Here is a 112,547-nt window from a genome sequence, read left to right on the forward strand (position 1 = left end):
CACACTCCGGCCCGGCGAGTCCCACGTTCACGCCGACGAGTCCCACAGTCACCACCAGCCGACCACACCCGCTGACCTCAAGAACCTCACCAGCCACACCGACACCACTGAGGCGTCGCGGACCCACCCCAACCGGCCTTCAGAATCCCTTCCCCACGCCACCCGCCCCGCGTCCCTGCCGCGGTAAAACGGAGCCAGTCCACATCACCCAGCACCTACTGAGGCGTCGCGGACCCACACATACGACACAAGAGCCACAAAAGTGCCCTGCTTGAGACTTCAACGAGGGCACAAAAGTGCAAAAGTGCCTAGTCGCCGCGGACGGTGCGTTCGAGGAGGGGGCGAACGCGGGGCGGGATCGGGGTGGACAGGGCGATCGACGTCGACGTGCGCTGGATGTCCGACACCCCGACAACGCTGTCGATCACGCGCTGGAGGTCGTCGTTGTCCCGCGCGACCATGCGCACGAACAGGTCACCCTGGCCGGTGGTCGCGTGGACCTCGCAGACCTCATCGATGGCTTCGAGCGCCGCGGTGACCTCGGCTCGCCGCCCCTGCGCGATCTCGAGCACGGCGAACGCGGTCAGCCCATAGCCCATTGCGGCAATGTCCAGTTCCGGCGGGAAGCCGCCTAGGACGCCCCGCTCAGCGAGCCTGTCCAGCCTGGCCTGCACAGTGCCGCGGGCGACGCCGAGCCTGCGCGCGCACTCGAGCACGCCGAGACGCGGTGAGTCGGTCAGCAGCAGGAGCAACCGCGCGTCGAGCGCGTCCAAGCTCTCCCCTGGCATTGGCGGACCTCCTGCCCAGACCTAAACACATTGTCCAGCCTGACCGACTGAATCCCTACTCCGCTGAACATACTGCCCAGCGTTTTCGACGACTGTTGCTCATCCTGCCCGGCACCCGCATCCTACGGTTATGACGAACACACTGGACTCCGAAACCACCCCTGGTGTTCTCGACGACGTCAGCTACGACCAGCTGCGCCAGCTCGTCGGCCTGGTCGACCACGACGCCTCGACGGACCCGTTCCCGGTCAAGTCGATGGACGCGGTGGTCTTCATCGCGGGCAACGCCACCCAGACCGCCTGGTTCTACCAGGTCGCGTTCGGCATGCGGCTCGTCGCGTACTCCGGTCCGGAGACCGGCGACTTCGAGCGGAAGTCGTTCGTCCTGAAGTCCGGCTCGGCGCGGTTCGTGATCACCGGTGGCGTTCGTCCCGACTCCGAACTGCTCGACCACCACCGCCGGCACGGCGACGGCGTCATCGACCTGGCACTCGAAGTACCCGACGTCGATAAGTGCGTCGCGCACGCGCGGTCCGAGGGCGCGACCATCCTCGAAGAGCCGCACGACATCTCCGACGAGCACGGCACCGTGCGCCGGGCCGCGATCGCGACCTACGGCGAAACCCGCCACTCGCTGATCGACCGGTCGCGCTACACCGGCCCGTACCTCCCCGGCTTCGAAGCCCGCGAGAGCACCATCCAGCGCCCGGAAGGCGCGCCGAAGCGGCTGTTCCAGGCCGTCGACCACTGCGTCGGCAACGTCGAGCTCGGCAAGATGGACTACTGGGTCGACTGGTACCACCGCGTCATGGGCTTCGTGAACATGGCGGAGTTCATCGGCGACGACATCGCGACCGACTATTCGGCGCTGATGAGCAAGGTCGTGTCGAACGGCAACCACCGGGTGAAGTTCCCGCTGAACGAGCCGGCGATCGCGAAGAAGAAGTCGCAGATCGACGAGTACCTCGAGTTCTACGGCGGCGCGGGCTGCCAGCACATCGCGCTGGCCACCAACGACATCATCGGCACTGTCACGGCCATGCGCGCGGCCGGCGTCGAGTTCCTCGACACCCCGGACTCGTACTACGAGGACCCGGAGCTCCGCGCCCGGATCGGCGAAGTCCGCGTGCCGATCGAGACACTGAAGAAGCACAGCATCCTCGTCGACCGCGACGAGGACGGCTACCTGCTGCAGATCTTCACCAAGCCGATCGGCGACCGGCCGACGGTCTTCTACGAGCTCATCGAGCGCCACGGCTCACTCGGCTTCGGCAAGGGCAACTTCAAGGCCCTGTTCCAGGCCATCGAGCGCGAACAGGAGCGCCGCGGCAACCTCTGACGTCCGGGTGTCCAGTGGTTGGTCGGTTGAGGTGGTGGGTTCGGCTTTACTGCAGCAAGGACCGGGGCGAGTGTGACCTGACGTGAAGGCCACCTTCACGGCGTAAAGCGCACTCAACTAGGCCTTCACGAGCCCCAACACGACGTGACCGGCCCTCGACCCCGCTACCAGCACCTGCCCCGGTCCTTGCTGCTCTGCGCAGAACCGAACCACCCTTAAGTCGTGGCCTTGAGAGAACGCCGCAACGTCGCCCCAACGATGTCGGTCAGCTGTCGGGAACGGGCTCTGCGAAGTAACTCCGGAGGTAAGACGAGTAGGGTGATGGTGGCCAGGCCCGCACAAAGCGGTCCGGTGATCGGGGAGAAACCATGGTTTTGGCACACAGTTCGGGTATCGCGCGGCGTATTCGCGCCACTCGGTCCGCCGGTGTGCTTCCCCTGGTCGCCGGGATCGCCTCGGCCGTGGCGCTGACCGGAGCGGCGTTCTACACCGTCGACCAGGCCGGTTGCGGCGACCCCGCCCAGTACATCCGCCATGACAACCACGTTGAGCTCGTCGGCGGTTGTGTGAGCGGCAGTGAACTGCCCGGCACCACCCCCGGGAACACTGCCCAGGTTCAGGTGCCGGGCGACATCCAGCACAGCAACTACCGCCCCTGAGCGGGCTTAGCCGAGCGCGTTCCGCAGGTCGGCGACCAGATCGCGGCCATCCTCGATACCGACCGACAGGCGCAGCAGGTCCGCGGGCACCTGCAGGGTCGAGCCCGCGGTGCTGGCGTGGGTCATCCGCCCGGGGTGCTCGATCAGGGACTCGATCCCGCCCAACGACTCGGCCAGGATGAACAGCTTGGTGCGCGCGGCGACGTCCAGTGCGGCCTGCTCGCCGTCGACGTGACTGAACGAGATCATCCCGCCGAACCGCCGCATCTGCTTCGCCGCGACCTCGTGACCCGGGTGGGTGGACAGGCCCGGGTAGTAGACCTTCGACACCTTGGGGTGCGAGAGCAGGCTCTGGACGACGAGCTCGGCGTTGTCGCTGTGCCGTTCCATCCGCAGCGCGAGCGTCTTGATGCCGCGCAGGGTGAGCCAGGCGTCGAACGGCCCCGGCACCGCGCCGGCGGCGTTGCGGATGTAGAACAGCTCGTCGCGAAGCTCGTCCTCATTGGTCACCACGGCACCGCCGACGACGTCGGAATGCCCGCCGAGGTACTTGGTGGTCGAGTGCAGGACGACGTCCGCGCCCAGGCTCAGCGGGTTCTGCAGGTACGGCGTGGCGAATGTGTTGTCCACGACAAGCCGGGCGCCGACGTCGTGCGCGACTCCCGCCAGCGCGGCGATGTCGGCGATGCCGAGCAGCGGGTTGGTCGGCGACTCGCACCAGATGAGCTTGGTCTCCGGTCGGATCGCCGCCCTGACATCGTCCACTTTGGACAGATCGGCGACGGTGTGCTCGACGCCCCAGAGGCTCATCACCTTGTCGATCAGGCGAAACGTGCCGCCATAGGCGTCGTTTCCGAGGACGAGGTGGTCACCGGGGCGCAGTACCGTCCGCAGCAGCGCGTCGCTCGCGGCCATGCCCGAGGCGAACGCCAGCGTGTGCCGGGCGCCTTCGAGGGACGCGAGCGCGGTCTCCAGAGCTGTCCGGGTGGGGTTGGCGGTGCGGGAGTACTCGTAGTCACCCTCGCGAGTGCCGCCGACACCGTCCTGCGCATACGTCGAGGTCTGGTAAATCGGCACGATGACCGCGCCGGTCCTCGGGTCGGGCGCCTGCCCGGCGTGAATCGCGCGGGTCTCGAAACCAAGCTCGGAGTGATCGTCAACCATATGTACCAGGGTACGACCTGGCGCCCGACTTCCCGACAGGTGGGATCGATCCGGCTCAGCAGGGTGGGGGCAGCGGAGGCGGTGGGGGCGGGTACGCGCCGGGCTGCTGAGGCGGGTATCCCGGAGTCTGGCCCGGCTGCGGGTACCCCTGCCGGGGATAGCCCTGCTGCGGCGTCTGCATCGGGTACGGCTGCTGCATACCCGGCATCGGGATCAGGCCCTTTTTGAGGTCCCGCTTGAATTTCATGTACCACGCCGTCACCGGCAGGACACCAAGCACAATCACCGGAATCGCCATCATGGCGGCGACAGCCACGCCGGTCTCGTTCTTGCTGCTATCGAAGGTGACCTTGAAATAGAGGCCGAACGGAACACCTGTGATCAGCGGGGTGAGCAGTACCGTCAGGATCCACAACGCACCGGAGCCTGCCGTTGACCAATCGTCACCGGGGAAAAGCCCGCGGACGGCCATACGTCTCGGCGGCCGGAGCGCGGTGCCGGAGATATCTGAAGGTCCCCGGGAGAACTGCCAGCACGAACACCAGCAGGGCGCCGCAAAGACCGACAGCCCGGGCAGTCCCCGGCAGGTCGCGGAAGGAGGTGAGGTAGTCGAAGAACGCGCGGTAGCCGTCCGAGTAGCCGAGCACGGGTTCTGCCACGACCGCGGCCACCGCCAGCGCCGAACCGACGATCAGCAGCACGGCTCCCGCCACCCCACGGAAGAGCGTGACGAGCCCACCGACCAACATCACTAACCCGGAACCGGAGTAGAGCCCGAGTTCCGCGAGTACGCCGATCGGCAGCAGGCCGACGCTGAAGCCCGACGGAATGGCGATGAACTGCTCGCTGGGCACGTAAACCAGCGGGAACGTGAGCAGCAGGCCGAGCACGGCGGCCGTGAGCGCGGTGACCCCGTTGGGGCCCCGCGGTCTCGGCGGCTCGTCTCCGGACTGTTCTGCCATCGCTCCCCCATCGACCGGGGCGGAATTCTCCGGGTCACCCTAGCGGGGGATAACCGACTTCGGGAGGGATCGACAGAAGTGGAGAAAAGTAAAGCCCCGGCCCAAAAAAGGCCGGGGCTTTACTGGATCAGACCGTCACCACTGCTGTTGCTGTGGCGGCTGCTCGAAACCGCCACTCGGCGGCCCTTGCTGGCCGAAACCCTGCTGCGGCGGCTGACCGTAGCCACCCTGCTGCTGGCCGGGCTGCGGGAAACCACCGCTGCCCGGGTACTGGCCGCCGGGCTGGCCGTACTGACCGGGCTGCGGCTGGCCGAAGCCCTGCTGCGGCGGCTGGCCGTACTGGCCCGGCTGCGGCGGCTGACCGAAACCTTGCTGCGGCGGCTGGCCGTACTGCTGCGGCTGACCGAAACCACCCGGTTGCTGTCCCGGAGGCGGGAAGCCACCACCGGGCGGAGGACCATAACCGCCGGGCGCCGCGGGCGTAGAGCCCCCGCCGAGACCGACGAACTGCTTGGTCCCGCCCAGCAGCCCGAGCACGCCGACCGCCAGTACGAAGACGCCGGCGATGAGGTAGAAGATCTTCCCGCTGCTGAAGCCGGTGAACGTGGTTCCGTCCGGCAGCGCCGACTTCGACAGACTGTCCGACAGGAGAAGACCGACACCACTCACGAGCAGAAGCACGCCGGCGCTCGCACCGAGCACCGCGGCCAACTTGTTCTTGAGGAAGGTGAAGACAGCCGCCGCGATCGCACCGAGGCCACCGACGAGGGCGACCCAGTAGAACGTCTTGAGCAACCCCGGCGAAATGTACTGACCCGCATCCTTCGCCTGCTGGATCGCGCTGTCGGGCACCGTGGCGATGGCCTGGGAGTAAGTACTGAACTTGCTGTCCGAGATGTCGACGATGAAGAAGACGACGGCGAGGATGCCGAACACCGCGAGCACACCCGCGGCGATCAAGCCGAACAGCTGGTTGTTGGAGCTCGCGGGCGCCGCGGCACCGTAACCGGGCGGCCCGCCGAAGCCGGGCTGCTGGCCGAACGCGCCGGGGTACTGGCCCGGGGCTGGCTGACCGAAGCCCTGCTGCGGCTGGCCGAACGCGCCCTGCTGGCTCTGCGGGTCGAACCCGCCGGGCTGGCCGAAGCCCTGCTGCGGCGGCTGGCCGTACTGACCCGGCTGCCCGAACGCGGCACCCGGGTTGTCCGCCGCACTGGGCGGCGGGGAGTACTGAATGGCTGGCGGCGGCTGCATACCCGGGGGAACCAGCTGCGTGGATTCGGGCCCGGCGGCCTGTGGGCCGCCGACCGGATTCACCAACTGGGTCGCGTTGGGATCACCCGGTGCCGGAGCGTCGCCCGGACGTTGCGGCATGACGACCTGCGTCGGTTCCGCTTCGCCGAATTGGCCGCCCTGGGGGCTGCCGTAGGGCGGTGGCGGCTGCTGACCGGGCTGCACGACCTGGGTCGGTTCCGGCGCGCCGAACGGGTTGTCGTCCTGCGGTTGGGGACCACCCGGGGGGCCCTGCGGTGGCTGCCCGCCACCCCATGGCTGGTTCGGTGGCTGCGGAGCACTCATTTGGGTCTTGAACCCCCTTGACGAAGACATGAAAGGTCTACTCGCGGGACACGCTATCCGATACCGGGCCGAGGCGCTCGTAACGCCCCGGCCCGGTCACACGATGGAATCCGCTATCACGCGGGCATGCGGTCCACTACGGGTCCAAGAAGACGTCAGCGGCCGGCGAGGAAGCCGAGGACGTCGTGCCGGGTGACCACGCCCGCGGGCTTGCCGTCGACGAGCACCAGCGCGCCGTCTGCCTCGGACAACGCCTTCATCGCCGAACTCACCGGCTCCCCGGCGCCGATGGTCGGGAACGGCAGGGACATGTGGTCCTCGAGCCGGTCGGCCAACCCGGCCTTGCCGGTGAACAGCGCGTCCAGCAGGTCCCGCTCGTTGACCGCGCCGACGACCTCGGCCGCCATCACCGGCGGTTCGGCGATGACCACGGGCATCTGGCTGACCCCGAAGTCGCTGAAGATCGCGACCGCGTCGGCCACCGTCTCGCTGGGGTGCGTGTGCACGAGGTCCGGCAGCGAGCCCTTGTTCTTGAGCTTGAGGACATCGCCGACGGTCGCGCCGCTGGAATCCGGCGGAAGGAAGCCGTAGGACGACATCCACGCGTCGTTGAACACCTTGGTGAGGTACCCGCGGCCGCCGTCGGGCAGCAGCACGACGATGACGTCTTCGGGACCGCACCGCTCGGCGAGTTTCAGCGCGGCGGCCACCGCCATCCCGCAGGAGCCACCGACGAGCAGGCCCTCTTCGAGCGCCAGGCGGCGGGTGATGTCGAACGACAGCGCGTCGGAGATCGGGATGATCTCGTCGGCGAGGTCGCGGTCGTAGGTCTCCGGCCAGAAGTCCTCACCGACGCCCTCGACCAGGTACGGCCGCCCGCTGCCGCCGGAGTAGACCGAGCCCTCGGGGTCGGCGCCGACGACCTTGACCCGTCCGTCGCTGACCTCCTTGAGGTAGCGGCCGGTGCCGGAGATCGTGCCGCCGGTGCCGACGCCCGCGACGAAGTGCGTGATCTTGCCGTCGGTCTGCTTCCACAGCTCGGGCCCGGTGCCGCGGTAGTGGCTCTCGGGGTTCTCCGGGTTGGCGTACTGGTTGGGCTTCCACGCGCCGTCGATCTCGCGGACCAGCCGGTCGGACACGTTGTAGTAGGAGTCGGGGTGCTCCGGTGCGACCGCCGTCGGGCAGACGACGACCCGGGCGCCGTAGGCCTTGAGCACGTTCCGCTTGTCCTCGCTGACCTTGTCCGGGCAGACGAACACGCACTTGTACCCCTTGCGCTGGGCGACCATCGCCAGCCCGACCCCGGTGTTGCCCGAGGTCGGCTCCACGATCGTGCCCCCCGGCCGCAGCTCGCCCGACTTCTCGGCGGCTTCGATCATCCGGAGCGCGATGCGGTCCTTGACGCTGCCGCCGGGGTTGAAGTACTCGACCTTGGCCAGGATCAGCGGCCGCAGGCCTTCGTTCACTGAGTTCAGCTTGACCAACGGGGTGTTGCCCACGAGGTCCGCGATGTGCTCGACATAGTCCACACCGACACCTTAACTTGTGTCCACTCGCAGGTCAGGGCTCGTGCGTGTCGCAGCCTGTTCTAACCGGACGCAACACTCACGAGTCCTGGAGAGTGGCCCAGGTCGCGTTCGGGTTTGCGGCGGGCCCGCGGGCGGGCAAGATGGTAAGCAATCGCTTAGCCGACCGGCGCCGACGCCAGATCAGCGAAGATACAAAGGAGTGTCCTTCCATGCCCGAAGCCGTCATCGTCTCCACCGCCCGCTCCCCGATCGGCCGTGCCGGCAAGGGGTCGCTGGTGAGCCTCCGCCCCGACGACCTGGCCGTGCAGATGGTGCGCGCGGCCCTCGACAAGGTCCCCGAACTCGACCCGACGCAGATCGAAGACCTGATGCTGGGCTGCGGTCTGCCCGGCGGCGAATCCGGCTTCAACATGGCCCGCGCGGTCGCCATCGAGCTCGGTTACGACCACCTCCCCGGCTGCACGATCACCCGCTACTGCTCGTCGAGCCTGCAGACCACGAGGATGGCGCTGCACGCGATCAAGGCGGGCGAGGGCGACGTCTTCATCTCCGCCGGCGTCGAGACCGTGTCGCGGTTCGCCAAGGGCAGCTCGGACTCGTGGCCCGACACGCACAACCCGATGTTCGCCGACGCGGAAGCCCGCACCGCCGCGACGGCCGCGTCCGGCGCCGACGGCTGGACGGATCCGCGCGAGAACGGCGACCTGCCGGACGTCTACATCGCGATGGGCCAGACCGCCGAGAACCTCGCGCGGATCAAGAACGTCTCGCGCGAAGAGATGGACGAGTTCGGCGTCCGCTCGCAGAACCTCGCCGAGAAGGCGATCGCGGACGGCTTCTGGGCACAGGACATCACCCCGGTCACGCTGCCGGACGGCACCGTGGTGTCGAAGGACGACGGCCCCCGCGCCGGCGTCACCCTCGAGGGCGTTTCCGGGCTGAAGCCGGTGTTCCGCCCCGACGGCCGGATTACCGCCGGCAACTGCTGCGCGCTCAACGACGGCGCCGCCGCGGTGGTCATCATGTCCGACACCAAGGCCAAGGAGCTCGGCCTCACCCCGCTCGCGCGCGTGGTGTCGACCGGCGTGACCGGCCTTTCGCCGGAGATCATGGGCTACGGCCCGGTCGAAGCGTCACGTCAGGCGCTGAAGCGCGCCGGGCTGTCGATCGGCGACATCGACCTCGTCGAGATCAACGAGGCGTTCGCCGCCCAGGTCATCCCGTCGTACAAAGACCTCGGGATCGACCTCGACAAGCTGAACGTCAACGGCGGCGCGATCGCCGTCGGCCACCCGTTCGGCATGACCGGCGCCCGCATCACCTCGACGCTGATCAACTCGCTGCGCCACCACGACAAGCAGTTCGGCCTCGAGACCATGTGCGTCGGCGGCGGCCAGGGCATGGCGATGGTGTTGGAACGCCTGTCCTGATCCTTGGGACACGCGGTTCACGGACCCCTCGGGGCCACCCTTGTGGCTTTGAACGCCAACGCGGCGGCCGCCATCAGGATGGCCCCGAGGGGTCTTTGGACGTGACGCCCGTTAGTGGATCAGCGTGACCGGGCGCGCGGCCTCGTCGTCGCCGGCGACTTCCGCCGCCGGTTTGCGCCGGGGCAGGAACGCGGCCGGGATGATGCACAACACGAGCAGGACAAGCGCCCAGACGAACGTCGTGCTGAACGAGTCCGCGGCCAGCCCCGCGGCGGCATGCTGGGTGGCGGGGTTCTTGATCGCCAAGGTGGCCGCCACCTGACCCTGGTTGGTGGGGACGCCGAACTTGCCGGCCAGCAGGGCCGCGAGCACGGTCGACAGCACGGCCGAGCCGATGGCGCCGGCGGTCTGCTGGATGATGTTCGTCGCCGTCGACGCCTTGGCCATGTCCTTCACCTGCAGCGCCTGGAGCGCCGCCGAGGTGATCGGCATCATCGTGGCGCCCATGCCGAGCCCCATCACGAACAGCGCGATCAGCAGCTGCCAATACGGGGTGGTGGCGGTGACCTGGGTGAACTCCACGATCCCGACGACGATCGCGACCATGCCGGGCAGCACGATCGCGCGTGCCCCGCTCTTGTCCGCGAACTTGCCCGCCATCGGCATGGTCAGCATCGCGCCGACGCCCTGCGGGACCATCAGCAGCCCGGCGTGCAACGCCGTTTCGCCGCGCACCAGCAGGAAGTACGTCGGCAGCAGCAGCATCGCGCCGAAGAACGCCACGCAGAACAGCGACATCGTCACCATCGCGACGGAGAACGTCCGGTTGCGGAACAACGTCAGGTCGATCAGCGGGTTGTCGACCTTCGACGCCCGGACCAGGAAGCCGATCAGCAGCACGATCCCGGCGAGCGCGGGCACGAGCACGTGAGCGTCGCCGACACCGCCGGCGGACGGGATGTCGGATACGCCGTAGATCAGGGCCGCGAGCCCCGGCGACACCATCAGCATGCCCAGGAAGTCGAACCGCTTGGCGGGTTCGGGCGAGTCCTTCGGCAGCAGCCGCCACGCCAGCGCCATCGTGACGAGCCCGATCGGGACGTTGATGTAGAAGATCCAGCGCCAGCTCACCGCGTCGACGAGCCACCCGCCGAGGATCGGGCCGCAGATGGGACCCAGCAGCATCGGCACGCCGAGCACGGCCATCACCCGGCCGACCCGCTGCGGGCCCGCGGTCCTGGTCAGGATCGTCATCCCGGCCGGCATCAGCATGCCGCCGCCGAAGCCCTGTATCACCCGGAAGATGATCAGGGTTTCGACGTTCCAGGCGAGCCCGGCGAGCATCGAACCGACCAGGAACAGCGCGATCGCGACCATGTAGAGCCGCTTCGTGCCGAACCGGTCCGCCGCCCAGCCCGTGATCGGGATAACCGTGGCCAGTGCCAGCAGATACGCGGTCGCGACCCACTGGATGGTGTCGAACGAGGTCTTGAACTGGATGGTCAACGTCTGCAGCGCGACGTTGACCACCGTCGCGTCGAGGATGGCCATGATCGCGCCGAGCACGACCACGGCAGCCACCTTGTAGACGCCGCTGTCGAGCTTGTCGCTCTCCATCGGCGCCACGGATTCTGTTTGAGCCATACGGATATCACCCCAGCTGCGGACGCGGCGACCCGCACCACGCTTGCGAAAAGTACCGACCCCTCAGTTTTCTATTCAGACAATACCGACGACGAAGTTCCGGTGCCAGCGATTTCGCCGACACCGGAACACTCACGAGCCCTGACCCGGCGGACGCGCCGACACGTTGGTGCTCAGCAAATCCCGTCGGACGGCTTCGGGTTGGCGAGGCCGAAGACCGGCCGCAGCTTGATCCCGACCCAGGTGCCGCCCAGTGCGAAAACGCCCCAGAGCCAGCCGCTGACGTTTCCGGTGGAGATCCCGCCGAGGTAGGCGCCGATATTGCAGCCGTTGGCCAGCCGCGCGCCGATACCCATCATGATCCCGCCGAGTACGGCGGCCAGCGCGGTGCGCCACGGGATGGAGCTGTGGATCTTCCACGCGCCCGCCGCCGCGGCCGCCACCGCCGCACCGATCATGATGCCGATGTCGGTCAGGCTGTTCTTGTCCTTCCAAATGCTGCTGTGCAACGAACTCGCGTTCGCCTTCTGCTGCCAGAACTGCCAGCTTTCCGGGTGCAGACCGAACAGCTGGAGGATCTTCGCGCCCCACAGGCTGAACGCGCTGGTGACTCCCCAGATCCCGCCGGACACCAGGAAGACCGCGCCGGCGAGCGCCCCGATGACCAGCGAACCGACCAGCACCGGCCACGAGCCGCGCACGATGCGGGCGAGCCCGCGCGCGGTCGGGACGGCGTCGACCGGCGGCGGCACCCGACGCTTCTGGACGACCCGCGTCACCGCCACGATCGCGAGCAGCACGACGATGGTGATGGCCCACGAACCGAGCCAGCCGACGTGGTCGGCGAGCAGGATGCCGTTGAACTGCGGCCAGTTGTTCAGCAGCGGGAACGCCCAGGTATAGACCACCGAGCCGACGATGAACCCGCCGAGTGTCAGCACGATCGTCGACTGGCCGGACCCCACCGCGAACAGCGTCCCCGACGCGCACGCGCCGCCGAGCTGCATGCCGATCGCGAACAGCGTGGCGCCGACCAGCAGGGCGAGCCCCAGCGGGTTGGCCACCGGCGCGGGGGTGCTGCCGAACAGCCCGGCGCCGGTGCCGCAGATCAGCGCGATGAGCGTTGCGGCGGTGCCCAGCAGCAGCGTGTGGGCACGGAGCCCCTGCCCGTTCCCGACGGCGATGAGCTGGCGCCACGCCGAGGTGAACCCGAAACGGGAGTGGAACAGCGCGAGCCCGAGCAGTAGCCCCAGGATGAGCAGGACACCGAGCTTGGCGCCGTACGTCGCCCAAACGAACCAGCTCAGCCCCACCGCGAGCACGCTCGCGACAGCCAGGGGCACCACCTTGACCGGGTCCTCCGGTTGCGGTCGCGGCGCCTCGCACGAGGTGGGGAAGGTCAGGAAATTGTTGTCACCGGTACGGGAATCGGTCGACGCGGTCACGGGGGCACTCCAAGGCGTGATCAAGTGGAGCAGGACGCCTCAAATTAGGTCCCGTGACCGGTTCGCCGCGATTCGTCCCACAGAGTGCGACGATCCGATCACTCAGGATGTCTTCGGCGACACCCCGAGCCCTTCCGGCAAGGCGGTCACTTCGGCACCGGCGCGAAGCAGAACGTGGTGGCCGGCTCCGGGTACGCGATCGCGCTTTCCGGGATATCGCAGAGTTTCGCGTCGGCACGACCGGCGACGACCTTGCCGACCGTCACGGTCGCCTTCGGATCGGTGCACGGCACCTTGCTGTAGTTCTTCTGATCCGGGATCGAGAGGCAGTCGCCCTGCTTCGCGTTCAGCATCAGGCAGAACCTGGTCGACGGCGTTTGCAAGGTGAACTCGTCGTAGATCTGATCGCCGGGGCACGGCGCCGAACCGTCGAGCTTCAGCGCGATCTTGACGTTCGCCGCCGGGTCGCCGCAGTCGGCCTTGGCCGGGAACGTCTCCGAGGTGAGCTGCGCGGAGAAGTCCTTGACCTGCAGGCAGTCGCCGACCCCGGAACTCAGCGCCGTGGATTTGTACCCGAAGTACACCAGCGATCCGACGCCAACCAGAAGGACGATCAGGATCGGCAGCCCGATCTTCAGCCACAGCCGCCGCTTCTTCCTCGGCAGTGGCATGGGCGGCGGGCCGTAGCCGATCGGCGCCTGGCCGTACGGCCCCGGCTGCCCGTATTGACCGGGTTGTGCCGGCGGCTCGCCATACGGATTCGGCTGACCGGGCTGCGGGCCATAACCCGGCTGCATCTGTGGTGCGTAGGGATCCGGTTGTCCCTCGGGTCCGGAAGAAGGGGGGACGGTCATGTCTGGCCTCACAAGATTTCAGGAGAGCGGGGCAACCAGCAGGTCAATGACCAGTGGCCGTGAAGCACATCGTCGCGGGCGGCTGCGAGTAGACCACCGGAAGACCGGTGTCCGATCCGCACGCCGACTTGTCCGCGGTTCCTTGGACAACCTTCGTCAGCTTTGCCTGCGCGGTCGGATCAGCGCACGGGACCTTCTCGTAGCCCTTTGACTGACCTGCGTCCGCGGCCAGGTCAGCCAGGCAGTCGCCTTCCTTGGCATTGATGGTCAGGCAGAGCTTGTAGTCGGTACTGCCGCTCACCGAGTACTCGTCGTAGTCGCCGGTCGGGCAGCTCGCGCCGGCGGAATCGAGCCGCACACCGATCTTGACGTTGGCATTCGGCGCGTCGCAGGCGGCCTTGTCCGGCTCCACGCCCTTCTTGAACTCCGGAATCGCGAGGCAGTCGCCCGCCGCGGAACTGTCCGGCGAGGTCTGGTTGTGGATGATCGCGAAAGTCGCGGCGACAGCAGCAATGACCAGGAAGATGCCCAGGCGGATGTAGAGCGCCTTGCTCCTCTTCGGCTTGTACGGCTGCCCCGGAGCGGGAACGTAGTTGCCGGGTTGCCCCGGCGCCTGCCCGTAAACGGGCGGCTGGCCGTACTGGCCCGGCTGTTGGCCGACGAACTGGCCCGGCGCCTGGCCGTAACCCGGCGGCGTCACGGGCGGCGGCCCGTAGGGATCGGGCTGACCCACCGGCGGCAGGCCCCCAGGGACCGGCGGAGGGGGAACGCTCACTGTTTACCTCGCAGAAGTGAAATGGATGTGCTGAGCCCACATCAAACACACCCGGTGACAACCGCGAGGTATTACCCGTCAGAAAGGTGAAAAGAGTTAAGAAAAACAGCGGAGGACGCTCGTATGGTTACCGAGCGTCCTCCGTGACCGCATGTGAAGAAAGACGGAAAGAAACGAACTAACTAGCTTCGCTGCAAGTAAGAGAGCAGCCGCAGGATTTCGAGGTACAGCCAGACGAGCGTGGTCATCAGACCGAACGCCGCGTACCAGGCCCACTTCGCCGGCATGCCCTGCCGGATCATCTTGTCGGCCATGTCGAAGTCGAGCAGGAAGTTGAACGCCGCGATACCGATCACCAGCAGGCTGAACAGGATCGCGATCGTACCGCCGCTGCGGATCCCCATGTCGACGCCGAACATGCTCAGCAGCAGGTTGGCGACCATCAGGATGACGGCACCGGCGGTGGCGCCGATGATCCATTTGGTCAGCTTGGGGGTGACCTTGACCGCGCCGGTCTTGTAGACCACCAGCATCGCGACAAACACGCCCGCGGTGCCGATCAACGCCTGCAGCGCGATCCCGCTGCCGAACGCGACCTGGAACACCCCGGTGATCGCCCCGAGGAAGACACCCTCGACCGCGGAGTACGCCAGCGTGAGCGGGCCGCTCGGGAGCTGCTTGAAGATGATGACGAGCGAGATCACCAGGCCGACCAGCATGCTGCCGATCAGGACGCCGTACAGCGGCCCCGCGGAACCGCCGCCGGTGATCTGCACCCGGGCCCAGATCGCGGTCAGCACGCCGGTGAGGAGCGCGACCCCGATGCTCAGCCCGGTCTTGACCACGACGTCGTCGACCGTCATCGGCCGATCGGCGGTGGGCGTCCGCTGGTCGTAACCCGGCTGCCCGTAGCCGGACTGGTTGAAACCTACGTTCTGGCCGTATGCCGCATTGCCACGTGGCAAGTTGCGGAACGCCGGATTACTTGTGGAACGCACCTGATCCTCCTGGATCTACTGGCACCTGCATCGGGTCCAACGACCGTGACCGCCGGTCGGTTCCCGTCGGGTAAAGGAAACTTTACCTAATCCGCCGCCCAGCCATGGGACGGCGGCCCTCCGGCCCCACCGTATGCCCTCGCCCACCCGGCAGTGTGAGGACTGCCACGACCGTTCGTCGATCAGGCACGGACGCCCTCTTGCCAACCAAGCCGCTGACCAGGCACGCTCACGAGGCGTGATCAGAGGGTCACCGGAAGGCGTGTCGGGGAGCCAATCGTTCGTGTGAGAAACCTCCATAACTGCGGGCGGCAGCTCACGCGACCCAAGGAGTCAGCACACCATGAGGTGGACTAATGAAATCCGTTCGTGCGGTAGCCGGGGCGCTCGCCGTCGTGCTGGTCGGCACCTTCTCGCTGATCGCCGCCCAGCCCGCGAGCGCGGCCTCTCAACAGGGCATCGGGCGATCGGTGAGCCCTGGCCAGCCGTACAGCGGCAGGGCGAGGTCGGGCGACTGGCTCGGTTCGTACGTCGTCGGCGGCCAGCAGGTCTTCTGCGTGAGCTTTGAGCTCAAGGCGCCGGACACGGACCAGAAGTACCACGTCGGCGAAGTGTTGCTGACCAAGTGGGGAGACGCGCTGCCGTCGGACATCGCGGCGAACATCTCCTACCTTCTCCTGCGCTACGGCGGCACCACCGACCCGGACGAAGCAGCCGCCCTCGCGCACCTGCTGCACTCCTGGACGGCCGCACCGCGCGACGGCCACGACGACCTCAACCCGAGCAAGAACTCGTCCGAGATCGGCTACGACGCGCCGACCCACCTCAGCGAGCTGCCCGCCGCGGCCCGGCAGGACGTCGACAAACTGACGAAGGACGCCGAGGCCAACCGCGGCCCCTGGACCACGTCGATCACCCCGCCGACCGCTGACCAGACGATCGGCACGACGTCGGAGTGGAAGATCAGCGTCAAGAACGCCAACGGCAAGGGCATGTCCGGCATCCCCGTGACGCTCAAAGCCACCGAAGCGACGCTCGACGGCAGCAAGAACACCGTCACGACCGGCGCCGACGGCACGGCCACCGCCATGCTGACCCCGACCGACGCGAAGCCGGCGCTCGGCAGCACGGTGTCGGCCCCGGCGGACAAGCCGTACGTCCGGATTCCGGACGTCGCCGCCGACAACACCCAGCACGTCGTGTCGACCGGCGGCGAGAAGCAGCTGACCGCGCAGGGCACCGCCAAGGCGTCGACCAAACCGGGCAAGGTCTCGGTCACCAAGACCGATGCGAAGACCGGCAAGGGCATCTCCGGGGTCGCCCTGCGGATCACCGGCAAGGACAAGGCCGCCGCGGCCGCGGGCCAGGACGGCAAGCCGCTGGTCGGCGCCGACGGAAAGCCTGCGGTAGTCACCACTGCCGGTGACAGCGGCACAGTCACCGTGGACAACCTGCGGACCCCGCAGGACATCTGCGTGGTCGAGGTCAGCCCCGCCCCCGGCTACGGCAACGCGTTCGATCCAGGGAACCCGCCGTCCGCGTGCGGCACGATCAAGCCGGGTGAAACGCTCGCGCTGGAACTCAAGAACGCGCCCAACAGCGTGCCCCACGCCATCGCCGCGGGCGGACCCCCGGTTATCCAGGCCCGCGGTGACGTCGTGTCGAACCCGTCGGCAGGCGGCCTCGCCGGGCTCGCCGCGCTCGCGCTGCTCGGGTCCGGGCTGGTCGGACTGGTGGCCCGGGTGCGGTTCGGGAAGCGATAGGGACGAGCAGGGATGACTTCGCAAGCCCGCCGCGGGCGCCACCTCTTCCTGGGCGCTTTTTTCCTGGGCGTGGCCAGCCTGCTGGTCGTCGAACTGGTGGCCGTCGGCGTGTCCCGGTGGTCGCCGTCCACGACCGTGGCCGGCGTCGCGCATCCCGTGTCCGCGGCGGCGGCGGCGGTGGCCGAACCGGCCCGCGCCCCAGCGCCTGCGGCCGTACCGACCCCGACGTCAACGCGCTCGCCACCACCAGCGGCGGCCGTCATTCCGGCCCCGCCACCGGGCCCGCAACCGCGTGGCTCGATCCGGCTGCCGGACGGCGGAACGGCCACCCTGGTGCGGAAGGAACTCGGCCCGGACGGCGCGCTGCCGGTGCCGGACGACCTCGGCCAAGCCGCCGAATGGGGCGCGGTCCTCGGCGCGGCCAACGGCGCCAGCGTGTTCGCCGGGCACGTGAACTGGGGCGGCGCGACCGGCCCGTTCGCCGAGCTTTGGAGCGCGCGGATCGACGCGCCGGTCACCATCGTCGACGCCGGCGGCAAGACCTGGACCTACCACGTCACGCAGCTGTTCACCGTGCGCAAGGACGACCTGCCCCGCCGCGCCGACGAGCTGTTCGGCCAGCAGGGCGCGCACCGGGTCGTGCTGGTGACCTGCGGCGGCGAGTGGATCGGCGGTGTCACCGGTTACGACGAGAACCGGGTCGTCATAGCCGAACAAGTTCCCTGAGAACCCACGGGTAATAACGCACACGCACTGTGGTCAGGGCAGCTGCCATGCAGCAGAATGCCCATGACGCATGCCGCAACGAAGGGCGAAACCATGGCCACCTTTTTCGTGACCGGGGCGACCGGATTGATCGGTCGCCAATTCACCCAGCTGTTGCTCACCAAGGACGACACCGAACACGTCTCGCTGCTCGTCCGCGACTCGTCGACGGCGAAGCTGGCGGCGCTCGTCAACTCCTGGCCGCACCCGGAACGCGTGCGGCTCGTCGTCGGCGACCTGTCGGCCGACGGGCTCGGCGTGGCCGAGGACGTCCGGTCCGAACTGCGAGGGAACGTCGACCACGTCGTCCACCTCGCCGCGCTCTACGACCTGACCGCCGACGACGAGACCAGCATCAAGGCCAACGTCGAGGGCACGCAGCACGTCGTCGAACTGGCCGCGGACCTGCGCGCGGGCTGCCTGCACCACATCTCCTCCGTCGTCGTCTCCGGTGACCACGAGGGCATGTTCACCGAGGACATGTTCGATGTCGGCCAGCGGCTGGTCACGCCGTACCACCGCACCAAGTTCGAGGCCGAGAAGCTGGTCCGCGAGCAGAGTGACGTCCCGTGGCGGATCTACCGCCCGGCTGTCGTCGTCGGGAACTCCGAGACCGGCGAGATGGACAAGATCGACGGCCCGTACTACCTGTTCCCGGCGATCAGCAGGCTGGGCTCGGTCCCGAACGTGCCGATCGTCGGCCCCGACCTCGGCGACACGAACATCGTCCCGGTGGACTACGTCGCGAAGTCACTGCTCGCGCTGGTCACCGCCCCTGGCCTCGACGGGCGCGCGTTCCACCTGGTCAGCCCGGAGCCGCAGTCGGTCACCTCGGTGTACAACGCCTTCGCGAAAGCCGCCGGCGCGCCGACGATCACCGCCGAGCTGAACGAGGGCGTGTCCAAGGGCATCGTGTCGCTGGTCAAGCTCAGCGAGCACATCCCCGGATTCACCATCGCGCGCGACGCGGTGATGGAACGCCTCGGGATTCCACCCGTCCTGCTCGAAACCATGTCGTTCGAGTCGGTCTACTCGTCGGCGTCGACGCGCAAGGCGCTGGCCGGTTCCGGGATCGAGGTCCCCCGGCTGGAGGACTACGCGGCCACGCTGTGGCGCTACTGGCGCGAGCACCTCGACCCGTTCCGCGCCCGTAAGCACGGCCCGCGCGGCAACCTCGACGGGCGCCGCGTGATCATCACCGGCGCGTCCTCGGGCATCGGGCGCGCGACGGCGTTGAAGGTCGCCGCCGAGGGCGGGATCCCGCTGCTCGTGGCCCGGCGTCAGCACGAGCTCGAAGAGGTCCGCGACGAGATCATCGCCGCCGGCGGGACGGCGTCGGTGTACCCGGCCGACCTGACCGACGAGGAGTCGGTGCACAAGGCCGTCGACGCGATGCTCGCCGAGCACGGCCGGATCGACATGCTGGTCAACAACGCCGGCCGCTCGATCCGCCGGTCGATCAGGCTGTCGTATGACCGCTTCCACGACTACGAGCGCGCGATGGCGATCAACTACTTCGGCGCGGTCCGGCTGATCCTCGCGGTGCTGCCGCATATGTCCGAGCGCAAGTTCGGGCACATCGTGAACGTGTCGTCGATCGGCGTGCAGGGCATCGCGCCGCGCTTCTCGGCCTACGCGGCCTCGAAAGCGGCGCTGGACTACTTCTCGCGCATCGCCGCCACTGAGACCCACGGCGACGGGATCACCTTCACCACGATCCACATGCCGCTGGTGCGCACGCCGATGATCCGGCCGACCAAGATCTACGACGCGTTCCCGACGAAGTCGCCGGACCAGGCCGCCGACATGGTGATGAAGGCGTTGAAGGAACGCCCGAAGCACATCGGCACGCCGGCCGGCCAGGCGATCGGGCTCGCGTACACGCTGCTGCCGGGCGTGACGGATGCCATCGCATACCAGGGTTTCCGGGTTTTCCCGGATTCCGCGGCGGCCGGGGGCAGCGGCGGCCTGAAGATCGGCAAGGGCGAGCAGCACCTCTCGCGCGCGGCCACCACACTGGCCAAGCTGAGCCGCGGGTTCCACTGGTAGGCCAGTAACGCTCCGCGATCATCGCGCACCCACTGGGCGGAGAAACGCCCAGTGGGTGAAAACACGGCGGTAATTAACCAAGCCTGACACTGACGACACGGTGTGCGCAGGTACCGTCGGCCCCATGGTTCCCGAGCGAGACAACGGCCTGCTGCCCCTGCGCCGCGAGTACGCCCAGGTATGGCATGGATTCGACCGCAACGAGGTGCGCCAGTACCTCGATCACCTCGAAGCGCACGTGCGGCGGGTCATGACCGATCGCGACGCCGCCATGGCGCAGGCGAGCGCGCTGGCGCGGGAACTGGAAGCCGAGCGGCGTGAAGTCGTGAAGATGCATGCGCGCGTCGAGGAGCTGAAGAAGCCGCCAGAACGGCTCGAGGATCTCGACGAGCGGATGCAGCGGACGGCCACGCTCGCGAACGCGCGCGCCGAGGAGATCACCTCCCGCGCGCAGGTCGCCGCCGAGAAGCACTGGAGCGAGTCGACGGAGGTGTCGACCAAGCTGCGCGAGCGGTACCAGAAGCTGATCGACGACCTGGACGTCCAGGCCGAGGCGCTGCACGCCGAGCACGAGAACGCGCTGACGTCCACGCGCGCCGAGGTCAGCAAGCTGACCGTCGAGGCGGCCACCCGGCGCGAGCAGATGGACGCCGAAGCCGAGCGCAAGCGGCGGAACATCGAGCGCGAGTTCGAGTCGTCGATGGCGGCTCAGCGCGCGTCACTGGAGAAGCACATCGCCGACCAGAGCACGGCCAGCAAGAACCAGGCCGAGCGGCGGATCGCCGAGGCGACCGCGGAGGCGAAGCGGCGCTTGGACGAGGCCACCGCGGAAGCCAAGCGCCGGCTCGACGAGGCCACCACCACCGCTGCCCAGCGGACCACCGCCGCGCAGCGGAAGGTCGAGCGGCTCGACGAGATCCGTGAGCAGGCGCGGGCGAGCCTGCGCGCCGCGGACGAGGTGCTCAAGCGCAGCGAAGCCGCGATGGTGCAGCTGAAGGACGAGGCCGTGATCCCAGCCGCCTCGAAGCTCGTCGGTGATGCCCCCGCGGCGTCCCCCACGCCTTCGCCCGCTCCGGCTCCCGCTGCCACGAACGGCCACAAGCCGTCTCCGGCCCCCGCCACTTCGTAACCCGCGCCGCTTCGTAACCCGCTCCGCAGGCTCCGCGGCGTTCCCTCGGGGCCATTCTGATGGCGGCGGCCGCCGCGTTGGTGTTGAACGCCGATGCCTGGAGCTTAAGGGGGGTTGGGGTAGTCGGTTCTGTCCAAAGCAGCAAGGACCGAAGGCACCCTCGGCAGGGCAGAGACGTCGTCAAGGTCTAGTTGAGTACGCCTTACGCCGTGAAGGTGGCCTTCACGTCACGTCACAACACCGTCCGGGGCCAGGGGTTGGCGCGCTCGAGTTGGGCGGCGACGGCGAGGAGGCGGGCTTCGCCGCCCGGCGCGGCGATCAGCTGGACGCTCGTCGGCAGGCCGGACGCCGTCCGCCCGACCGGCACCGACATCGCGGGGTACCCGGCCAGGTTCCACAACCCGGTGAACCCGGCGACGCGCCCCGAGGGCACGGCGTTGGCCAGCCAGCGGCGCTCGTGCCAGCGTTTGGCCTTGGGCGGCAACGTTGCGAGCGTCGGCGTGACCAGCACGTCGTGCTCGGCGAAAAACGCTTCCGCACGCCGGATCCAGTTCTGCTTGGTACGTTCCCGGACCAGCCCGAGCCGCCGGACCAGCTTTCCGACGCGTACATGCGCTTTCGTGCGCGGTTGCAGGAGCGCGAAGTCGAAGTCCTCAGCCTGCTCGGCGGGTCCGGCGAACCAGCGCGCCACGATGCCGCCGACAGCCGCGACACCGTAGTTCGGAGTGGCTTCTTCGACGTCGTGACCGGCGACGACGAGCAACTCCGCGACGAGATCGACCGCGGCCGTGAGCTCCTTCGGGACGGGCGCCTTGGTCGGCAACACGGTGGAAAACGCGACGCGCAGGTTGCCCGGGTCGACGATGTCCGCGAGGTCCGGCCGTTCCGCGAGGACGGCCAGCAACAGCGCCGCGTCCGCCACGGTCGTCGCGAGCGAGCCGTGGGTCGACATCCCGAACCAGCCCTCGGCGCCGGGTTCCTTGACCACGCCGGCGCCGGGTTTGATGCCGACGAGACCGCACATCGCGGCCGGCAGCCGGACCGAGCCGAGGCCGTCCGTGCCGTGGGCCACCGGGACCAGCGCGGCGGCGACGGCGGCCGCGCTGCCACCCGACGACCCGCCGGCGACGTACGTGGGCTCCCAGGGGTTGCGGGCGATGCCCTCAGGCGTGTCGCTCATCGGCCAGACGCACAGCTCCGGCACGCGGGTGAGCCCGACGATCACCGCGCCCGCGGCACGCAGGCGTCGGGCGATCTCGCCGTCTTCCGCCGCGTTCGAGCGCGATCCGGCATGAGAACCCCATTCGGCGAACTCGCCGGCGATGTCGGTGACATCCTTGACGGCGACGGGCACACCGGCCAACGGCAACTCGGCGAGATCAGGCCGTTCGGCGACCTGGTGCGCCTCAGCCAGCGCCTCGGCTTCGCGAACGCGCCGGAACGCGCCGACCACCCCGTCCGCGGCCGCTATTCGGGCGAGCGCGTCCTTGGTCACCTGGACCGGGTCCAGCTCCCCCGCGCGCACCGCTTTCGCCAGTTCCACCGCCGTCAGCACCATGGTCGAACTCTAGTGTCCCGCGTGGGAAATGCGCTTAGTGTCGGGGCTGAGGCGGTCCGCCGAAGCGGCTCTGCAGTGAGCTCATGATCGAGGCGGCGATCGACGACTCGATCGCGGACGTGTCGTTTCCCGGGCCGTTGCCGCCGGTGGCGATGGGCGCACTGGGCTTGGCAGGCGGCTTCGGGGTCGTCGTGACGACGTCGCTGCTGGAGGCTTGCGCCCGGACGTCCGCGGAAGCGGGCGGCGCGGAGGCGGAGGCGCTGCTAGGGGTGGTCGACGTCGGGGAATCCGGCGGCAGCACGGCGCCCGGCTGGCCGGGGAGTCCGGCCGGATCGGCCGTTCCGGTGCCTTCGACCTGGTGGTTCGCGCCGTAGACGACGGCGCCCGCGAGCGCCAGAGCGACGACCGCAACGGCGACGGGGAACAGCGCGGCGATCCGGCGTCTGCCCGGCGACTCCGGCGGGCTCACCTCGGGCGCGCTCGCCCCGTCTTCGGGACGTCGATGCTTGCCGCCGTCGTCGTCGGGGTTGTCTGAAGTGACCCTGGCCAGCGGCATAGTGTCGCTCGGGGAAGGTTCACGGTTCATCGTCTACCTCCGTCGCCACCAAGGTCGGCGGCCGGGAAATCGTAGGGGAACCCCGCCCGCACCGGTGCACCCGGGTACCGTCGGCGAGCATGCCGGTACGCAGTGAACGCAAGGGCGCGGTCACCACCGTGGTGCTCTCACGACCCGAGGTGCGCAACGCGGTCGACGGGCCGACAGCGCAGGAGCTCTCGGACGCCTTTCGCGCCTTCGACGCCGACCCGGACGCTTCGGTCGCGGTCTTGTGGGGCGAAGGCGGGACGTTCTGCGCGGGCGCGGACCTCAAGGCGCTCGGCACCGAGCGGAGCAACCAGGTGACCGAGGACGTCGAAAACACCGACGGTCCGATGGGTCCGACCCGGCTGCGGCTCGGCAAACCGGTGATCGCCGCGATCGCCGGACACGCGGTGGCCGGCGGGCTCGAACTGGCCCTATGGTGCGATTTGCGGGTCGCCGAGGAGGACGCGGTGCTCGGCGTGTTCTGCCGGCGCTGGGGCGTGCCGCTCATCGACGGCGGCACCGTGCGGCTTCCCCGCCTGATCGGCACCAGCCGCGCGTTGGATCTCGTGCTCACCGGCCGCCCGGTCGACGCCGCCGAAGCTCACGCGATCGGGCTGGTCAACCGGGTCGTGGCGCCGGGCAGGGCCCGCGAGGCCGCCGAGGAACTCGCTGCCGAGATCGCCGCGTTCCCCCAGGTCTGCATGCGCAACGACAGGCTGTCATTGCTGGAGTCCGAAGGGCTCACCGAATCGGCCGCGATGGCGAACGAACTCTTGCACGGCAAGGAATCCGTCACCGCGGAAGCGCTCACGGGTGCCGCTCGGTTCGCCGCCGGCGCCGGTCGTCACGGCACCTTCGATTCCTAGGCGAACGTCGAACTCGCGTGGTCAGTGCGGGGCGGATCTGGGGAGGGGGACGGCGTCGCTGTCGATGTGGAGCACGCGCAGTTCGCTGAGCAGGCGGACGTACCGGCTGCCGCGGCTGTCACGCGGGAGGACGAGCGTCGGCCGCCGCAGGACGACGTCGTTGTACCGCGTCGCGACCAGCGCGGCGCACGCGCCGAACTCGACGTCGACCTCGCCCCACGACAGCGTCACCTGGTAGCCGTCCTGACCGAAGGCGAGGACGACCAGGTTGAGGTGGTCCATCTTGCGGTCCTCGCGCAGCAGCAGGCCGACGTCGGAAAGCAGGTCGTGCAGCGGGATGCCGCGCACCTCGTCCATCCGGTCACACGCCCGGGTGACGTAGTGGACGCGCCTCGGGCCCTGCGCGCGCTTGTCCAGCTCGGCCGTGGTCACCACCGTGCCCGGCGCCCGGACCGCGCCGGTCACCAGGAACTGCCCGTCCGTAGCGGTCACGAGCCCGGTCATAACGGAGTGCTGCATCGGCAGCCGCCGCCGAGGTGGCTGATCCGGCCCTCGGCCTCGGGCTGGCGCTGGTAGAAGCTGCCGTCGTCGAAGCGGACATCGATGGTGTCGAGCGGGTCGACCGCGGTGACCCGCCCGCGGCGCACTTGGCAGGCGCCGGTTTCCGGGTCCTGCTCGCCGAACACGACGACCTCGTCGCCGGCCCGGAAGTGGTTCCACTGCCAGCCGTTGAAGTCGAACCAGGTTCCGGTGAGCGCCCGCGACACCGCGGCCAGCGGGGCGCCGGTCGCGGCGGCGATCCGGCTCATCGTCTCGACCGGCACCAGTTCGGGCGGACGAGGTTCGACAGCCTCGTCCAGCCACGCGCAGAGGCTGGATTCCGGCAGGCCGGCGGAGGCTTCGATCGACCGGATCGAGCGCTCCGGCTGATGCCGCCGAAGGAGTACCGCAAACCGAGTCCCGCTCATCCGCACCTCCTCAGCTGAGGGTAGATGATCCGCAGGTGCGGGGCAAAAAGATCTTTCGTGCCGCTTACGCGGTGAAAAGGGTCCAGGGCTCGTGAGTGTTCCGGCCGGTTAGAAGCGGCCGGAACACTCACGAGTCCTACAAGGCGCGGGTCAGCTGAGCCGCGAGCAGCCGCGTAAAGCGGGACGGATCACTCAGCTCGCCGCCTTCGGAAAGCAGCGCCATGCCGTAGAGGAGCTCGGCGGTTTCGGCCAACGTCTCGTCGTCCGCGCGCTTGCTGTGGGCGTCACGCAGCCCGACGACCAGCGGGTGCGTCGGGTTGAGCTCGAGGATGCGCTTGAGCTGGGGCATGTTCTCGCCCATCGCCCGGTACATCTTCTCCAGCGTCGGCGACATGTCGTTGCTGTCCCCGACGATGCAGGTCGGCGACGTCGTCAGCCGCGACGACAGCCGCACCTCCTTGACACTCTCGCCCAGGGTCGTCGTCATCCACGAAAGCAGCTCGGCGAAGTCCTTCGTCTGCTGCTCGCGCTCGGCCTCGGCGGTCTTCTTCTCCTCGTCGCTGTCGAGGTCGACCTGGCCCTTCGCGATGGACTGGAACTGCTTGCCTTCGTACTCCCCGACCGCGTCGACCCACATCTCGTCGATCGGGTCGGTCAGCACCAGCACCTCGAAACCCTTGGCCTGGAAAGCTTCCATATGCGGCGAGTTTTCGATGATCGACCGCGACTCGCCGGTCATGTAGTAGACGTCCTGCTGGCCGTCCTTCATCCGCTCGATGTACTCCCGCAGCGTGGTGGGCGCTTCGGCATCGTTGGTCGAGGAGAACGACGAGATGTCGAGGATCGCGACGCGGTTCTCGACATCGTCGAGCAGGCCTTCCTTGACCGCGCGGCCGAACTCCTTCCAGAACGTCGCGTACTTGTCCGGGTGCTCGGTCATCAGGGTCTTGACCGTCGACAGCACCCGCTTCACCAGTCGGCGGCGCATCAGCTGGATCTGGCGGTCCTGCTGGAGGATCTCGCGCGACACGTTGAGCGACAGGTCCTGCGCGTCGACGACGCCCTTGATGAACCGGAGGTACTCCGGCATCAGCTCTTCGCAGTCGTCCATGATGAACACGCGCTTGACGTAGAGCTGCACGCCGCGCTTGCGCTCGCGCATGAACAGGTCCATCGGCGCGTGCGACGGGATGAACAGCAGCGCCTGGTACTCGAACGTGCCCTCCGCCTGCATGCGGACGATCTCGAGCGGGTCCTGCCAGTCGTGGCTGACGTGCTTGTAGAACTCGTTGTACTCGTCGTCGGTGACGTCGTCCTTCGAGCGCGCCCACAGCGCCTTCATCGAGTTGACGGTCTCGAGTTCGTGCGTGACTTCGCCGTCCTCGGCCGTCTTCTCTGCTGCCATCTTGATGGGCCACACGATGAAGTCGGAGTACTTCTTGACGATCTCGCGGAGCTTCCAGGCCGACGTGTAGTCGAAGAGCTGGTCGTCGGCGTCTTCCGGCTTCAGGTGCAGCGTGACCGCTGTCCCCTGGGGCGCGTCGTCCAGCTCCTCGATCGTGTAGGTGCCCTCGCCACCGGACTCCCAGCGCGTGCCCACGGTCTCGCCCGCGCGCCGCGTCGTCAGGGTGACCTTGTCCGCCACCATGAAACTGGAGTAGAAGCCGACGCCGAACTGCCCGATGAGGTCCTGCGAGACCGCGGAGTCCTGCGACTCCTTCAGCTTCTTCAGGAACTCCGCCGTGCCGGACTTCGCGATGGTGCCGATGAGACCGATGACGTCCTCGCGGGACATGCCGATGCCGTTGTCGCGGATCGTCAGCGTGCGCGCGTCCTTGTCAACCTCGAGCTCGATGTGCAGATCGCTGGTGTCGGCCTCCAGGTCCTTGTCCTGGAACGCTTCCAGCCGGAGCTTGTCCAAAGCGTCCGAGGCGTTGGAGACGAGCTCCCGGAGGAAGGTCTCTTTGTTCGAGTAGATCGAGTGGATCATCAGCTGCAGCAGCTGACGCGCCTCGGCCTGGAACTCGAGCGTGTCGACCTTGGTGTTCACAGTGCCCCCTTCATACGGTAAGTCGCCGCCGAATCGTACCGGGCGGCGGCCGTTATGTTTTCGTTACCAACTCTTGCGAAGCCGTCTGTCGATCCTGCCGGAAACAGTTCGTGTAAATCGTGAAAACCAGCCGACGCCGGAGGAAGACATGGGCAAGATCAGCGTGGTCGACAACCTGACACTCGACGGCGTGATGCAGGCACCGGGACGTCCTGACGAGGATCCGCGCGGCGGGTTCTCCCACGGCGGCTGGGCACTGCCGTACACCGACGAAGTGATGAGCCGCGCGATGGCCGAGGGCATGGCGGGCAACCGGGGAGCCTTCCTGTTCGGCAGGCGGACGTACGAGGACTTCTACGGATTCTGGCCCGACCAGACTGACAACCCGTTCACCGATGTACTCACCGAGGGGCACAAATACGTCGCGTCGAGGACGCTGGAGGCGCCGCTTCCGTGGAGCAACTCCACACTCCTCGAAGGTGACGCTGCCGACGCCGTGGCGGGAATCGAGGAGGATCTCCTGGTATTCGGCAGTGGGGACCTGCTCCAGTCGCTCATGCGGCGCGACCTCGTCGACACCTACCTGCTGCTGATCCACCCGCTGCTGCTCGGGACGGGGAACAAACTGTTCAACAACGCGGCCGGCCCGCTTCGGCTCATCAATTCGGTGACGACGACCACGGGCGTCATCATGGCGACCTACGAACCCGCGCGGTGAAGGGAACGAGCCGATGAAGCAGTACCTGCTCAGCATCTACCAGCCCGACGGACCGACGCCGCCGCCCGAAGTCCTCGGCCCGATCATGGCCGAGCTCGAAAAGCTGAACGACGAGATGAAGGCCGCCGGCGCGTGGGTGTTCGCGGCCGGGCTGCACGCGCCGAGCACGGCCACCGTGCTGAGGGTGTCCGGCGACGACGTGCTCACCATCGACGGCCCGTTCGCCGAGGGCAAGGAGCACCTTGGCGGGTTCACCGTCATCAAGGCGCCGGACCTCGACGCCGCGCTGGGGTGGGGACGCCGGTTGGCCGCGGTGCTCGGCACGCTGTCGATCGAGGTCAGGCCGTTCCAGGGCGAAGTCGACGGCTGATGCCCGATCTGCCGCCCGCCGCGATCGGACGCGTTTTCGTCGCGGAGTACGGCCGCGCGGTCGCTGTCCTGGTCCGCGTCTTCGGTGACATCGACATCGCCGAAGAGGCGGTCCAGGACGCGTTCACGCAGGCACTGCGGCGGTGGCCGTCCGACGGCCTGCCGCCGAGCCCGGCCGGCTGGATCATCACCACCGCCCGCAACCGCGCGATCGACCGCCTGCGCCGCGAGTCGTCCCGCGAAGACCGCCACGCGCAGGCGGCCCTCCTGCACGCCACTGCCGACGTCGACAACGCCGATGAGCCGACCGAGGAGGGACCCGTGCGGGACGACCGGCTGCGCCTGATCTTCACCTGCTGCCACCCGGCGCTCGGCATGGGCGCCCGGGTCGCGCTGACACTGCGGCTGCTCGGCGGGCTCACCACCACGGAGATCGCGCGGGCGTTCCTGGTGCCCGAACCGACGATGGCCCAGCGGCTCGTCCGGGCGAAAGGCAAGATCCGGGACGCGGGAATCCCTTACCGGGTACCGAATGACGTCGATCTCCCGGACCGGCTGCGCGGGGTGCTGGCCGTGGTGTACCTCATTTTCAACGAGGGCTACACGGCGAGTTCGGGCGACCGGCTCATCCGCGACGACCTCTGCGCGGAGGCAATCCGACTGGGACGTCTTCTCGCCGACCTCATGCCCGACGAGCCGGAAGCGTTGGGGTTACTCGCTTTGATGCTGCTGACCGACTCCCGGCGAGCCGCCCGCACGACCGCTGACGGCGGCCTCGTCCTGCTGGCAGAACAGGATCGCGGCAGCTGGGACCCGGAACTCGTCGCCGAAGGGCAGGCCATCGTGCGGGCCTGCCTGCGGCGCAACCAGCCGGGTCCGTACCAGATCCAGGCGGCGATCAACGCCGTCCACAGCGACGCCCCGGCCGCGGCCGACACGGACTGGCGGCAGATCGTCGCGCTGTACGACCAACTCCTCGCCTTCACGCCGAGCCCCATCGTCGCGCTGCATCGCGCGGTCGCCGTGGCCGAAGTCGACGGCCCGGACGTCGCGCTCACCCTCGTCGACGCACTGGACCTCGACCGCTACCACCTGTTCCACGCCGTCCGCGCCGACCTGCTGCGCCGCCTCGGCCGCACCGCGGAAGCCTCGCAGGCCTACGAACGCGCGATCGTACGCACCGACAACGCCGCCGAACGCGACTTCCTCCTCGGCCGCCGCCGAACACTGGAATCTTGACCTTCGCAACTCGCCGTCGAGTTGCGATCGTTGATGTCCGCAACTACCGCAACTCGCCGTCGAGTTGCTGAGGGATCAGTCGCCGAGGTTGATCGTCCGGTCGGCGTAGTCCCGGCTTTCGGGGTCGTGGCTGGCAATCAGCACCGCGGCACCGCGATCCGCGGCTTGACGCAGGTTCGCCAGAACCATCGCCGCGCGCCGCCGGTCCTGATGCGAGGTCGGTTCGTCGGCCAGGACGAGCGTGGGATCCGCGACCAGTGCGCGTCCCACAGCCGTGCGCTGCTGCTCGCCGCGAGAGACTTCTCCCGGGGTCCGGTCGGCGAACTTGGTGAGGTCAAAGGCTTCCAGCAGACTCCCGAGATCCTCCGCGCGACGCGGGCGGCGGGCGAAGGCGAGGTTGTCGGTGATGGTGAGTTCGTCGAGCAAGCTGATGGACTGCGGGACGAACCCGACGTCCCGCCACGACATCGCGGACATCGGCAGGCTCGGCAACGGCGGATGCGGGACGACTTCGCCGCCGCTATCCGGAGTTTCCCAGCCGCCGGCGATCATCAGCAGCGTGCTCTTCCCCGAACCGGACGGCCCGGTGAGGACGACCAACTCGCCCGGAACCAGCGTCAGGCTGACCGCGCGCAACGCCCGCACGTCGCCGTAGGTCTTGGCGACGTCGACCAGCGTGAGCACCGGACTGTTCACTGTGGACACTCCACTCGGCCGTCGACCAGCTCGACTACCCGCTCGGCCACACCGCTGACATCGGGGTCATGGGTGGCGACCAGGACCGTGTGACCGTGGTCGGCCAGCCGCCGGAGCGCGCCGACGACCAGGCGCGCCGACCCGCGATCCAACTGCGCCGTCGGCTCATCCGTGACCAGCAACGTCGGCTCACCCACGGCCGCAAAAGCCAGCGCCACCCGCTGCTGCTCACCGCCGGACAGCTGACGCGGATAGTGCCCGATCCGGTCGTCCATCCCGAGCACGCCCAACAGCTTGCGACCGTCGTCGTCGCTCCCGCGCAGGCGCGCACCGAGCGTCAAATGCTCGGCGACAGTGAGGTAGTCCAGCAGGTTGTCGGCCGGATCCTGGTACACGTAACCGATATGGGCCCGGCGCAGCGTTCGGCGCTGCCGGGCGGACAGGACCGTCGTCTCGATTCCGGCGATCTCGACCGTGCCCGCCTGCGGGCGGGCCTGGCACGCCAGGATGCGCAGCAGCGTCGACTTGCCTGAGCCGGACGGACCGACGAGCGCGGTGACCTGACCGCGTTCGACCGACACGGCGACGTCGGTCAGCGCGTGCACCGATTGCCCGCTGACGTGGTACTCGTGGGTGATTCCCTGGCAGCGCAAAGCAACGCTGTCATCATCACTACTGTCAGCGCGTGTCACGAAGCACCTCCGCGGGTCGAGCTCGGGACACCGTACGTTGCGCCACCACGGTCGCCAGCACCGTGGCAACCACCGCGGCGGCGGCGAGTTCACCGATTAGCGGCCACGGCCAGGTGACGAGCGTGCCCGGCGCCGTCGTCGGGTTCACGTCGTAACCGGGATAGGTCAACGCCACCACGACCCCGGCCAGCGCCAGCCCCGCGGCGAACCCCGCCAACAGCAGCCCACCCACCTCGACGAGCAGTGCACGCCAGTGCGCTGTGGCACCGATTCCCATGCGGCGCAACAGAACGTACGCACTGCGGCGGGCACGAGCGCGGGCGCTGAGGTACAGCAGCAGGCCGACCATGACGATCGCACCGGCCAGCAGTGACACCGCCGCTAGGAACGTGAACGTGTAGCTGATCGGGCTGTAGACGCCGGCGGCCGTTACTTGCTGAGCTTCGCTCACGGTGCTCACCTGCAGCCCGGCCCGGCTGATCGCGGGAACAGTGACTGCCGGATCGCCGCGCACCCAGAGCAGGTGCCGCGCAAAGGGGTTGATGCTGTCCAGAACGTCAAGGCGGACCAGCAGTAGCGGATACCCGGACGTCTTGCCCGGCAGCTGCGCGGTGTCCGTGATCGCGAGTTGCTTGGTCAGGCCGTTGAGTTCCAGCGTCGCGTTACCCGAGACCGGAAGCCCAGCGAGAATCCCGACCGGGGTGCCGGGGGCGGCGAGACTCGACATCATTTCCTGTATCGACGGCCCGGGCAGCCCAGGATCCCAGAACGCGGCGCGGGCGAACGTCGCCGGATCCACCCCGAGGACGTTGACCGTCGTGCCGCCGATGTTCGCGGCGTCGAACCGCTCGACCACGCTCGCCTGCCCGTCGAGTTCGGGTGGGATCGCCGTGCCGCCGGTCAGCCCGACAACGACATCTGTCCCGATGACCAGCTGAGCCTCCGCGTGCAGCGTGCGGTCGACCGAGCCGGTGACCGTGGTGGCATACACCGACAACGCCACCGGTACCGCGGTTGCGCCGATCAGGACCGCTGCTGCGGCGGGGACCGCGAGCAGCCGGCGCCAAGCGAGGAAGAGCACCGGGCGTCGCATCGACGTCGAGTGCGCACGCGCGAGCACCCATCGGACGAACCGGCCCACGAGCATCGCGAGTCCGACGATGAGCAGGACCGGGACCACGATCAACCGCGGCGGAATCCGGGCCACGCTACCGACCACGCCCGCGCCCACATCGACGTCGTTCCCGAGGAGCAACCACGTCAATCCCGCTGCTACCAGCGGTAACAGCTCCCACGGCCAACGCCTGACACGCTTCGGATGGGCGTCGAACAGCTTCGCCGCACGACGTCCGCTCGTCACCGCGATCCCGGCCGACGTCACGAGGAACGCGGCGGCGGCACCGAGGATAGAGATGCCGACCGCACCAGGCGTGACCAGTGGACTCGGCCCGACCGCGCCGACGAGGTACCGCGCCCCCACCCAGCCGGCGGCCGAGCCGACCAGGACGACGCCGAAGGTCTCCAGCAGTGCCTTGCCGGTCAGCGCCAGCGGCCCGACACCCCGAGCGGACAGCAGCACCAGCTCAGTCCGGCGTCGGTCCACCCAGAACGACCCCGCGGCCGCCGCGATCACCAGCCCGGCCAGCGCCCCCGCGGCCGCCAGCGGCACAACCGTGCCGATCAACGCCGAACCGACCAGGTTCGAGCGGTCGAGCATTCCGCGCAGCGACGACGTGGAACTGCCGCTGAAGTTGTGGTCGAACATGGCGCCGGCGAGTGCGCCCGGCCCGGCAGTGGTCGTGCTCATGCGATTCACACCGGCCACCACCGGAACCGCGCCGGAGGTGGTGAGCCCCGAGGTGTCCACCGACATCTCGACCCAGTTCCCGACCGCGGTGCCCGCCTGCTGCGCCAACGCCACGAAGTCCCCGCGCGAAAGCAGCGCCATCGGGAACACGGGACTCTCGCTGAGGGGTTTGCCCCGGTAGAGGTCCCGCAAGCTGCACCAGAACGGCTGGTCGGGCACGGATCGCAGATCCCGGTAGACCGCGGCCACCGGCAGTGTCACGGGTTTCGCCTCCATCACGACCGTCACCCGATCACCGACCCGAAGGCCCTGCTCCGCCACGAATCCGTCGGGAAACCAGATACCCGGCCCGGTCCCGCCGGAAAGCAAGTCGACATGCCCGGCGAACCCGTCGCGAGCCACCAACGTCATCGCCGACTGGTCAGGTCGCGTCTGAGGGCCCACGACCGCGACGCCGCTGGCCATCGTCACCACCGGCGCCGACAACCGCGGCACGCCCGTCGCGGCGGCATTCGCTGCCTTGACCCGCGCGTCGAGCAGCGCGCCGCCGACCGGCCCCGGCGGCGAGTCCGGCTCCGACGCGAACGGCAGACTGCCCTGCCACTGCGCCCCCGTCTCCCACTCGCACGACGACGCCATCTGCTGCTGCAAGGTCGCCGTGGCCGACGCCGACAAGAACAGCGACGCGGCCGCCGCCGGCAGCGCCACCAAGAACGCCGCCACCCCCAACGCCAGCGCGACCGCCGGCTGCCGCCGCAACATCCACACCGCACGCGACCACGGCGTCGGCATCCCCCATCGACTCACCCTCGCGATTCTGGCACTGCCGGGTCAAGCGCGTGGGAGAACAGCCTTCTCCACTGTCGGTCTGGCGGTTCGCACGTGGAGAACGACCAGGTTGGCGAAACGCGGGTTGCGATTCACCACCACGTCAGTCGCGAAGCAGGCAGAAGCCAGCAAACGGCTTTGCTCGCGTATCCGATCGACGCCGAGTCCCGCCGGGCAGGACAGCAGCACCTTGACTTCGTCGCCGCGCGAGCTCGTCCAGAGAATGGCCGGCCGCCGACCGTTCAATGTGCACACGCGGGCGTGGGCGAACGCCGTACGCAGCCGGTGTTGCACGATCACCACGCGCAGCCGAGCCCGGACGAATCGCCGGGTCACCGGCCAGTAGAGCGCCTCGTAGACCACGCAAGCCACCATCGTCAGCGCCCAGATCGGCCCTACCGCACCGATCAGATCGACGAGGGCGAGCGAGGTGACCGCCAAGGCCGCAAGCTCGTAACGCCACTGGTACAGAGCGAGTAGCGGGTTGGCTCGGTTGACGTGAGTGAGTTCGCGCGCGAGGCCGGCGAGCTGGTCATTCGATTGGCTGCGGTTCATGACCGACCCCCTGCCCAGTGCCCCGGTGCCGTGGTCTCCATCGCCGTAGGCGGTTCCATCCGAACTACGCCGGAGCCCCCGCAAGTCAGGCAGCCGGCCATCCCGAGACCGGCGCAGAATTCACATCGGCTCACCGAGTCCCATCGGGGGTCCCGGTAAGTGCGACCGCGGCCGTTCGACCGGCGGCCGACCTGCCAGCCGCGTGCGTGTGCTCTCTCGTCCTCAGCCGTGAACAGCCAGCTGTCCATCCGTTCGAGGAGCCTTTTGACCAGAGTGGATCGTCCTGATTCGTCCCGAATGTCGTGGTTCATGGGGTGTAGCCCCCAATACTGAAGAGCGCGGATTGAGCTCTGGGCGCCCGCTACTCCGGTGATGACACCGGCGCCTGGCCACTGGGCGGCGTGGACCGCCGAAGCCGGGCTGCCGAAGGTGCCGCGAGGTCGCGCTGCCGCCCGGTAGTGCAGCGCGTCCCCATGTCCCGGCCAAGGGTCTGACCAGCCGGGTCGAACGTCGGCGGGTCTCGGCCGGGTCTGCGCGGAACCCGGCGAGGTCTGCTGTAATGTCCGCGTGGTGTACCCATCTACACACCGCCCTACATTTGCCTACATAAGGTAGGTAAGCCCAGTGTCGAGTGCCTACATACAGCCTACATCCGTTGGGAAGCCAGCGGAAGCTACTGATGCGCAAACTGTTAGCGCCAAGGACGTCGGCCTCGAGGTGAAACGCCTGCGCCGGGCGGCCGCGGAGACCCAGGCACAGAGCGCGGCGGCGATCGGTGTGACCAGGGCCAACCTCACTCAGTGGGAGACCGGCAAATATCTGCCCTCGGCGGAGAATGCCCAACAGCTTGACGACCACTTCCGGGCATCGAACGCATTGGTTACGCTGGTTGAGGCAGCTCGATCCCCCCAAGAGCACGCGACACCGGCCACTGCGGGCGCCATCGTCGTCGAGACGTCCGGATCGTTGGCGGAGATCTTTCACCGGGTCGGCCTCGGCCTGGTCGAACACCTGATCCGCGACGGGCACGGCAAGGCGCTCGGCTGGCGGCACAACCTGCAGACGGACGGCCATCCGACCGCGCTAAGCACCGCGTTCGGGATGAATGCGCTGATGGTGGTGGGCGAGCCGTACGTCGACCAGCACGCGCTCGTCGACAGCTTGTTGACCATGCGCTCACCGCAGGTCAATTGGCTGGGCCGAGCCGGGACAAGCCGTCCGGAGATCACCGCCGCCGTGGTCGACGTCCTGTTCCGCATCGGTACGGCGATCTCGGTGGACGAAGGCTTGAACCTGGTTGAAGACTCGCTCGACGAATTCAGCCGAACGCGGCCGTACCTGTTGGCCGTCGCCTTGCAGACCGCTGTCCGGCTTCGCCCGGACGCACCCCTGACCACCAGGCTCATCGAAGACCTGCTGTCGACCCGCCTCGACTTCTCCGGATCACTGCTTTGGCCGGAGAAGAACGAGGCAGGCCTGGTGGCACCAGAGCCTTCCGTCGTGCACACCGCACGAGCGGTAGTCGCTCTCCGAGCCTCGCTGCGCAGCCGAAACGACGGCGGCGAAGTGCTGGAAGCTGTCGAAGAAGCCACACAATGGCTGATCGACCGGACTCACCCGGATGATGGCGTCTTCGAAGAGCTGATCAGGCCGAAGCCTGATGGTGACGGGACGACCAGGATCATGATCCGGCATTTCACCCCAGCGTGGGTTGTCCAAGCCTTGGCCGCGGCACCACAACTGCCGCTGGCCCGGCTCAACAGAGCGCTCCGAACCCTGTGGAGCCGATACGACCACGAGCGTGGACTTTGGTCCTGGGGCAATGGCGATCTCCCGATCTGGATGACCCTCGACGCGGTCACCGCACTGCGGGCCGCCACGTTGGCCGTCGCCGCCCCTCCGCTCAGTCCCCCCGGAGACTTGACCGGAGAATAATGTCGAACGATCCAAGCTCGGCAGTCGCCGTCGCGTCACGCGGCGGTCGATTTTCCCACGACATCGGGGAAATGCTGAGCGATACCCACCTCATCGACCTCACCCGGCTTCGCGCTGCAGCGCAAGCAGTGGTGACCTGCTCCGACGTCTTCCTGTCCTGGTTGGACGAACTGTGCCATGACGATTCATTGGTGGCAGCGGCGGCGGCGCGCTCGTACTGGCATCCGAACGGGTTCGCCAAACTGGTACTGCACACGTCAACGGATCCGGAGTTCCGTCTCCGGCTGCACGTCTGGCCGGCATCGGACCAGCCCCACCAGGGCGAATCGAACCCGCACAGTCATCGCTGGGAGTTCGCCTCGACAGTAGTAGCCGGCGCTGGCCTGCACATGGTGGAGTACAAGGAAAACGCGCACCGTGGAAAGCTCCACGCCCGCTACCGTTACGGCTGCGACCCCACCGATCCGGCGGCTTTGCGGCCCGATGGCGAAGTCCGGCTGTTGCGGACGAACGCACCGCATGTCCGCCCCGGCCAGGTCTATTCCTGTGATACCGAGGTCGTGCACACCGTCGTGCCGATTGCGGCAGGTCTGACAGCGACTCTGGTGATCCAGGGACCTCGTCGCAGCCAATCCACAGTGGTCTACTGCGAACCAGGCCAAAGCGAAGACCAACCCAACGGCGAACTGTCCGAATCGGACTTCCGCCGGCTGGTGCGGTCAGTACTGGCGGAGGCGTAGTCATTCGATGTTTTCCCTTATGACGCAACAAAACCGGCCGCAGAGGCGTAGGTTCGGAACCCGGCGGGACAGCCGGAGGGGCGTGCTCAACGATCACGAGATCAGGCGTGCGCACAAAGCGGGCGAGTTGCACGTCGATCCGTTCGATCCCGGACTTGTGCGGCCCGCGGCACTCAGCCTGAGGCTGGGCAACGAGGCATTCAGCTTGGCAACCGATGGCCCGGTCGATATCGCCGACCGCTCCACCTATCCCGAGCTGCGTCCGAAAGCGCTGGACGAACAAGGAAGACTGCGAGTCGAACCCGGCGAAGTGGTACTGGCACCGACCCTCGAACGAATCGGCCTGTCAGCACGGCTGGCCGGCTTGGTCGACGGCACCAGCGACTACGCGCGGCTGGGGATCAGCGTCGTGCTCTGCGGGCAGGTCAGTCCCGGTTTCGGCAAGGAGAACGGGGCGGTCCTCACTCTGGAGATCGTCTCCCACCTACGGCACGCCGTACTGCTGCATCCCGGCGCGCGCATCTGCAACCTGATGTTGTTCTCCTCCAGCGGCAGCGAGCGGCCGTACGGTGAAATGCCGCACAACTACTCGAGCGATCACCGGGTCGCTCCTTCTCGATTGGCAGACCATGTCGGGCGACGCTGAATTCCCACTCACCCTCGAAGACCTGGGTGAACGCGAAATCCTGACTCAGGTGCTGCGCCCCCGTTATCGGGACACCGTCGGCTTCGGGGACGACTGCGCCGTACTGAGCCAACCGCCGGGTGACGAGCTCGGCGGCGAACTGGTCGCGACCACGGACAGCTGCCCGACCCCGCTGGTGACCATCCTGGGCGAGCGGGACCTGTTTTACACGGGGTGGCTGCTGGCCGCGATCAACCTTTCCGACCTGGCCGCGGCGGGCGCGCTACCCTTGGGTCTTGTCGTCAATTACACGCTGCCGAAACAGACGACGGTGGACGACTTCCGTCGGCTTCTCGACGGCGTCGACGCGTGCGCCGCAGCACATGGAACCCAGGTCGTCGGCGGTGACCTCCGGGACGGCCAGACCATGCAGCTCTCGGCAACCGCCGTCGGCCGCTGCGTGCCCGGCCGCAGGCTGGGACGAACCGGGGCAACGTTGGGCGATCGGCTACTCCTGGTCGGCTCACCGGGCTACCTCTGGGCATCCGCGTTGCTATCGGGCGGAAAAGCGAAACTGTCCGAACAGGACACCCAGAAGATCTGGTCGCGTGCCCGACAGCCGATGGCCCAGGTGGCGGCTGGCCGCGTGCTGGCCGAGAGCGGGCTCGCGCGGGCCGCGATGGATGTATCCGACGGCCTCTACGCCACTGTCCGCACGCTGTGTGAAGCCAACGGGCTCGGGGCGCGGATGAACACGGACATCCATCTCGACTCCGCGATCGCCGAGGTTTGCGCACAGTCCGGTCTGAGCCAGTTCGAACTCGCCGAAACCTGGGGCGACTGGAGCCTGGTGGTCGTGGTCCGAGCGGAAGACGTCGAAGCGGCAACGACGCGACTGTCAGCCGAGGCGATTCCAGCGCGGGAGATCGGCACGCTCGCCGACGCCGGTGAAGGCCTCAGCCTCACCGTCGGAGGCACGTCCATCCCCTGGCGAGGTATCGCGCAAGAGCGATTCTCCACCAGCTCCTGGCACGGCGGGGAGCTGTCGCAGCTGATGGCCGACGTGCTGAGAGTGCCCGCCGGCTGACGAGCACGGGACTAACGCAGCTCTTGTGTCGTGTCCGTGACCGCAACTCGACGGCGAGTTGCGGTAGTTGAGCCCTCAAGGTGGGCACTTTTCTACAACAGTGCGCTCGTTGCACACGCGTGTAACCCGCGTGCGCAAGCATCGCAACTCGACGGCGAGTTGCGATTGTCGACGCGCTGCCGGGCCGTGCCCGCTTAAGGCAGGCGGGCTCGGGTTAGTTCGTCTTGTAGGGCGGTTTTGGGTTTGTGCTCGAGGCGCAGCGCGGCCATGTACGACTTGAACTCGGCGAGCCGGTCGGTGTGCTCGTACAGCTTTTGCGCCTCGAGCAGCAGCTTCGCCGCTGCTCGGTACGAATCGCGCTTCTTCCACAGGATTTCGGCGTCGGCGGCTTCCAGAAAGATCGGGATGGCGTCGGCGGGGTGGGTGTGAGCATGCCGTTCGGCGAGGCGGAGCCAGGTTTTGTCGCGGCAGCCGCCGAGTTTCGCGGCCCGCCAGGCCGCGTCGATGTCGCCTTCGGACAGCAGGGCGTCGACCAACGTCGTGTGCCCGGGAGCGTAGTCCGGAGTCGCCGAAAAGCGGTTCGCGCGGCGCGGTTGTTTGCGCAGAAAAGCATGGGCTTTCTTCCGCCAGGCCGGGAAAAGTTCGTCCGCGGCATCGGCCAGCACCCGGTAGGCGTCTGTTCTCGGCTCCGCGGTGAAGTTGTCCCACAGCAGTTTCGCGGCTTCCTTACGTCGGCCGGCCACGAGGTGGCACTGGGCGGCCAGGGACCGAAGCCCGGAGGTGGGCGGGAAGTCGATGAGGCCGCGTTCCGCCCACTTCAGTGCCTCCTCGTCGCGACCCTTGATCCGAAGGGCTTGCACGATCCGCACGATGTCGGACTCATCGGTGATGTCTCTCGCCAGCACCTCGACCGCGGCGTCAGTCCCGCCCTGGACCTGCGCGACGTGCTCCAACAGCGACGTAACGTTGAACCGGTGGCCGTCGTGCTTGCCAGACTCCCTGGGCGGCAAGGCCCGGAAGGCTTCCTCGATGCGCTCCCGATACCGGGCCGTGCCCGCTCGACCCAGCACGCCGGCGTAGTTGGATATCGCCCCGCGAAAAACGCCGTATCCGCTGCTCAACGCGCGATCGACCAAGTAGTCGGCGAGTTCGAGGGGATCCTCCGGCGGAACCGCCATGCACGCCTCGAAATGGGCGCTCTCCACTTGCTCCAACGCTTCCAGGCCGCCGCCATCGGAGTCGTCCACCTGCTGGATCGCCTCCTCGACCAGGTCCAACGCGTACTCGGCCAGAACGCGTGCGCCCACACCGCCATTTCTGGCGTACTCAGTGAGGTCCTCAAGGGCCTCGTCCACGCCCCGGAAGTAAGCGCGTGCCCCCTTGTAGTCGACGAAGTCGAGGATCTCGATCGCGTCACTCAGTTTTAGGCGCAGATCGTCACCGTAGGGACGGACTCCGGCGGCGACTTCGAGCCGGGCATGCAGCTGCGGGTCGGCCGCCGCGGCCTGCAACAGCTCCGCGACCAGCCACGATGACTTCTGGGAGAGCAGGAAGTCCTCGAGCGATCGTTGCGGCGCGGGTTCCTTTGCTGGCTCGTCCTTGAGTGCCGGCTTGGCCTTGAGCCAGGCCAACGCCACGGCGACACAGTGTTTGCAGAAGAAACCCTCGGCGCCATACGGGCACTCGCACTCACCGTCAAGCCCGACATCGTCGACCGTGAGCAGGACCCGGTAGAGCTCACTGCCCTCAACGGTGGCTTTGGCCGTGTTCCCGCTGACGACGAGCTTCTGCACCCGCTCGTCGTCGAAGTAGGCCCGTCCCCGCTCGTACGAGCCGGAATCGGCCAACATGCGAAGAGATCGCTCGCTGAACAGCACGGTCACCATCCTGTCAGCGTGCCCGGCCGAACTGCCACTTGGCACCAAGTTGGCTGGTCAGAGCCCCTTTTCCGGCCCCAGCGAACTCATGCTGGCCCTGCTGCTTCCCGCGACGTACGATTCTGTATACCGTATGCAGTAGATCGTCGTCAGACGAACGGTGGAGGTAACGCATGCCAGCCAGCCAGGGCGAGACGTCGATCGCCGACCGGGTCAGAGCCGTGATCGACGCTCATCGCGGGGATCGAGGGGCGCTGCTGCCGATCCTGCACGGGCTCCAGGCCGAGTTCGGGTTCGTCAGCCAGGAGATGGTGCCGACGCTGGCGACCGAGCTGAACCTGTCCCGCGCGGACGTGCACGGGGTGATCACCTTCTATACCGACTTCCGCAGCGAGCCGGCCGGTCGCACGGTCGTGAAACTATGCCGCGCGGAAGCGTGTCAGTCCGTAGGTGCGGAGGCACTTGTCGAGCGGGCTCAGCAGATCCTCGGCACCAAGCTCGGCCAGAGCACCCCGGACGGTTCGGTGACGCTGGAACAGGTTTTCTGCCTCGGGAACTGCGCGCTCGGCCCCGCCGCGCAGATCAACGGCAGGCTGCATGGACGCCTTGACGAAAACCGGCTGGTCAACCTCATTGTCAGCGCGGAAACGGGAAAAGCATGACCACCACGATCTACGTCCCGCGGGATTCGGCGGCCTGTTCAGTCGGTGCTGACGACGTCGCCACAGCCATCGAAGCGCTCACCGCCGGACTGGACATTCGCCTGGTGCGCAACGGTTCCCGCGGGATGTTGTGGCTCGAACCGCTCATCGAAGTCGAGACTCCCGAAGGCCGCGTCGGTTATGGACCAGTCTCGCCCGACGCCGTCGGGGACCTCCTCGCGTCCGATCTACTCGGCGGCGGCGAGCACGAGTTACGCGTTGGGCTGATAGACGAACTGCCGTGGATGCGCGACCAGCAAAGACTGTGTTTCGCGCGCGTCGGCGTCACCGACCCACTGTCCGCCGACGACTACCTCGCGCACGGCGGCATGGCCGGATTGCGGCGGGCACTGGAACTCCAGCGATCCGACGTCGTCGCCGAGGTCACCGACTCGGGGCTGCGAGGCCGCGGCGGCGCGGGCTTCCCGGCCGGGATCAAGTGGAAAACCGTGTCCGAACTGACGGCCGACCAGAAGTTCGTCTGCTGCAACGCCGACGAAGGTGACAGCGGCACCTTCGCCGACCGGATGCTGATCGAGGGCGACCCGTTCTGCCTCATCGAGGGCATGACGATCGCGGCCTACGCGGCCGGCGCCACCGAGGGTTACGTCTATCTCCGCTCGGAATACCCGGACGCGGTCCGCACCTTGCGCCAGGCGATCGAGATCGGCTACGCCCACGGCTGGCTCGGCGAGAACATCCTCGGCTCCGGGCTGCGTTTCGACCTGTTCGTGCGCGTCGGTGCCGGCGCGTACATCTGCGGCGAAGAAACGTCGATGCTGGAAAGCCTTGAAGGCAAACGCGGAATGGTCCGCGCGAAACCACCGATCCCGGCGATCACCGGGTTGTTCGGAAAACCGACCGTGGTGAACAACGTGCTCACCCTCGCCTCCGTTCCAGCCGTACTCGCCGGTGGCTCCGCGGCGTACGCGGCGTTGGGGATGGAACGTTCGCGCGGCACCCAGGTTTTCCAGCTGGCCGGCAACATCGCGCGCGGCGGCGTCTTCGAAACCGCGTTCGGAATGTCGCTCGGTAAACTGGTCAACGAATACGGCGGCGGCACGCTGTCCGGCCGCCCGCTGCGCGCTGTCCAGGTCGGCGGCCCGCTCGGCGCGTACCTGCCTGCCGAAAAAATGGACCTGCCACTGGATTACGAGGCTTTCGCCGCGCAGAAGGCCATGCTCGGACACGGCGGGATCGTGGTCTTCGACGACACCGTCGACATGGCCGCGATGGCCCGGTTCGCGATGGAGTTCTGCGCCGAAGAATCGTGCGGAAAATGCACGCCCTGCCGGGTCGGCTCGATCCGCGGAGTCGAGACCATCGACAAGATCGTGGCCGGTCAGGACTCCGACGAGAACCTGGCGCTGCTGGGCGACCTCTGCGAGTTGATGACCGACGGCTCGCTGTGCGCGATGGGCGGGTTGACGCCCAATCCCGTGCTCAGCGCCTTGCAGCACTTTTCTGAGGATTTCACCGCTCGCCACCAGGAGACGAAGTCATGACCCTGTTCAAGGAACCTGATCTCGGCACCCCCGCCCGCCCCGGCGCGGCGACCGTTTCGGTGGAAGTGGACGGGCTGCCGGTCATGGTCCCGGAAGGCACGTCCGTCCTGCGCGCGGCCGCGTTGTCCGGTATCGAAATTCCGAAGCTGTGCGCCACCGACAGCCTGGAAGCCTTCGGTTCCTGCCGCCTTTGCCTCGTCGAAATCGATGGCCGCCGCGGCACACCGGCGTCCTGCACCACGCCCGTCGCCGAGGGCATGAAAGTCCGCACGCAGACGCCGAAACTGGAGAAACTGCGTCAAGGCGTGATGGAGCTGTACATTTCCGACCACCCGCTCGACTGCCTCACCTGCGCGGCCAACGGCGACTGCGAATTGCAGGACATGTCCGGTGCGGTCGGCCTGCGGCAGGTCCGGTACGGGTACGAGGGCGAGAACCACCTCGAGCTGGAAACCGACCACAGCAACCCCTATTTCGACTTCGACGCTTCGAAGTGCATCTCCTGCTCCCGTTGTGTCCGCGCCTGCGGTGAGGTCCAAGGCACGTTCGCGCTGACGATCGAGGGCCGCGGGTTCGAGTCGAAAGTGTCCGCCGGTGCCGGCGAGCAGTTCATGGACTCCGAGTGTGTGTCGTGCGGGGCGTGTGTCCAGGCCTGCCCGACGGCCACGCTGCAGGAGAAGTCCGTGGTGCAGCTGGGTATGCCGAGCCGCAGCGTGATCACGACGTGTGCGTACTGCGGGGTCGGCTGCTCGTTCAAGGCCGAGCTGCGCGGTGACGAACTGGTGCGGATGGTGCCGTACAAGGACGGCGGCGCGAACGAGGGTCACTCGTGTGTCAAAGGCAGGTTCGCGTTCGGCTACGCGAGTCACCCTGATCGGCAGATGAACCCGATGATCCGCGAGAGCATCACCGACGAGTGGCAGGTGGTCGACTGGGACACCGCCATCACCCGGGTGGCGGATCGTATGCGCGAGGTGCAAGCGCGCTACGGCGTCGGCGCGATCGGGGGAATCACGTCGTCGCGCTGCACGAACGAAGAGGTGTACGCGGTCCAGAAGATGGTGCGCGCGGCGTTCGGCAACAACAACGTCGACACCTGCGCCCGCGTCTGCCACTCGCCGACGGGGTACGGGCTGAACCAGACATTCGGCACTTCGGCGGGCACGCAGGACTTCAAGTCGGTGGCCAAGGCGGACGTCATCGTCGTCATCGGCGCGAACCCGACCGACGGGCACCCCGTATTCGCCTCCCGGATGAAACGCCGGTTGCGTGAAGGCGCGAAGCTCGTCGTCATCGACCCTCGCCGGATCGATCTCGTGCGCTCGCCGCACATCGAGGCCGCGCACCATCTCCAGCTCGCCCCCGGCAGCAACGTCGCCGTGGTCAACGCGATGGCACACGTGGTCGTCACCGAGGGGCTCGTCGACGAGTCGTTCGTAGCTGCGCGCTGTGAGGACTTCGAAGGCTGGGCGGAGTTCATCGCGCGGCCCGAGAACAGCCCGGAGGCCACCGAGCCGATCACCGGCGTGCCCGCGGCGGACCTGCGCGCCGCCGCGAGGCTCTACGCGGAAGCCGGCAATGCGGCCATCTACTACGGGCTCGGCGTCACCGAGCACAGCCAGGGTTCGACCATGGTGATGGGGATGGCGAACCTGGCCATGGCCACCGGCAACATCGGCCGCGAGGGCGTCGGCATCAACCCGCTGCGCGGCCAGAACAACGTCCAGGGTTCCTGCGACATGGGCTCGTTCCCGCACGAGCTTCCCGGCTACCGGCACGTGTCCGACGACGCCGTGCGCGAGGTGTTCGAGAACCTCTGGGGCCGCTCGATCATGGCCGAACCCGGGCTGCGGATCCCGAACATGTTCGACGCCGCCATCGACGGCACGTTCCGCGCGCTGTTCGTGCACGGCGAGGACATCGCGCAGTCCGACCCGAACCTCAAACACGTCACCTCGGCACTCGCCGCGATGGACCTCGTCGTCGTGCAGGACCTGTTCTTGAACGAAACGGCCAAGTTCGCGCACGTCTTCCTGCCCGGGACGTCGTTCCTCGAGAAGGACGGCACCTTCACCAACGCCGAACGGCGGATCAACCGCGTACGCCCGGTAATGGCGCCGAAGACCGGCAAACACGAATGGCAGATCGTCAGCGAGATCGCGCAGGCCATGGGTTACCCGATGTCCTATGACCACCCGCGCGAGATCATGGACGAAATCGCGTCCGTCACGCCGACGTTCGCCGGGGTGTCGTTCGAGACGCTCGACAAGCTCGGCAGCGTCCAGTGGCCGTGCAACGCGGCCGCCCCGGAAGGCACGCCGACCATGCACGTCGACAGCTTCGCGCGCGGCAAGGGCAGGTTCGTGCCGACGACGTTCGTGCCGACCGAAGAGCGCAGCACCCGCAAGTACCCGCTGATCCTGACCACGGGACGCATCCTGAGCCAGTACAACGTCGGCGCGCAGACCCGGCGCACCGCCAACGTCGCCTGGCACCCGGAGGACCTCCTCGAGATCCACCCGCACGACGCCGAGGTGCGCGGCATCAACGACGGCGACGACGTCACGCTGTCCAGCCGGGTCGGCGCTACGACGCTGCACGCGGTGATCTCCGACCGGATGCCCGTCGGGGTCGTCTACACGACCTTCCACCACCCCGTCACCGGCGCGAACGTGGTGACGACGGAGAACTCCGACTGGGCGACCAACTGCCCGGAGTACAAGGTGACCGCGGTCCAGGTCGGCCTCACCGTGTCTACGCCGGCGTCGATCCCGGCGTCGGCGCAGGTTCCGGTGTCCGCGCTGGCGGAGCCGTGACGCATCCGGGGTCGCCTCAGGTCAGGCTGGTCAACGAGATCGCGCTGCAGTTCGCGCACCAGCCCCCGGACACCGCGGCCGAGGCGATCGCCGGGCATCTCCGCAAGTTCTGGGATCCGCGGATGCGCGCGGACCTGATGCACCGCGCGGAGGTGGAAGCCGAGGAGTTGGCCCCGCTCGCGCTGGCCGCCGTCCGGCTGCTGCGCTGAGCATGTCCGCCGGTTCCGGCGGCCGTGGGCAGACCCCCAGTTCGCTGCCCACGGCCGCCGTGTAGCTCGCACTCGGCCGGTTTCCGCGGCGCTTGCGGCTTCAGCCGGTCTTGCGAAGGAGTCTCGCCCACTGCGCTCCTCCGGCGAAACATCGCGTCGGTACCGAGCGAAGAATTCCAAGGTCAGGCCGCTAGAGTAGGTTTCCGGTCCGGATCCGGACCGGATCGTGACTTCCGGGGAGGGCGTCGGCTAGTGGTCGATCGGGAAGTCGGGCTTCCTCGCGCGGTGTTCGCGGAGCGGTTCGCGACCCTGTACACCGAGGCAGGCACCCCCTCGTTGAACCGGGTTTCCGAATCGGTCGTCCGAGCGCGGCGGGCCGACGAACGCGGCCAACCCGTGCGAGTGACACCGCAGCGGATCAGTGACTGGCGGCGCGGGCGGAACGTCCCCGCCCGATTCTCCGCGCTCGCCGCCGTACTCGAAGTTCTCGTCGGGCAGGCGCGGAAGGCGACGCCTGTGCCGGTCATCGAGGGCCTGTACGACGTCAAGCAGTGGCGGACGTGGTGGGAAGAGGCGCTGGCGAGTCCGGTCGGCGAAATCGAAGACTTCCCGAGCGAAGCATCCCCGGCCGGCGAGGTCTGCCCGTATCCCGGGCTGGCCGCGTTCACCCAGGAGGACGTCGCCTGGTTCTTCGGCCGCGAGCGCAGCACCAACGCCCTGATCCGGCGGTTGCGCCAGGCCGTCGAGACCGGCGGGATCGTGATGCTGACCGGGGCCTCCGGAGCGGGCAAGTCCTCGCTGATCCGAGCCGGGCTGATGTCCGCGGTCGCCAAGCGGAAGCTCGCGGGTGAAACCGAGCCAGCGGCAGTAGTCGTGATGACACCGGGTTCGGAGCCGCTGGCCGAGCTCAGCCGTCAGGTTCCCGAGCTGGCCGAACTCGTCGCCCGGGCGGATCCTGTCCAGCCTGGCGAGGTCGAAACGGCCCTGACCAGGTCGCACAGCCGCTGGCTCCTGATTGTCGACCAGTTCGAAGAAGTCTTCACCCTGTGCACCGACCCCTGGCAGCGACAGCGGTTCGTCGAGTTGCTGGCGGCGGCGTGCACGTTGCCCGATGACGGCGTCGGCAGGCCGGCGTCGGTGCTGATCGGCGTCCGGGCGGACTTCTACGGCCAATGCCTGGACTACCCGGAGCTGTCCCAGGCGCTGCAGGACAGGCAGCTGGTGCTGGGGCCGATGACGAACCCGGAGATCCAGGAGGCGGTGTCAGGTCCGGCGAAAGCGGTGGGACTCCGCCTCGAGCCGGGTTTGACCGACCTGCTGCTGCGTGACCTGGGCGTCGCCGACAACGCTTCGGGCAACGCCCAGCAGGGAAAATACAGCTCGGGAGCACTCCCCCTGCTGTCCCACGCGCTACTGGCGACCTGGCAGCGCCGGGATTCCGGCGAACTCACCATCGCCGGCTACCTGGCGGCCGGCGGGATCCATGGGGCGGTGGCGGCGACAGCCGAACAGGCCTGGGCCGATCTGGAGGAGTCCGGGCGCGCCGTCGTCCGGGCGATGCTGCTCCGCCTGGTCCGGGTCGATCGGGACGGTCAGGACACCCGCCGGACGATGCCGCGGCAGGCGCTGCTGGACCAGCTCACCGATCCCGCCGCCGGCGCCGACGCGTTGGAAGTGCTGGCGACCGCCCGCCTGGTGACGCTCGACGCCGACGATGTCCAAATCACCCACGAAGCGCTGCTCCACGCGTGGCCGCGCCTTCGGAAGTGGGTCGACGAAGACCGATCCGAGATCCTCGTCAGGCAGCGGCTCGAAGACGACGCCGAAGAGTGGCAGGCGCAGGGCCGGGAGGCCTACCTGCTGTATCGCGGCGGACGGCTCGGGGCCGCCGAGCAGGGTGTCAATTCCGCCGGTTCCTACGCGACGACCGGCCTGGCCAGCGAGTTCCTGCGGAAGTCGGTCCATTACCGGCGCCGGTCCTCGTGGATCCGCCGCGGGGGGATCGCACTGGTCGCGGTGTTCGCGCTGATCGCGACCACGACCGCGGTGATCGCCTCCAACGAGCGCGACGACGCGGTGTTCCGGCAGGTCGTCGCGGAAGCCGACCGCCTGCAGGACACGGCACCTTCACTGTCCGCGCAGATCGACCTGGTGGCGCACCAGCTGCGTCCGAACGACCAAAGCGTGTACGACCGCCTGATCCCGACGCAGAACACGCCACTCGCGACGCCGCTCATCGGGCACCAAGGCGCCGTCTACCTGACGACGTTCAGCCCGGACGGCCGCACGCTCGCGACGGCGAGTTACGACCACACCGTCCGGCTGTGGGACGTCCAGGATCGCGCGCACCCGAAGCCGCTGGGGCTGCCGTTGCTCGGGCACACCAGCTGGGTGAGCTCGGCGGTGTTCAGCCCGGACGGGAACCTCCTGGCCACCGCGGGCGACGATCAGAGCATCCGGCTGTGGGACGTCGCCGATCCCGCGCACCCGTTCCTGCTCGGGCAACCGCACAGCAGCGGCTCGGGCACCATCTACCTCATCACGTTCAGCCCCGACGGCCGCACGATCGCCGCCGCCAACGAAGACCACACGGTCCGGCTCTGGAACGTCAGTGATCCCGAGCAGACCACGCAGCTCGGTCAACCGCTGACCGGGCACACCGCGCGCGTCCGATCGGTGGCGTTCAGCCCGGACGGGCGCACGCTCGCGGCGGGCGGGGACGACTCGAGCATCCTCATGTGGAACGTGGCCAACCCGGCGGAGGCCGTCCGCATCGGGTCTCCGCTGGTCGCCAGTACCGGGGTTGTCCATACGGTCGAGTTCAGTCCCAACAGTCGCACGCTGGCCAGCGGCGGGTACGACGACAACACCATCCGGCTGTGGGACGTCACAGATCCTCGGCAGGCCGCGCCGCTCGGCGTGCCACTGGTCGGGCATACCGCGTCCGTGTGGTCGGTCGCGTTCAGTCCCAACGGCCAGATGCTCGCGTCGACGGGCTCCGACAACACCGCCAGGCTGTGGAACACCGCCGACCCGACCCACGTAACGCAGCTCGGCCAACCCCTCACCGACACCGTCCCGCTCTCCTACGCCGTCGGGTTCAGCCCGGACGGGAGAAGTCTCGCGTCCGGTAGCAATGACGGAACGGTCCTCCTGTGGTCGCTTCCGCCGCAGGTCCTGACCGGACACACCGCCGCGGTCACGGCCTCGGTAATCAGCCCGGACGGACGCCTGCTGGTCACCACGTCGAGGGACAAGACCGCGCGCCTCTGGAACGTGAGCGATCCAGCGCATCCCACCCCCGTCGGGCCGCCGCTGACCGGGGACACCGGAACAATCGGCGCGGCCGCCTTCGGCGCGAACGGGCGTCTACTGGCAACGGCGGGTTCGGACCACGATCAGACGGTCCGACTCTGGAACCTGACGAACCCAGCCGCGCCCAAGCCGTGGGGGCAGGCGCTGAACCTGAACACGCGGTATGCCGCTCCCCTGGCGATCAGCCCGGACGGGCGCACACTGGTCACCGGTGTGGACGACCAAACGCTTCAGTTGTGGGACATCAGCAATCCGGCCCATCCCGTGTCCGTCGGACGGCAGCTCACCGGACACACCGGCTACGTCGTCGACGTCGAGTTCAGCCCCGACGGCCGCACGCTCGCCACCGCGAGCAGCGACCAGACAGTCCGGCTCTGGAACGTCGCGGATCCGCGAAATCCATCCGCCATCGGCCAGCCACTCGGCGGCTACAACAAGGGCGCGCGCTCCCTCGCCTTCAGCCCCGACGGGCACACACTCGCGGCGGGCAGCGACGACGCGTCGATCCGCCTGTGGAACGTCCAAGACCCGGCGAACCCGGCCCCCATCGGCGCACCGCTGCTGGGACACACCAAAGCCGTCCTCGCGGTGGCGTTCAGTCCCGACGGGCACACCCTGGTCAGCAGCAGCGCCGACACCACCGTCCGGCTCTGGAACCTCGCGGACTCGAGCAGTCAGGAGTTCGTCGGCCAAGCCGTCAGCGGCCCCAACACCGGGATCACGCTGAGCCCGGACGGCAAGTTCCTCGCCGCCGCCGGCGACGACAACGCCGTCCGCATCTGGTCCCTCGACGCAACCCACGCCCAACAGCGCATCTGCTCCGACACCAGCGGCGTCCTGACGCCGGAACAGTGGCAGCAACACCTACCGCAGCTGGACTACAAGCCACCCTGCGGCTAACCCGGAGCCTGACCTTGTGAGTGACGGCGCCGGTTGGAACCGGCTGTTGACACCTACGGGGGCGTCGGCGGCGGTGCCGTAATCTGGTCCGCTAGCGGCTTTCGGACGCGCCTCTAGAACCGGCCGGAACCCTCACGACTCGGGTCGGTTGTTTGGCTGGTGACAAAGAGGTCGACGGTGCGGCGGATGTCGGCCAGGACATCCAGTGTCGGGTCCCGGAGCCACTGGATCTGCAGTCCATCGGTTACGGCGAGCAGAATGCGGGCCGCGGAGTCGTCCTCGCGCCCGAGCAGCGTGGTGATGAGTTCGCGAACGCCCTTGGCGTGGTCTTCCATGAAGGCGGCGGCGGGGTGGTCGGGCTGCGACGCGGCGGCGGTCATCTCCACGAACAGGCGGGCGAGGCCGGGCGTGCGCACCACGTCGTTGAGATAGTCGAAGACGCCGTCGTAGGTCGTCAGGTCGTATCGCTCACTCGCCGAGGCGTCCCGCGCCTGCAGGATCGCGACCAGCAGTTCGTCCTTGGAACCGAAGTAGTGCAGCACGCCGGCTTCGGTCAGCTGGACGGACTCCGCGATCGACTTCAGCGTCGGCCCCGCCGAGCCGGCCTTCGCGTAGGCCTCCAGTGCCACGCGCAAGATCTCGGCCCGCTTGGCCAGCCCCTTCGCGTAGGGACCGCGGGAGGACGTCGGCCGCGAGCCATCAGCAGAGGTAGTCATGCACGAAAACCTAGCAGAACTTAAGTTCCGTGTTCAAAACCCTAGTCAAGCTAGGTTTTGAGGTTTACCGTGGTCCTTGCCACCGCGTCCACTGACCTTCGGAGCGCATCGATGAGCTCACTCAAGAAGGCACCGCCTCCTGTTGTGACGGTCGATGTCGAGAACCGAGCCCCACGACTGGGCCGGCTCGGTCCACTGCTCGCGCTCGGCGCGTTCTCCTGGGCCATGCCGTCGGCGGCGTCGGGCATCGTGCTTCCGGCGTTGCTGGCGACCTTGTCGGAATCGACGAAGGTCACCGATTACGCGCTGATCAGTTCGATCGGGGCAGTGGTGGCGATGATCACGACGGTCCTGGCGGGGGCGTTGTCGGATCGCACCGTCTCCCGCTGGGGCCGACGTTCGCCCTGGATGGTCGGCGGGGCGCTGGTCGGCGGCCTCGGGTTGTTCACCGCGGGCACGACGTCGTCGCTGTGGATCATCGCGGTGGGAGCGGCGACCTTCCAGCTCGGGCTCAGCGCGATGCTGGTGGCGCTCGGCGCGGTCCTGCCCGACCGCGTGCCGCGGGCCGCGCTGGGCAAGGCGGCCGCGCTCACCGGTCTCGGCTATCTGGTGGGCACAGCGCTGGGCGGTGTCGTCGCCGCGCCACTGGTGGCCATACCGTCCGTGGGGCTGCGGGTGGTGCCGTGGACGATGCTCGTCGCGATGGTGGCCTTCGTAATCTGGGCACCCGATAGCGACGCACGGAAGCCGCGAATCGAACGTCCCCGAATCACCGGAAGCCTCCGCGCTCACCTTCGCGAGTTCCTGCCGCCGGCGGACCGCGACTACTGGCTGGCCTTCATCGGCCGGTTCCTGGTCATCTTCGCGCTCTTCGTGGTGGTGGGCTACCAGCTCTACATCGCGACCGACATGCTCGGCCTCTCGACGGTCAGAGCCGCGAGCCTGCTCGCGCTCTGCGGTGTGCTGCTGGCGGTCTGCGCCGGCCTCAGCACCATGCTCGGCGGAGCGTGGTCCGATCGTGTCGGAGCCCGCAAACCCTTCGTCGCCGGCGCGGCGGCGCTCATCGCTTCCGGGAGCGTGTGGTTCATCATCTCGCCCTCGGTGGCCGCGCTGATCGGATTCTTCGTCGTGTCCGGGATCGGCTACGGCATCTACCTTTCGGTGGATCAGGCGTTGATGGTCGAAGTGCTCCCGGGCTCCGGCGGCGAGGCCAAGGAGCTGGGCTTTCTATCGCTGGGCAACACGGCCCCGATCGCCGTCGCCCCGCTGATCGGCGGGGCGGTGGTCGCCGGATTCGGTTACCGGCCACTGTTCGTGATCTCCGCATGCTGTGCCGCCGCGGGCGCGACAGCCATCCTCGCGATCCGGAGGGTCCGATGAGCAAGACTGCCAGCGCACCATCGATACGTAACGAGCTCGCGGGAGACCACGTCGTCCGCGACTTCGAGCTGACGGCCACCGCACTGGACGTGCGCGATCCCGCTGGGCTGACCGCCGCCGACGTGACCTGGATACCGGCGATCGTCCCGGGCGGTGTGCACGAGAGCCTGATCGCGGCGGGCCGGATCGAGCACCCCTTTCGCGGCGAACACGATCTAGACCTGCGCTGGATTGAAGAGCGGGCGTGGTGGTTCCGGGCCGCCGTCGAGCTGCCGGCCGACCTGGCCACCGGCGATCGAACCCTCCTCGTGCTGGACGGCGTGGACACGGTCGCGTCGATCTGGATCGACGAGAGCCTCGCCGCCCGTTCGGCCAACCAGTTCGTTCCGGTGGAGATCGACCTGACATCACTGGCCGGCGGCACGCACGATTTGCTGGTCTGCTTCCGGCCCCCGCTGGAGGGATTGCCGGAGCCCGAGCGTGCGCGCCGGATGATGGATCGGGTCAAGACGTTCTTCGACGCGGCGACGGATCGCGGCGAGGGATCCGAGGTCGAGCCCGCTACGGGACTACAGGCGCTGAATCTGGCCAGCACGTTGCGCCGCAAGGCCCAGTTCTCATGGGGGTGGGACTTCGCGCCGCGCGTGCCCTCGATCGGCTTGACCGGCCCGGTGCGGCTGCGGCGCCTGCGCGGCTCCCGGTTCGTCGACCACCACTTCCACACCATGTCACTGGACCTCGCGGCGAAGACTGCCGAAGTCGCGTTCGACGTCGAGGTCGAGACCGTGTCCGGCCCACTCCCGACCACCGTCGACGTCACACTGGTCTCGCCCCGCGGGGACCGCACCATGGAAACCGTTGCCCTACGCGACGGGCGAGTCAGCGGGGTCCTGCGCGTCGACGCCGTCTGTCCATGGTGGACTCACGATCTCGGCGAGCCGGACCTCTACGTCGCGCGCCTCGAGGCACGTGCCGAGTCCGGCGCGACAATCGCCGAGACCGATCTGCGGATCGGCGTCCGTACCATCGAACTCGATCGCCGGTCGGATGAAACCGAAGGCGGGCAACGGTTCACGTTCGTACTCAACGGCGTCCCCCTCTTCGCGCGGGGCGCCAACTGGGTGCCGCCGTCGATGCTGATCGGCTCCGTGACCGCCGCCGATCGCGAATCCCTCGTCCGGCTGACCCGGGACGCCCGGATGACGATGCTGCGCGTCTGGGGTGGCGGCGTCTACGAGGACGCGTCGTTCTACGACGCCTGTGACCGGCTGGGCGTCCTCGTGTGGCAGGACTTCATGTTCGCCTGCATCGACTACCCGGCCGACGACGACGTCCTGCGCGAGGAGGTGCGCCGGGAGGCGGCCTATCAGGTCAAGCGGCTGCGCCACCATCCGAGCCTGGCGATCTGGGCCGGCAACAACGAGGTCCACGCCATGCACCAGATGGCGTGGGGCGACCTCGAACCCGGCCCGTGGGGGCACGAGTTCTTCCACGGCGTCCTCCCGGACGCGATCGCCGAGCACGCCCCGGGCACGCTCTACTGGCCGGGCAGCCCGTGGGCGTCGCCCGAGATCGAGGTGCCGGTCAACGGCACCCGGGACGGCGACCGGCACGCCTGGGAGGTCTGGCACGGCGCAGACCTCGGCGCCGGCGGGCCCAGCGAGTTCGCCTCCCAGGGCGAAGCGATGCACTTTTCGCGCTATGCCTACGACACGGGGCGTTTCATCAGCGAATTCGGCCTGCACGCCGCACCCGAATTCGCCACCCTCGACCGGTGGGCCGGCCCGGGACGGCTGACACCCGATGCCCCGGTCCTCGGCAATGCCCTGCTCTCCCACCGCAATCGCGACTCACCGCGGTCCAAAGGCCTGGCGCTGCTGGCAGTCGAGACCGGCGAACCGACCTCGATCGGGCAGTACGTCGCGTTCTCCCAGGCTGTGCAGGCAGAGGGTCTCAAGTTCGGGATCGAGCACTACCGCCGACGCCAGCCGCACACTTCGGGCACGCTGCTCTGGCAGCTCAACGAGCCGTGGCCCGGCGTGACGTGGTCGATCATCGACCACGACCAGGTAGCCAAACCGGCCTACTACTTCGTCCAGCGCGCCTACGCGCCGGTGCTGGCGAGCTTCGTCGAGCGCGATGAGCACCTCGAACTGTGGATCACCAACAGCGGGCAGGAACCGGTCGAGGACGAAGCCGTCATCGAGGTGTCGACGTTCGGCGGTGATCGGCTGGGCGAGTTTCGAGTGCCCGTCGAGGTCGGGGCACTGGGATCCCGGCGGGTCTGGCGCGGGCGGTCGGCCGAGTACGGTGCCGGTCCCGAGCGCTATGCGTGGGTGTCGAGCGCGCGCGGATCGTTCGAGGACAACAGGTTGTTCTTCGGCAGGCTCCGCGACCTTCCACTCGCCGACGCCGAACTCGACGTGGACATCCGGTCCACGGGCGCCGGCACCGCGCGGGTCCGGGTGCTGTCTCGCGGCTACTCCTACCTGACGCGCGTACTGGCACCCGCTCCGCACGTCACGTTCAGCACCAATGCCGTCGATCTGCGCGACGGAACTTCGCTCACAATCGACGTCCGCGGGCTGCCCGCGGACTTCGACCCGACGCGCCTGGAGGTTCGCAGCTTCGCTGACGACCTCGGCGCCGGAAACGAGAGGCGCTGACCACATGCGCATGGATCCACGACTTGTCCCCGTACTGGCCCGTTTCGCCGACGCCGGCACTGAGTCACCAGCCGATCCAGTGGCCGAGCGGGCCGCGGAACTCGCCGACGTCGGCACTATGGTCGGCACGCTCACCCGGCCCGTTCCGAGCACCGTCACCTGGAGCGACACCGTGACCGACGACGACGTCGCGGTGCCGATCCGGATCTACACCCCGAGCCGACCCGGACCCCGAGCGGCACTGGTCTACGCCCATGGCGGCGCCTGGCGGACGGGATCACCCGCGACCACGCACGAGCACGCCGGCACCCTGGCGGCCGACGCCGATGTGGTGGTCGTGAGCGTCGATTACCGGCTCATTCCGGAGCACCCGTTCCCGGCGGGCCTCGACGACGTGTGGCATGCCCTGCTGTGGACAGCGGCGCATGCCGATCAGCTGGGGATCGACCCGCACCGCATCGCCGTCGGCGGTTCCAGCGCGGGTGGCAATCTCGCCGCCGCCGTCTGCCTGCGGGCGCGAGACGAGGGTGGGCCGCCGATCGCCCTGCAGCTCCTGGAAGCCGCCGTGCTCGACCTGCGCCGTGACACGCCCTCGTGGGATGAGGCCCGTCGCGATCTCCCGCCGCTGGCGGCGATCCTGGACGACGGGCTGAGTCGCTACGTCGCGTCCGGTGCCGAACCCGCCGACCCGAACTGTTCACCACTCGCCGCGGTCGATCTCCACGATCTCCCGCCCGCGGTGCTGCTGGCGGGCGAGGCTGACCCGTTGCGCGACGACAGCGTGCGTTATGCCGATCGGCTCGGCGCTGCCGGCGTCCGCGCGGCGCTGCAACTGTTTCCCGGAATCGTCCACGGCACCGAGAACTTCGTCGAGCTGATGCCGATTGCGCAGGACTGGCACCGGACCTGTGTCGCAGCACTCCGCGCGCTCGTGGCACGACCCGACGCCGATGTGTCCGGCATCCCGCCCGAGGTCGTCGGGCTGGTGTCCGGAGCCGGCCTCACCCGCGGGGTGCTGTTCGAGCATCTCGGCGTACCCGCGGCAGGAGAGGACGCGCTGATCACGACCACTCTCGGGATCACCTCGGAACAACTCGCGGCGCTCCGCGCGGGGTTCGTGGCCGACGTCGGCCACGCCGCCGACAAGCTGTTGACCGATCCGGCGTTCGCCGCCGCACTCGATCGGCTGCCCTTCGCGCCGGGTGAACGGATCGCAGTGGTGGGCGACTCGTTGTCGGCAGCGGCGAACAGCTGGGCGAACCTCCTCGCCGAACTGCTGGGCCGGCGCGGCATCACCGTGCTCAACCGCGCCGTGAGCGGACGCACCACGACCGAGACGATCTCCGTGTTCGGTCGCACCCTCGCCATGGACCCCGACTGGATCCTGCTCATGATCGGCGCGAACGACGTGCGCCGGCACGGCACCCGCACCGGCGTCCGTCAGCTGTCTCTGGCGGAGAGTGTGCGCAATCTCGGTGAGCTGCGCCGGATGGCCGCCGAGAATTCCCGCGCCCGAGTCGTGACGATCCCCTCGCACCCCGTTATCGATCCCGCCCGGATCGAGCAGAACCGGGCGGCCGGCACGTTCTGGCTGGTCGAGGACCTCGACGAGGCGCGGCGAGTGATCGTCGAGTCGATCCCGGACGCTCTCGACGTCCACGCCGGGATCGACCCTGGCCCGGGCTACTGGGCACCGGACGGGGTCCATCCCTCCGCTGAAGGACAGCAGCAGCTGCTGCGGGCGATCGTCGACGCGCTCGGCAACGTACCGGCGGCGGTCCGCCGTGGCTGACTCCGCTGCCACATTCCCTCTCGGACCGTTCACCCCGTATCCGCAGAACCCGATCCTGCGGCCACAGGGCACCGGCTGGGAGTCGTCGAACCTCTATAACCCGGCCGCGATCGTGGTTGAAGACCAGGTCGTGTTGCTCTATCGGGGCCACTCGATCGACCTGATCTCCCGCATCGGAATCGCCACCAGCACCGACGGGTTCCACTTCGAGCGGGAACCCGACCCGGTGCTGGTCCCGGAGCACGACTACGAGCGCAAGGGCTGCGAGGACCCGCGCGTCAGCCGTATCGACGGCACCTACTACCTGACGTACACCGGATTCGACGGAGCGACCGCGCAGCTGTGCCTCGCCACATCGACAGACCTGCGCAGCTGGACGAAGCACGGCCCTATCGTGCCCGGGTTCAACACCTGGGCAACCCTGCCCTACGGCCCCGACAAGCCATGGAGCAAGGCCGGCGTCATCCACCCCGAACCCGTCGACGGCCACTACTACCTGTACTTCGGCGAGGGCGCGATCTTCTACGCCACCTCCACCGACCTCCTGCACTGGACCCCGTGCCCGAACGACCGGCCGATCCACTCGCCCACCCCTGGCCGGTGGGACGGGACACTCGTCGAGATCGGCGCCCCGCCGGTCGTGACGGCCGACGGCCTGCTGATCTTCCTCACCAACGCCGCCACGGCCAAGTCCCCGACCGACGTCGACTACCGCTGCGGGCAGCTTGCCATCGCATTGTCGGACCCCACACAGGTCATCGCGGCGACGACGGTGCCGTGGCTCGAACCACGGTCCACAGAGGACACCCACGGCATGATCCCGGGCGTCACCTTCGTCGAAGGCCTGGTGTACTTCCGCGGCCGCTGGCTCGCCTACTACGGCCAAAGTGACACGACCCTGGCCGTCGCCGTCTACGACCCCCGGACCGACACCTACCGCTGAGGCACCGAAGCCTTGCTGCGAACGGCGATGAGCCCGACCGAGTCGACCGGCCTCGTCTCAGCTGCCTTCGACATACCGAGACGACCGCGAACTGCCTCAGAACCCGTCACGATTGGGGCTGCGAGTGGGGTAGTCGATGAGCGAGGACATCGAAATAGCGCTGGCTCGCCCAGGCTTGCCGATCGCCGATGACGTAGAGACGACGTTTCGCCCGACTGGCCGCGACATTGAGCAAGTTGGGCTTGCTCGCAGCCCACCGACGCGCACCCGGACTTTGCGGATCGCTGCCTAGCACGAGGATCACGATGTCGGCTTGCTTCCCCTGAGCGGTATGGATCGTTCCCGCGACCAGCCCGGGATAGCGATTCCCGAGTCCGGCTACCCGCCTAGCGATATCCCGGAACGGCGCGATCACCATCACCTCGGACATAGGAAAACCAAGCCCAGCGAGGGAACTGACGATCCGATCGAGCTGTACGCCCTCAGCGGGGATCCAGTGTCCCTGCGAATCGAAGGCTGAGACGTCGATCCACTTCGAGTCGGGCAAGACTGGGTACTCCTCGGCGAACGACGCCGAATCAGCAGATCCGATGGCGTGGATCATCATGCCGTCGTAGGCGATGTCATTGGCTATGCCGAACATCGGCTCATCGCACCGCCGATGCACAATCAGCGGTGCACCCACCCAGATCCTTCCGTCCTCATCCGGCAACCACGTCCCCATCGGAGTGATCCGGTCAGCTAGTCGCTGCACGGAAGTGCGCCTGACCGACCACTGCTCATCGACACCAAGCTCTTGGCGGATAGCCTGCTCCGCACGAAAAGGCACCGTGCTGATGGGCTCCAGCTGCAAGGGATCACCAACGATCACCGCGCGCTTCGACCGCCACAACGCACCCACGGCGCTCTGCGGAGTTGCCTGTCCGGCCTCATCGATCAGCAGCCATCCCAGGGCATCACCCTCCACGTGGGAGAACATCCGGGCGAACGACGAAAAAGTTGTCGATATCACCGGCACGACCAAGAAGAGCGCCTGCCATGCCGCCAGCGCCTCGGCTTCGGACAGGCCCTTTGGAGCATCGCCCTTCAGGATATCCATCGCACTGTGGAGAGTTTTGCGCATCTTCTCCGGGACGTGCTGCAGGAACACTTTGTGCAATCTTAGTGCGGCCAGGAACAGTTCCGTACGAGCGCAGTTCCACTCCGCGTCGGTCCATAGTGCCGTCAACTCCCGGCGTCTCCGATCCTTTCGCCAGGAATCGTCGAGGAAATGTGGCCCAAGACTCGCCTGTCCGCGCTTTACGGTAGCGAGGATCCCGTTCAAGGCTGTCACAGCTTCCCGCACCGTCGCCGCGGCGGCCCCGGCAGCGTGATCAGCGACAGCTCCCTCGTGCGCCAACCTCGACTGGGCGGCGCATGCCGCACCGTAATTCTGTTCGGCGGCCTCGGCACCTTCGGCAAGCCGCTGGTCGCTGACTCGCCATTTCCGCATGGCCCCGCCCAAGGTTGTCAGCCACTCCAGAAACCCAGGTTTGAAGAGGAGATTGTCGGCGCGCAGCGACAGGCACCGTCCTCGCTCCCGCTGCCAAGCCTGCACGATCCGTTCCGCCTCAGCGAGGTGAGCGCGCGCATCGGCTGACCTTCGGTTCGCCTCGGCGTATACCTGACGGCGCTCGCGTACACGATTTTCCGCCGGCGCTTTCCGCATCACGGCCTGATAGATCTGTTCACGCTCACGCTGCCCGGATTCTGCCCGCTCGAGGACCCCTCGGAAATCCGCGACCGCATCAGCCCACGTACACGGCGGCGTCGTGAGCTCGTAGTCTCTGAGGATCGCGTGCAGACCAGCGTGGGACAAATCGAGCTTGATCACCTGCTCGTCAGGGTCGTCAGGGTCGACCTCGCACTCGTCCAGGTCGGCCGATCGTACTGACGTCGGCTTGCGATACCAGAACTTATCGACGAAGTTCTTGCGGTTTCCCTTCTTGCCGAGGCGCGCCGCGAGCAGTCCCCACCCGGAGGCCTCATCACCCGGCCGACGACCTCCTGCGAGCAGCACCGAACTGGTACCGGCGAAGTAGTCGAGCTCCTCGGCCATTCCCCGCCAGCACTCGTCGATCGCTTCGATCGCGGGCATTTCATTGGTGACGTTCTCGACCGCGCCGTTATTCGTCGACGCGACCACGATCTCGAAACCGGTCAGTTCCGGCTTCAACGTATGGACGTATCTCGTGAAACCGTTGGTCTTCCAGCTTGCTTCCTCCCCGATGAATGCGTCATCGGGACGAGACAGCGCAGCGAGTGCACGGGCGCGCTCCACCACCACCGCCGCGACGAGATCTCGCAGCATCGTCGTCTTCCCGGTCCCTGGTGGGCCGTTGACCGCGAAGATCCCGGTGCCGGTATGTGGTTGTTGCAGCGCGCTATTGACGGCGAGCTGCTGCCCCAATGCCAGCGAGTGCTCAGGATTGCTGGGCCATCGACCCAGCGGAATGTGTCGCGGTGCGATGGCGTCGGCGACCCTGTCCAGGTCCTCGTGCGCGTTCACCCGCTGCTTGAGGTTAAGACCGGAGTTGGGGCGCAAGTACTCGCGCAGCGCCGGACCGATCTTGCCCATCTCTGCTTGCTCGGTGACCATGATCAGATCATCGGCGATCATGCTGTTGAGGAAGTCGTGACCGGGGTTGTAGGCATTGTCAGGCCCTACAAGCTTGCTTTGAACACGGATCTCGCCATGGGGTACTGCAGCGCCCAATCGAGCTATGTCGTCGGCGAGACTGAAGCATCCAGCTAGCAGATGCTCCCCCATACGTCTGCCCACGGTGCGTCCGCGACGCGCAAGTGCCGCTGCCTCCGCATCATCCGATTCAGGCGCCACCAGCTTCTTGAACAGGTCGCTGAACTTGACCTTGACGGCCTCGAAACCGGCGAGCCAGCCGTCCACTCCAGGTCCGGGGTGAAGAACTCGACTCGTGGCCCACGCACAGCTGGACAAAACCTCCGATCCGACGATCGGGCGGCCTTCAGCGGAGACCACGAAGGTCACCAGCGCACTCTGATCAGCCGGGCGTTCCTCGAAGCTCGTCGCATCCGGCTCGAATACCGACTGCAGCACGTCGAAGATCGCGGCCATGCCGTAAATGCCCAGATGCACGACGTGCTGCCACACCCGGCCATCGACGGGCCGACGCCGCGCCAGCTCATGCTCCGGGGCCCAGGGCAATGGCTCACCCGGCTTGACCTCGAACATCAGCTGGCCGCGATCGACCTTGTCCACCTTCTGTGGGCTGAACATCTCTGCCATACTCCAGAACCGGACAATCCCCGCACGGTCCTCGTCCGTACCCGGCGCCGGCCGCGGCCGGATCGACTCCTTCACCTCGCGCCGAGGAAGACGTGACCGGGCGTCTTGCCCCACAACCGAAGGCGACCCACCGGCAGCCGCTAGGACCTGCACCAACAACTCAGATGGCCTAACGACACGCACCAAGGGCGGATCGACGGCAGGTTCGACCTCCTCCTCGGCGTAAGCGGTGTCTCCGCCTCGCACCAGGACAAGCCGACCCGCGGTGTTCGTTTCGCGGCGCTGAGGCGTTGGCAAACCGAGGCCGTCAAGGTCAGCGTGTACGTGCTGGTAGATCTCGTCCAATGACAAGGGATTCGGTGCAGCGAGCGCGCGCAGCAGGGCCGCGGTGAACGCGGTGTGCCGAGAACCTGGCGGGGCCTGCGACGGAGTGGTCGCCGAACTCGACGCCAAGGTGTAGGTGCCGGTGAGATTGAGCTGGCCTGCGACAAGGCCCTCCGCCGGGGCCATCGCGCCGATGGCCTGGCCAGAAAAACAGCAATCCAGGATCAGTACCCGGGCACGCGCACGCGCCTGCCCGAGGTCCTGCTTGATCCGGGCCACCGGGATGCCGCTGTAACCGACGTTGCGGGGCTCGGTGTCTTCGAGCCCCAGGTGCAGGCTCCCATCCTCGTCAAGCAACCCGTGGCCGGAGTAGTAGACCAGCAACAAGTCGGTGGCCTCGCGAGCTGCGCGGCTCAGAGTCGCACCGACGCTCGGCGACGACGCACGCGTATCGAGCCCTTCGACCATGCAGTGTTCGCTTCGGAGCAGGCCGTGCGCCGGATCAGTCAGGACGTCCCGTAGTGCCTTGAGGTTGTTCGACACCGCGGGAAGCGCGGAAAGATCGCTGGACTGAAAGGCGCTTGCGCCGATCAACACCGCACGGGAAGAACTGCCGTTCGGGAGCCAGAGGTCTGCCACCTGGCTCAATCCTCGACGGTTGTGATCAGCGCGCGAACCTCGCGGATCACAGACTCGGGATCAGCGGCCCGCTTCACGTCGACGCTGAACTCACGCCCATCCGGCGCTTTCATGCTCACGGTGACGTCCGCCCGGCGTTGTGTCAACCAGGTCGACACGGACTGAGCCAGCACCGCTCCTGCCCCACCGGCACCAAGCGTCACCGCCAGCACGTCCAACACGCCACCCATGTGCCCGGGGGCAACCGGGTGATTCCGCAGCTCAACACGGCCGCGCAACTCATCTTCACTCCCGAGCCACTCGCGCAGCATTCGCAGGTGCCGCTCCACGTCGTCACCGACGACCGTCAGGTGCAACTCGGATTCGCGTGCTTCTCTGGGCTGCTCATTGATCACGGGCATCCGGCCATCATGCCAGCGACATCATCATCGGGGGAACGATTCAGGAAAGTTCCGCTCAAAGCCGAGGTAAGTAAGAGGAGATATCAGCCAACGCATCGAGAACAGGAGTCGACATGTGCCCAGTGGCGTTTTCAGTTTCAGCGATCTCAATCGTGTTCTTCTCCGATCGCGAGTGATAGTGGAGTCCGCTAAACCGCAAATTCGCCAGGCCCAGCAAGGCCGATCCCAAGGGCTTGACGTCACCGCTGCCCTGGATCCGTTCCACCCGCTCGAATGCGTCAACGTCAGCACTGGTACGGAACCCGACCCACACCACCGACATGATCGCCGCGTTGCCGTGCCCGTCACCCACCGCGAGCACCAGGCGATCCAGCGAAGTACACGGCGTGCGGAGGAAGAACTCCTGCACCTTGCCCGTCGACGCCGCAAGGCACTTGATGTCATGCTCCGCAGCCTTCTTCAGCTGCTTGAGCCCCATCTTGCTCCAGGCCTCATCCGACTTTCCGCGCTTCGCTGAGCTGCGACTTTCGCTCTCCCGCGTGCCCAGATCACGCCCAGACAGCGAATCGACGACATCGCCGGCGACATTGTCCGCGAAGGCACCGGCCCCCGCGCTGTCGACCGCAGCCCCACCCAGCCCGCCCAGCGCGGTCGCTCCGCCACCGGCCAAGACCACTGCGGCCACTCCCGCAGCGACTACGGCACCGGCGTTTCCCTTCTTCTTGCCAGGATCAGATCCACCGCCCGCACCACCGATCCGTCGATCCGCCACCCGATCCCCCTCTTCGCCGCACACCCAGCCCAGGAACTTAAACCCGGAGCTGAGGTTCGAAGGAGTCGCACCAGCCGATCCAGCTCATTGGGTGACGACGAAAGTGGGGAAGTTCGGCGGTATGGAAATTTAGTGGCGTTCAAAGGTATCTGTTGCACGGCAACGTCCTCTTGTAATCGCGGGTAGCGATTACCGCGAGGACCGAGGTTGACCATGGTGATTCGACATCGCCGCGTGGCAAACTCAGCAAAGAAAAACGGGGTACCTCGGCTGTGGCGAGGTACCCCGTTGATCGTCTGTCTTACTACTGGTGAGCGGCCCTGCCGGACTTCGCCTCCGTGAGGAACGCGCCGAACGCGCTCGTGCTGAAGGTCAGCTCACCTCCGCTTCGGTCCTTCGTATCCCGGATGTCGGCAATCGCCGAAGTCATCGCGACCTCGACACAGTTGTTCTCGTTCCCGGTGTAACTACTCGTGCGCCACGTCTTCATGCAGTCGGTCCTCTAAGTAGGTCACGTGCCGATCGATCAGCTCAGCTGTCCCGTCTGGTGTCAGGGCAGCCTCGTTCGCCACGTCGTAGAACGACGCGACGAACCGCTGAACGTCGTCGCCATTCTCCACCCACTCGCCGCCACCGGCGTACTCCAGATACACCGCGTCCGGATCTTCGTCGTCCTCGAAACCCAGGATCGTGGAACCGCCGCCGCTCATCGTTCCGTAGGAGCCCGCGGTGAAGGGGATCAGCTGGATCGTGATATTCGGTTGCTTCGCAAGGGCCAGCAGGTGCCGAAGCTGCGCCGCCATGACTTCCCGGCCGCCGACCTCCCTGCGAATCACCGCCTCATCCAACAGCGCATGAAGCTGGAGCGCGTTGGCACCCTGGATGATCTTGTTGCGGCTGGCACGAGCGACCCGGATGCGGTTCTCGTCAACCGTGGCCGTGTGGAAACGGTGAGCCGACTTGCGCACAGCCGAGGCGTAATCGACGGTCTGCAGTAGACCAGGAACTCCCAGCGGCTCAATGTTCCGACTCGACACGGCGTCGACCTCAGCACGCGTGAACGCCCTAGCCTTCACGTTGTACGCCATCGGATGTGCCACACGCTTGGCATCGCCGGCGGCATCGGTCCACATCGCCTCGGCGTCGGCCCGCTCGTCGTCGCTGGCCTCGTAGAACGTCAGCATCGCGCCGAGGTCGTTCCACCCCGGCAGCGTGTACCCGTTCTCGATCCGCGACAACGTCGTCTGCGACTTGCGCGTCAGGTTCGCGAAGTCCACCTCCGTCTTGCCTGCGCGCTTGCGGATCGCGCCCAGCAGCTGGCCCAGCTTCCGCTTACGTCGGGTTTGGATCGACGGCATGGATCCTCCTCGTAGGTGTCGACGTCACCATAGCGGCAGATACCCCTGGCGGTATTCACTCGATCGCGTTCTAGCATAGGTGCATATTCCCCCGTAGATTCATCCCGGTCGGCGAGTCCCGGCGCCCCTCCTCTGGTGGGAGCGCGGGCCTGGGGCTCGCCGGCCCACCACGGAGAGGGGAAAGACATGGGCGCGGTCGTCGTCGGACTGGGCCTCATGGGCCTGGCAGGGATGCTCGGACTGCGCCTGCTGTGGGACGGCCGCGGGCGTCGCGGCATCGAGCACGAGTTCTCGGTCCGATCCATCCAGCAACGCCTCGACCAGGAGAAAGAAGCCAGTCATGGACAAAATCGCTGAACTCATCAGAACCGTCGCGCTGCTGTCCCGCCAGGAGATCGACGGCTGGCGATCACACGGCCCGATCGGCGACCGCATCCAGCGCGGATTCGTCACCTACAACGGGGAGCGCTACGCGATCATCCGCGACGACGACAGAACCGTCCTCGCCTTCACCCCACGCGAATGGAACGCCTTTACCGACGGCGTCGACAAGGGCGAGTTCAACCGCGAAGCCGGCCTCACCAAGGAGACAGCAGAATGAACTGGCACCACACCATCACCAACTGGCACAAGGCCACCCGCACCCACCACGAAGAGGACGCCTGCGTCGAGATCGGCGTCACCCACGGCGTCGTAGGTATCCGCGACACCAAGCACCAGATCATGCCCACCACGACCCGCCCAGTCGTCATTGTGAGCTCGTCGACCTTCGCGTCCTTTTTAGACGGTGTCCGGAGCTGACCCGTGCCCGACGACGTCACGCCGCCTTACATGGCCGCGAAAGCCTACGACATCCTCGGCAAGATCCTGCTCGGCCAGTGGTCGATCTTCCTGCACGAATGGGCCGACCCCCACCTGGACCCGCAACGCTGGCGCGACATCGTCGAAGCCGCCTGCCTCGACAACGACGTCCCGCACGAGTTCCTCATCCACCCCGAACTGGATCTCACCGTGGTCATCAACCCGGACAACAGGCCCAGCGAGGAACAACTCTCGAAGTCGATCCAAGCCATGCTGCACTTCCGCTGGACCCAACGCCCCATCCCGTCGGAACTCCGCGCGAAACCGGCTTCGACGGCCTTCGCCATCTACCACCGGAACCCAACCTGAGCCCAATGCCTCCGCCAGGCGCCCCGAGCGCCCGACGCGGATACCGGGGCCCAAACCTGCTCGGATGAACTGCTCAAGCCTCGCTACCAGCCCGACTAGTCCGGATTGACTACAAAGGGTGTGCCAAGGGTGACACTGCCGGTAGCGTCGTCCTGGTCCAAAATCCGGCGATCCTACTTAAGGAGCCCGCTCGTGCTTGAACTTGAGCCACTGATGCCTGCCGTTCACCGCTTCCCCGTGAACCTGACCGCCCCGCTGAAGAGCGCGGAAAAGCCCAGTTCAGCTCGCCCGTTCATCCTGCGCGGTGTCACCGCCCGCCCGGTCACGCCACTGCCGATGTTGGGCAGCGGACAGACGTCCCCCGGGCAAACACTCGTGCCGCGCGAATGCAACCAAGACGGCAAGTTGATCGACGACAGCTACACGGTCCCCGACCAGTGATCAAGCCGCTGGTCCTTGTGCTCGGAGACATCGCCGAGTAGGCAACGGCACGAGTCGTCGAGGAGCTGGACGCTCGCGGTGAGATGAACCCTTACCGCGACGGCATCGCCTTCTTTGAGGCAGTACGTGTATGGATGGCAAAATTCGATGCGGAGGAGCGCTCCGCCAGCGGCAAGCCGATCCCCGCCGACGTCGCGTTGCATTTTCGGCAGCTCACCGCCGGAGCGATCGAAGCCGGCGGGATAACAGACCTATACGAGGCCGCAGGGCTGCCTCGACCGAACCTGTCCCATCTAGACGACGAGTTCATCGCGCGGATGCAAGCTGCCCGCAATCCACCTGGCGATCGAAGCCTTGCGACGGCTGATCGAACAGGAGATGCGCACGGTCACAAGGCACAACATCGTCCGACAGCAGAGCTTCTCCGACCGGCTCATCGAACTCATGAACAAGTACACCAACCAGAACCTCACCGCCGCTCAAGTGATCGCCGAGATTGTCGCCATGGCCAAGGAGGTCTCTGCCGATAGCCGCCGTGGCGAGCAGTTCAGCCCAAGTCTGGACCATGACGAAATGGCGTTCTACGACGCAGTAGCACAGAACGAGTCGGCCGTAGACGACATGGGGTCAGGCAAGCTAGCCGACATCGCACGTGACCTGGTGCGATCGCTTCGCCGTGACGTGACCACCGACTGGGTCTCCCACGACGACGTTCGTGCAAAGTTGCGGAGCACGATCAAGCGTCTACTTGCTGTCCACGGCTACCCACCGGACGCCGAACCCACGGCGACTCAGCTGGTGCTGACCCAGATGGAGACCTTCGCCGAGGAGTGGGCGCCGAACAAGGAGTGATGACCAGCTCGACTCCACGACCACACGATCGGGCGACTTGCGCGATCTTCGAGATCTTGGATAGCTTCAAGCGTCCAAGATCCCGAAGTTGGGAGTCATGGTGAATAACCCACCATTTACGCTTGATCTAGATCTGTTTGAGTACCTCAGAAAGGAGTCATACCCACTTGAGAGCGTAAACGACGTCCTGCGTCGCCTGCTGAAGCCAGAGCAGCCTCGCCGTCGGAAAGTTAGCACTTCAACCGGCAACTTAGCGCAGCGACGACCGGGTGCCTTGATGCCACTGCTGGACGCAGGGCTGGTCGAAGCCAACGATGATCTGATTCACGAACAGCCTCGCAAAGGCCTGATTCACTGCGGTACCATCTTGGCCGATGGCTGGGTCCGGGTGGGCGGATGCGACTTCACCACACCATCGCCAGCATTAAGAACCTGTATAAAGACTCAAGTCGACGGCTGGGCCAGGTGGACACATCAGCGCTCCGGCCATTCGCTCAAAGCACTCAGAGCAACGCTATGATTGAGAGAACGGATCCGGCGGGTGCCCTGCTGACGATGCAGCCCCGACACTCCAAACTGCTCAATCATCACCCTGGATGAGGCGAGCCTTCAGCTCGCGTAATCACGGACCACCTTGGGCACTCCAAGCCCTCGATGACCCAGGACGTCTACATCGGTTGTCCGGCCGTGTCGCCCGCTGTGGAGAGCACGTGGCGTAAGGACGAATGAGGGGTTTTGCGGGGTAAAGCGGGGGATTGATCTTGAGGAACTCTCTCCCCTACCCGCTGACCTGGGGATTGGTGCCCCCGACGGGTCTCGAACCCGCACTGGGTCGGTTTTAAGCCGACTGCCTCTGCCAATTGGGCTACGGGGGCCCTGGCAGTTTAGCGAGCAACCGCCCGGCCGCGAGCGGCGCGCCTACTCGGTGGCCTCGGGCTTGCGGTGTTCGAGCCAGCGGCTGCCGAGCTGGTCCCAGATCGCCTGGTAGTCGCCGAAGCGTTCGCGGATGACGGCGACGTCGAGTTGGTCGGGCGGGGTGGACGCGAGATAGAAGCTGACCTCGTCGCGCAGGTGGTAGAAGCGCTGCTCGCTTTGCTCCATCAGGACCCACAGCGACCGCCAGGCGAAGAAGGGTTCCAGGGCACCGACGATGGTCACCACGGTGACCAGGGCGAAGGCGACACCGGTCCAGCCGTTGAGGTTCTGGAGGCCGAGGATGATCGTCGACGTTGCCGAGAGCACGAGCGCACTGGCCTTGACGATGATCGACTTCAGTTTGAAGCGGCGCTTGCGGTCGCGCGCGTAGTCGTTGCCGCGTTCGATCCTCGCGATGAGGTCGTGCACCAGCTCGACCGGGGTCAGGCCCGGCTTCGGGAGTTCGGACTGGATCTGGGGACGCGGTTTCCGGAGAGCACTCACGAAGAGACACCGTAGACGCGGAGAAGGCCCCTTCCGTAGTTAAAAGGGGCCTTCTCCGAGCTAAAACGTCAGGACTTCGTGGCGCGGTCGAACTCTTCCTTCGGGTTGTTGATCTGACCCAGCGAAATGATCTCGCGGCGGAAGAGGCCGCCGAGGATCCAGTCCATCAGGATGCGGATCTTGCGGTTCCAGGTCGGCATCGCCTTGAGGTGGTAGGCGCGGTGGAACAGCCAGGCCGGGAAGCCCTTGATCTTCAGGTTCAGCGCGTCCGCGACGCCCTTGTGCAGGCCGAGGCTGGCGACGGCGCCGAGGTTCTTGTGGAAGTAGTCCTTCGGCTGGTCGCCGCGGATGGACTTGATGATGTTCTTCGCGAGGTGGCGGGCCTGGCGGACGGCGTGCTGCGCGTTGGGCGGGCAGGTCGCTGTCGGGTCGGCTTCGGTGCGCGAGAGGTCGGGGACGGCGGCGTTGTCGCCGGCGGTCCAGACGTCGGGGTGGCCGACGACCTGGAGCCTGGCTGTCGCTTCGAGGCGACCGCGCTTGTCGAGCGGGAGGTCCGAGTTGGCCAGCACCGGGTTCGCCTTGACCCCGGCGGTCCAGATGATCGTGTCGCTGTCGAACTCGGTGCCGTCCGAAAGCACGACGTGCCCGTTTTCGAACGACTTCGCGGCCGTGGACAGGTAGACCTCGATACCGCGCTTCTCGAGCTGCTCGACGGTGTACACCCCGAGCGTCTCGCGGACCTCGGGCAGGATTCGCCCGGCAGCCTCGACGAGGACCCAGCGGACGTCCGCGGGCTCGATGTTCGGGTAGTAGTTCTCGACCGCGAAGCGCGTCATGTCTTCGAGTTCGGCCAGCGCCTCGATGCCGGCGAAGCCGCCGCCGACGACGGTGAAGGTGAGCAAACGTTTGCGCACCTCCGGGTCCAGTGTGCTGGCCGCCTGGTCGAGTTTCGTCATCACGTGGTTGCGCAGGTAGATCGCTTCACCGATGGTCTTGAACGCGATGCCCTGTTCCGGCAGCCCCGGGATCGGCAGGATTCGGGCCACGGCACCCAGAGCCACGACGAGAATGTCGTAGTTCAGCTGCTCCATGTGCCCGTCGGCCGCTTCGACCGTGACGGCTTTGCGCTCGTGCTCGATCTTGGTGACGCGCGCGGTGAGCACGTGGCAACGCTTGAGGACGCGCCGCAGCGGGACCACGACGTGCCGCGGCTCGATGGCGCCGGCGGCCGCTTCCGGAAGGAACGGCGAGTACGTCATGTGGGGCTGGGGGTCCACCACGGTCACGGATGCCTCGTTCGCACGGAGCATCTTCTGAAGTCCGAACGCCGTGTAGAGACCGACGTAGCCACCACCAAGGACGAGGATCCGAGTCGGTTCCTTCTTCGCTGCCATGCGCCCATCCTCCCACCCCCGGACGCATATCGCTCGGGTACCCCGTCCCGCTGTGACCAGCGTCGCGGCCACGTCCGTACCGATTCAGACGAGGCCGGCCGAACGTGCCGCAGCGACTAGGACTTCGCGCAGCATCGCGGGTGTCAGCGTGCCGGTACTGACGTTGCGCGGCGACACGTGATAGCAGCCGAAAACGTCCAGATCGGCAGGCCCGTGCAGCGGCACGAGGACACCGTGCCCGAACTTCGGCCGCGGGGGCGGCACCTGCCAGCCCGCGGCCTCGAGCACCGGGAACAGCGCCTGCCAGCCGAACGCGCCGAGGACGACCACGGTCTTCAGCGTCGGCCGGAGCAGCTCGAGTTCGGTGGCCAGCCACGGCCGGCACGTGTCGCGCTCGACCGGCGTCGGCTTGTTCTCCGGCGGCGCGCACCGGACGGGCGAGGCCATGCGGACGCCGTTCAACTCGAGGCCGTCGCCGATGCGCACCGACGTCGGCTGCGACGCGAGCCCGACGTCGTACAGCGCCTGGAACAGGAAGTCCCCGGAGGGATCGCCGGTGAACATGCGGCCGGTCCGGTTCGCGCCGTGCGCCGACGGTGCGAGTCCGACGATCACCATCGACGCGTCAGCGGGCCCGAACCCCGGCACCGGACGTCCCCAGTACGTCTCGCCGGCGAACGCCGCGCGCTTGGTGACGGCGACTTCTTCCCGCCAGGCGACCAGACGGGGGCAGGCCCGGCAGTCGCTGACCGCCGCGTCGAGTTCGTCGAGCGTTCGTCTCCGCACGCGTCCATTGTGAACTCGGATAGGTTGGCGGTATGCCTGACACCACTGCCGAAAAGCCCGCCGAAGCGGAACCGAAACCCACGGAACCGGCGGACGACCTGGTCACCACGCACCACACGATCACGGCCAAACGCCGCAAACTCGCCTACACCGCGCAGACCGGTCGCGTCGTCCTGCGCAAGGAAGGCGCCACCGATGGCAAGTCCGACGGCAACCAGCCCAAGGCCGAGGTCTTCCTCACCGCCTACACCCTCGACGACGCCGACCCGGGCACCCGACCGGTGACCTTCGCCTTCAACGGCGGACCGGGCTCGTCGAGCATCTGGCTGCACATGGGCCTGCTCGGGCCGCGGCGCGCCGTCTCCGGCGACGTCAACGACCCGGCCCCGCCGCCCTACCGCGTCGTCGACAACCCCGAAACCCTGCTGGCCCACAGCGACCTGGTGTTCATCGACCCGGTGTCGACGGGCTATTCGCGGCCGACGAACGGCGAGCAGGCGAAGGACTACCACGGCTTCGCCCCGGACATCGAGTCCGTCGGCGAGGTCATCCGGCTCTGGACCTCGCGTAACGAGCGCTGGCTCTCGCCGAAGTTCGTCGCCGGTGAGTCGTACGGCACGCTGCGCGCCGCCGGACTCGCCGCCCACCTGCAGGAACGGCACGGCCTCTACCTCAACGGCATCCTGCTGATCTCCGCCGTGCTGGACATGGGGACGATCCGGTTCACCGAAGGCAACGACACGCCGTACTCGCTGTTCGTGCCGACGTACGCGGCTATCGCGCACTACCACGGCATGCACGGCGACAGGCCGCTCGACGACGTCCTCGCCGACGCGGAGGACTTCGCCGCGCGCGACCTCCCTTGGGCGTTGCAGCGGGGCGCGCGGCTTTCCACTGCCGAGCGGACCGAAGCGGTGGCCACGCTCGCGTCACTGACCGGGCTCTCGGAGTCCTATGTGGACCGAGTGAACCTGCGTATCGAACATATGCGGTTCTACACCGAGCTGTTGCGGGACAAGGGACTCGTCACAGGACGGATGGACGGTCGGTTCACCACCTGGGAGCCCGACGGCGGCCGTGAGCACATGAGCGACGACCCGTCGATCTCGCGCATCATTGGCGCGTACGCCGCGGGCTTCAACCACTACGTCCGCGCGGAACTAGGCTACGCCAACGACCTTCCGTACGAGATCCTCTCGATCGACGTCAACAAGGCGTGGTCGTACTCGGACTTCGAGGGTCGCGCGGTGTCCGTCGTCGATTCGCTGGGCGAAGCGATGCGCGCGAACCCGCACCTCAAGGTGCACGTCGCGTTCGGCCACTACGACGGCGCGACGCCGTACTTCGCGTCCGAGCACGTGCTGGCGCACCTGAGCATCCCCGAGGAGCTGCGGGAGAACATCGATTCGGCGTACTACCCGGCCGGGCACATGATGTACGTCCACGAGCCGTCGCGGATCCAGCAGTCGAAGGATATTGCGAAGTTCATCACTACCAGCTCAAACAGGTAGTTGAAGATGATCAAGCCTTAACGTGGGCATGGGACGTACGTGGGATCAGAGAGTCTGAATCCCAGGGAATCCCATGCCCACCCAGGTACTGCTAGACAGCCCCATCCAGAGCGGCCATGACTGGCTCGACATCGGCGTCGGGATGGTCCGGTGCACCAGGTGCCCGGTCCGTGTCACACCGCCCGTCATCAAGCACGGCTTCGTCCCGCCGTGCTCCCCCGACGAGCAATGCCCCGCGTCCATCTCGCTCGGCCACCACGAGATCACCCTCACCCCGGGCAGCGCGGCCACGTCGGGCTCGTGCCTCTTCTGCTTCACCGAGTTCGGACCGGCAGGGCCAGGCCCTGCAGCAGGGACGCCGCACCTCTACTCCGACGACTGCCCGTGCGAGCCGCTCGTCCTTGACGGCGGCGGCCGCTGGCACCGCGGTGACCCGAACACCGTCTTCGAGCCGAGCCCCGGCGACGACATCGACGCCAACGGCTACGCGCTCGTGGACCACAGGTAGCCCGCGATGTCGACGCTCGAAGTATGGCGCCCGGTCGCGAGGTACGAAGGCATCTACGAGGTATCCGACATTGGACGGGTACGGAGTCTCGAACGAATCGGCACCTTCGGCCGCCGGTGGCCCTCGGTGCTGCGCCGCACGCACATCAATGTCACTGGCTACCGAGCACTGCCGCTCTACCGAGGAGATGGCGGGGCCAGTCACCGCATACACAGGCTGGTCTGCGAGGCATTCCACGGGACGCCCCTGCCGGGTCAAGTGGTTCGACACCTCGACGGCGACTGCCTGAACAACTGCGCCGAGAACCTGACGTGGGGAACGTTCAGCGAGAACTCTCGGGACGCGGTACGTCACAGGACGAACAACAACTCGGCCAAGGACTCCTGCAAGAACGGGCACCTGCTCGAGGGCGCGAATCTGCATATCGCACCGACCGGCTACCGCGTGTGCCGGACCTGCAATCGCAACGCGGTAGCTCGGTATGTCGCCCGCAAGGCGGACCACCGATGACGGCGACCGCGTTCCTCACCGCACCGGCCATCGCGACCGTATCCGTGCCAAAGGCGACCCACGTCGCCGTCCCACGCTGGGCACGCTCGACGTACCTGCGCGCGGTCGTCCTCTACCTCGCCGTCCGCGCGCTCGGCATCGGCGTCCTCGCGGTCATGGCCAGCCGCGCGCACCTGCCGCTCCTCGACCGGCTCACCGCGTGGGACGGGCAGTGGTACCTCAACCTCGCGCAGGCCGGCTACGGCATGACCGGCACCATCGACGCCACCGGCAAGCCCTTCGCCGACGCACCGATGGCGTTCTTCCCGCTCTACCCCTCGCTCATCTCCCTGGTGCACAACCTGCCAGGGGTCAGCCTCACCGCGGCCGGGATCGTCGTCAGCACGCTGGCCGGTACGGCGGCCGCGTGCGCGCTGCTGCGCATCGGCCGGCTCGTCTCCCCCGGCTCGACGCGGACCGGTCTGATCCTCGTCGCACTGTGGGCCGGGGCGCCGATGGCCATCACCGAAAGCATGGTCTACACGGAGGCGTTGTTCACCGCGCTCGCCGCGTGGGCGCTCGTCGGCGTGCTCGAGAGGAACTGGTACCTGGCCGGCGCGGCTTGCCTGTTCGCCGGGCTGACCCGCTCGACCGCGGTCGTCATCATCGCCGTCGTCCTGATCGCCGCGTTGATCGCGTTCTACCGGGATCTCGCCCGCTGGCCGGCACTCGCCGCCGCGGTCGCCGCGCCGCTCGGACTCGTCGCGTACTGGGGCTCCGTTGCCATCCGGACGGGCAGCCTCACCGGCTGGCAGGACATCGAGATGCGCGGCTGGAACACGCGGTGGGACTTCGGCAGGGAGGCGTGGCTGTTCATCAAGGGCAACCTGTTCGGCGATGGGCCGACGTTCGAGGTGGTCGTCGTCGCGGTCGTGCTCGGCGCCATCGTCCTCGCCGGGCTGTCGGTGCGTCGGCTGCCGTGGCCACTCGCCGCGTACGCCGTCGGTGTCGTCCTGCTCGTCGTCGGCACAGCGGGCCTGCCGTTCGCGAAGTCCCGCTTCCTGCTCCCCGACTTCCCCCTGCTCATCCCGATCGCTATCGGCCTGGCGAAATGCCGCACCTCGACCGCTATGTGGGCGACGGTCGCGTTCGTGCTCGCCGGGTCCTGGTTCTCCGCCTACTCACTCACCGTTTGGAGGTACGCGATCTGATGCGCTGGCACCGTTGCCACCACCATCACCGGCCGCCGAACTACATGCTCCGGCGCGCAATCCTTGTCGGGCTTCTACTTCTCGCCGGGATCTACGCAGCCACTCACTAACCGAGATCACGGTTAGACCGTCGCCGTTCGTATTCCGTAACACCCTTCCCACGCTTAGCGAATAGTGCACCGACGAAGAAAGAGGAAACGCCAATGCCAGACCAGAACCCTTACGCGCCACCTGCGGACAACAATGCGTACATGCCTCCGGTGAATCCCCACCACTTCGGGAATCTGCCAATTGAGCCACCGAGCAAGCAGAAGCACACCCTGCGCACCGTCATGCTCGTCATCGGCTCGCTCGTCGGCGTGCTGTTCATCGGCGGCATCATCGCTGCAGCGACCGGGGCCGCCTCGAAGGGTCCGACCACAGTCGGCGCCGGCGTCTCCTCGGCCGACACCCAGCAAGTCGCCGCGCCTGCCGCGCCGATATTCACCACTGCCGCCACGCCGACACTTATCCCGGTTCCTGTGGTGCCCCCCAAGCCGAGCGACTTCACCGCCACCGTCAAGACGATGAGCAAGCACTGCTTTGGGTCTGCAGGGTGCAACGTCGCCGTCCAGCCCGACCTCAGCTACCACGGGATCGCCGACCTGACGGCGATGACGTGCTCAATCACCTACAACGTTTCGGGCGACGAGTCTGGGCCCACGATCGAGACCGGCACGACCTCGGGTAGCCAGTTCAGCTTCACCGAGTCCTTGATCAGCACTCCGTCGAGCAAGACGAAGATCGCTATCACGGTCACGGACGTCACCTGCAACTAAACCCCGAGCAGCAGAACGCCCCGGCGCAGTATCGGTGTGCGCCGGGGCGTTCTGCTGCTCGGTTACTGCTGGGTCTTGACCGCGGCGGTGAATGCGGCCCACTGAGAGCTGCTAACGGTCAACTTGCCACCCTCGCGGTTCTTGGTGTCTCGCACGCCGACAACGTTGCCAGTGGCGACCTCGACGCAGTTGTCGGTTGATCCGCTGTAGCTTGACTTTTTCCAGGGTCCCGCCCGCTCGGGTACGGTCATCTTGTCGTCTCCTTGCCCTTGATGACATCGGCGATGAGCTCAGCTGTGTCGGTCGGGCTCATCGCCACTTCTTCCACCCTGTTCAGTGCACGTTCATACGGCCCAACTTCGTTGGGCTCGTGCAGAAACAGGCCGGAAATCTTGTTCTCGAGGTGCACGATCGAACCGCGATCGGCGAACTGCGCGATCGAGAACGGTCCCTCGAGGCCGGGATGCCACGTCGTGCGCGTCGGGATCACGCGGAGCTCGACGTTCGAGCGCTCCCCCATCTCCAGCAGGAACGCCAACTGCTCGAGCATGACCTCTTCGCCGCCGATGAGTTCGAGAAGCACCGGCTCCCACAAGAACGCGCGCAGCTCAACCGGTTCCTTGCGGGTGATCGATTCCCGCCGGCCGACACGAACGGCGACCTTGAGGTCGATCTCCTCGCGGGGCACCTCGGCGGCGATCATCACGGCTCGCGCGTAGGGACCCGCCTGCAGCAGCCCGGGGATGAGCAGCGGCGAAACGGCGACGATGGTCTGCGCAGTGCGCTCGATCTCGAGAAGCGCGGACAGTTGGCCTTGCTGCTCCGGCATGCCGACCGAGAGCCAGTGCGCCGCGTCGGTGTCGCGGGACATCTCGACGAGCGCCTGACGAACGTCAACGGGTGCGTCGGCGACGGTGAGGAACGCAGCGACGTCGGCTTCGGATGGTGTCCTGTCGCCGGTTTCCCAGCGGGAGACGGTGGGGTGGGCGTAGCCAAGACGTAGCGCCATCGCACGTACTGAAAGGCCGTCGACAGCTTCACGGGCCTTGCGCAGCTCGGCGCCGAGGGCACGGCTCTTCGGGGTGGTACCAGCCATGGACCACAGAATACGCACACGTTGGGCCCCGTCAGGGGTCACCCGATTGGTGCATTGAGTTCTGGGTGGTGCCATGCCGATACTTGGTTGGTACCGCCGGTACCACTGGTACCAACGCGGTGGCGAGGCCGAGACAAGCGGAAGGCTACGGGATGTCGGACTACGAGTGGCGCAGCACCTGGCCGGTTCAGGGCAAGGCGCTCGACGGCGGCACCGTCTCCGTGGTCATGGGCCTGCTCGAGAGACCTGACGGCACCTGGCTGGGGATCGCCATAGACGGCGCCGACCCGATCCTTCTCCCGATCAAGGAAGCCATCGCGCACAGCATGGCCGTCCGGGACGCGATCGCCGAGAGGTACCGCATCTCCAACCACGAGGGCGGTGGCCTGTGAGCTGGTTCAGCAACTCCGGGTCCGGCCCCGAGGTCCCGTACGAGCCACCGAAGGACGACGACAAGCAGGCGAAGGCCGAACCGGACGCGGCGTCCGCCACCGGAGAGGACGACCAGTGACCGTCACCGAGCACCGCCAAACCGCCTTCGACACCGCCGCCTGCTACATGCCGGTCACGATGGGCGGTGTCAGGCACCTCACCTACATGCCGCCGATCGCTCCGTACGCAGGCACTCGGGTGGAGTTGGCGTGCGAGCTCGTCCGCACCGTAGGCCGAGAGACCTGGCACGACGCGCTGTTCGACTGCCACCTCTGCACCGTGCTGTACGACCCCACTCGAGCTGCCCGGTCGGCGCGCCCGTCTCCCGATGGCGCCGCGCTGACTGGGTGACCAACCCTCAACCGGTCCGGGCTGCTCTCATCCCCCGACACGGCCCGGACCGGTTGGGCCTTGGCTCCGTGCCCGAACGCTGTATCGGTGGGCACGGGGAGGCCTCCGCGCTGGCCTTTAAGCGGCGCGGAGGAGCGGGGCCCGGTGGCATTCGCACGCACCCGGGCCCCGTCTCCACCCCAGATCGGTGCGCCGACCCCCCGCGGCGCACTTCGATACCGCGGCTGGGCAGTTCCGCCTGCAGGTCACCAGCCGCGGGAACGTCAGGGCCCGGTAGGCACCTCCCGCCTACCGGGCCCTGTCACATTCCAGTCACACCGGTAACAGACCACAAGGTCAACGCGACGACCACATCAAACCTACCTAGCGCCGGAGCCAGCCACGACCGAGATCCAGGACCAGCCCGCGGGGACCCAGCCGGCACCACGTCGTCCGCGGCGCGCGTGGATGATCGCCGCGGTAGGCGCCGCGATCGTGGTGGTCGGTGGCACGGTGGGCGCCGTGGTGGCGGCACCTGCCTCGCCGACAACGTTCACACTCAACGGGGCGGTGTCGATGCTGAACAGTGGGGATCTGATCCAGGCGAACGGGGACGGCGGCTGCTACGGGATCGGCAGCTATTCGGACCTCGCTACGGGTGCCACCGTCACTGTGCGGGACGAGAGCGGGCTAACCGTCGCGATGGGCACGCTCGGGGCAAGCGACGCCGCTGTCACGCCGCAGACAGGGTTCGTGTGGGGGTGCGACATCGACTTCGCCGTCGTCGGCGTGCCTGACGGGCACCCTCAGTATCAGGTGTCCGTCGCGAACCGCGCCCCGCAGGTGGTCTCTCTGAGCACCGCGCGCACCTACGGCGCGGTGCTGAACATCTGATTTTGGGCACAAAAAAGCAGGCCCCCGATACTCAACCTGGGCAGGGGATGCCAGGGAGTACCGGGGGCCTTGTGCCGCCTCCGACGGGGCGGCAGTAGGGGTGTCGGACCTACAGGGTGTTCTTGACGACGCCGACCGCGACGGGGGTGACGATCGCGGCGACAGCGGCGAGGATCGCGGCCACGATGCCCGCGGGCACGTGCACACCGACCGCGGCGAGGATGCCGAGGACGACCGGGGCGGGCAGCTGAGCGAGGATCGCCGCGACGACCTTCTTGTACTTCGCGAGGTTGGCGAGCATGGTTTCTCCGATCAGAGGTTCGTCGATGGGGCGCCGGGACATCAGAGGCGGCTCTCCGGCTGGAACACCGCGCGGTTCAGCGCCATGAAGCCCTGCTGGAAGTGGGTGCGCGCGATCGACACCCAGCGGCGGTCGACCTCGGATCCGTCGAGCTGGAGAAGCCAATCACCCAACTCGTTCTCCAGGTCCTTGGAGTGGTTGACCGTGTTGATCTTCTCGGGGCTCTGGGGAACGTAGCCGGTGATGGCTCCCGGTTCCTGCGGGTCGCTCATGCGGTGGGGGTGACGGCGATGGTGACCTTGACGTGAGCGGCGACCGCGGCGTTGATCGCGTCGGTGACCATCTGGGGAGTGATCGCCGGGTTGGCGGTCGCCGCGGCGAGAGCGGCCGTGAGACCGACGACAGCGGCCGCGATCTGCTGGATGCGGATGTTGTCCTCAGCGAGGCAGTTGTTCACGGTCTTGACCGTGGCGGGGGTGTCCACGCCTGCCCAGTTCGGCATATGCACGTTGTCGGTGAGAAGCATGTCGGGTGCACCAATCGGTAGGTACTGCTCGCTGATGTCCACCTGGACGCCCGCGACGGGCGCGGTGCCGTCATTGCGCTGCCACAGGTGGATCCACTGCTGGTTGGCTGCCGACGGCTGGGAGCCGGCGAGCCAGAAGTACGACCCGACACCAGCGTTGTGGGCGCCGGTGAGGGTCTCGAGGAACCCGTACGTGCCGGACTCGGTGTGGCCGAGGGCGTCGTTGAACCCGCGGGCGTACTTGACGGCGTCCGCGACCTGGCCGGCCGTGGCGTGGGAGTCTGCCGCGGCGAGGATCGGCACGGAGTCCGGGATCCCGCAGGTTCTCGCGTCCGCGCGTGCTGTGTTGGCGTGGGACACACCTGCGGCGTAGTCGTCGGCCGCGACCCACGCGTCGTCCGTGTTGAGCTCGGCGACGAGAAGCACCTGGATGCCGTTGCGCACGAGGTCCTGGTACTCGGCTGCGGTGATGCGCTTCCCTGCGCTGCCGAGCCCGACGTACCGGATCACGCCGACGTACCCGTCAGCTTTCAGGGTTGCGCCGGAGGGCCGGCCACCGGAGTAGTCGGCCCACTTCCCCAGGCTCATCAGAAGTTCCGGGCTTTCTTCCAGGCCAGGAACGCCTTCGCAGCGGCGGCGTTGTCGGTGACGTGGTGCTTCGCTGCCCACGGGGTCAACGCGGCCACCAGCGCGGCGTCAGCGGTCGCTACAGGTGCAGGAGGGACCGAAGTCGGGTCAGGCACCGGGACAGGAATCGGCGGAACCGGAACGGGAGTGGGGACAGGCTTTGGGGCTGGAAACGGGTTGGGCTTCCCGGTGAGTTCGGCGAAGTCCTCACCGAGCCCGAACAGGTCCAACCCTTCCGGGCTGTGACCGGACACGTCGAGCCACTCCGGGGTGATGACAACCCAGGCTTCTTCGACGTACTTGGACCACCACCGGTCCGTCATGTCCTCGACCGCGCCCCAGGTGACGATCCGCTCGTCCTTGTTGGCGGTGTTGAAGTAGCCGTGGTGGATGGCGTGGCCACCGTCGATGCCACCATCGTTGACGAGGACGTCCCACGGCTGGTGGTTGTTGAACTGGCCCATCGCGGAGTTCGGGAAGTTCACCCCGAGACACAAGCTGCCGAACAGGTTGAGTGCGGCGTCGAGCTCGACGCGGTCGGAGATCTTCACCGATGCGTACGCCAGGATCTTGTGTGCGTCCGCGTACTCCTTCGCGGCCGTGCCACCGATGCCGACCTTCTGCCAGTACGCCAACGCGTCGGCGATGACGGTGCCCTGGTCAGTCGACGGGTCCTTCGGGTTGTACCCAGTGACCGCGGAGTACCCCTTGATCAGATCTGCAGTGGTGACTTTGATGGTTTCACCGTTGCCGTAGGTGGATGCGGCTTCGATGACGTGCCCGATCATCGCCCAAACGCAGTCGCCGAGCTGGTCGTTGCCGTAAATCGGCCACTCACCCACCTTGGACAGGTAGTCCACCATCGCCGGGTTCGGCGGCACCGTGCCGGCGAGACGCGGACCCAGCTCGAGCTTCGGGCGCGCAGGGTCGTGGGGCAGCCGACCGAGTTTGAAAGTCGTCGGAGTCGTCATGGGTTGGGGCCTCAATTCGGGGGTATCGGAAGAATCGGAGCGCTGGTCGTCGGAGCCGCCGGGCATGCCGCGTCACCAGCGGGATGCGTCGCAGTCGTGTCATCACCAGTCGCCGGGTTGTGCAGAGACACCACCACCTGGCAAGTGCCGGCGTCGTCGCGCTGGAACTCCACGTCCGTGACGCTCACGCCCTGCGCACCGGTGCCGCCGGCACAGTTGCCGTGCGCGTCGCAGTACGCGGCGACGGATGCGGCGACCTGCGCGTCCGTGGCTGATTGGCCATCGTTGCCGTTGTGCCCCGGGGTGCCCCGGAAGTCGGCGGCGTGCGACGCGATGTAGCTCGAGGCCGCGGCCGAGATCTCGTCAGCGGTCGGCGGCCTGCCAGGAGTCGGCGGGTTCACCGTCAGGTAGTCCGCGACGGCGGTCGCGACCATCGCTGGGGTGGCATCCTGCCCGTTGGCCGGCGGGTGCGCGCGGAGCTGCTCGGCGACGGCGTCGTCGATCTGTGCCTGCGTCGGGCCGGTGGCGACCGGTACCGGTGCGGGTGCGGGTGCGGGTGCGGGGGCGGTCGGCGCGGCGGGCTCGACGACCGGGGTGCCGCCGAGGCGGAGCACCTGGTCGCGCAACTTCGCGGCGTCGACGGCGTTCTGGTTGGACTGGGTGGCGACCTCGCCGAGCTGCCCGCGGATCTCCGACAGGCGAGGCACGAAGTACACGACCGCGGCGACGATGCAGAAGAGAAGCACACCGAGCGCAATCCAGGTGGACCGCCGGCCACGCAGGTCTTTCGGTGCGTTCTCGGATGTGCTCTCGACTATGTGGCGCGCCTGGTCATTGGTCACAATTCCTCCTCCTTTCGGAGTGATTCCTGTATGTCGTCGATTTCCTCTGGGGTGATTTCCCCGTCCCGCACCGCTTCGAGGAGTTTGATCGCGGTCTCTTTCGATGCCTTGCGGGCGACCTGCTTGTTTCCGCCGCGCCGCGCGGGGCGAATCGTGTTCCATATGAGCACGAACGCGGACGACAGTGAACCGATAAGGATGGATACACCGACAAGCAGATCTTTGATGTCACCCACCGACACCTCCTTTCAATTCCCCAAAGGATCAGTGCGAACCGACGTCGGCGTCATAGACGGCCTTCGAGCCGCCCGACACTTCACCAGCGATAACGAAGAAGGCAGTCGATACAGGCTTCACTAGCACCTGCACGGTTACCCCCTGCTCGTTCATGAAGTTGGCGGGCAGCAGAAGGCGTTTAGTAAAGAACTGGGCACCGCTGCCCGTCGTGGTCGATGAGGTGACCGTGGTCGTTCCGTCGGTGACCAAAACTCGATAGTCGAAGTTTGTCACGGAGAACGTGTTGCCGTTCGCGGTGGTCAGCACAGTGAATGTGCCGGTGACCTGAATGGACGGGTTGTAAAAAATCGCCGCCAGTTGGGCAATCGTGACCTCGGCCCCGGCGGCAACACTGAAGAACCCGCCACCCGCGAACAGCGGCGGCAGCGGCATGGTGACGATCGGCGCGGACAGTCCGTACCCAGCGGACTCGTCGGTCTGCAACATCGCGTTTCCGGACAGGTCGTTGATCCGCAGCTGCTGCTTGCTGCCGTACGTAGCGGCACCCGGCCGGATCGTCAGCGCCGGCCCACCATCCTGGTACTTCAGCACGGTGTCCACCACCGGATTGCCCGAACCGTCCACAATGGTCGGGTCGGGGTAGATCTGGAACGAGCCATTCGGCCCCGCCGAGAACGGGTATTTCGACTGCCGTCCCTGCTCGGCCGCGACCTGGTCCCGGTCCTTGAACTGGTTGGCGATCACGTCGCCGCCGGTGAAGTTGACCTTTGGTGTGTTCACCATCAGAAGGCCCCTCTCGCGTCGAGGGCGTGGGTCACGGTGTTGGGGTCGCTGCCGTTCGCCAAGCCGATGATGCGCACCGAGTACAGGCCGTCCGGGATCCACGGGTGGCCGATCACGTTGTAGGTCGCGAAATAGCCCGGGTCATACGACCCCAGCGGCGAGACGCCGTCGATGCGGATGAAGGGTTTCCAGGTCTCGGTGGACTTTCCGTAGAGGCCGATGTCCGCCGTGGCGTAGGCGTTGAGGACGTCCTGGCTGGATTCCGACGAGTGGTTGCTGTCGACGTAGTCCAGCAGCGGCCACCCGTTAGTGATCAACCCCGGGTTGTTGGCGTACCCGCTGAGTTGTGTCTGCGAGTTGCCCGCGCCCTTGACCCACGCGGCCGTAGCCACAGTGGACCCATCGGCGTCGAGTGGTAGACCCTGGATCGTGCTCTTGTAGTCGAACGCAACCGGCGCCCCAAGCTGGGTGATGTAGGGCTTGCCGATGGCCATGCGGTGCCGGATGAAACGGCCACTGCCCGGCACGTTCAGCAGGTACGGGGCGAAGTCGACGTCCGGTCCGCCGCCGACCTGGGTGAGTTCCTGCAGCCGTTGCCCGCACGGGGCGAGGTCGAACCCGTTGTACGTGCGGGTATTGGTGCCGGTTCCGGAGTCGGCCGGGATGTCCACGGGCAGCGCGGATCCCGGTCGCCCGGTCATGGTGACGGCGTTGCGCACGATCGCCGCGGCGATGTCCCACAGTTGCCCCGTGATCGTCACGTCGGCCGACGGGTCGGTGATCAGTGTGGTGGCGGGGTCGTAGGCCGGGTGGTGCAGGTTGCGGCGGTTCAGCAACGACCAGAAGCCGCCGAAGCTGACCTGCACGGTGCCGCCGGCGTCGTCGACCGGGTAGGCCGTGATCGGGCCGGCGTTGCACACGTAGTCGCCCCACAGGACCGCGATGGAGAACCGCCACGGGATCATCAGCGAGCGCAGCACACCGGGCGCCCAGCCTTGGGACTGCAGCGGCATCGTGATCTGGTTGGCGGTGCTCGCGTTGATCTGGCGGGCCCAGGTCGGGGGCGCGTTGATCGGGAGCTCGGCCGAACCGACGACACGGCCCGAGGTGGACGAGTAGACCAGCGCGGTGTAACCGCCGATGCTCACGGCTCACACGTCCGGGATCAGGGTGGCCGGGCCCAGACGGGTGACCTTGAAATACGACCTGCCGCCGGCGTCTGGTTTCGAGTCCAACCCGCCGGCGCCCGACAGCCGGGAGAACGTACCCACGAACGTCCGGGTACCCGTCGCGGTCGGCTTGAGCAGGAACTTGTACGTCTTGAACAGCGGCTGGTTGACCGGTTCGTTCTGGATATCGTCCTCAAACTGGATTGCGCCCGAGACGTTGGTGTCCCGGATGCGCACCTTGAACACGTCGGTGCCGATGGACAGCTGGTGAGCGAACCCCCACTCGACCTCGTACGCCTGGCCGTTGACGACCGGGAACGACCCGGTGCCCGTGTTGGTCAGGATCTCGGTTCCGCTCGAGGTGGTGGCCAACGTGGTACCGGTGACGTAGCGGTTGCCACCGACGACCTGGTTGGGCGAGTTGGTGTAGGTGATGATGTTGACCCAGCTCGCCGTGCTGTCCGACCAGCGGTCGATGCCGGTCCCCGTGTCTCGCAGTTCGCCGTCGCGGAAGCCTGGATCGGTGAGCAGGTCACCGGCGCCGATGTCGAGCAGTCGCCGGATGCCGCCGTTGAGCGTCGTGCTTTTGCGCATGGGGGTGATCTGGGCGTTGGTGATGGTGGTCGCCAGCGCGTTCACGCGCGCCGAGGCGAGCAGCAAACAGCCGGCGGGCAACGTCGGCAACACCGGGCTGGCATTCGGCGAGCCCGTGATGACCTCGATCGCCGCGCCCAGCGGTCCGGGGTCGGACAGCGCGGTGTCGCGAACACGCACCACGATGGCGTCCAGCCGCGGGTTGGTGGGGTCGGCGTCGGCTACGCGCGGGTTGGACACCGACACGCTGTATGCCTGGTACACCGCGTTTCCGGCTCGGTAGACGATCGCCGTGCCGGGGTAGACGACCAGCGTCAGCGACGGTGTTCCCTGAGCTGCCACAAGGAAGTCGAAGTGCAGCCCGTTGAAGCTTGCCGCGGGAACCACGCCGCCGCGCCACACCTGGTTGGGAATGATCGCCGAGATCTGGGGGTTGGCACCGGCCCAGTAGCCGCCGTCGTGCTGGCGCCCCTCGAGCGCGGCGTTGAGCGACTGCAGCGTCCACGCGCCGTCGATGGGAACGTTGGTCAAAACCATGTCGGAACCTCTCTACCAGCTCGCGTTTTGCCATGAGGCGGAAAGGGTTCCGCTGCCACCGGACGCCGCCAGCGACACCGTGACGGACCCGCCGGGCGGGATGGAGAACCACTGTGCGGCGGACAGCAGCGTGAAGCGGTCGGACCCGTTGAGCGCCACGGAGCGGATCTCGGGATCGGTGACGATCACGACGTTGTCGCTGGCGCCCAGGGTGTCGGCGTAGGCGATCTGCGCCCCGGTGCCGGTGTTGGTGAGGACCGGCAGCGTCAACGGCCCAGCGAACGTGAACACGGGCCAGCTCTGCGCGGTCCCGGTGTTCTGCATGACGAACGAGCCCGACGACGAGACGCTGCCCCAGTTCAGCCCGCCACCGGTAGACCAATCGAGCCCGCCGCCGGTGGACCAGTCCAGGCCGTTGCCGAAGATCGGCAGCGACGTGACCGCGGTCTGCACGTTCGCGTCGAGGTAGCGCCCGTCCGCTGCCCACACGGAGAACTGCCACTGGAACAGGTACGGGTTGCCGCCGAAGGCGATCTTCACTTCCGACGCCAGCTCGACGAGGACCGTGCGCGCGGCCACCCCGTCGTCCATCGTGAACAGCTGCTGCCCGCCGTCCGGGAATGCCCGGGCGATGAGATCTCGCGCCTGGCGCGCGGTGACGCGGCCCTGCGTTGCGCACCAGCCGGTCAGCGTGACCGTGCGCGAGTCCCGGAAGGACGGCGCACGGAAGCTGCCGTCGGCGTAGGGCTTCGGGCTGGTCCGCATCCTCGGCGCCGGCATGTTGAGCGCGTCCTGTGAGGACACTCCCCACATGGCGTTGTTGTCGTCGAGCACGCCCGCGTTCCAGCCGTTAATGGAATACGTCGGATACGTCAGGACTGCGGGCATGCTCGACCCCTCTTAGACCGTGCGAAGTGCCCACAGCACTTCAGCGGACACCAGTTGCGCTGTATCGCTGGAACTCGCGCCCGCAGGCGGATACACGTTCACCGTGACGTGCGGTGCCACAGGGCCAGATGACGTCGAGGACGAGGCCATCGCGGCGGCACCGCCCGACGTCGCCGCGGGCATCATGCGGTTGGCCGCGGCCAGCAGGTCGAGGGAACGCCGCGAGTCGTCCAGCGGGATGTAGGCCTCCGGGACTGTGGCGTCCCCCATCCACTTCAACGTGCCGGGCGCCACGACCTGCGCGATTCCCGCCAGAGCGTTGGCCGACGTCGGTGTCGGCAGACCGCCGTCGGCGAACATCTTCACCGGCGCCTGGATCGAGCCCTCCGCCTGCATCGAGCCGGCCATGCCGGTGCCGATGCCGATCGACGCCGAACCGCCGATGGTCTTGATCTGGATCCGGATCACCCGGCCGTCGTTGCCCCGGACCAGGCCGTTGATCGCGTCCTGCGCGGCTTGGGTGTCGCCGGTGATCTTGATCTGCTTGCCGTCGGGCAGCTGGTACACCGCCTGGCCGACGTTGTTGATTTTGACCTTGAGGCCGTCGGACTGGGCCTCGGTCACCGACATCTTGCCGATGGTGTCCTGCAGCGACTGGGGAAGGTTTCCCTTGAACGCGTCGGCGAGTTTGACCGCCTCGGCGTTCTGGGCGTGCAGTCCGTCGGTGAGCTTGCCGGCCGCGGTGGTCGCGGTCGAGTTGGCCTGAGCTGCCTGCCCGGCCGCCTTCTCCTCGTTGGCGAAGGCCTGCTCGACCGCGAGCAGCGCCGTGGCCTTCTGGGCGGCCGTCGCCTTGGTGTCACCGGACACCTTGTTGTAGCTGGCCAGCGCGGTCTTGCTGGACTCGACCGAACCGCGGTACGCCAGGTTCGCGTCCTGGCTGGCGTAGATCGCCTGCGTGGCCGCGTTGGTCGCGTCCCGGTTGGCCACCTGCGCCTGAGTCAGCCCGGTCAGGCTGCCCTCGGAGAGCAGATAGGCGTCGTTGGCTTCCTTCTCCGCCTTGATCTGCTCGCCGACCGCGCCGGTACCGTTCATGATCGCCGAAAGCTGCTGCAGCTGTGCGTCGTGCAGCTTGATCGTGCTGCCGGTGACCAAACCGTTGGTGTAGTTGGTCTCGGTGCCGTATCCGGTGACCTTGGTCTTGACGTCCTCGTAGGCGCCGCCATTCTTCAGCAGCTGCTCGTTGAGCGACTGCAGGCCCTTGATCGAGTCCTGGCTCAAACCCTGCTGCTTGCCGATGGCGGCGATCGAGTCGTTCGACTTCGTCGTCAGGACGTCCAGCGCGCCGGCGTTCCCGGTGATGGCGAGCTGAGCCTCGCCCAGGGTGCCGCCGAAGACCTTCAGGTTGGAGGCCGCGTTCTTGTCGGCCAGCGCCTTGTTGTTCGTCGCCGCGGTGGCGTCGCCCATGGTGCCGTTGTCCTGGCGCAGCGCGTCGGTGAGCTGCAAGACGTTCTGCTTGTGCTCGGCGACCTTCTCGGCGGCCTTCTGCTGCGCCTCGCCGAACTGCTGCAGCAACAAACTGCCGCCGACCATCGCCAGGCCGAGTGGGTTGAACCCGGTGTCCACGATGGACCCGAGTCCGGCCTTGAGCTTGCTGGTGCCGTTCTTGTCGGCGTCCTCCATCGCCGTCTTGAACGGGGTCGTTTTCTTGCCCGCGTCGTCGACGCTGCCCGCGAACGCTTTGAGCCCAAACCCGGTCGCGCCGAGGCTGGTACCGAACAGCTTCGCGACCGAGTTCACCGCGCCCAGAGAGCCGGCCGACTGCGCGAGCGGACCCGCCCACGCGCCGAGGCCCTTCGCCACCTGGTTGACGATGCCGAGCATCCCGCCGACCGTGCCGATGAAACCGCTCGTCGCGCCCTGCAGCGCTGGCATGCCGTTGGTCGTGAGCGTGCCGATGATGCCCTCGACCTGGCCGAGTGACGCCCGGAACTGCGGCAGCACCGCGTTGGCGCCGTTGGACAGGTTCGCCAACAAGGTGCCGATGAAACCTTCGAGGTCGCGGACGATCCCGCCGGTGGTCTGCATCGCCTGGTTGGACGAGTCGGCGCCGGCGGCCATGTTGGTGAACATGTCGCCCACGCCCGCGCCGGTCTGCTCGGCCATCGACCGCAAGCCCTGCAGTGGCCCGTTAGAGTTGCGGACCGCCGTCAGCATGCCCGGCACCGCGTTCTCGGCGAAGTCCGTCACCGAGCCGGTCAGCATCTTCACCGCGGGCACGCTGTCGTCCATGGCCAGCTGGATCTCAGGGGCCATGCGGTGGAAGCTCGCGCCGAGGTCGTCAGCCGCGGTCGAGAGCGGGCCGACCATCACCTGGGACATCGAGTTGATCGAGTCCTCGACGTGGTTCTGCATGTCGGTAAAGGACTTCACGACGGTCTGGTTCGAGCTGACCGACTTGGCCGCGATGCCGATAAACAATGCAGGTACCAGCGCGAAGGACGCACCGACCGCCAGCGCGCCGGCGGCAGCCGCCGCCGGGAGCCCGGCGAACATCGCGGCGAACTGGATCAGCGAGAACTGGGAGTTGACCTTGTCGACCTGGGCCTTGGCCGCGTCGGCCAACTTCGGGCTGCGCTTGAAATCGTCGCCCAGGCCGCTGATCTTCTCTTCGAACTTCTTCGTGTCAAGGTCGGCCTCCACCACGACACGCTTGCGGGTGGCGAGTAGCGCGTCGATCTTCGCCTGTGCCTTCGCGATGTTCGCGTCGACGTCGAGTTTGGTGTTGCCGCGCTTGGATTCCAGGTCGGCGATCTTGGCTTGCGCCTTCGCGACGTTCGCGTCGATCTCGATCGTGGTGGCGTTCTTCTTCGCCGCGAGCTCATCGATCCGCGCGCGAGCCCGGGTGATGTCCGCGTCGGTGGGGATCTTGATCGCGGTGCCGGCTTCGGTGTCCCGCGCGAAATTCTTGACCTCTTCACGGGCCTTGGTCATGGCATCGTCCACCGTGGTGGTGATCTCCATATACGCCTTGGCTACGCGGATTCCCTCGTCGTTGGCCACGATCAACCCCTCACCTGAACTGCATCGCAGCCATCTCTTCAGCGCTGATGTGAGTGACTGTCTCGCCGGGCTCGAGGAACGCCGACATCATCGGATCGAGCGGCACGGTTTCGGCCGGCGGTTCGGCGAGCAGGCGGTCGATCGCACACCGGCACGCCCCGCCGTACGCGGGCAGATGCTCGACGAATCCCCAATACAATCCGGGGTCTAGCTCAAGCGTTTGGTCCGGCAAGAGCCGGTGGTACCGCGACAGGTCGCTGGTCACTGCCGTCTGCAGTTCCGGGTGAGCTGACCAACCGATCCGGTCCACCCACGCCCGTGTCTGCGCCAGCCAGTCGGGGATCCCGTCCGGTGACCGCTCCGGCGTCACTTTTGGGTGGCACCACGCCCGCGATCTTGTACGACACTGCCGCCAGGATCGCGTCGAGGTTGTGGTCCATCACGTCGCTCGGCTCGGCGAGCGCGCGGTCCATGAACTTGCGGAATCCGTTGTCGCTGATCATCCAGCGCGCGGCCATTACGGTCGCGTACTCCGCGCCGACCTCGGACACGTTCGTCCGGTGCGCCAGGCTTTCGGTCACCGAGGCCTTCGCGATGAGTGTGTAGTCGTGTCCGTCCATCCGAAACAGGAACTCGACCGGCCGCTCGGCTGCGGGCGTGGTCGGGCGGTCAGGAATGTCGATGGTCATGGTGTCCTCTCACGGAAGGGTTTGGGCGCCCACCACGCGCCGGCCGACGCTGTGGGCTCTAGCGGCCGTGACCCGCCAGCCGAAACAAGACGGCCTAGGCCGTGGCGTTCATCGTCTTCATGCCCCACGGGGCGATGGAGTTCGACACGAAGTGGCACATCGCCGAGACACCGGCGAACATGGACTTGTTCGTCTTGTCCGCGGTGTAGGTCAGGTCGGAGACCTGCAGCACCTTGCGCAGATTGATATCGCGCTTCTGCCCGGCGAAACCGGTGTCCGACACCGGCGCCTTGCCCCGGATGAGGATCTTGAAGTACACCGGGTCGTTCGCGACGAGGTCCGCCACCGGCTCGAACGCGTCCATCGCGGTCGCGCCGGTGCCGGTGGTGGTGATCGTGCCGCCGTTCATCAGCGTCTTGAAGTTCGTCGAGTTGACCTTGGTCAGTGGGATCGCCGCGGCGGTCGCCGCCTGGTCCAGAGAGGACGCCAGCGGGAAACCCGACTGGTCGACGTACTGCTGGACGTACTTCATGCCGAACACGAGCTTGAGCCCGCCGTCGGTGGCGCCGGCGTAGATCCAGTTCGCGGCGGCCGCGGTGGTCGGGGTGGCCGGCTCCACGGCGAGGGCGTCGGTGAACGGCGCGACGTAGATGTCGCACGGGCCGACTGTGAGGTCGCTTGAGGACACAGGCATGTCAGTTGCTCCCCGCGGTCTTCGAGGTCACCGCGGCGAGATCGCCCGGCTTGGTGGTCGGCACGACGGTCGGCACAGCGTCTCCGGGCTTCGGGTTCGATCCCTCGACCGCGGTGACATCGGGCTCGCTGCCGAGCGCCGTGTGCCACGCGGCGATCTCGTCGGCGGTGCACTCGGTGACGCCGCCGCCCACCTGCCCGCGCAGACCGGCCGCTTCGTCGTCGGGCAGCTCGCGCACGCCCCAGGGTGTGTTGTACAGGGCCATATCGGCCACGCTCCTAAATAGTCGGTGTCCAAATCAGCTGGGCGTCGAGGGTGACGTGCGCCAGTGCTGCCGTGTCGCCGTGAACCCGCACCGGGCCATCGGAGATCCACGCTTCATTGATCAGTGCCGCCGGGAATCCCGGGATGATGTTGTTCGCCATACGCGGCACGCTGCGCGCGATCGCCTCGCCCGCACCATCGGCCTTCCCCCACGGGGGTACTTCCGTTGGGCCTGAATAGAAAACGTCGATCTGCACGCGCATCGTGCGCGAGCCGACCGGCGCCATGCTCGGGTCCAACGTCGTGGCCACCGTGAAGTGCCGGACGAATCCGTCCGGGACGGTCGAGCTGGTGAGGGTGTCGCCGATCGGCAGGGCTGTCATCGTGGCCAGCCACGCCGCCGCGACGGTCTCGTTGGTGGCCATGCCAATCACGGGAGTGAACACAGCGGCCCCCTCCCTACTGCGTGATGACGCGTTCGGTGTGGATCGATGGCCGCAAGTACGGCTCCGGAGCGAACTTGTCCGTGCCCCGCTCGACATAGGCGCCGTAGTCCGCATTGGACTCAATCCGGTAACCCGCCGACGCCGATCCCGTGCTCTCGATGCGGGACACGAGGTTTCCCGTCCGGCGAGGTGCGCGCTGCCTCGCCTCGTCGGTCACCGACTTGATGACCGCGTCGCACGCGTCGACGATCGACGCTTCGAACTCGGCCATGCCTTCCTCGTCGATCTCGACACGGCCACTCACCCGGCACGCACCTTCGCCATGACCAGCCAATCGCCCCGCCGTAGCGGAGACCGCCGAGCGGCCGTGACGTCGAACATCGTCCCGTCGGCCCCGCGCAGCAGAGTGGCCGACGTGATGTTCTGGGTGCCCTTGCGGATGTAGAGCTCCCACTGCTGCACCACGGAGACCTTCCCCGTCGCCGGGTCCGTCACGGTCTCCGTGGTGTCCACGATGGACGCAGGGATTGTCTCCAGCACCGCGCCCAGCGTGGGGTCGCCCCAGCTGTCAGTGCCCGGTTGGCCGAGCACCTCGACCGTGGTCTGGTACGCGAAGCTCATGGCCCGCTCCAGAGATACGGATCGTTGATCCCGCCGTACCGAATGGACTCGCCATCGAACTGGTCCTGCAGGAACAACGCGCCGAGCTCAACGTCCCATTCGCGCTGCATCTCCACCGACACCAGCGAGCGGTCCTCAGTCCCGCCGACCTTCAAACTGGCCAGCAGCGCCTTCTCATCCTCGGACAGGAAGACGCCCTTGGCGACGTTCTGGGCGTACCCCTGGGTGAAAGCACCCGCGCCCTGGTAGGTCACCGCGTCGGGGTTGCGGAACGCCCGCTCAGCGGCCCGCAACGCGATGACCCGCACCACCTTCGGCACGATCGTGGGGTCGGTCCACGCTTGCCCGACCTCGGTCTCGATGAGGTCGGACGCATCGGAGAGTGCGGCGGATGCACGGGCGTAGTCCGGGGTGCCGTCCGTCAGAGTCTCGCCGAGCCGGTCACTGAGATCCGCAACTGTGCCGTACATCCGCCGCCGCCGATCAGGTGCTCAGCGTCAGCTTGCAGCCACGGACGAACGCGCCCGCGGTGCCGCCGGCCGTGGTGGTCGCCACGGTGACCGTCGGGGTGCCGCCGGTCAGACCGGCCGGGTTGCCCGTCATCTGGTCGACGTTGGTTCCCGCCGGGAAGGTGACCGTCCACACGCCACCGGCCACGCCGGTGACCTGGCAGTCCGGAGCGACGTTCAGGTCGTTGATCGCCTTGCGGACCTGCGCCGACGTGCCCGCGAACGGGATCGTCGCCGTGGTGCCCGTCAGGGTGTTCGCGGTGACGGTCAGCGTGAAGGTGCCGCCCGTCGCGCCGCCGCCGATGGTGACGGTCTGGACCTCGGCCGACTTGCCGTCAGTGACGACGTTCGCGCCGATGTAGGCGTTGACGATCGAGCGGTCGGCGAGGACCGTCGCGTCGTAGTCACGCAGCCACCGCATCGCCAGGCCGTTGTAGGACTGCTGCACGCCGAACGTGGCGCCGTCCGGCACGACCGGAGCTGCCATGGCGCACGCAAACGCGGCCTTGTGGAACACGTACGCGCTCTTCGGGTCGATCGCCTGCGACAGGTACGCAGGCATGCCCGCGATGGTGGTGACGCGGGCGTCGATGATCGCCGACGGGGTCTGGCCAGTGGAGTCGTAGCGGTTGAACTGGTCGAAGGACATGATCGTCTCTTCGACGTCGGACCCCATGACGATCACGCGGTCGGCCAGCGGCACGAACTGCTTGTTGAGGTAGTTGCGCGCCTTGATGAACGCCGTCGCCGGGCGGCTGGTGGAGATCGCCGCGTTGTCAATGCTGAGTTGCGCCGCGGTCGGGTAGGTGGCGCCCTCGATCGCCGCGGCGACTTGGTTTTCCATCTCCCGGGCGACCGCGCGGACCTGGGGCTGCAAGATCTGCGTCCCGAAATCCTTGATGTCGAGCGTCAGCTCGGCGTCGGTCACGCGCACCGCGCTGTAGACGTCGTTCGACAGCTTGATGTCGACACCGACCTCGTTGATGTCGTCCAACACGATTGTTCCGGTCGAGCGCAGACCGCGGGTGTGGGCGTCAAGGCGGGCCGGGACGCGCAGGGTGACGGTGTCACCGAACGCGCCTTTGAAGTCGGCGATGCCGTAGTTCCACACCAGACCGGGGAGAACGATCTCCCGCTCGAGGATGCCGAGCGCCGCCGAGGCGATCACTGTCGGCTTGAGGTATGCGTTGGCCATGACGGCCTGCCTTTCGGTTGGGGGTTGCCGCTAAACGGCGTGACATTCAGCGGCAGCCCCCACGAGAGGCCACCGTGTCCTAGCGGCGGATTTGCGCCGCGAGCTTCGCCGGATCGGTTTCTTCCGGCTCTTCGTTCGGCTTCGAGCCGGCACGAAGTTTCGGGATCGGCCGGCGATCAGGCGGGCCACTGGCCGCGGCCGTTCCGCCGAACGTTTCGAGCAGATCAGCGGCGTCGGCGTCGAGTTCTTCTTTCGTGGTGCCAACGAGCCGCTTCGCCTGCGCTTTGGTGAGACCATGCTCGAGGCCGATGTCAAGCTTGAGCAGTTCGAGCTCGGCCTTCTCGGCGCGCGTCGCGAGCGCCGTGTGAGCCTCTTCCCGCTTCTGCTGCTCGGACTTGGACGCGTCGGCCTTCTCCTGCTCGGCCTTGCGGAAACCAGCCAGCTCGGTCTCCAGAGCGGTCGCCTTCGTCTTCGCGGCGTTGCGCTCTTCGCGGATCGCGGCCAGCGCGCGCTGCCCCGGCTCGCCGAGCTTGTCCTCGCCGTCGATCTTCTCCTGGGCGGCAGCGGCCGCGGCTGATGCGGCGGCTGCTGTGGCGGCGTCCGCGGCGGTCGCTTCGGCGGCCAGTTCTGCGTCAGTCTTTTCGGGCATGACAAATGTCCCTCTCGAAGGGTGGTTGGCCGCGGGCATCGCGCGGGCGGCCGGGAACTACAGCAGCGACAACATCCGCTCAAGCTGAGCGATGCGGTCGGTCTGGTATTTCCGTGCGGCGTCGGACTTCGTTGACCCCACGGTCGTGCTCAGCGCGGCGTGTTCCGCGCTGTACTGCGCCCGGAGTGAGGCGTCGTCGGGAACGGCGGATGCAGCCGACGCGGTCGGCGACTTCCGTTCCGGGCGCGGCCCACGGCCGGACAACTGTTTGCCGTCGCGCCACGCGGTGACACGACCATCGGGCGCCGTCTTGGTGATGACGCCCTTCTTATTCGGCTTGCTGGTGTAGCCGTTCCACTCGCGGCCCTCGACCTCGGCCCGGAACTTTGACAGCGCAGCCTTGCCGTACAAGCCTTTCGTGGACGTCGCCCACAGCTCCTGCATGTCCCGCTGCAGCTTCGGAATCGGCTGCCCGATCCGGAACACGGGGCCGGGAACACAGCGGCACAGGCCGTGCGCGGCGAACCCGACGTGAGCTTTGGTGTAGGTGTTCGCCTGCAGCATCTTGCAGAACCCGCACGCGTCCGGCCGAGCGATCCGGGTCGCCCCGTAGCGGGCCTGAGGGTCCTGGGCGATCGCGGCGAGTGTCGTGTCGCGGCCACCGGCCAGCACGGCCGTGTTGACCGTCTCCGACGTCGTCACGAACCCCGTCGTCATCGCCTGCTCGGGTTTGCGGCCGAGCTTCTGCTGATGCAGCACCGTGCCCGGGCCGGTGATGAGCAGATCCTGAGTCAGCGTGTCCAGGTCGACCGGCGCCGGCAGAACCGGCCGGAACGGGGCGAGGTCGCCGGTGACCAGCGCCCGAACCGTGTTGTAGTCGGTGACCGCCTGGTCAGATGACTTCTTCCACCACCGGTTGACCAGCCCGAGCGTCTGCTGTAGCCAGTCCGATGTGGACGAGACCACGTGCAGCGGGTCAAGCAGCTTCCACAGGATCGCCATCTCGTCGAGCGCGCCGGCCGACAGCGCGTCCTGCGACGTCTTCGCCGAGGTCTGCGCCGTGGCGACGGCCAGATCAGCCGGCACCGGTCGCCGCCGGTGCCGGAGCGCCACCGGCGGGAGCCGGAGCCGTCGCGGGCAGCCAGCTGCCGCCCGCGTCGGACTTGGACGACGCCATGATGGAGTCCTTGACCGCGAACCCGGCCGCCTTGAGCGCGGTGATCGGGTCCTGCTCCTTCTGCAGCCGGATCGACTCGCTGATGTCCTGCTGCGTGAAGCCCGGGATCTTGGACCAGAGCACCTGTGGCGGGATCGCCAGGCCCTGTGCGAGCTTCACGAGTGGGTCCGATACCTGGGCGAGGGATCGGACGCCAATGTCGGCCCAGGTGACCTCCGCGTCGGGTTCCTCGTCCACGCGCCCGTCAGCGAACGCCATGAGCTGCAGCAACGCTTCGAACTGTTCACCGAGCTGCAGCTTGTAGCCCGCGATCTTCGAGTCGTGGCCTTGGCCGGACGCCGTGAGGGTGCCCTCGCCGATGTTGGTCAGATCAGCCATGAGGGCCTGGGCGGGTGTGCGCGACGCGATCGCCATGTGAGCGGCGGCTTGGTCGATGACGCGCAGGTACCCGTCCAGCGGAGTGCCGGCCGCGGTCGCCAGCCTGGCATCAGCCGCCGGGGTTGTCAGGATCCGCTTGGCTGATACCTCGATCGGGATGGGCTTCTTCGTGACCGGGTCCTTCGGCTGCTCGATACCGGAGGCCAGCACGATGCGGTGCGCGCCGTAGTTCGAGACGATCAGCATGTCCATGATGGACTGCGTGAGGCGGTCCTGTAGCCGGATGTGCGGCTCGACTTCGCCGATGTGGCGGCCCTCGAGGTCCATGTCCGGAGTGATCCGGATGAACGGGCACTTCCCCATCATGTGAGGGGTTAAGCCCTTGACGATCAGCTGGCCGTCGGCGTTGCGGCCGATGTCGTAGAAGTAGTTGTCGTCGACAAGGCCCTTGATCGTGCCGTTCGTCTTCGTCAGCAGCACGTACTCGGGGTACACATCGGATGTCGGGTCGTCGTAGATCGCGAACGCCTGCCGCGCGGAGTAGCACTTCACGACCGCAGACGGCGTACCGCGCACCACCGACGCATACGAGCACCCGTTCGCCACGGCCGAGGAGATCAGCTTCGCGTGCTTCGCGTCCATCCCGGCCGTCTGCCAGGACTTCCACGTCGGGGAGTCGTCCTTCGCGCCCGGAGTTCGGTAGCCGGAGATCCGCAGGGCGTCCGCCGACGAGTCGACGATCAGGGGCAGCAGGTTCAGCCGCGCGCGCTCGCGCAGCTGCCGGAACTCCACGGTGGCGTTCTGCGGAAGGTACGGGAGGTCCTGCTCCCCCTGCATGTACGCGTCGACCCGCTTGAGACGGGCGACCTCGTGCCCGCGGTCGACGTCGACCTGCTCGGTCAAGCTCTTGATCAGTTCCAGTGTCAGCGGTTCTGGTGCAGCCACAACGAACCCCCTCTCACTCCTGGAACACGGACCGGTCCACCGGCGTCTCTTCGGTCTTGCCGGACAGGAGCACCAGGCGCCGTGCGAGCCGCGCGAGGACCATCGTCACCGCAAGGTCGACCTTGTCTTTCGAGTCGCGGTTCGCCTTGCCCAGGGAAAAGCCCCACTTGTTCGGGCGCCGGCGGGCGTGCCGGACGTGCATCCGCAGGCCGGCGTCGCCGTCCCACTTGAGGGTCTTGTCTTCGTCGATGGCTTGCACCGTCGCCATGGCTTCTTCGGTGAACAGCCGGTTTCGGTCGGCGCCGCCCGGACCCGAGGTCCGCATGTCGAACACCGTGTGGTTTGTTGCGCTGGCCTTGATCAGCAGGTCGTCGCGGAAGTCCTGGTGCCACTGGTCAAAGCAGGCACCCCAGTACGCCGACTCGTCGGCGTCGTCCCGGGCCGGAGACGGATCCCCGAAGAACGCCACGACCCGGTAGGCGGTGCGGAGCATCTCCACTTCGGTCATGACCTCGTCGCGTGGAACGAGCCATCCCTTTCCGCGGTCGCCGTGCGGCTTCTGCCACAGTCGGATGGTCTGGACGAAACCGTCGTCGATTCGGCATGCGATCAGGCCGGTCGAGTCCTCCGACTTCGAGCAGTCCAGCGCGATGGCGATCATCTGGCCGGGCGCGATCCGGATGTCCGGGTGCGCGCCTTCGTCGAACGCGCGCGGGTCGATCCAGCCGGACTCGTTGGCAGCGGTGGCGTTGAAGTAGTAGCGGAGCGAGTCCGCGACCGGGGTGGAGGTGTCGTAGATTTCGCCGGTGATCCGGTCGAGGTCCACCCACGGCGCGTCCGCGTACGCCGCGCGAAGACCTAGTTGGACATCGAGGTCCGTGTGCAGCGACAAGTAGGCCGGGGCCTCACAGGAGTCGTAGAGGATGTCCTGCCGCGGCGTCTTGCCGGCGACCTGGTTCTGCCACGACTCAAACGTGTCCTCCGCGACCGAACCGCCGCCCTCCTCATGGGCGTTGGTGAACTCGCAGATCCGCGCAAGCCCGTCCGGAGACTTCGCGACGTTACGTCGGACCACGTCGGCCATGGCCTTGCCGCCGGACGACGTCGTCATGTGGTGCGGTTCCTCGAGCGCGATGAACGTCGCCGGGTCACCCTCGGCGGACTTCACCGACGTGGTGAGGATCTGCATCCGGCTGCCGGACTTCGCCGCCGAGCCAAGCTTGCCGGCGTCGAACCCGATGGCCATCTTCAGCCGCTTGGACACCATCGCGTTCGCGACGAGTAGTACGTCCTGCGCCTGGCCCTCGCTGTTGGCCGCGATCTGGACGAGCGCCACGCGGTGCGCGACACCGACCGGGTTGCCCAGTTCGTCGAAGTGGTGGAAGACCACCGGCCCTGCGAACTCGATGAGCAGCATCGCCGCCGCGAACGGCGACTTGCCATTGCCCTTCGAGCGCCTGTTCACCGCACGCCGGTAGAGCCACTTGCCCTGATCATCGACGGCGTAGAACTGGACCAGGAAACGCTTCTGCGCGCGGGTGAATCGCCACGGCTGGCCGGTCAGGTGGTGCACGAGCCACTGCTCGGCCCACAGGATGACGTCGAACCCCAGCGTCGCCGGAAGGTTAGCCAAGTCATCTGGCCACGGCAGCGAACGCCACGCGCCGTAGACCCGGTCCCGGTAGTAGCCAGTCGGCGGCTCAATCTCGTCGAACCGCAGGTCGGTCGGGGCTTCGAGGAGAGCAGTCACGATCGCCCCCTCAGCCCCGAGCAACTACTCCCGGAGAGTTCTCACAGACCCGCTGCTTTCGCGCGATCGATCGGAGTGACATTCGCCAACTCTGGGACTTCCTCACCGCGCTGAACCTCGATCTTCAGGCGCCGGCGGGCCGACTCCAGCGTCATGAGCTCGGCCATCATCGACCGGACCTCCGCCATCTTCATCGCCGTCCAGCCCTTCACGACGATGCCGCGGATGAAGTCGTCGATCGCGAGCATGTAGATCCTCGCGGTCTGCCAGTCCGACGCGGTGTAGAACTCGTCGTACCCGGAGACCTTCATCGACGCCCACAGGTCGAGGGTCATCGGAAGTGGTTCGTCGACGCCCTCCGGGAAAGCCAGCGGAGGCTGTTCACACGAACCCTGCGCCACCGGCTTCGACACGTTGTCCGGGTGATCCGGGTGGCCGATCGCCGTAGTGGCGTGACCGAGTTTGACGTCCGAGCGTTTGCGGTTCGCACCGCCGCTCCTGCCTGCAACTCCGGGCATGATTCACAACCCAACTGTCAACAAAGGACGGACGACCGCCCCTCGCGGCGACCGGCATCGCGCCGACCGACCAAGGCTTGCCTAACCAGAGCTCATTCGCTGAGGGCACTCACAGGCCCTAACCGACCGACCAGGGCCCCTAAGGGGCGGAGGGGGAGTCGGGGGGTGGGGTGAGTTGCTCCCTCGCGAAAGTGTTTTGTCAATGAAAACTTTCATTTTGTTTCGATCGTGCGATCAGGCTCGGCGACGGTTGGCTGGTCGCCGGCCGGGCGTAGCCCTGGGTGCGGGGGTACTGGGCGCAGGGTACGTGGCCCTACCCCCCGTGCTGCTAGTCCTTCAGCTGCTGACTTCGCTCGATGATGTGTGTCGCAGATCCGACGCGCGTTCTCCACCCGGTCGCTGCCGCCCGCTGAGTGAGGCGTGACGTGGTCGGTGTCGCGTGCTGGTGCGCCGCATCGCTGGCCATTCTCCACCACCTCACAGCGTCCGTGTGAGCGTCGGGCCACTATGGCCATGGTGCGATGCCACTCGCGTGAATGGACGCGGCGTTGGGCGCGCTGCCATCCCCCGCTCATCGCGAACGCGGCGGCTGTCCGATGTCGTGCATCAGTGGCGGTGCCGACATGACGACCTCCCCCCGACCTGTTGGTGAGCGCCATCCTGGGCATGAGAAAGCCCCGGCCAGTTAGCTACTGGTCGGGGCTTCTCGAAGTCTTCGTTGGAGACAGAGGTCCAACATCAAGATCGTACGTTCGGTGCAGGTCAGCTGTCAACCAGGGTTGCGCCGAGGCGTGAAATCAGAGTGCCTTCTGCCGGCGGGTGTACGCGGCGACGTGCTGCTCGATGTGTTGTCTGATCTGAGCCGCGGACCAGTTAGGTTCGATGCCGACGTAGATCCAGTTGATCGCGTCATTGGCGAACTCAAGCATCGCCCACTGCAGATCCTTCCGGGCCTTCGGGTCGTCGGTCGCTGCTTCGATGGGGCCGCGGGCCTCTCGGCGGTCCAGGCTCGCGGTCATCGGGTCAGGTTGGTCCGGGCTCATGCCGCTACTTTCCGAACGTCGGGGTGGTGGTTGATGAGTCGGTCGGTTGCGGCCGACCGTTACTCGCTTATCTCGGTCTCGCCGTCGCGTTGAGCTTCGCGTTGAGCGCGTCAGCGACCTTGCACCAGTGTGGGTCGTGCGGGTTGCCGGTCGTTCCCCACGGCAGCATGAGCTGGTCACCTGTCGCCCTGGGTATGACGTGGATGTGCAGGTGGAAGATGCTCTGCGTGGCCGGTTTGCCGATGCTGGTCAGGATGTTCGAGTGGTCCATCTCGCGGGCCAGTTCGGCGGCGCGGTGCATGGTGTAGGCGGTGACGACGGGGTCGGTGGTCGCGTCGTCTACGTGCTCGCGTGGGACGACGAGGACGTGCCCCTCGACGACGGGGTCGAGCGGTTTGAACGCCACGGCGTCCGGCCACTCGCGGACGATCGCAGCAGGCGCGGTGCCGGCCACGACCTCGCAGAACACGCAGTCGCTCACGGTCGGCATGTCGTCATCCCGCCTGTTCGATGTCACGGTCGTAGATGGTGTCCTGCGCGGGCAGGAGGTGCACCACGGCGAGCGAGATGAACCGCGGCGGTGGCGCGGGCGGGTAGGCCTTGCCACAGCGGACGGCTACACCGCGGAGCACGGTGACGCCGTCGTCCCCGATGCCGACGAGGTGGGCGACCGCATCCAGCAGTGGCGCGGCTCCGATGACGATCAGGTGGGAGCCGACGAGGACGCTCGCCGAGGGTGGTGTGGTGGCCGTGACTCTCAGCCGCTCCGGGGACCGCGGCCCGTCGGCGTTGGGCACGCGAACCGGCGGCGCAGTGAGGCGTGCGAGGTCGTCGGCGGTGAGGTTGGCGACGGCCTTGATCATCGCGTCGTAGATGTCAGCGGTCCGTTGGCCGACCGCGACTTCGCCGAACAATCCGCGCGGGCACGGGATGAGGGTACGCACCATGCTGCGCGGCTGGCCGTAGCTGAACCAGCATTCCCACTCCGCCTGGGTTCCGACCATCGGGCGGGTGTCTCGGGTGATGACCACGCTCGCGGCAGTGAGTCCCAACCATCGGTCAGGCGGGTCTGCGGGTGCGGTGCCGGTTCGCCAATGGACGTCGATGAGTTCGATGATGGCGTCGGGTCCGCCGGTGAAGCCGCGCTGGTAGTTGGTGCGGACCTGCTCGCGCCAGTCGGCGGGCAGTGTGACGGTGTCGGTCATTGGTCAGCCTGCCTGTTCGAGGGGTAGCGCACCGCGGCGCTTGCGGAAGGACTCGAGGGCTTGCGCGCGGGTCACAAGCCTCCGGGAGCGGGTCCCGGAGACGGTCCAGCTGTCCTCATGCGACCAGCGGCGCAGCGTGCCCACCGGGACGCCGAGCTCTTCGGCGAGCCGGGCGTAGTCGCTCTGGCCGTCGCCGAGCTCATGCCAGCGGCTGCGTGGCCAGACCGTGCCACAGTTGGAGCATCTGAGTTCGGTGGCGTCGGTGCGAACGCGGAGTCGTGCGCCGCACTCGAGGGTGACGGGGCGCGTGGCTGTGTCGATGCCGAGTACCCGGACCGTGCAGGTGCCGAGCCGGATGGTTGGGGCGTCCATGCGGCCGGCCGATCGCAGTGCGGCGAGTACGGCGTGGACTTCGGCGGCGAAGTCGGCGAGCCACTCCTGCCCCATCACCCAATGCCACTCAAACTTCAAGGTACCGATCTCACGGGCCATAGTGACCCGGCCGTCCGGGACCGTGCCCCGGAGCTGGTCCCGCGCGGTGTCGAGAGACCGTTCCTCCCTGACCTCACGGGCCCACCCGGCGATGCTGGCGAGGGCCGCGGGTGGTTGCCCGGCCGACGTGGACGAACGGACGTCGGTGTGGACGATGAGCCCGTCAACGGCGGGTGAACGTGGACCCGGGACCGGTCGGCTGCCGCCGGCGTTGCTGCCTGAGCCGCCAGGGATCAACTCCTCGACGTCCGTCAACTCGTAGTACAGCCGGCCCAGTTCGGTGACGGCCTTGGCGAGTTTCTCGCTGCACGGGTCGCAGGCGAGGCGGCCGGGTGCGGCACGGTAGGCGACGCCGTCGTTGCAGCTGCAGCCGAGGACGCACGTCCTGATCGTTGCGGTCATTCGCGTGCCTCTCGTCCGTCCAGGGAGGAATGGGTGTGCAGCCAGCCGTCTGGGCCGTGGGGGTTCGGGACCAGTTCGACCTCGGGGACGCAGACGCAGACAGGTCCGTTGGTGTCGTGTTCGATCAGGTCGCCGATCGGGTGGACGTGCACGACTCCGGTGTCGATGGGCAGCGCTTCCCACCGCTTCACCCTGGTCATCGTCTTGGTCCCCGCGGATTGGGTTGGACGCGGTAGCGACCGCGCCCGCAGGTGGCGTCACGTTCCCCGAAGATCGGTGACCTCGGTGGGTCACCAGCGCCGTGCTCGTGCCTCTGCCCGCAGTACGGGCACCTGACAGCGACGATCCCGCCGCCACCGTCGTAGCCGGTGAAGACCACTGGGACACGGCCATGGAGGATGGCCTCAGCGGCTAGAACCTCAGGGCTCTGAGTCCGGCGCCCAACAGCGCGGGCGGCGGCCTCGAATGGTTCCAGCGGCACGCACTTCGGAAAGCTGTCGCGCCATGCTTGCCGTTCCGCCGCACGGGTGGCGCGGAACTCCTCGATAGTGGGGACGTAGGTCTTGTACTGGCCGTGACCATCGATTGCCTTGCCTGGCATAGCTTCCAACATGGTGATCTCCCGGTCTGCTCAGCTGATGCGGGTGATGCCGCTCTCGTAGTCCGATTGGCCGACCGTCCAGGGCAGGATGTCGGTGCCGTGCTTGAGCAGCGACGGCCAGGATCGTTCGTCTCGGGAGCCGCGCCAGGCAACCATCTCGACGATGCTGGGGTGTTCTTCTGCGGCTGCATCGCCGTAGCCGCGGAGCCCAAAGCCGAACTCGGGCCAGCGCAGCAGCAGCGACGAGCCGGTGGGGCGGAGCTTGCGGCCGCCTTGGGCTTCGCCGACGTGACCGACGTGGGCCTCGAGGATGAGCGTGAACTTGTACTTGACGCGCAGCTGGTCGAGGGCGTCGACGAGGGCTTTGGCTGCGGGTTCGTCGCGGATGTCGAGTTTGCTCAGGCGGTAGAGCGGCCCGGCGACAACGAGGTCGGGCGCGGCGGCGGCGATCTTCGCTTCGATGCGGCCGAAGTCGCGCGGGTCGGCTAGGTCGAGTCCGGCCGGCGTGATGATGAACCGGAGTTGGTCTTTCCAGTCGATGGGCGCGAGTGCGTGGGTTTCGCGCAGGTGGTTGATCGCGCCGACGTAGCGGCGGTAGCGGCGGCGGATTTGGCGGGTGGAGTTCTCGGCGTCGATGACGAGCACCCGGAACCCTTCACGGCTGAACAGTTCGCCGGTGAACGGGTGGGCGCCGCCGGCGACGGCGAGCGCGATCTGGGCGAGCAGGGTGGACTTCCCGACGCCTTCGAACGCAGTGATCATGAGCCGGTCCATGCGCTCGAGGAGGTTCGGCACCAGCCAGGCGTAGGGCTCGTCCGGCTCGTCGAGCAGCTCCTGCAGGCTGGTGGGTGGCTGGGCGACCGCGGGGGTGAGCGCTTCGGCGGTAGCGGCGAGCCCGGTGACGGCGGCTTGGACGATGGCAGCCACGTCCTCGGGTTCGGTGGCCGTTTCGAGGCGTTGGCCTAGCCGGGTCGCGACGATGTCGGCTTCCCGGATCGTGAAGCACATGGCGACTTGCTCGGCGTAGTGATCCCAATCGCTGAGGGGCGGCGAATTGGACGCGCAGGCGAGCACGAATTGCCGGGCGCGTTCGGCCTGGTCGGCGATGTCGATGGACGAGGCCACGTCAGCGGCGATGACGAGCGGGTCGAGCGGGATGCCGCGGCGGATGCGGTCGCGCACCACGGTCACGACGGGCTCCATGCTGGCCGCCCACGCCTGCGCTGGGATGCTCAAGAACTTGTCACGGACCGCGGGGTGCCCAGACAGCGTCATCTCGAGGAGTCGCCGTTCGGCGATGAGGTCATGCCGTGCGCTCATAGCCGCGACTCCTCTTCTCCTGGATGGTCGGCAACGCCTTGGGGTTGAGGCAGGGGCACAGGTCATGGCAGCCCGCTTGGCGGTGCTGGATGCTGGGAGCGATCTCGGGGCCGCCAGCGCCGAGGAAGGTCGCGATGGGCTGGTGGTAGTGGCCTTCGACGCGGTCGATGCGTTCCCAGATCCGAGCGAGGATCCGTTGTGACTGAGCGAAGAGCCACGCGCTGGTGACTACCAGCGGTTGGAAGTCTTCGGCTTCGACTTGGGTGGCGAGGATGGCAGCAACGTTGAGGCCTTCGTCGTCGACGGCGTCGCGGTGGGCAAGGGCGCAGGCTTGGACGTTGGCCGGGTAGGTGCCGGACACGGCGAGCAGGTCAACCTCGAAGCGGCCGACCTGCCACCAGCGGCCGGTGTCGTCGAGTTGGCGAATGACGATCACCGTTCCACCAGCCTTCCGGTTTTCGGGTCGCGCTTCGTGTGGGCCGGGAGGCCGTCGGCGGAGACCTGCCCGTTGCGGCCGGCGGTGACGGTGAGTTCCCTGTCGATGCTGACGTAACCCTTGGACCCTGCGGCCGTTGCGGCGACGAGGACACGGGCGGGGTCGTTCTTGTCGAGCAGTTCCTTGGCGAGCTTGGCGACCTGGCCGATCTGACTCTTGGACGGCTCGACGCCGTTGGCCTTCGCTCCGTCGATCCAGGCTGCCGTGACGCTCTGCGCGGAGACACTCGGCGGCGGCGAAGCTGCCGAGTCTTTTTTCTTTGTGGAGTAAGGAGCTAGGAGCATGGAGCTAGGAGCAGGCGCGCGCACGCGAGTAGCCGATAGATCATCCAGGTCCATCGACAATGCATTGTCGATGGATTCCGGATGCATAGTCGACGGCTCAACCGATAGGTCACCCGACGTCGTAACCGATAGAACAACAGGCTCCTTAGCCAGTAGCTCAACGGCTCGAACTGAGTCCCATCCGCCAAGGTCCGGGAAGTCGTCGCGGAGGCGCTTCAACTCGTGCACGACGACGCCTCGCAACCTCGACGAGGCCACCAGCGCGAACGCCTTCGCCATCGCCGTGGCCATCCGCTCGCGCCCCATTAGGCCGTCATTCCTGACGAAGCTGCGGACGAGGCACTCCTCCGTGTCCTCGTCGATCACGAGATACCGGCCAGCAACCAGCTCGGCTGCGGCGGCCTCGACTGCTTCGACAGTCCAGCCGCGGGCGAGGGCGGCGATGCGGCGCGGGCGCCAGTCGGCAACCCCGCAGTAGCTCAAGGTCGGTGACGTCATGATCAGCATGTACGCGTGCTGCGCGGCAGGTGTGAGAGCGCGGAAGTCGTCATCTGACCACATCGACAATCGGACCTGAGCATGTTCCCTGGCCAAGAGATGACCCTTTCTCAAGTGTGGGCGGGGCCGGGCCGAAGCCCGGCCCCCGATGGTGCGGCGTCCACAAGGGACTATGCAGACTCGGCCAGGCCGGCGCGATCGTGCAGGAACCCGACGACGTAGCCGACGGCCACCGGGTCGGTCCCGACGATCGCGACGTCGCCCCCGCGGCGCCAGGCCAGCATCCGAAGACAGCTGAGTGCTGCACTGTCCGGCCAGTCGGTGTCGATCTCCACCTCGACGGAGAGGTGCTTGGGGATGGACCTACCCGGGTCTGCACACAGTTCGGCGAGCGCGAGACGGACGACCGCCGTGCCGTCGGCGGGCGCGCTCACGATTCGCTCGACTCGAGGTCGGGTGCCTGGTCGTCGAGCACACGGTCGGCGGCCGGGGCGTCATCGAACTCCGCGACCAGCGCGCGAACGGTCTCCGCGAACTGGGCCTCGTACGCGGCCCGAACGACCGAGTCGTGCTGATACAACGCACCCCTGCTGGGGAGCAGGCGGCCGCTGACGAAGCACACGACGCCCAGCAACGCCGGGCCGCCGAAGTCCAAAATCGAGGTGATCATCGGTGGGCTCCGAACTGCTTCACCGAGATCTTCGCGTCCGGCGATAGGTCGACAAAGATCCCAGCCTCGACGCCTTCCGTCACGATGCGCGGGAGAGCGAGCGCAATCGCCTGAACGAGTGCCTCGTACAGGAACTCCGGGTCCACCTGGCCGGCCACCGCCTGTGCGGTGAGACGTGCCCCAAGCTCGAACTCCGCGTCACCAGGCGCCACCTCGGGGACGCCGTAGGAGAAGCCCTTCTCCTCGGTGGCGACGAGCATCCACAGTGGCGCGTGCCCTTTGCTGCCGTCCGGCCTCGTGCACACCCCTACGGGCTGCTCGGGGCGGTCGTTGCGCACCTTGCTGACCAGCCAGCGGGTAAAGAAGGGCAGCGCCACGGGCCGGTTGATGTAGGGATCGCGCCTGACTTCGGCGTGATGGTCAGCGAACGCCGTGGCGAACTCGGTGGCAGTGAACTCCGGCGGGAGTAGACCGTCGAGGTTGTGGTCCATCGCGGTCTGGAAGTCGGCGATCCAGGCAGCGGACTTCGTGTCGTTGGTCGTCATTGCGTGTCTCCCTGGGGAAAGTGGTGGGCCTGGTCGGCGAGGTGCGGGTCCGGGACGACACGCAGAAGGCGTTTAGCCTCGGACTGGTCGGGGTCGAGCGCGCCTGGGTCTCGCCGGAATCCCATGTGCCGCGCGACAGCACCCCAGTCGGTGACGTCGAACGACGGCTCGTCGTGCCGGCGTGCGTCGGTGTGGACGTATCGCCACGAGGTCCATTCGGCGCCGCTGGCGCCCCAGTCCGCCCACGCGGCGAACGTCGTGACCTCGAGCACCTGGCCGTAGACACGCTGGCCGTCGTCTTCCCGGTAGACGCGATTGCCCGCACCGACATGCAAGTGGTTGCGGTTGAACCAGAACGGCAGGCAGAACTCCCCGCCCCTGGCGGTGATGTTCTGCCGGAGCCGGTCCGCGCTCAGGGCACCCCAGCGGTCGTCGACGCGCTGCGAATAGAGGAACGCGAGGGTGAGATCTTCCAGCGCGGCCTTGAGGGCATGGACCTCGGCCATGGGAACCGTGATCATTTGGTCGGTCACGCGGCACGCCCGATCTGGCGGCGGCCTGGACCGAACCAGCGGGTCAGGTAGTCGCGCAGAGCAAGTTCAGCTTCCTTGCCAGGGATCACCTTGGTGTGGAAGCGAGCTCGACCACCGTGCACACCGTTGGGTGTCAGCTCGAGGAACCGCTGCCCCGAGGCCGTCGGGTGCCGGTGCTCGTGGCCGTCCTTGAAGACCGGCTTGCCGTCCTTGAACAGCTGGTTGCCCGCGCGGTCCAGTTTGGGGCGGGTGAGCCGCTGGTTGATCAGCAGGCCCGCGCGCTTCCGGTCGTACATGCACTCCCAAAAATCGTCCTCGGGGACGTGAGAGAACCAGGTCTTGCGCCACGTCGTGATGACGATCGCCTCGGCGTGCTCGTACTCCTGGTTGCGCCGGTACTCCAGTTCGGCGCGATGCTCGGCCAGCTCGCGCGCTACCTGCTCGGCATCGGCGCGGTCTTCGGCGTCGAGCACCATGCGGGCGAGCATTCGACGGTCCACCGTGCTCACGTCCACTGCCGCCGATCCACCGCCTGCAGGCTCGGCTTCGTAGCCGTCCTGCACCGCGTCACGGACAGCGCGAGCGATGGGCGAGTCTCGGAGCAGCAAGCCGACACGGACGACCGTCCGACGATCGAAGAGCGCCAACTGTGTGGCTCGGGACGAGATCTCACTGAGGGACTTCATGTCCCTGAGTTCCTCGTCTGAGATGACCCGGAAGCCGTTACTGTCCAACTCCTCGCGGTTGCGCTGAACCAGCTTCTTGATCACCTCAGCGCTGACCTCGTAGTAGTTGGCGACGAGCTCGGTGGTGAGGTGGTGTCTGTCCGGCAGAAGACGAAGGGCCTTTACCTTGTCGAGCACGTCCGTGCGATTGCCGAAACGGTCACGCTCGGCCCGGGGCATCGGCTCCGGCTCGCCGCCGGTGTACAGCTCAAGGTCCCTCATCGGACGGCCGCCTTGCTGCCCTTGGGCAGGAGGGAGGCCAGATACTCCTTGATCAGGACCAGCTCCGCGTCATACTGCTCCGGCGTCAACGGTGGCTGGGCGTGCAGCTGTGCAGCCAGCTGGTCGGTCAGCTGGGCAGCCAGCTCGCGGAAGCGGGAGCAAGTGGAGGCTTCGGCCGGCGATGCACCCGTGATCAAGTCGCACAGCTCGGCGGGTATGGCATCATGTTGCGTGAGCACGTGAGTTTCCTTTGCAGGGGTTCGCTGTTCACGGATCCCGTCGGGTGGCTGCCCGGCGGGATCGTCTCGTTGGCGGTGATCATGGGGATCACGCCGCCTTCCGGGTCTTGCCCGGCTTCTCTCCTCTGATGTACGCGTCCAAGTCGGACTGGTAAATCCGCCACTTGCAGTTCAGCCCGCGCTGGTAGCCGCGGAGCTCCTGCCTCTGCAGCGCCCTGAGCAGGGTCTTCGGGTGACAAGCGGCGTATCTGGACGCTGCCGCCACGCTCAACACGGTGGTCTCGGTCATCGTTTGCCCTTCCGCCGATGATCTCGATCTACCGAGGACTGTAGCGATCTTGGCGGTCAGCCGCAACCATCTGGCCGCAGAAACCCCTAAGTTGGCGGTGACGGCTACGGCTTGCGCACTGAGAGTTAGCGGTATTTAGGGTGAATTTGAGCCAAGATGTGGCCAAAAGCGGGCTACTGATGTCTACTAGTGGGCACAGAAGTCCACAGAAGCAAGCAAGGGGAGGAACCCGTGACCGAGGAGACGCAGGGCACGCAAGCAGAGCCGCGCCGACAATACTCACCCGGCAGCTCGCTTCTCGGGCACGCATCTCAGCGCCGTCGAGAAATCCTGGGAGCCACACAAGAAGATGTCGCGGAGCGTTTCGGTGGTCCGTCAGTAGCCAGCTTGCGGACAATCGAAAACTCCCAAGCAGACAACTACAGGGCGAAGACCCTTTTTTCGCTGGACGCGGCCCTAGCGTGGCCTCGCGGGTCATCAATGGCGTTACTGACTGGCGATTTCGAAAGACTCGATCCTGAACACAAAGCCTACATGTCCGATAAATTCGGAGTAAATCTCTACGAGCCATTCGGGCCCACTAATTCGGATTTTGACTTCTTCGTGACAATTCTAATTACGGCGGTATCTGACTCCGACGTCGAAGCATACGACATCCCCGTACGCGCCGCCAGGACGCCAGGCAGCACAGCGAAAGAGAACCAAAAGTCAGAGGCACCCATAGCTGATCAGCAACCCGAACAGCAGGCTGCAATACCTACCACGTCGCCGGTCGATCTGCCGCTCGACACAAAAAGGAAGCCCAACACCTACGAGTACGAACTCCCCCCCAACGACTACCTTGATCTCATCAATAGGCTCAGCCTAGGTCAACTGCGAGGCCTCAAAGACATCGCTCACGGCGCCTTAATACTGAGGGATGAACCGCAATTTGACGAAGATGTTGAGTTCCTCCAGGAGGCAGAAAGAGAACTTGCCGCAGAAAAGTCGGTTAGTGAGATAGAGGCGAATCTAAGGGAAGCTTACACCGACAGTGCTTCCGGAGAACTAATCGACCAACTCTACGCTCAATACAGGGAAGCGCTCGGCGTACTGGGCAGGAACTCGATGATGAACAGCCTGCTCGTAAATGCCGTCGTGAACGTTCGACGAGCAAGGAAATTTGGGATCACCGGAGACACAAAAGCCGGTGACGTGGATGGCTAGCGCGGAGAGACTTCCAAGTAAGCGGTGGCGTGCTCTGTACGTCGACTCGGCCGGCGCGAAGAAGCGCGTGCCCGGGACATTCCCACGCAAGTCCGACGCCCTCGAAGCTGCTCAGGAAGCCTGAGGTTAAGGCCAGGCGCAAGGCCGCGGCAGCAACCGGCACCCTCTCGGCCAAGACCACGTGGGGCGATTGGTGGTCGATCTTCAACAGCGACAGAGTGTTCGAATCGGACACGGGCGGCGTCGAGGCCGCGATCGTCAAGAACTACCTCATGCCCCGGTGGAAAGACGTCGCGCTGAACATGATCGCGCACAACGAGGTGAAGACGTGGGTTAAAGACCTGCAAACAGGGCACGCTCCGAGCGCCGTCGAACGGCAAGGCTCCAAAGCCCCAAGCTACGTCCAGCGGGTGTTCTCGGTTTTCTCGGTCTCGATCACGGCCGCCGTGGACCGCGGCGTGCTGACTGCGTCGCCGACTGCAGGCGTCCGGTTACCCAAGAGGCAGCGGAAACCGAAGAAGGTCATCATGCCGGATGAGGCCGCGACCCTCTCACCGCACCTTGACCAGATCTACCGGGACGCAGTCGACTTCGTCGAGTTGACAGGGCTGCGCCCGAACGAACTCGCCGGACTACACCGGGACCCTGAGCGGATCGACCTGAAGGGCGGCTGGCTCGTCGTCGCCGACGTGTACGTGTTCAAGGCGAAGATGATCCGCGGATACCCGAAGGACCGGGAACCGCGCGTACTGCCGCTGAGCCCCAAGGCGATTGAGATCCTCAAGCGCCAGATGGAACGCCCTGCACTCGAAAACTGCGGCGTCCCGCACATGCGTGACGAGGTATGCAGGCACGACCTAGTCTTCCGCGCTCCCGCCGGCGGCGTCCTGAACCGAGACATCCTCGGGCACCACCTACGCAAGGCAGCAGCAGCCGCGAAGATCGGCGCCAAGCCTCCATACGCACTGAGGCGCGGCTTCGCCACGCGCCTCGGCAGGTCCAATCTGGACATCTTCACGCTGGCCGATTTGATGGGTCACTCGGATATCAATCTCACGCGCGAGTACGTCGGAGAGACCGACGACAAGAAGTCGCGGGTGCTGGCTAGCTTGGGCGAGCCCGTCCCACTGAAGGCCGTGGGATCGCGTGGGACGGACCGTGGGACGGAGGTCGACAACCAGACGTCACCAGAGCCTCCCAAAGATGACGCAAAGCATGTAGTCTGACCAGCAATAACAGTCCTATCCACTACCTCTGACTCCAAGTGAGTCCCACACACGTTTTCCCAGGTCACAGGCGAATGTGGACATGATGTACGTCCACGAGCCGTCGCGGATCCAGCAGTCGAAGGATATTGCGAAGTTCATCCGGGATGCCTCGAACCAGTAGGCGGGCCCGCATCACACCAGGGAGAGCGCGATTCCGTCGAGGATGTCGTGCTCGCTGATGATGAGTTCGGTCGGACCACCGCGGGCGGCGAGTTGCTCGGCGAGGGCGCGCACGATCACGGCGCCGCCCGCGATGACGTCGACACGCCCAGGGTGGATGACCGGGTTCGCGGTGCGTTCGGCGTGGTCGGCGGTGAGCAGGTAGTCGGCGAGGCGGTTGATGTCCGCCGACGTCAGGCGCGAGAGGTGGACGCGTTCCGGGATGTACTCCGGCAGTTCCTGCGCCACCGCCGACAACGTGGTGACGGTGCCCGCGACCCCGATCCACGTCTTCGCCTTGGACACGTCGACGAGCTCGAACGCCTCGGTGAGGATGCCGTTGGCCATCGCCGCCGCTTCGGCGATCTCGTCGGCCGTGGGCGGGTCGGACTGCAGCGCCCGCTCGGTGATCCGCACGCAGCCGATGTCGACGGACTTCGCGGCCGTGACCTCGGCGCGGCGGCCGTCCCAGTTTCCGAGGACCAGCTCGGTGGACCCGCCGCCGACGTCCACGACCACGAACGGCCCGTCGTCCGGATCCTGCTCGCCGACCGCGCCGGTGAACGACAGCCTTGCCTCCTCGTCGCCGCTGATCACTTCGGCTTCGGTACCCAGAATCTCGCGCGTCATCGCGAAGAACTCGTCCCGGTTGCTCGCATCCCGCGTTGCGGAAGTGGCGACCATGCGCACCTTCTCGGCGCCCTTGCGACGCGCGGCGACGGCGTAGTCGACCAGCGCGAGCCGCGTGCGCTCCAGCGCTTCGGGGGCAAGTTTGCCCGTAGCGTCGACGCCCTGACCGAGCCGCACGATCCGCATCTCGCGGTGCAGGTCACGCAGATCGAACGTGCCATCGTGGCGCGGCGTCAGCTCCGCGACGAGGAGGCGGATGGAGTTGGTCCCACAGTCGATCGCGGCTACACGAGGCATGCCGCCACCCTAACCAACCGGCGCAGGTAGACGCTCGTGAGTGTTCCGGCCGGTTAGAAGCGGCCGGAACACTCACGAGGTCGTAGTCGCCGACGGATTGCTCGAGTCGACCGGCGGCGGTGTCACGGAGGCCGTCGGCTGACCGCAGATCGGCAACGGCGTCGTAGTGGTCGTCGTCGGCGGCGTAGTGGTCGGCGTCGTCGTCGGCGGCGGTGTCGTCGTGAGCGGTGTCGTCGGAGTCGGCGTGGTCGTCGAGGTCACGCAGGTCGGCGTGGTCGTGGGCGACGTCGTCGACGAACTCGAGGACGTCTTGCTCGTCGTCGGCGGCAGCCAGGTCGCCGGCGGCGGCATCGTGGCTGTCACGGGTGGCACCGGCGGCGGCACCGCGGGCGGACCCGCCGCGACGACGGCACCGTTCGGCGCACCGACCGGCACCTTGCTGTCCGGCGTCTGCAACACGCCCGACCGGTACGCCTGCGCCCACAGCAGCACGGTGTTCACGTACGTGTCGGAGTTGTTGTAGCGGTAGATCGCCGCCTTCAGCTGGTCCGGGTTCGCCAGGTCGAGCCCGCCGGAGCAGAGGTAACGTCCTGTCGCCAGCGATGCGTCGAAGACGTTGTTCGGGTCGGACACGCCGTCGCCGTTGCCGTCGGACGCGTACTCGAGCCAGGTCGCCGGGAGGAACTGGCTGGGGCCGACAGCGCGGTCCCACACCTTGTCGCCGTCGTAGCGGCCCTGGTCGGTGTCGGGGATCGCGGCGAACGGCCCCGAACCGTCGAGCACCGGGCCCAGGATCGGCTCGAGCGTGGTGCCCTTGGCATCGACGTAGCCGCCGCGCGCGTGGTTGGACTCGATGCGGCCGATGCTGGCGATCAGCGCCCAGTCGATATGGCACTTCACCTGCTCGGTCGCCATGATCGCCGCCGCGTTCTTGTACGCCGCGAACGCGGTGACCGGGATCCCGAGCGGGCCGTTGGGCAGTTCGTACGCGGGCAGGGGCAGCGGGATCGGTGCGTTCGGGAGGCTGCCGTCGACCGCGATCTGCTGGACACCGGGGTTGTAACCGCCGGTCAGCGGGACATCGCCGACGTAGACCGTGCTGGCGACGTTGACCCAGTTGGCCGCGCCACTGCCGGCGACGAGCGCGGGAACCACGGCGAGCACGCCACCGGCGACGGCAAACAACGTCCGGTGACGCAGCCCAACCCTCCGGGCGACACCGCCGATCGCGCCTGGCATTCGCGTGAAGCGCACGCCTCAAACCTTCCGTAGTTCACCCGTATGGGTCGATGGTCGTCCACAACGTGTGAAGACCTCGTACCGCTTGAAATATCTCCGCCGGAGTCTTGATCGTTACCGACGAGTACTAACGGTGAACGACAGTTGTCGGTTAAGAAGCGCAGTCTCCGGAGGGCCAGCCCTCGGCGCGCAGGAGGGCGAGCGTCTCGTCTCCGAACGGGTTCACGCCCGGCCCGCAGGCAAGCGTGTGCCCGAGGTGGACGTGCAGGCACTTGACGCGGCCGGGCATGCCGCCGGCGCTGACCCGGTGGCCGAGCGGGTCGATGGCGTCGCGCTCGGCGAGGTACGCCTCGTGCGTGCGCAGGTACGCCGCGGCCAGCTCCTCGTCGGTGGACAGCCGCTCGGTCATTTCGCGCATGAGGCCCGAGGCCTCGAGCCGCCCGACCATGGACGACAGTTTGGGGCAGGTCAAGTAGTAGAGCGTCGGGAACGGCGTGCCGTCTTCGAGCCGCGGGCTGGTCTGGACGACGGACGGGTGCCCGCTCGGGCACCGCGCGGCAACGGCCCGCAACGCACGGGGCGGCCTGCCAAGCTGGGCGGCGATGACCTCCCGGTCGGCGTCGGTGACGGCTTCAAGGCGGGGCAGTTCCGTGCTACTCAC

General features: G+C 67.2%; 117 protein-coding genes, 1 tRNA gene and 1 pseudogene. 42 read left to right on the top strand and 77 right to left on the bottom strand.

Going from position 1 to position 112,547, the window contains the following annotated elements; translation table 11 throughout:
• Positions 1–308: 308 nt before the first annotated feature.
• Complete coding sequence (locus JWQ81_RS08145) at positions 309–788, bottom strand: Lrp/AsnC family transcriptional regulator (RefSeq protein ID WP_297539223.1); 480 nt, start codon at positions 786–788, stop codon at positions 309–311.
• 130 nt (positions 789–918) lie between these two features.
• On the opposite strand from JWQ81_RS08145, the gene hppD reads away from it, so the two are divergent.
• Positions 919–2,127 (top strand): 4-hydroxyphenylpyruvate dioxygenase, encoded by a 1,209-nt coding sequence (hppD, locus tag JWQ81_RS08150; protein ID WP_297539226.1) that lies wholly within the window; start codon positions 919–921, stop codon positions 2,125–2,127.
• 368 nt (positions 2,128–2,495) lie between these two features.
• Positions 2,496–2,786 carry a hypothetical protein gene (locus tag JWQ81_RS08155; RefSeq protein WP_297539228.1) on the top strand — a complete coding sequence of 97 codons (291 nt, stop codon included), beginning with the start codon at positions 2,496–2,498 and terminating at the stop codon, positions 2,784–2,786.
• Positions 2,787–2,792: 6 nt separating this feature from the next.
• On the opposite strand, the gene JWQ81_RS08160 is transcribed toward JWQ81_RS08155, so the two are convergent.
• The 5 genes from JWQ81_RS08160 to JWQ81_RS08180 all read right to left on the bottom strand — a co-directional run bounded on the left by JWQ81_RS08160 (position 2,793) and on the right by JWQ81_RS08180 (position 8,016).
• Positions 2,793–3,950 carry a cystathionine gamma-synthase gene (locus JWQ81_RS08160; RefSeq protein WP_297539230.1) on the bottom strand — a complete coding sequence of 386 codons (1,158 nt, stop codon included), beginning with the start codon at positions 3,948–3,950 and terminating at the stop codon, positions 2,793–2,795.
• A 55-nt stretch (positions 3,951–4,005) separates the two neighbouring features.
• Complete coding sequence (locus JWQ81_RS08165; protein WP_297539232.1) at positions 4,006–4,365, bottom strand: hypothetical protein; 360 nt, start codon at positions 4,363–4,365, stop codon at positions 4,006–4,008.
• A 28-nt stretch (positions 4,366–4,393) separates the two neighbouring features.
• A complete protein-coding gene (locus tag JWQ81_RS08170; RefSeq protein WP_297539235.1) occupies positions 4,394–4,912 on the bottom strand; it encodes a hypothetical protein in 519 nt (172 codons plus the stop codon).
• Between the two features lie 135 nt (positions 4,913–5,047).
• Positions 5,048–6,487 carry a hypothetical protein gene (locus tag JWQ81_RS08175; RefSeq protein ID WP_297539236.1) on the bottom strand — a complete coding sequence of 480 codons (1,440 nt, stop codon included), beginning with the start codon at positions 6,485–6,487 and terminating at the stop codon, positions 5,048–5,050.
• Positions 6,488–6,642: 155 nt separating this feature from the next.
• Entirely contained in the window at positions 6,643–8,016 is a 1,374-nt protein-coding gene (locus tag JWQ81_RS08180; RefSeq protein ID WP_297539237.1) for a cystathionine beta-synthase, read from the bottom strand.
• Between the two features lie 209 nt (positions 8,017–8,225).
• Between JWQ81_RS08180 and JWQ81_RS08185 the strand changes: the two genes are divergently transcribed.
• The gene (locus JWQ81_RS08185) at positions 8,226–9,446 is read left to right on the top strand and encodes an acetyl-CoA C-acetyltransferase (protein WP_297539239.1); all 1,221 of its coding nucleotides are present in this window, start codon (positions 8,226–8,228) and stop codon (positions 9,444–9,446) included.
• A 111-nt stretch (positions 9,447–9,557) separates the two neighbouring features.
• Here the strand turns inward: JWQ81_RS08185 and JWQ81_RS08190 are convergent, their stop codons facing one another.
• From JWQ81_RS08190 to JWQ81_RS08210, 5 genes are all read right to left on the bottom strand, one after another.
• A complete protein-coding gene (locus JWQ81_RS08190; RefSeq protein ID WP_297539241.1) occupies positions 9,558–11,090 on the bottom strand; it encodes a DHA2 family efflux MFS transporter permease subunit in 1,533 nt (510 codons plus the stop codon).
• Between the two features lie 173 nt (positions 11,091–11,263).
• Positions 11,264–12,535, bottom strand: a complete 1,272-nt coding sequence (locus tag JWQ81_RS08195) for a YeeE/YedE family protein (protein ID WP_297539243.1) — start codon at positions 12,533–12,535, stop codon at positions 11,264–11,266.
• A gap of 146 nt (positions 12,536–12,681) precedes the next feature.
• Positions 12,682–13,332, bottom strand: a complete 651-nt coding sequence (locus JWQ81_RS08200) for a hypothetical protein (RefSeq protein WP_297539245.1) — start codon at positions 13,330–13,332, stop codon at positions 12,682–12,684.
• Positions 13,333–13,432: 100 nt separating this feature from the next.
• Positions 13,433–14,164 (bottom strand): hypothetical protein, encoded by a 732-nt coding sequence (locus tag JWQ81_RS08205; RefSeq protein ID WP_297539247.1) that lies wholly within the window; start codon positions 14,162–14,164, stop codon positions 13,433–13,435.
• Between the two features lie 182 nt (positions 14,165–14,346).
• The gene (locus JWQ81_RS08210; protein WP_297539249.1) at positions 14,347–15,162 is read right to left on the bottom strand and encodes a Bax inhibitor-1/YccA family protein; all 816 of its coding nucleotides are present in this window, start codon (positions 15,160–15,162) and stop codon (positions 14,347–14,349) included.
• A gap of 356 nt (positions 15,163–15,518) precedes the next feature.
• Here JWQ81_RS08210 and JWQ81_RS08215 point away from each other — a divergent pair, with 356 nt between their 5' ends.
• The 4 genes from JWQ81_RS08215 to JWQ81_RS08230 all read left to right on the top strand — a co-directional run bounded on the left by JWQ81_RS08215 (position 15,519) and on the right by JWQ81_RS08230 (position 20,868).
• A complete protein-coding gene (locus tag JWQ81_RS08215; protein ID WP_297539251.1) occupies positions 15,519–16,925 on the top strand; it encodes a hypothetical protein in 1,407 nt (468 codons plus the stop codon).
• 12 nt (positions 16,926–16,937) lie between these two features.
• Positions 16,938–17,651, top strand: coding sequence for a class F sortase (locus JWQ81_RS08220; protein ID WP_297539253.1), 714 nt, complete (start codon positions 16,938–16,940; stop codon positions 17,649–17,651).
• A gap of 93 nt (positions 17,652–17,744) precedes the next feature.
• On the top strand, positions 17,745–19,739 hold the full coding sequence (locus tag JWQ81_RS08225; RefSeq protein WP_297539255.1) for an SDR family oxidoreductase: 1,995 nt from the start codon (positions 17,745–17,747) through the stop codon (positions 19,737–19,739).
• 124 nt (positions 19,740–19,863) lie between these two features.
• Positions 19,864–20,868, top strand: a complete 1,005-nt coding sequence (locus tag JWQ81_RS08230; RefSeq protein ID WP_297539257.1) for a cell division protein DivIVA — start codon at positions 19,864–19,866, stop codon at positions 20,866–20,868.
• 232 nt (positions 20,869–21,100) lie between these two features.
• Here JWQ81_RS08230 and JWQ81_RS08235 read toward each other — a convergent pair whose 3' ends face one another.
• Both JWQ81_RS08235 and JWQ81_RS08240 read right to left on the bottom strand, forming a co-directional pair.
• A complete protein-coding gene (locus JWQ81_RS08235; RefSeq protein WP_297539259.1) occupies positions 21,101–22,426 on the bottom strand; it encodes an amidase in 1,326 nt (441 codons plus the stop codon).
• 34 nt (positions 22,427–22,460) lie between these two features.
• A complete protein-coding gene (locus JWQ81_RS08240) occupies positions 22,461–23,012 on the bottom strand; it encodes a hypothetical protein (protein ID WP_297539260.1) in 552 nt (183 codons plus the stop codon).
• An 89-nt stretch (positions 23,013–23,101) separates the two neighbouring features.
• On the opposite strand from JWQ81_RS08240, the gene JWQ81_RS08245 reads away from it, so the two are divergent.
• On the top strand, positions 23,102–23,875 hold the full coding sequence (locus tag JWQ81_RS08245) for a crotonase/enoyl-CoA hydratase family protein (protein ID WP_297539262.1): 774 nt from the start codon (positions 23,102–23,104) through the stop codon (positions 23,873–23,875).
• A 21-nt stretch (positions 23,876–23,896) separates the two neighbouring features.
• Here JWQ81_RS08245 and JWQ81_RS08250 read toward each other — a convergent pair whose 3' ends face one another.
• The 3 genes from JWQ81_RS08250 to htpG all read right to left on the bottom strand — a co-directional run bounded on the left by JWQ81_RS08250 (position 23,897) and on the right by htpG (position 26,893).
• A complete protein-coding gene (locus JWQ81_RS08250) occupies positions 23,897–24,367 on the bottom strand; it encodes a molybdopterin-binding protein (protein ID WP_297539264.1) in 471 nt (156 codons plus the stop codon).
• 8 nt (positions 24,368–24,375) lie between these two features.
• Complete coding sequence (locus JWQ81_RS08255) at positions 24,376–24,843, bottom strand: hypothetical protein (RefSeq protein ID WP_297539266.1); 468 nt, start codon at positions 24,841–24,843, stop codon at positions 24,376–24,378.
• 136 nt (positions 24,844–24,979) lie between these two features.
• Positions 24,980–26,893 carry a molecular chaperone HtpG gene (gene htpG, locus JWQ81_RS08260; protein WP_297539268.1) on the bottom strand — a complete coding sequence of 638 codons (1,914 nt, stop codon included), beginning with the start codon at positions 26,891–26,893 and terminating at the stop codon, positions 24,980–24,982.
• A gap of 148 nt (positions 26,894–27,041) precedes the next feature.
• Here htpG and JWQ81_RS08265 point away from each other — a divergent pair, with 148 nt between their 5' ends.
• Genes JWQ81_RS08265 through JWQ81_RS08275 form a run of 3 tightly spaced genes read left to right on the top strand, consistent with a single transcriptional unit; the run spans position 27,042 to position 29,219 of the window.
• Positions 27,042–27,611 carry a dihydrofolate reductase family protein gene (locus tag JWQ81_RS08265; protein WP_297539270.1) on the top strand — a complete coding sequence of 190 codons (570 nt, stop codon included), beginning with the start codon at positions 27,042–27,044 and terminating at the stop codon, positions 27,609–27,611.
• A 13-nt stretch (positions 27,612–27,624) separates the two neighbouring features.
• Entirely contained in the window at positions 27,625–27,981 is a 357-nt protein-coding gene (locus JWQ81_RS08270; protein ID WP_297539271.1) for a YciI family protein, read from the top strand.
• Complete coding sequence (locus JWQ81_RS08275) at positions 27,981–29,219, top strand: RNA polymerase sigma factor (protein WP_297539273.1); 1,239 nt, start codon at positions 27,981–27,983, stop codon at positions 29,217–29,219. The genes JWQ81_RS08270 and JWQ81_RS08275 overlap by 1 nt, the downstream gene beginning before the upstream one ends.
• 75 nt (positions 29,220–29,294) lie before the next feature.
• On the opposite strand, the gene JWQ81_RS08280 is transcribed toward JWQ81_RS08275, so the two are convergent.
• From JWQ81_RS08280 to JWQ81_RS08295, 4 genes are read right to left on the bottom strand one after another with little or no spacing between them, the layout of a single operon-like run.
• Positions 29,295–29,915, bottom strand: a complete 621-nt coding sequence (locus tag JWQ81_RS08280; protein WP_297539275.1) for an ABC transporter ATP-binding protein — start codon at positions 29,913–29,915, stop codon at positions 29,295–29,297.
• Positions 29,912–30,607, bottom strand: a complete 696-nt coding sequence (locus JWQ81_RS08285; RefSeq protein ID WP_297539278.1) for an ABC transporter ATP-binding protein — start codon at positions 30,605–30,607, stop codon at positions 29,912–29,914. The genes JWQ81_RS08280 and JWQ81_RS08285 overlap by 4 nt, the downstream gene beginning before the upstream one ends.
• Positions 30,594–33,221, bottom strand: a complete 2,628-nt coding sequence (locus JWQ81_RS08290; RefSeq protein WP_297539280.1) for an FtsX-like permease family protein — start codon at positions 33,219–33,221, stop codon at positions 30,594–30,596. Before JWQ81_RS08290 ends, JWQ81_RS08285 begins: the two co-directional genes overlap by 14 nt.
• A gap of 24 nt (positions 33,222–33,245) precedes the next feature.
• Entirely contained in the window at positions 33,246–33,797 is a 552-nt protein-coding gene (locus JWQ81_RS08295) for a hypothetical protein (protein WP_297539282.1), read from the bottom strand.
• Between the two features lie 639 nt (positions 33,798–34,436).
• Between JWQ81_RS08295 and JWQ81_RS08300 the strand changes: the two genes are divergently transcribed.
• From JWQ81_RS08300 to JWQ81_RS08315, 4 genes are read left to right on the top strand one after another with little or no spacing between them, the layout of a single operon-like run.
• Positions 34,437–35,732: a helix-turn-helix domain-containing protein gene (locus tag JWQ81_RS08300; RefSeq protein WP_297539497.1), complete on the top strand. Its 1,296-nt coding sequence runs from the start codon at positions 34,437–34,439 to the stop codon at positions 35,730–35,732.
• Positions 35,732–36,472: a hypothetical protein gene (locus JWQ81_RS08305; RefSeq protein WP_297539284.1), complete on the top strand. Its 741-nt coding sequence runs from the start codon at positions 35,732–35,734 to the stop codon at positions 36,470–36,472. The genes JWQ81_RS08300 and JWQ81_RS08305 overlap by 1 nt, the downstream gene beginning before the upstream one ends.
• 19 nt (positions 36,473–36,491) lie before the next feature.
• On the top strand, positions 36,492–37,118 hold the full coding sequence (dcd, locus tag JWQ81_RS08310) for a dCTP deaminase (protein ID WP_297539286.1): 627 nt from the start codon (positions 36,492–36,494) through the stop codon (positions 37,116–37,118).
• Positions 37,102–38,184, top strand: coding sequence for a thiamine-monophosphate kinase (locus tag JWQ81_RS08315; RefSeq protein ID WP_297539288.1), 1,083 nt, complete (start codon positions 37,102–37,104; stop codon positions 38,182–38,184). The genes dcd and JWQ81_RS08315 overlap by 17 nt, the downstream gene beginning before the upstream one ends.
• Before the next feature lie 194 nt (positions 38,185–38,378).
• Here the strand turns inward: JWQ81_RS08315 and JWQ81_RS08320 are convergent, their stop codons facing one another.
• The gene (locus JWQ81_RS08320; RefSeq protein WP_297539290.1) at positions 38,379–40,070 is read right to left on the bottom strand and encodes a DUF6880 family protein; all 1,692 of its coding nucleotides are present in this window, start codon (positions 40,068–40,070) and stop codon (positions 38,379–38,381) included.
• A gap of 164 nt (positions 40,071–40,234) precedes the next feature.
• Here JWQ81_RS08320 and JWQ81_RS08325 point away from each other — a divergent pair, with 164 nt between their 5' ends.
• The 5 genes from JWQ81_RS08325 to JWQ81_RS08345 all read left to right on the top strand — a co-directional run bounded on the left by JWQ81_RS08325 (position 40,235) and on the right by JWQ81_RS08345 (position 49,507).
• A complete protein-coding gene (locus JWQ81_RS08325) occupies positions 40,235–40,723 on the top strand; it encodes a formate dehydrogenase subunit gamma (RefSeq protein ID WP_297539292.1) in 489 nt (162 codons plus the stop codon).
• Positions 40,720–42,267, top strand: a complete 1,548-nt coding sequence (locus JWQ81_RS08330; protein WP_297539294.1) for an NADH-quinone oxidoreductase subunit NuoF — start codon at positions 40,720–40,722, stop codon at positions 42,265–42,267. The genes JWQ81_RS08325 and JWQ81_RS08330 overlap by 4 nt, the downstream gene beginning before the upstream one ends.
• The gene (fdhF, locus tag JWQ81_RS08335) at positions 42,264–45,083 is read left to right on the top strand and encodes a formate dehydrogenase subunit alpha (RefSeq protein WP_297539296.1); all 2,820 of its coding nucleotides are present in this window, start codon (positions 42,264–42,266) and stop codon (positions 45,081–45,083) included. Before JWQ81_RS08330 ends, fdhF begins: the two co-directional genes overlap by 4 nt.
• On the top strand, positions 45,080–45,292 hold the full coding sequence (locus JWQ81_RS08340; RefSeq protein ID WP_297539298.1) for a formate dehydrogenase subunit delta: 213 nt from the start codon (positions 45,080–45,082) through the stop codon (positions 45,290–45,292). Before fdhF ends, JWQ81_RS08340 begins: the two co-directional genes overlap by 4 nt.
• A 252-nt stretch (positions 45,293–45,544) precedes the next feature.
• Positions 45,545–49,507, top strand: coding sequence for an NACHT domain-containing protein (locus JWQ81_RS08345; RefSeq protein WP_297539300.1), 3,963 nt, complete (start codon positions 45,545–45,547; stop codon positions 49,505–49,507).
• A 113-nt stretch (positions 49,508–49,620) separates the two neighbouring features.
• On the opposite strand, the gene JWQ81_RS08350 is transcribed toward JWQ81_RS08345, so the two are convergent.
• Positions 49,621–50,223: a TetR/AcrR family transcriptional regulator gene (locus tag JWQ81_RS08350; protein ID WP_297539302.1), complete on the bottom strand. Its 603-nt coding sequence runs from the start codon at positions 50,221–50,223 to the stop codon at positions 49,621–49,623.
• A 111-nt stretch (positions 50,224–50,334) separates the two neighbouring features.
• Here JWQ81_RS08350 and JWQ81_RS08355 point away from each other — a divergent pair, with 111 nt between their 5' ends.
• Genes JWQ81_RS08355 through JWQ81_RS08370 form a run of 4 tightly spaced genes read left to right on the top strand, consistent with a single transcriptional unit; the run spans position 50,335 to position 57,004 of the window.
• Complete coding sequence (locus tag JWQ81_RS08355; protein ID WP_297539304.1) at positions 50,335–51,603, top strand: MFS transporter; 1,269 nt, start codon at positions 50,335–50,337, stop codon at positions 51,601–51,603.
• Entirely contained in the window at positions 51,600–54,269 is a 2,670-nt protein-coding gene (locus JWQ81_RS08360) for a hypothetical protein (RefSeq protein ID WP_297539306.1), read from the top strand. Before JWQ81_RS08355 ends, JWQ81_RS08360 begins: the two co-directional genes overlap by 4 nt.
• A 10-nt stretch (positions 54,270–54,279) precedes the next feature.
• On the top strand, positions 54,280–56,061 hold the full coding sequence (locus tag JWQ81_RS08365) for an alpha/beta hydrolase fold domain-containing protein (protein ID WP_297539308.1): 1,782 nt from the start codon (positions 54,280–54,282) through the stop codon (positions 56,059–56,061).
• Complete coding sequence (locus tag JWQ81_RS08370; RefSeq protein WP_297539309.1) at positions 56,054–57,004, top strand: glycoside hydrolase family 130 protein; 951 nt, start codon at positions 56,054–56,056, stop codon at positions 57,002–57,004. Before JWQ81_RS08365 ends, JWQ81_RS08370 begins: the two co-directional genes overlap by 8 nt.
• A gap of 106 nt (positions 57,005–57,110) precedes the next feature.
• On the opposite strand, the gene JWQ81_RS08375 is transcribed toward JWQ81_RS08370, so the two are convergent.
• From JWQ81_RS08375 to JWQ81_RS08395, 5 genes are all read right to left on the bottom strand, one after another.
• Positions 57,111–61,271, bottom strand: coding sequence for an AAA domain-containing protein (locus JWQ81_RS08375; RefSeq protein WP_297539311.1), 4,161 nt, complete (start codon positions 61,269–61,271; stop codon positions 57,111–57,113).
• Between the two features lie 5 nt (positions 61,272–61,276).
• Positions 61,277–61,672, bottom strand: a complete 396-nt coding sequence (locus JWQ81_RS08380) for a hypothetical protein (RefSeq protein ID WP_297539313.1) — start codon at positions 61,670–61,672, stop codon at positions 61,277–61,279.
• Between the two features lie 55 nt (positions 61,673–61,727).
• A complete protein-coding gene (locus tag JWQ81_RS08385; protein ID WP_297539314.1) occupies positions 61,728–62,444 on the bottom strand; it encodes a hypothetical protein in 717 nt (238 codons plus the stop codon).
• Between the two features lie 304 nt (positions 62,445–62,748).
• A complete protein-coding gene (locus JWQ81_RS08390) occupies positions 62,749–62,934 on the bottom strand; it encodes a DUF397 domain-containing protein (RefSeq protein ID WP_297539315.1) in 186 nt (61 codons plus the stop codon).
• A complete protein-coding gene (locus JWQ81_RS08395; RefSeq protein ID WP_297539318.1) occupies positions 62,912–63,802 on the bottom strand; it encodes a helix-turn-helix transcriptional regulator in 891 nt (296 codons plus the stop codon). The genes JWQ81_RS08390 and JWQ81_RS08395 overlap by 23 nt, the downstream gene beginning before the upstream one ends.
• Positions 63,803–63,988: 186 nt before the next feature.
• On the opposite strand from JWQ81_RS08395, the gene JWQ81_RS08400 reads away from it, so the two are divergent.
• The 7 genes and pseudogenes from JWQ81_RS08400 (at position 63,989) to JWQ81_RS44830 (ending at position 66,785) form a co-directional block, all read left to right on the top strand.
• Positions 63,989–64,159, top strand: coding sequence for a hypothetical protein (locus JWQ81_RS08400; RefSeq protein WP_297539320.1), 171 nt, complete (start codon positions 63,989–63,991; stop codon positions 64,157–64,159).
• A complete protein-coding gene (locus tag JWQ81_RS08405; RefSeq protein WP_297539322.1) occupies positions 64,143–64,403 on the top strand; it encodes a DUF397 domain-containing protein in 261 nt (86 codons plus the stop codon). Before JWQ81_RS08400 ends, JWQ81_RS08405 begins: the two co-directional genes overlap by 17 nt.
• Entirely contained in the window at positions 64,400–64,603 is a 204-nt protein-coding gene (locus JWQ81_RS08410) for a DUF397 domain-containing protein (RefSeq protein WP_297539324.1), read from the top strand. Before JWQ81_RS08405 ends, JWQ81_RS08410 begins: the two co-directional genes overlap by 4 nt.
• A 3-nt stretch (positions 64,604–64,606) precedes the next feature.
• Entirely contained in the window at positions 64,607–64,972 is a 366-nt protein-coding gene (locus JWQ81_RS08415; protein WP_297539326.1) for a hypothetical protein, read from the top strand.
• A gap of 192 nt (positions 64,973–65,164) precedes the next feature.
• Complete coding sequence (locus JWQ81_RS08420) at positions 65,165–65,413, top strand: hypothetical protein (RefSeq protein ID WP_297539328.1); 249 nt, start codon at positions 65,165–65,167, stop codon at positions 65,411–65,413.
• A 134-nt stretch (positions 65,414–65,547) separates the two neighbouring features.
• A pseudogene (locus tag JWQ81_RS08425) lies at positions 65,548–66,265 on the top strand (DUF3387 domain-containing protein).
• A gap of 97 nt (positions 66,266–66,362) precedes the next feature.
• The gene (locus JWQ81_RS44830) at positions 66,363–66,785 is read left to right on the top strand and encodes a hypothetical protein (RefSeq protein WP_366942271.1); all 423 of its coding nucleotides are present in this window, start codon (positions 66,363–66,365) and stop codon (positions 66,783–66,785) included.
• Between the two features lie 278 nt (positions 66,786–67,063).
• On the opposite strand, the gene JWQ81_RS08430 is transcribed toward JWQ81_RS44830, so the two are convergent.
• The 4 genes from JWQ81_RS08430 to JWQ81_RS08445 form a co-directional block, all read right to left on the bottom strand.
• Positions 67,064–67,140 (bottom strand) — tRNA-Leu (locus JWQ81_RS08430).
• A 43-nt stretch (positions 67,141–67,183) separates the two neighbouring features.
• Entirely contained in the window at positions 67,184–67,684 is a 501-nt protein-coding gene (locus JWQ81_RS08435; protein WP_297539330.1) for an SLATT domain-containing protein, read from the bottom strand.
• Positions 67,685–67,752: 68 nt separating this feature from the next.
• Positions 67,753–69,078 (bottom strand): NAD(P)/FAD-dependent oxidoreductase, encoded by a 1,326-nt coding sequence (locus tag JWQ81_RS08440; RefSeq protein WP_297539332.1) that lies wholly within the window; start codon positions 69,076–69,078, stop codon positions 67,753–67,755.
• A gap of 84 nt (positions 69,079–69,162) precedes the next feature.
• Positions 69,163–69,864 (bottom strand): uracil-DNA glycosylase, encoded by a 702-nt coding sequence (locus JWQ81_RS08445; protein ID WP_297539334.1) that lies wholly within the window; start codon positions 69,862–69,864, stop codon positions 69,163–69,165.
• Between the two features lie 32 nt (positions 69,865–69,896).
• Between JWQ81_RS08445 and JWQ81_RS08450 the strand changes: the two genes are divergently transcribed.
• From JWQ81_RS08450 to JWQ81_RS08470, 5 genes are all read left to right on the top strand, one after another.
• Entirely contained in the window at positions 69,897–71,375 is a 1,479-nt protein-coding gene (locus JWQ81_RS08450) for a peptidase S10 (RefSeq protein WP_297539336.1), read from the top strand.
• 73 nt (positions 71,376–71,448) lie between these two features.
• A complete protein-coding gene (locus tag JWQ81_RS08455; protein ID WP_297539339.1) occupies positions 71,449–71,883 on the top strand; it encodes a hypothetical protein in 435 nt (144 codons plus the stop codon).
• Between the two features lie 6 nt (positions 71,884–71,889).
• The gene (locus tag JWQ81_RS08460) at positions 71,890–72,393 is read left to right on the top strand and encodes an HNH endonuclease (RefSeq protein ID WP_297539341.1); all 504 of its coding nucleotides are present in this window, start codon (positions 71,890–71,892) and stop codon (positions 72,391–72,393) included.
• Positions 72,390–73,583 carry a hypothetical protein gene (locus tag JWQ81_RS08465; RefSeq protein ID WP_297539343.1) on the top strand — a complete coding sequence of 398 codons (1,194 nt, stop codon included), beginning with the start codon at positions 72,390–72,392 and terminating at the stop codon, positions 73,581–73,583. The genes JWQ81_RS08460 and JWQ81_RS08465 overlap by 4 nt, the downstream gene beginning before the upstream one ends.
• Positions 73,584–73,786: 203 nt before the next feature.
• Entirely contained in the window at positions 73,787–74,401 is a 615-nt protein-coding gene (locus JWQ81_RS08470; protein WP_297539345.1) for a hypothetical protein, read from the top strand.
• Between the two features lie 62 nt (positions 74,402–74,463).
• Here the strand turns inward: JWQ81_RS08470 and JWQ81_RS08475 are convergent, their stop codons facing one another.
• A complete protein-coding gene (locus JWQ81_RS08475; protein ID WP_297539347.1) occupies positions 74,464–74,652 on the bottom strand; it encodes a DUF397 domain-containing protein in 189 nt (62 codons plus the stop codon).
• Positions 74,649–75,497 (bottom strand): helix-turn-helix transcriptional regulator, encoded by an 849-nt coding sequence (locus JWQ81_RS08480; protein WP_297539349.1) that lies wholly within the window; start codon positions 75,495–75,497, stop codon positions 74,649–74,651. The genes JWQ81_RS08475 and JWQ81_RS08480 overlap by 4 nt, the downstream gene beginning before the upstream one ends.
• A gap of 152 nt (positions 75,498–75,649) precedes the next feature.
• Here JWQ81_RS08480 and JWQ81_RS08485 point away from each other — a divergent pair, with 152 nt between their 5' ends.
• The 4 genes from JWQ81_RS08485 to JWQ81_RS08500 all read left to right on the top strand — a co-directional run bounded on the left by JWQ81_RS08485 (position 75,650) and on the right by JWQ81_RS08500 (position 77,153).
• Complete coding sequence (locus JWQ81_RS08485; protein ID WP_297539351.1) at positions 75,650–75,889, top strand: hypothetical protein; 240 nt, start codon at positions 75,650–75,652, stop codon at positions 75,887–75,889.
• Complete coding sequence (locus tag JWQ81_RS08490) at positions 75,886–76,008, top strand: hypothetical protein (RefSeq protein ID WP_297539353.1); 123 nt, start codon at positions 75,886–75,888, stop codon at positions 76,006–76,008. Before JWQ81_RS08485 ends, JWQ81_RS08490 begins: the two co-directional genes overlap by 4 nt.
• The gene (locus tag JWQ81_RS08495) at positions 76,005–76,280 is read left to right on the top strand and encodes a hypothetical protein (protein WP_297539355.1); all 276 of its coding nucleotides are present in this window, start codon (positions 76,005–76,007) and stop codon (positions 76,278–76,280) included. The genes JWQ81_RS08490 and JWQ81_RS08495 overlap by 4 nt, the downstream gene beginning before the upstream one ends.
• A 447-nt stretch (positions 76,281–76,727) precedes the next feature.
• Positions 76,728–77,153, top strand: a complete 426-nt coding sequence (locus tag JWQ81_RS08500) for a hypothetical protein (RefSeq protein ID WP_297539357.1) — start codon at positions 76,728–76,730, stop codon at positions 77,151–77,153.
• 109 nt (positions 77,154–77,262) lie between these two features.
• Here JWQ81_RS08500 and JWQ81_RS08505 read toward each other — a convergent pair whose 3' ends face one another.
• The 41 genes from JWQ81_RS08505 to JWQ81_RS08700 form a co-directional block, all read right to left on the bottom strand.
• The gene (locus JWQ81_RS08505) at positions 77,263–77,454 is read right to left on the bottom strand and encodes a hypothetical protein (protein WP_297539358.1); all 192 of its coding nucleotides are present in this window, start codon (positions 77,452–77,454) and stop codon (positions 77,263–77,265) included.
• Positions 77,455–77,495: 41 nt separating this feature from the next.
• Entirely contained in the window at positions 77,496–77,726 is a 231-nt protein-coding gene (locus JWQ81_RS08510; RefSeq protein WP_297539360.1) for a hypothetical protein, read from the bottom strand.
• Positions 77,723–78,568 carry a glycoside hydrolase domain-containing protein gene (locus JWQ81_RS08515; protein WP_297539361.1) on the bottom strand — a complete coding sequence of 282 codons (846 nt, stop codon included), beginning with the start codon at positions 78,566–78,568 and terminating at the stop codon, positions 77,723–77,725. The genes JWQ81_RS08510 and JWQ81_RS08515 overlap by 4 nt, the downstream gene beginning before the upstream one ends.
• Positions 78,568–79,578 carry a hypothetical protein gene (locus JWQ81_RS08520; RefSeq protein WP_297539363.1) on the bottom strand — a complete coding sequence of 337 codons (1,011 nt, stop codon included), beginning with the start codon at positions 79,576–79,578 and terminating at the stop codon, positions 78,568–78,570. Before JWQ81_RS08520 ends, JWQ81_RS08515 begins: the two co-directional genes overlap by 1 nt.
• Positions 79,579–79,589: 11 nt before the next feature.
• The gene (locus JWQ81_RS08525; protein WP_297539365.1) at positions 79,590–80,420 is read right to left on the bottom strand and encodes a hypothetical protein; all 831 of its coding nucleotides are present in this window, start codon (positions 80,418–80,420) and stop codon (positions 79,590–79,592) included.
• A complete protein-coding gene (locus tag JWQ81_RS08530; RefSeq protein WP_297539367.1) occupies positions 80,417–80,656 on the bottom strand; it encodes a hypothetical protein in 240 nt (79 codons plus the stop codon). Before JWQ81_RS08530 ends, JWQ81_RS08525 begins: the two co-directional genes overlap by 4 nt.
• A 28-nt stretch (positions 80,657–80,684) precedes the next feature.
• Complete coding sequence (locus JWQ81_RS08535; RefSeq protein WP_297539369.1) at positions 80,685–81,440, bottom strand: hypothetical protein; 756 nt, start codon at positions 81,438–81,440, stop codon at positions 80,685–80,687.
• A complete protein-coding gene (locus JWQ81_RS08540; RefSeq protein WP_297539371.1) occupies positions 81,440–82,588 on the bottom strand; it encodes a hypothetical protein in 1,149 nt (382 codons plus the stop codon). Before JWQ81_RS08540 ends, JWQ81_RS08535 begins: the two co-directional genes overlap by 1 nt.
• A gap of 3 nt (positions 82,589–82,591) precedes the next feature.
• Positions 82,592–83,740: a hypothetical protein gene (locus JWQ81_RS08545; protein WP_297539373.1), complete on the bottom strand. Its 1,149-nt coding sequence runs from the start codon at positions 83,738–83,740 to the stop codon at positions 82,592–82,594.
• A gap of 12 nt (positions 83,741–83,752) precedes the next feature.
• A complete protein-coding gene (locus tag JWQ81_RS08550) occupies positions 83,753–84,628 on the bottom strand; it encodes a hypothetical protein (RefSeq protein ID WP_297539375.1) in 876 nt (291 codons plus the stop codon).
• A gap of 12 nt (positions 84,629–84,640) precedes the next feature.
• Positions 84,641–87,688, bottom strand: coding sequence for a hypothetical protein (locus JWQ81_RS08555; protein ID WP_297539377.1), 3,048 nt, complete (start codon positions 87,686–87,688; stop codon positions 84,641–84,643).
• Positions 87,689–87,698: 10 nt separating this feature from the next.
• Entirely contained in the window at positions 87,699–87,920 is a 222-nt protein-coding gene (locus JWQ81_RS08560) for a hypothetical protein (RefSeq protein ID WP_297539379.1), read from the bottom strand.
• Complete coding sequence (locus JWQ81_RS08565) at positions 87,901–88,377, bottom strand: hypothetical protein (protein ID WP_297539381.1); 477 nt, start codon at positions 88,375–88,377, stop codon at positions 87,901–87,903. The genes JWQ81_RS08560 and JWQ81_RS08565 overlap by 20 nt, the downstream gene beginning before the upstream one ends.
• A gap of 94 nt (positions 88,378–88,471) precedes the next feature.
• Positions 88,472–89,071: a hypothetical protein gene (locus tag JWQ81_RS08570; RefSeq protein WP_297539383.1), complete on the bottom strand. Its 600-nt coding sequence runs from the start codon at positions 89,069–89,071 to the stop codon at positions 88,472–88,474.
• Between the two features lies 1 nt (position 89,072).
• Positions 89,073–89,336 (bottom strand): hypothetical protein, encoded by a 264-nt coding sequence (locus JWQ81_RS08575; RefSeq protein WP_297539385.1) that lies wholly within the window; start codon positions 89,334–89,336, stop codon positions 89,073–89,075.
• Positions 89,337–89,349: 13 nt separating this feature from the next.
• Complete coding sequence (locus JWQ81_RS08580) at positions 89,350–89,760, bottom strand: hypothetical protein (RefSeq protein WP_297539387.1); 411 nt, start codon at positions 89,758–89,760, stop codon at positions 89,350–89,352.
• 34 nt (positions 89,761–89,794) lie between these two features.
• Positions 89,795–90,085: an HK97 gp10 family phage protein gene (locus tag JWQ81_RS08585; protein ID WP_297539388.1), complete on the bottom strand. Its 291-nt coding sequence runs from the start codon at positions 90,083–90,085 to the stop codon at positions 89,795–89,797.
• On the bottom strand, positions 90,082–90,402 hold the full coding sequence (locus JWQ81_RS08590; protein WP_297539390.1) for a hypothetical protein: 321 nt from the start codon (positions 90,400–90,402) through the stop codon (positions 90,082–90,084). The genes JWQ81_RS08585 and JWQ81_RS08590 overlap by 4 nt, the downstream gene beginning before the upstream one ends.
• Entirely contained in the window at positions 90,399–90,872 is a 474-nt protein-coding gene (locus JWQ81_RS08595; RefSeq protein ID WP_297539392.1) for a hypothetical protein, read from the bottom strand. The genes JWQ81_RS08590 and JWQ81_RS08595 overlap by 4 nt, the downstream gene beginning before the upstream one ends.
• Positions 90,873–90,885: 13 nt before the next feature.
• Positions 90,886–92,106 carry a P22 phage major capsid protein family protein gene (locus JWQ81_RS08600; protein ID WP_297539394.1) on the bottom strand — a complete coding sequence of 407 codons (1,221 nt, stop codon included), beginning with the start codon at positions 92,104–92,106 and terminating at the stop codon, positions 90,886–90,888.
• Positions 92,107–92,185: 79 nt separating this feature from the next.
• Complete coding sequence (locus JWQ81_RS08605) at positions 92,186–92,755, bottom strand: hypothetical protein (protein ID WP_297539396.1); 570 nt, start codon at positions 92,753–92,755, stop codon at positions 92,186–92,188.
• A gap of 57 nt (positions 92,756–92,812) precedes the next feature.
• Positions 92,813–93,841 (bottom strand): hypothetical protein, encoded by a 1,029-nt coding sequence (locus JWQ81_RS08610; protein WP_297539398.1) that lies wholly within the window; start codon positions 93,839–93,841, stop codon positions 92,813–92,815.
• Entirely contained in the window at positions 93,831–95,255 is a 1,425-nt protein-coding gene (locus tag JWQ81_RS08615; protein ID WP_297539400.1) for a phage portal protein, read from the bottom strand. The genes JWQ81_RS08610 and JWQ81_RS08615 overlap by 11 nt, the downstream gene beginning before the upstream one ends.
• 13 nt (positions 95,256–95,268) lie before the next feature.
• Positions 95,269–97,005 (bottom strand): hypothetical protein, encoded by a 1,737-nt coding sequence (locus JWQ81_RS08620; protein WP_297539402.1) that lies wholly within the window; start codon positions 97,003–97,005, stop codon positions 95,269–95,271.
• A gap of 41 nt (positions 97,006–97,046) precedes the next feature.
• Positions 97,047–97,523: a hypothetical protein gene (locus JWQ81_RS08625; protein ID WP_297539404.1), complete on the bottom strand. Its 477-nt coding sequence runs from the start codon at positions 97,521–97,523 to the stop codon at positions 97,047–97,049.
• Positions 97,524–97,735: 212 nt separating this feature from the next.
• Positions 97,736–98,191, bottom strand: a complete 456-nt coding sequence (locus JWQ81_RS44835; RefSeq protein ID WP_366942272.1) for an HNH endonuclease signature motif containing protein — start codon at positions 98,189–98,191, stop codon at positions 97,736–97,738.
• A gap of 129 nt (positions 98,192–98,320) precedes the next feature.
• Entirely contained in the window at positions 98,321–98,542 is a 222-nt protein-coding gene (locus JWQ81_RS08630; RefSeq protein ID WP_297539406.1) for a hypothetical protein, read from the bottom strand.
• Between the two features lie 91 nt (positions 98,543–98,633).
• Positions 98,634–99,056 (bottom strand): HIT family protein, encoded by a 423-nt coding sequence (locus JWQ81_RS08635; RefSeq protein ID WP_297539408.1) that lies wholly within the window; start codon positions 99,054–99,056, stop codon positions 98,634–98,636.
• A 4-nt stretch (positions 99,057–99,060) separates the two neighbouring features.
• Positions 99,061–99,771 carry a hypothetical protein gene (locus tag JWQ81_RS08640; protein ID WP_297539410.1) on the bottom strand — a complete coding sequence of 237 codons (711 nt, stop codon included), beginning with the start codon at positions 99,769–99,771 and terminating at the stop codon, positions 99,061–99,063.
• A gap of 3 nt (positions 99,772–99,774) precedes the next feature.
• Positions 99,775–100,665: a hypothetical protein gene (locus JWQ81_RS08645; protein ID WP_297539412.1), complete on the bottom strand. Its 891-nt coding sequence runs from the start codon at positions 100,663–100,665 to the stop codon at positions 99,775–99,777.
• Entirely contained in the window at positions 100,662–100,865 is a 204-nt protein-coding gene (locus JWQ81_RS08650; protein ID WP_297539414.1) for a hypothetical protein, read from the bottom strand. The genes JWQ81_RS08645 and JWQ81_RS08650 overlap by 4 nt, the downstream gene beginning before the upstream one ends.
• 431 nt (positions 100,866–101,296) lie before the next feature.
• The gene (locus tag JWQ81_RS08655; protein WP_297539416.1) at positions 101,297–102,586 is read right to left on the bottom strand and encodes an AAA family ATPase; all 1,290 of its coding nucleotides are present in this window, start codon (positions 102,584–102,586) and stop codon (positions 101,297–101,299) included.
• Entirely contained in the window at positions 102,570–103,022 is a 453-nt protein-coding gene (locus JWQ81_RS08660; protein WP_297539418.1) for a hypothetical protein, read from the bottom strand. Before JWQ81_RS08660 ends, JWQ81_RS08655 begins: the two co-directional genes overlap by 17 nt.
• On the bottom strand, positions 103,019–103,960 hold the full coding sequence (locus JWQ81_RS08665) for a hypothetical protein (RefSeq protein ID WP_297539421.1): 942 nt from the start codon (positions 103,958–103,960) through the stop codon (positions 103,019–103,021). The genes JWQ81_RS08660 and JWQ81_RS08665 overlap by 4 nt, the downstream gene beginning before the upstream one ends.
• Before the next feature lie 74 nt (positions 103,961–104,034).
• Positions 104,035–104,298 carry a hypothetical protein gene (locus tag JWQ81_RS08670; RefSeq protein WP_297539422.1) on the bottom strand — a complete coding sequence of 88 codons (264 nt, stop codon included), beginning with the start codon at positions 104,296–104,298 and terminating at the stop codon, positions 104,035–104,037.
• Positions 104,295–104,534 (bottom strand): hypothetical protein, encoded by a 240-nt coding sequence (locus JWQ81_RS08675; protein WP_297539424.1) that lies wholly within the window; start codon positions 104,532–104,534, stop codon positions 104,295–104,297. Before JWQ81_RS08675 ends, JWQ81_RS08670 begins: the two co-directional genes overlap by 4 nt.
• Positions 104,531–105,079 (bottom strand): hypothetical protein, encoded by a 549-nt coding sequence (locus JWQ81_RS08680; RefSeq protein WP_297539426.1) that lies wholly within the window; start codon positions 105,077–105,079, stop codon positions 104,531–104,533. The genes JWQ81_RS08675 and JWQ81_RS08680 overlap by 4 nt, the downstream gene beginning before the upstream one ends.
• Positions 105,076–105,612, bottom strand: a complete 537-nt coding sequence (locus JWQ81_RS08685; protein ID WP_297539428.1) for a hypothetical protein — start codon at positions 105,610–105,612, stop codon at positions 105,076–105,078. The genes JWQ81_RS08680 and JWQ81_RS08685 overlap by 4 nt, the downstream gene beginning before the upstream one ends.
• Positions 105,609–106,559 carry a hypothetical protein gene (locus tag JWQ81_RS08690; protein WP_297539430.1) on the bottom strand — a complete coding sequence of 317 codons (951 nt, stop codon included), beginning with the start codon at positions 106,557–106,559 and terminating at the stop codon, positions 105,609–105,611. The genes JWQ81_RS08685 and JWQ81_RS08690 overlap by 4 nt, the downstream gene beginning before the upstream one ends.
• Positions 106,556–106,798, bottom strand: coding sequence for a hypothetical protein (locus JWQ81_RS08695; protein ID WP_297539435.1), 243 nt, complete (start codon positions 106,796–106,798; stop codon positions 106,556–106,558). The genes JWQ81_RS08690 and JWQ81_RS08695 overlap by 4 nt, the downstream gene beginning before the upstream one ends.
• Positions 106,799–106,886: 88 nt before the next feature.
• The gene (locus tag JWQ81_RS08700; RefSeq protein WP_297539437.1) at positions 106,887–107,087 is read right to left on the bottom strand and encodes a helix-turn-helix domain-containing protein; all 201 of its coding nucleotides are present in this window, start codon (positions 107,085–107,087) and stop codon (positions 106,887–106,889) included.
• Positions 107,088–107,318: 231 nt separating this feature from the next.
• On the opposite strand from JWQ81_RS08700, the gene JWQ81_RS08705 reads away from it, so the two are divergent.
• Positions 107,319–108,293, top strand: coding sequence for a hypothetical protein (locus JWQ81_RS08705; RefSeq protein ID WP_297539440.1), 975 nt, complete (start codon positions 107,319–107,321; stop codon positions 108,291–108,293).
• A 218-nt stretch (positions 108,294–108,511) separates the two neighbouring features.
• Positions 108,512–109,519: a tyrosine-type recombinase/integrase gene (locus JWQ81_RS08710; protein ID WP_297539441.1), complete on the top strand. Its 1,008-nt coding sequence runs from the start codon at positions 108,512–108,514 to the stop codon at positions 109,517–109,519.
• Positions 109,520–109,693: 174 nt separating this feature from the next.
• Here JWQ81_RS08710 and JWQ81_RS08715 read toward each other — a convergent pair whose 3' ends face one another.
• From JWQ81_RS08715 to JWQ81_RS08725, 3 genes are all read right to left on the bottom strand, one after another.
• Positions 109,694–110,647, bottom strand: coding sequence for a Ppx/GppA phosphatase family protein (locus JWQ81_RS08715; protein WP_297539443.1), 954 nt, complete (start codon positions 110,645–110,647; stop codon positions 109,694–109,696).
• A gap of 72 nt (positions 110,648–110,719) precedes the next feature.
• Positions 110,720–111,901, bottom strand: coding sequence for a lytic transglycosylase domain-containing protein (locus JWQ81_RS08720; RefSeq protein ID WP_297539445.1), 1,182 nt, complete (start codon positions 111,899–111,901; stop codon positions 110,720–110,722).
• Between the two features lie 136 nt (positions 111,902–112,037).
• Positions 112,038–112,547, bottom strand: coding sequence for a DUF501 domain-containing protein (locus tag JWQ81_RS08725; protein ID WP_297539447.1), 510 nt, complete (start codon positions 112,545–112,547; stop codon positions 112,038–112,040).

This window comes from Amycolatopsis sp., assembly GCF_025464955.1.
Lineage (GTDB): Bacteria > Actinomycetota > Actinomycetes > Mycobacteriales > Pseudonocardiaceae > Amycolatopsis.

What these genes read in the sequence shown, in the direction of transcription:
- JWQ81_RS08390 (WP_297539315.1), bottom strand. Translation starts at nt 62,934, where the DNA reads ATGAAGACGTGGCGCACGAGTAGTTACACCGGGAACGAGAACAACTGT.
- JWQ81_RS08405 (WP_297539322.1), top strand. Translation starts at nt 64,143, where the DNA reads ATGGACAAAATCGCTGAACTCATCAGAACCGTCGCGCTGCTGTCCCGC.
- JWQ81_RS08245 (WP_297539262.1), top strand. Translation starts at nt 23,102, where the DNA reads ATGCCGGTACGCAGTGAACGCAAGGGCGCGGTCACCACCGTGGTGCTC.
- JWQ81_RS08255 (WP_297539266.1), bottom strand. Translation starts at nt 24,843, where the DNA reads ATGAGCGGGACTCGGTTTGCGGTACTCCTTCGGCGGCATCAGCCGGAG.
- JWQ81_RS08460 (WP_297539341.1), top strand. Translation starts at nt 71,890, where the DNA reads ATGTCGACGCTCGAAGTATGGCGCCCGGTCGCGAGGTACGAAGGCATC.
- JWQ81_RS08485 (WP_297539351.1), top strand. Translation starts at nt 75,650, where the DNA reads ATGTCGGACTACGAGTGGCGCAGCACCTGGCCGGTTCAGGGCAAGGCG.
- JWQ81_RS08395 (WP_297539318.1), bottom strand. Translation starts at nt 63,802, where the DNA reads ATGCCGTCGATCCAAACCCGACGTAAGCGGAAGCTGGGCCAGCTGCTG.
- JWQ81_RS08470 (WP_297539345.1), top strand. Translation starts at nt 73,787, where the DNA reads ATGCCAGACCAGAACCCTTACGCGCCACCTGCGGACAACAATGCGTAC.
- JWQ81_RS08410 (WP_297539324.1), top strand. Translation starts at nt 64,400, where the DNA reads ATGAACTGGCACCACACCATCACCAACTGGCACAAGGCCACCCGCACC.
- JWQ81_RS08690 (WP_297539430.1), bottom strand. Translation starts at nt 106,559, where the DNA reads ATGAGGGACCTTGAGCTGTACACCGGCGGCGAGCCGGAGCCGATGCCC.
- JWQ81_RS08145 (WP_297539223.1), bottom strand. Translation starts at nt 788, where the DNA reads ATGCCAGGGGAGAGCTTGGACGCGCTCGACGCGCGGTTGCTCCTGCTG.
- JWQ81_RS08215 (WP_297539251.1), top strand. Translation starts at nt 15,519, where the DNA reads ATGAAATCCGTTCGTGCGGTAGCCGGGGCGCTCGCCGTCGTGCTGGTC.
- JWQ81_RS08160 (WP_297539230.1), bottom strand. Translation starts at nt 3,950, where the DNA reads ATGGTTGACGATCACTCCGAGCTTGGTTTCGAGACCCGCGCGATTCAC.
- JWQ81_RS08475 (WP_297539347.1), bottom strand. Translation starts at nt 74,652, where the DNA reads ATGACCGTACCCGAGCGGGCGGGACCCTGGAAAAAGTCAAGCTACAGC.
- JWQ81_RS08315 (WP_297539288.1), top strand. Translation starts at nt 37,102, where the DNA reads ATGTCGGGCGACGCTGAATTCCCACTCACCCTCGAAGACCTGGGTGAA.
- JWQ81_RS08575 (WP_297539385.1), bottom strand. Translation starts at nt 89,336, where the DNA reads ATGGCCCTGTACAACACACCCTGGGGCGTGCGCGAGCTGCCCGACGAC.
- JWQ81_RS08640 (WP_297539410.1), bottom strand. Translation starts at nt 99,771, where the DNA reads ATGACCGACACCGTCACACTGCCCGCCGACTGGCGCGAGCAGGTCCGC.
- JWQ81_RS08565 (WP_297539381.1), bottom strand. Translation starts at nt 88,377, where the DNA reads ATGACCATCGACATTCCTGACCGCCCGACCACGCCCGCAGCCGAGCGG.
- JWQ81_RS08505 (WP_297539358.1), bottom strand. Translation starts at nt 77,454, where the DNA reads ATGCTCGCCAACCTCGCGAAGTACAAGAAGGTCGTCGCGGCGATCCTC.
- JWQ81_RS08480 (WP_297539349.1), bottom strand. Translation starts at nt 75,497, where the DNA reads ATGGCTGGTACCACCCCGAAGAGCCGTGCCCTCGGCGCCGAGCTGCGC.
- JWQ81_RS08535 (WP_297539369.1), bottom strand. Translation starts at nt 81,440, where the DNA reads ATGGTGAACACACCAAAGGTCAACTTCACCGGCGGCGACGTGATCGCC.
- JWQ81_RS08155 (WP_297539228.1), top strand. Translation starts at nt 2,496, where the DNA reads ATGGTTTTGGCACACAGTTCGGGTATCGCGCGGCGTATTCGCGCCACT.
- JWQ81_RS08595 (WP_297539392.1), bottom strand. Translation starts at nt 90,872, where the DNA reads ATGTACGGCACAGTTGCGGATCTCAGTGACCGGCTCGGCGAGACTCTG.
- JWQ81_RS08510 (WP_297539360.1), bottom strand. Translation starts at nt 77,726, where the DNA reads ATGAGCGACCCGCAGGAACCGGGAGCCATCACCGGCTACGTTCCCCAG.
- JWQ81_RS08545 (WP_297539373.1), bottom strand. Translation starts at nt 83,740, where the DNA reads ATGGTTTTGACCAACGTTCCCATCGACGGCGCGTGGACGCTGCAGTCG.
- JWQ81_RS08635 (WP_297539408.1), bottom strand. Translation starts at nt 99,056, where the DNA reads ATGCCGACCGTGAGCGACTGCGTGTTCTGCGAGGTCGTGGCCGGCACC.
- JWQ81_RS08590 (WP_297539390.1), bottom strand. Translation starts at nt 90,402, where the DNA reads ATGAGCTTCGCGTACCAGACCACGGTCGAGGTGCTCGGCCAACCGGGC.
- JWQ81_RS08365 (WP_297539308.1), top strand. Translation starts at nt 54,280, where the DNA reads ATGGATCCACGACTTGTCCCCGTACTGGCCCGTTTCGCCGACGCCGGC.
- JWQ81_RS08650 (WP_297539414.1), bottom strand. Translation starts at nt 100,865, where the DNA reads ATGACCAGGGTGAAGCGGTGGGAAGCGCTGCCCATCGACACCGGAGTC.
- JWQ81_RS08170 (WP_297539235.1), bottom strand. Translation starts at nt 4,912, where the DNA reads ATGGCAGAACAGTCCGGAGACGAGCCGCCGAGACCGCGGGGCCCCAAC.
- JWQ81_RS08570 (WP_297539383.1), bottom strand. Translation starts at nt 89,071, where the DNA reads ATGCCTGTGTCCTCAAGCGACCTCACAGTCGGCCCGTGCGACATCTAC.
- fdhF (WP_297539296.1), top strand. Translation starts at nt 42,264, where the DNA reads ATGACCCTGTTCAAGGAACCTGATCTCGGCACCCCCGCCCGCCCCGGC.
- JWQ81_RS08190 (WP_297539241.1), bottom strand. Translation starts at nt 11,090, where the DNA reads ATGGCTCAAACAGAATCCGTGGCGCCGATGGAGAGCGACAAGCTCGAC.
- JWQ81_RS08455 (WP_297539339.1), top strand. Translation starts at nt 71,449, where the DNA reads ATGCCCACCCAGGTACTGCTAGACAGCCCCATCCAGAGCGGCCATGAC.
- JWQ81_RS08625 (WP_297539404.1), bottom strand. Translation starts at nt 97,523, where the DNA reads ATGCCCGGAGTTGCAGGCAGGAGCGGCGGTGCGAACCGCAAACGCTCG.
- JWQ81_RS44830 (WP_366942271.1), top strand. Translation starts at nt 66,363, where the DNA reads ATGGTGAATAACCCACCATTTACGCTTGATCTAGATCTGTTTGAGTAC.
- JWQ81_RS08200 (WP_297539245.1), bottom strand. Translation starts at nt 13,332, where the DNA reads ATGCAGCCGGGTTATGGCCCGCAGCCCGGTCAGCCGAATCCGTATGGC.
- JWQ81_RS08225 (WP_297539255.1), top strand. Translation starts at nt 17,745, where the DNA reads ATGGCCACCTTTTTCGTGACCGGGGCGACCGGATTGATCGGTCGCCAA.
- JWQ81_RS08330 (WP_297539294.1), top strand. Translation starts at nt 40,720, where the DNA reads ATGACCACCACGATCTACGTCCCGCGGGATTCGGCGGCCTGTTCAGTC.
- JWQ81_RS08700 (WP_297539437.1), bottom strand. Translation starts at nt 107,087, where the DNA reads ATGACCGAGACCACCGTGTTGAGCGTGGCGGCAGCGTCCAGATACGCC.
- JWQ81_RS08265 (WP_297539270.1), top strand. Translation starts at nt 27,042, where the DNA reads ATGGGCAAGATCAGCGTGGTCGACAACCTGACACTCGACGGCGTGATG.
- JWQ81_RS08235 (WP_297539259.1), bottom strand. Translation starts at nt 22,426, where the DNA reads ATGGTGCTGACGGCGGTGGAACTGGCGAAAGCGGTGCGCGCGGGGGAG.
- JWQ81_RS08655 (WP_297539416.1), bottom strand. Translation starts at nt 102,586, where the DNA reads ATGAGCGCACGGCATGACCTCATCGCCGAACGGCGACTCCTCGAGATG.
- JWQ81_RS44835 (WP_366942272.1), bottom strand. Translation starts at nt 98,191, where the DNA reads ATGCCCAGGATGGCGCTCACCAACAGGTCGGGGGGAGGTCGTCATGTC.
- JWQ81_RS08185 (WP_297539239.1), top strand. Translation starts at nt 8,226, where the DNA reads ATGCCCGAAGCCGTCATCGTCTCCACCGCCCGCTCCCCGATCGGCCGT.
- JWQ81_RS08675 (WP_297539424.1), bottom strand. Translation starts at nt 104,534, where the DNA reads ATGATCACCTCGATTTTGGACTTCGGCGGCCCGGCGTTGCTGGGCGTC.
- JWQ81_RS08645 (WP_297539412.1), bottom strand. Translation starts at nt 100,665, where the DNA reads ATGACCGCAACGATCAGGACGTGCGTCCTCGGCTGCAGCTGCAACGAC.
- JWQ81_RS08580 (WP_297539387.1), bottom strand. Translation starts at nt 89,760, where the DNA reads ATGGCCACCAACGAGACCGTCGCGGCGGCGTGGCTGGCCACGATGACA.
- JWQ81_RS08230 (WP_297539257.1), top strand. Translation starts at nt 19,864, where the DNA reads ATGGTTCCCGAGCGAGACAACGGCCTGCTGCCCCTGCGCCGCGAGTAC.
- JWQ81_RS08440 (WP_297539332.1), bottom strand. Translation starts at nt 69,078, where the DNA reads ATGGCAGCGAAGAAGGAACCGACTCGGATCCTCGTCCTTGGTGGTGGC.
- JWQ81_RS08275 (WP_297539273.1), top strand. Translation starts at nt 27,981, where the DNA reads ATGCCCGATCTGCCGCCCGCCGCGATCGGACGCGTTTTCGTCGCGGAG.
- JWQ81_RS08550 (WP_297539375.1), bottom strand. Translation starts at nt 84,628, where the DNA reads ATGCCCGCAGTCCTGACGTATCCGACGTATTCCATTAACGGCTGGAAC.
- JWQ81_RS08295 (WP_297539282.1), bottom strand. Translation starts at nt 33,797, where the DNA reads ATGAACCGCAGCCAATCGAATGACCAGCTCGCCGGCCTCGCGCGCGAA.
- JWQ81_RS08380 (WP_297539313.1), bottom strand. Translation starts at nt 61,672, where the DNA reads ATGCCCGTGATCAATGAGCAGCCCAGAGAAGCACGCGAATCCGAGTTG.
- JWQ81_RS08465 (WP_297539343.1), top strand. Translation starts at nt 72,390, where the DNA reads ATGACGGCGACCGCGTTCCTCACCGCACCGGCCATCGCGACCGTATCC.
- JWQ81_RS08520 (WP_297539363.1), bottom strand. Translation starts at nt 79,578, where the DNA reads ATGACGACTCCGACGACTTTCAAACTCGGTCGGCTGCCCCACGACCCT.
- JWQ81_RS08500 (WP_297539357.1), top strand. Translation starts at nt 76,728, where the DNA reads ATGATCGCCGCGGTAGGCGCCGCGATCGTGGTGGTCGGTGGCACGGTG.
- JWQ81_RS08400 (WP_297539320.1), top strand. Translation starts at nt 63,989, where the DNA reads ATGGGCGCGGTCGTCGTCGGACTGGGCCTCATGGGCCTGGCAGGGATG.
- JWQ81_RS08515 (WP_297539361.1), bottom strand. Translation starts at nt 78,568, where the DNA reads ATGAGCCTGGGGAAGTGGGCCGACTACTCCGGTGGCCGGCCCTCCGGC.
- JWQ81_RS08605 (WP_297539396.1), bottom strand. Translation starts at nt 92,755, where the DNA reads ATGCCCGAAAAGACTGACGCAGAACTGGCCGCCGAAGCGACCGCCGCG.
- JWQ81_RS08715 (WP_297539443.1), bottom strand. Translation starts at nt 110,647, where the DNA reads ATGCCTCGTGTAGCCGCGATCGACTGTGGGACCAACTCCATCCGCCTC.
- JWQ81_RS08355 (WP_297539304.1), top strand. Translation starts at nt 50,335, where the DNA reads ATGAGCTCACTCAAGAAGGCACCGCCTCCTGTTGTGACGGTCGATGTC.
- JWQ81_RS08270 (WP_297539271.1), top strand. Translation starts at nt 27,625, where the DNA reads ATGAAGCAGTACCTGCTCAGCATCTACCAGCCCGACGGACCGACGCCG.
- JWQ81_RS08630 (WP_297539406.1), bottom strand. Translation starts at nt 98,542, where the DNA reads ATGACCGCGAGCCTGGACCGCCGAGAGGCCCGCGGCCCCATCGAAGCA.
- dcd (WP_297539286.1), top strand. Translation starts at nt 36,492, where the DNA reads ATGACGCAACAAAACCGGCCGCAGAGGCGTAGGTTCGGAACCCGGCGG.
- JWQ81_RS08240 (WP_297539260.1), bottom strand. Translation starts at nt 23,012, where the DNA reads ATGAACCGTGAACCTTCCCCGAGCGACACTATGCCGCTGGCCAGGGTC.
- JWQ81_RS08680 (WP_297539426.1), bottom strand. Translation starts at nt 105,079, where the DNA reads ATGACGACCAACGACACGAAGTCCGCTGCCTGGATCGCCGACTTCCAG.
- JWQ81_RS08325 (WP_297539292.1), top strand. Translation starts at nt 40,235, where the DNA reads ATGCCAGCCAGCCAGGGCGAGACGTCGATCGCCGACCGGGTCAGAGCC.
- hppD (WP_297539226.1), top strand. Translation starts at nt 919, where the DNA reads ATGACGAACACACTGGACTCCGAAACCACCCCTGGTGTTCTCGACGAC.
- JWQ81_RS08600 (WP_297539394.1), bottom strand. Translation starts at nt 92,106, where the DNA reads ATGGCCAACGCATACCTCAAGCCGACAGTGATCGCCTCGGCGGCGCTC.
- JWQ81_RS08175 (WP_297539236.1), bottom strand. Translation starts at nt 6,487, where the DNA reads ATGAGTGCTCCGCAGCCACCGAACCAGCCATGGGGTGGCGGGCAGCCA.
- JWQ81_RS08305 (WP_297539284.1), top strand. Translation starts at nt 35,732, where the DNA reads ATGTCGAACGATCCAAGCTCGGCAGTCGCCGTCGCGTCACGCGGCGGT.
- JWQ81_RS08350 (WP_297539302.1), bottom strand. Translation starts at nt 50,223, where the DNA reads ATGACTACCTCTGCTGATGGCTCGCGGCCGACGTCCTCCCGCGGTCCC.
- JWQ81_RS08220 (WP_297539253.1), top strand. Translation starts at nt 16,938, where the DNA reads ATGACTTCGCAAGCCCGCCGCGGGCGCCACCTCTTCCTGGGCGCTTTT.
- JWQ81_RS08360 (WP_297539306.1), top strand. Translation starts at nt 51,600, where the DNA reads ATGAGCAAGACTGCCAGCGCACCATCGATACGTAACGAGCTCGCGGGA.
- JWQ81_RS08450 (WP_297539336.1), top strand. Translation starts at nt 69,897, where the DNA reads ATGCCTGACACCACTGCCGAAAAGCCCGCCGAAGCGGAACCGAAACCC.
- JWQ81_RS08320 (WP_297539290.1), bottom strand. Translation starts at nt 40,070, where the DNA reads ATGGTGACCGTGCTGTTCAGCGAGCGATCTCTTCGCATGTTGGCCGAT.